The sequence below is a fragment of the Enterococcus sp. 12F9_DIV0723 genome (assembly GCF_002174375.1).
GTDB lineage: Bacteria > Bacillota > Bacilli > Lactobacillales > Enterococcaceae > Enterococcus_A > Enterococcus_A gilvus.
Genome location: NZ_NIBK01000001.1, coordinates 836,839 through 924,134, shown reverse-complemented (window position 1 = coordinate 924,134; position 87,296 = coordinate 836,839). Strand labels below are relative to the sequence as shown.

Here is an 87,296-nt window from a genome sequence, read left to right as displayed (position 1 = left end):
TAATTAGTATCTTCCCATAATTCCATGAGCATGTAAAGAGAATCATTCTAATTTTCACGAATTTTCTGTAAATACAATTGAAACAAATTCGTCCTGTTCTTGAATACTTTGGCTTTTTTATTCACAAAAAAAACAGCCACTTTTGTAGTAAGTGACTGCTTTTCTCTAAATTAAATATATTGTAATTCCTTTGCTTCTTGGTACGCATGATCGATCAATCCGCCGCCTAAGCATTCCATGCCGTCGTAGAAAACGACCGCTTGGCCGGGTGTGATCGCGCGAACAGGATCATCGAAAATGACTTCTGCTCGATCGTCTTCCAGCAAACGCACCATAACGGGTACGTCTTGCTGACGGTAACGAAACTTCGCAGTACATTTGAATTCTGCTGGACGCTCTTCATTTGTCGTAAAGTGAATCTCGCTCGCATCCAAACTCGTTGCGTATAACGCTTCATGATGGAACCCTTGTCCAACATACAGCGTATTGGTAGCTAAGTCTTTGCCGACTACGAACCAAGGATCATTGGTTTTTCCGCCGCCGCCGATTCCCAAGCCTTGACGTTGGCCGATCGTATAATACATCAGACCCGCGTGTGTTCCTTTTTCCTCACCGTCTAGCGTGACCATCTTCCCTTGCTTTGCAGGAAGGTAGTTGCTCAAGAATTGTTTGAAATTCTTTTCACCGATGAAGCAGACCCCAGTAGAGTCTTTTTTCTTAGCAGTAGCCAAGCCAGCACGTTCAGCGATCGCACGAACTTCTGGTTTTTGCATCCCGCCTAAAGGAAACATCGTCTTCGCTAATTGCTCTTGCGATAACTGACTCAAGAAATAGGTTTGGTCCTTGTTATTGTCCACGCCTCGCAACATGTGGACCACCCCGTTTTCATCCTTTTCGACTTGAGCGTAATGTCCAGTCGCGACATAATCCGCACCTAACTCCATCGCGTAATCCAAGAACGCTTTGAACTTGATTTCTTTGTTACACATCACATCAGGATTCGGCGTGCGGCCTGCACGGTACTCCGCTAAGAAATATTCAAAGACACGGTCCCAATATTCCTTTTCAAAATTGACAGAGTAATAAGGAATGCCGATTTGGGCAGCGACTTTCGCCACGTCCTTATAATCTTCTGTCGCGGTACAAACACCATTTTCGTCAGTGTCGTCCCAATTTTTCATAAAAATGCCGACTACATCATAGCCTTGTTCCTTTAACAACAAAGCTGTCACTGATGAATCGACGCCGCCGCTCATTCCTACGACGACTCGTGTGTTGCTGTTAGACACAGTATCACCATCATTTCAATATAGATTCCGAAAACTCTACGATTTGAAGGTCGCAACTTTTCAGTATGACGAATTATACAACATAAATCTTAAATTTTCGATAGATATTCCTTTATATTATTTTTATTTGTCTTTTTGTATTGTTTGTATTAATATAAATAATACAAAGGAGGGCAAGTAAATGATTATAGAAATTGATTCCCGATCCGAAGAGCCCATCTATTTGCAATTGCGGAAACAGATCATTATCGGTATCGCCCGTGGTGAGTTGAAGCCAAACGAGCAACTGCCGACCGTCCGCCAGTTTGCCGATGAACTAGGAGTAAACACGATGACTGTCTCTAAGGGCTATCAGCAATTGCGGGAGGAAGGCTATCTGATCACGGATCGGCGGAAAGGAACTTTAGTCGCTTCTTTGCCTGTCACCTCTAAGAAAACAGACGAGGAACAATTAACATTAGTGTTGGCAGAACTTTATTTGTCTGAACCTGACGAAAAAGCGATCCAAGAAAAGGTCAAAAAAATAGTCACGAGTTTTGGAAAGGAGTAAGGCGGATGTTCGAATTTATTCTGTTGCTTATATTGATTTTTTGCAACTTTATCATGGCCTTCGTTAGCTCTTTAGCCGCGAAGCCGCATAACTATGTGATCGTGGAAAATACTTTTCCAGCAGATAAAATGGAGGAGCCGCAAGTACTAGCCTTTCGTAAAGACTATCGAAAGCGCCAATTTCAGTTGGCCTTTGGTTTGAGTATTGCTGCTTTTCTTCTCCTCATACCAATGAAAGAATCCCTCTTCATGCTGCTGTTTTTCTTTCTTCTGTATCTCAGCATTGGTTCTGCGTATTTACTGCAACTTCGCTACATTCGTAGAGGTCGGCAATTGATCGTTGCGAATCAGTGGCAGTTGACCGAGCAGCCGATTCGTGTGGATACAAAATTGGTTCTTGAGAAAAATCGAAAATTGGTATCCCCTTGGTGGTTTGTTTTATCCATCGGTTCACTGATTTTATTGACTGCTCTGACCGCTCGACAAGGTGCAGGAAGCTTAACTTGGATCTTATTTGGTGTCTGCAGCGTCGCGCTGGTTCTCTTTATTCTAGGCTGGGTATCGATCAAGCGCCTGCCGACTCGAGCACTTACTGACGATTCGTCCATTAATCAGCAATACAATGACCTGACAAAATTTTATTGGTCAACATTCATTGTGGCAACGAGCGTTTTCATTAATCTCATTGCCTATATTCCAATACTGACCGTGAACAGCAGCAGTCGTCTATTTAGTGTCTTGATGATCAGCGAATTCTTGCTTATTTTTCTTTTTTGCGGGCTGACCTTCTGGTGGTTGTTCCGTTTACGTACGAAGCAAGACCAATTATTGACGCAAACTCCGAGCTTCCGGTATGCAGGAGACGATTACTATTGGCGTTACGGGATATACTGCAATCCAGATGATCGTCGTTTGATGATTCCTGACCGTATTGGCATGAATTTGACGATCAACTTAGGGCGAATCGGCGGAAAGATTTTTCTTGCTTCTGTTCCGCTTCTTCTCATTGTCGCTATGGTTGTCTCCGTTGGGCCTCTGTATATCTTGGACTATCATCCCGATCCATTGACTTATCAGATCCAGCAAAAATCGATCCGTTTGGATGGTCCGCTTACTAAAGAACAAAAAATTTCTTACGATGAGATCAAAACAGTTGCGTTGATCGATGCTCTCCCCGATTCTGGAATGAAGATCAATGGCTTAGGGACGAAAGATTACGCCCTCGGAAGTTTTAAAATCGATGGCAAGCCCGCCTCTCTCTTCGTGGATCATCGTTCCAAACCGATCTTAAAGATTTCGACAAACGAACGCGATTACTATTATACGAATATCAAACCAGCCGTTACTAAAAAGGCATATCAGCAAATCCAGTCTCACCGTTAAAAATCAAAAGGAGAAGAACCTAATGTCACAAACTGTTCGAGTGGTCCGTTTAAGAGAACACCCTGAAAAAATTGATTCCATCCTGTCCTATGTAAAAAAGCAATGGGCTTCTGAAGAAACAACAGCCGTCTATGAGGACTGTCTGACCCACGCATTAACGACAAAAAACGTGCTGCCCCAGTGGTATGCGTTGATGGCTGATGAAGAGATCATTGGGTGTGCCGGCCTTATCACAAATGATTTCATCAGCAGAATGGACCTATGGCCTTGGCTTTGTGCTGTTTATGTCGACACGCAGCATCGCGGACACTTTTTAAGTAAAATACTCATTGAGAGCGTCGAAGAAGACGCACGCAGGTTCGGGTTTGAGAATCTTTTTCTCGCGACGGATCATGAAGATCTCTATGAAAAAATGGCCTTCCACTATATCGGCGATGGCTATCATCCATGGGGAGAACATTCGCGGATTTACAAAAAGAGCCTTCGGGAAACTTTTAAAGAAGCCGCCCTCCGCGAGTGATCCTTTTAAAGACAAATAGACAGACGACTCTTTATAAGCCGTCTGTCTATTTATTTTTTTATTCTACTTTTCCCATTCGTTCGATCGGCCAGAAAACAAATTTCACATTGGTCAGAATATCCTCTTGATCGATCATGCCAATCATACGGCCATCTTTTGAAATTCGACGGTTGTCGCCTAAAACAAACAGCTTTCCTTCTGGAACGTTCTGCTCCCCAAACAACTCCTGCAAATCAAAATCGGTCGTTAACGGCAAGCCATCCGTAACTTTTTCTTTGTATTCGTCCAAATAAGGTTCGCTGTATTTCTTGCCATTGATATAAAGCTGATCCTCTTTGTAAGCGACAGTATCCCCGGGCAATCCGATCACTCGCTTGACATATTCGGCGCCGGGATTGTCCGGAGCTGGAAATGTCACGATATCAAATCGGTCGAGGGCAGTATGCTTCAATCCAAACATTCGCTCTCCATTATTCAGCGTCGGCTTCATCGAATCTCCCACCGCTTCGACGGGGGTGAAGACAAACCTGCGCAGTGCGATCACTAAGCCGACCATCAGAACATAAAATAGAATCGTTTTGATTATTTCCTTTTTGTTCACTTTCGCGCTCCTCTCTTGCTTTTATGTTATCCGTTACTTCAAATTTACCACAAACCCCTTGTCACGAAAACAGTGCTTCCGTTTTTCGTTATTCATTTTTTTGATTCGCTGTAAACTTTACGAAAAGGTAAAAAAACATGAAAAAGGCATCGACTGTTCGATGCCTCGCCTGTACTATTTTAATTTCTTGATTTCTGCTTCTTTGTATTCCGCGATCTCGTCAATCAAATTTTCAGAGATCGGCGTTCCGAATGGCAGGGGGGCTTTTAAAAAAACTCGTTCAGGCGCGTCTACCCCAACATTGATATCCTCCGCGATCGGCATACTGTAATTATGAATATGTCCATGGAGATTCCGAATATTTAACGTCTTGCCTAAGAGCATCGGATAATGGGTCAAATAATATTGATGATGGTTAAATTTTACGATCGCGCCCACATCGTGAAAGACAAATTTGTCTTCCCCATTCTCAAGCTTTGGATCATGGGCCGCCAAATAATTGAAAAAAGTCCGAGAATCATGGTTTCCTTTGATAAAAATAATGCGACCGTTCAATTGCACCAACTGTTCTAAAATTTCTGGAAAGCCTTTTTCATATTTCGGATGCATCGCCACATCCCCTAGGTGATAGACCGTGTCCCTTTCATTCACGACAGCGTTCCACGCACGGATCATTTGCTGATTCATCTCGTCCACAGAATCAAATAAGCGCGGCGCAAAGTCATTATCTCCTAATAAATTCTCATGAAAAAAATGCGTATCTGAGATAAAATATTTCATTCCATTCACCTACAAACGAATTCAGATTGTTTCTTATAGTTTACCATCTCTTCTAAAAAAATGCGCTTGACTGTTCCTTTGTTTTATAAATTTCTATCCATGATTGGAGAAAGCAGCCAAAGAAAAAAGACCACCAACTTATACTTGGTAGCCTTGTTTTTGTAAAAGTGCTTGATATTTTAATTTGATAATAGAAAGAACTGCTTCTAACTGTGTTAGATCTTCCACTTTGCTGGCATCGAATTCCCGCGTGCGTTTGAAGGATTTTCCAGTGTCGATCAAATGAAACACTTGGTTCCACTTCTCAAATTCAGAAAGCGTGTTGAAGTTGGCGATGGGAAAGGCCGCGCCATCGCAAATTTCCCACAAGCGGAAAATCAAAAAGGCCGTGTCGATGACTTCCATCCGTTGCCTCTTCTTCGTACAAGTCACGATCACTTTTTCAGGATTGTATTCCAAGTACCAGTCTAAAAGAATGAAAAAGGCTTCCCAACGGTACGTGTCTTTAAACATTCGCTGTGTATCTGGCATATCTCGAAAAATCAGCGGAATCAAATACTGCTTTTTATATTTCCAACAAGGGATTCCGTCGATAAAATAATCAACATAACGTGTTAAATAGCTATTTCCTTCATAATCACTAATATAATAATCTTCCACCCCATATTTTTGAAACTCTTTCGTCAGCTTGGCGCAGTCTTCGATCGAGACGGTTAGGCCAGATAAGAGACGGAAATCAGAAATAATTTTGTGATGATCGATCGTATGTACCTTTTGAACCAACTTGTCACCTTCATTTCCAGCTATTTTCTTATTATAAGTGTACCATAATCTTCTGAATTTTAAGCTTATCAGCCTTAAAATTTTTCCCAAAAAACGATGAATATAGCAAAATAGACACAGAAATATAATAACAGCGCGTTTTAAAACACGAATCAATAAAAAAATATTAGCTTTTTATAATCGCTAAATAATTTCGCAAAAAAAGGAAGACCTTATCCTCTTCGATAAGATCTTCCGTCTTCTTTAGACTTCCTCTTTGACAAACAATCCACGCTCGATCATTCCATCCATTAGGAAATAGAATTTTTCTTGAACCATTTCTTGTCGATCATCTTTAAAAATATCCACTGTTTTCAGACCATTGGCAGTCGTTACAGACATTTTCATCGTGCTGATATCTTTTGATACCGTAATTTTCAATTTGAATCCTTCTTTACTTTGGGGCGTTGCCTGTAGTGGACGGATCAATTGGAAATTACCTGAAGTTGTCTCAGTAAATCCATTGTCTCGCAAGGTATATTTTTTAGCGGTCGGCGCCAATGCGTAGTGATACTTTGAACCTTTGATCGTTGTTGTCTTCGTAAATGCCATTTGCTCACCTCATAATTTTTTCTTTTCACTCTTAATTATAAAGATAAGTTTCAGGCATTTCAATCTACTTTGTCAGTTCGTGCAAACTCGCGACGAGTTGTTCCGCAAAATAATCGACTTGTTCGATTGTATTTCCGTAACCAAAACTGACGCGCAACGATTCTTTGACTTCGATCGCACCTTCGCCGTACATTGCCTCTAATACATGAGAAGGATCGATCGTCCCTGCGGTACAAGCAGAACCCGTAGAAACAGCAATGCCCTTCAAGTCTAGCTTCATCAACAACAAGTCGTTGACGATCCCAGTAAAACGGAGATTCAAAACGTGAAGCAGCTTATTGTTCAAATCACCATTCACGTGATAATCAACCCCTGCTTGATCAAGTGTGGTCAATACTTTTTGAGTGAATTGTTCATAGAGTTTTTGACGTTTTTCACGTTCATCCTCTGTCAGCAGTTCTACCGCTTTAGCCATTCCGCAAACCCCTGCTAAGTTTTCAGTTCCTGCACGGCGTTTTTCTTCTTGTTCCCCACCGTGAAGCAATGGCTGCAATTTGGCCTCATCACTTTTATACAGAAAACCAACACCCTTTGGTCCATTGATCTTATGCGCAGAAATACTTAAGAAATCAACGCCTAATTCACGAGGACGAATGAATTGATTCCCGTATGCTTGGACAGCATCCGTGTGAAAATAAGCAGGATGGTCCTTTAACCGCTCCCCGATTTCTTGAATCGGCATCAAATTACCGATCTCATTGTTTCCATACATGATAGAAACCAAGATCGTATCGGGGCGTAGGCTTTCCTCAAAATCCTTTAAGGAAATCCTCCCTTTGCGATCAACTGGCAAATACGTCACTTCAAATCCTTGAGTTTCCAGATACTTCATTGAATTGATGACTGCTGGGTGTTCAATTTGTGTCGTGATCAAGTGACGGCCTTCATTTTGACGACCAAAGGCGGTCTCTAGAATCACTGTATTATCCCCTTCGGTCCCGCCACTGTTGAAAATGATCTCATGGTATTTTACACCAAGACTTTTCCCGATCACTTCACGGGCCATCTCTAATTTCCCTGCAGCTTGTCGTCCAAAAGAATGAATACTTGAGGGGTTCCCAAATGTTTCATTCATCACTTCTGTCATCGTTTCGATTACTTCTGGATGCATCGGACTTGTTGCCGCATGATCTAAATAAATAGTTTCCACAAACCTTCAAACCTTTCTATACGTCAGGATTAACAAATCTGCTCAATAGAGAAGCACCAAGCAGATACTATTTTTCGCATCCGTCCACCGATGCTTCCAGCAATAAGACATATTTCGGTCAAAATCGCTTAGAAGCACAATCATTGGGTGCATAGATGAAGCTTAGTATCTCCTTGGTGCTTCGTAAATTTGAACAACATTTGCTTATTGATCAATTATTCGTTTTTCTATGTCGCACACTCTGAAGCTTGGAACAGAGAGTGCTCTGACTGTCAGTCAATTTGTGGGTGGATCACCCGCAGGAGGATAGACAGTGCTTATTCAAAATCCTTTTGTTCCATCGTAAACAACGGACTAACGGATTCATTTTGATGGATTCGTTTCACTGCTTCTCCCATCAGCATCGCACTGCTGATAATGGATAATTTCTCTGGATGACGCTCAGGTGCCGTCAAAACGGAGTCTGTGATACAAATATCTTTTATCTCAGTCGCATCCAAATTGGCTTTTGCTGGTGGTGAAAGCAACCCGTGAGAAGCACAGGCAACGACTTCCTTCGCCCCTGCCTTTTTCAAGGTTCTTGATGCATTGGAGAAGACTTCACCCGTGTTCAAGATGTCATCTACCATAATACAACAGCGGCCTTCTACATCTCCGATCACGTACCCAGAATCTGGATTGCCCTCTTCGGCAACATCTACGATCGCGATCGCTGTATCTAAGTATTCCGCTAGGCTGCGGGCACGCTGCACCCCGCTGTTTTTAGGAGAAACCACCACATAATCATCCCCAACCATCCCGCGGCGACGATAATAATGGGCAAATAAAGGCATCGTGAACAAATTGTCTACAGGAATATCAAAGAAGCCTTGCACTTGCACCGTGTGTAAATCAAGTGTCAACACTCTTGTCGCACCTGCGTCTGAAAGTAAATTCGCAACCAGTTTTGCAGTAATTGGCTCATGTGGTTTTGCCGTACGATCCTGTCTCGCATACCCATAATAAGGCAGAACGACATTGATCGTTTTTGCACTTGCTCGTTTTAATGCATCGATCATGATCAATAATTCCATGTAATAATCATTTACCGGCTCATTGGTCGACTGGATCAAATACACATCAAATCCTCGTACTGTTTCTTCTAGATTGATGGCGATCTCTCCATCACTGAATTGTTTGACAGTACTTCTCCCTAACGGCACGCCACAGACATCGGCGATTTTTTCAGCCAATGGTCTGTTCCCATTAAGACTAAAAATTTTAAATTTTTCCTTACTTTCTTCTGACATGGTGTCCCTCCAAGTATTTTTGTACCACCAGTTTAACATATTTTCAGTTATTTGCTGTAGCATTTACTTTTTTTAAGGAGATTGTGCCATTCCCCCACTCAGCCGGGATCACAGCCTCGCTCTTGCCCCAGTTGTCATGGATTTTATAAAACCGATCGCCCGCCGAGGTCTCCATGAATCCATGAACGACGACCCAATGATTTTTGTAGGTGCTGCCCCTTAGTTGTAAAAGACCGATCATGACCGGCTCGCCTCCTAATAGGCGCTTGGTCACCCGCTGCCAAGAACCCACCATCGTCCCGCGGGCACGGTAAGGAATGCGGTAGCGACGAAAGAAACGATTCAAACCGATCGAAATCTGCAGCGGCACTGTCGGGAAGTCCACCGGCTGAAGCATTGGTTTCAACGCACGAATCAGTTCTTCTTTTTGTTTGCTGTTCTTTTTTCTCAGTCCCGCGGGCAAACAGGCAACATCAATCTGATCCTGCCAATACGCCAACAACACGCTGCTGGCATAGGTCCCGCATAAAAAGCCTCGCGGTGTCTTCCACTCGCGATACGTTTCAAAGCTTTTCAGGTCATACCAGTGATCCTTTAAATAGTCCATCGCTTCCACCACCAAATCATTTTCTTTTGTGTATCTTCTTAAGATATATCATAATAGATAGTAGCTGAAAGAACTAGAAAAAGATCATGGACATTGCCAGAGACTTTTTAGTTTTCAACTTATTAAAGAATTAGGAGGAGTCTATTTTGGATAATACTAAGATCACAGAAGATTTATACGAAGCCGTCAACGGCGAATGGATCGAGCATGCAACGATCCCAGCAGATAAGCCTGCAACAGGCGGCTTTCAAGACCTCGTCGATGAGATCGACGACTTGTTGATGGCTGATACAAAAAAGATGAGCGCGAATCCTTCTGCCATTCCAAACGATTTAATGAAGGAATACATTGCTTATTTCCAATTGGCAAACGACTATCAAAAACGCGATGAAGACGGCGCTGCACCCCTTCTTCCCTTATTGAGAAAAGTGGAAGACATTGAAGCGCTCGCAGATTTAGAAGAGCAATTAACCAGTTGGGTCATCGAAGGACTGCCGTTACCTTTTGGAGTCGATGTGGATGCAGACATGAAAAACACAACGATCAATGCCTTATTCGCAGGTGCGCCTGGACTGATTTTGCCAGATAAGACCTACTATGAAGAAGGCCATCCGCAAGCGCCGCAGCTTTTGGCGATCTTTAAGGAAATGACGATGACGCTCTTTACTCTTGCCGGCTTCGACGCGGAAAAGGCAGAAAAAATCACAGAGGAAGCCTTGCGTTACGACAAATTACTGGCCCCTCATGTAAAAAGTGCGGAGGAAAATGCCGACTACAGCAAGATGTACAATCCTGAAAGCGGCGAAGAATTTATCAAGCACAGCCAACACTTGGATTTAAAGAAATTATTGATCGGGCTGATCGGTGAGATTCCTGAAAAAATCATCGTAACGGAACCGGCCTATTTTGAAAAATTGGATACCTTAGTAAATCCTGATACCTTCCAAGAAATGAAAAGCTGGATGCTGGTCATGACCATCAACGCATTGACCGGTTACCTGAGTGAAGAATTTCGTCAAGTCGGCGGAACATACAGCCGTGCCCTTTCTGGCGCTCCCGAGGCACGTCCGAAGGAAAAAGCAGCGTTCTACCTCGCCTCTGGTCGTTTTGATCAGATCGTTGGGGATTATTATGGAAAAACTTATTTCGGCGAACAAGCCAAAAAAGATGTCGAACAAATGGTACAACGGATGGTAGGGATCTACCAAGAACGTTTGAGCAGTAATACGTGGCTTAGTGAAGCGACCCGTGAAAAAGCGATAGTCAAACTAAACACGCTGGGCATCCACGTCGGCTACCCAGAGACGATCCCGCCAATCTACACACAATACAAGGTAACACCTGTAGAACAAGGGGGTACTCTTTTGAGCAATGCCCTGCACTTCAGTCAATTAAAGCGGAAAGACGATTACGCAAAATGGAACAAACCGGTGGAACGTGACGAATGGGAAATGAGCGCAGATACTGTGAATGCCTATTACCATCCCTTCCGCAATATCATCGTCTTCCCAGCAGCGATCCTCCAAGCACCCTTCTACAGTTTGGAACAATCAAGCAGCGAGAATTTCGGTGGGATCGGCGCGGTGATCGCCCATGAAATCTCCCACGCTTTTGACAACAATGGGTCACTCTTTGATGAGTATGGAAACCTAAACAACTGGTGGACAGAAGACGATCGGACTCGTTTCCAAGAGTTAGCTGATCAAATGATCGCTGAATTTGATGGCCTAGAGATCGCTGGCGGGAAAGTCAACGGCAAACTGACTGTTTCAGAAAACATTGCGGATGCAGGGGGATTAAGCTGTGCGTTAGAGGCAGCGAAGAAAGATCACGATGTTGATTTGAAGGGCTTCTTTATCAACTGGGCAACGATCTGGCGCATGAAGGCACGGCAAGAATACACGCAATTGCTGCTTTCTATCGATGTTCATGCACCGAACAAATTACGGGCAAATGTCCAAGTGAAAAATTTAGCCGATTTCTATGACACATTTAACATTCAGCCAACAGATGCCATGTACTTGGCACCTGAAAAACGCGTACGTATTTGGTAATAGAACAAAGGGGTCTGACAATTTTACTGTCAGACCCCTTTGTTTATGCCTATGCTTTTGGTTTCTTTGAGTCGATCGCGTATTGGCGACGTCCACCTGGTTTTGGTACAAGATCGCCGATCATGTTGCCGAAGCCGCCTTCTACACGTAATTCATGACCATTTGTGTAGTCTGAACGTTTGCTGGCAAGGTATAATACCGCATTTGCAATATCTTGTACTTCGCCGATACGACGGTTGGCAGTCATTCTTCTTCTGCCTTCTTCCACTTCTGCATCTTCATAGAATTTAGTTGATAATGGTGTTTTAACGAAACATGGCAAGACACAGTTGCTGCGTACGCCATATTGTCCCCATTCACCAGCGATCATCTTAGATAGCATATTCACGCCGGCTTTACTTGGGCTGTATGCTCCTGAGTATGTTTCGGGAGCGATCGAAGCGATCGTCGAGATATGGACCATGCGACCTGATTGTTGTTCGATCATCACGCGGCCGATACGTTGTGAGACTAAGAAGTACCCTGTCAAGTTTACATCGATCGTCCGTTTCCATTCCTCTAATGCTAAATCTTCCAATGGGCTGAACGTTAAAATCGCTGCAGTTTGAACCAATACGTCGATTCTGCCAAAGTCTTCTTTGACTGTTTTCGCCAAGGCATCTACTTGCTCTTCGACTGTTGAATTGCACGAATAGCCTTTCGCTTTGACGCCGTATTTGTTCGCTAATTCTTTCGCGTAGCTTTCTGTTGCTTCTTCATTCAAATCGACTAAGGCCAAGTTGGCTTTTTGTTCCGCAAAATCATTAGCGATTTTCCGTCCCATGCCCCCTAAAGCTCCTGTGATAACTACGACGTCTCCTGCTAAATCTAACCATGTGTTTTCCATTCTTTCCGCTCCGTTCTTTTATGTAATCTTTCTTTAAATATACTGAATCCGTTCCCAGGATACTAATTCTTTTTTTCAATCAATCTATAGTCTTGTTCAATCAATCACCAATAACCGTTTGATCAGCGTCTCGCTGTACTCGGGTGCGACCGGATCGAGCAGCACGATATTTAATAGAACCGGTGAAAAATCCAGCTCTAACACTGACTGAGCAAAGCTCATCGCCGCGATTTCACTTAACGCATGCACCCGTGCGTGCCGCTTAAAGGGCCCTGTTTGGTAGCTTAAATTTTTTTGAATCGTGAACAACTGCTGCTGATTCTCAATAAAGTGATACAGCTCATGAGCCAACAAGATATCTTCTACTTGCTGATCCTTTAAGAAGTCATATTTCTTCAAGGAAGGCGCCGCTGCCTTCAAAAGACTTTGATTGATTCGAATGCGATCAGGCAGTTGAAATTCCGCAAAAACATAGCGAAAGCTCTCTGCTTTTATTTCTTCCTCAAAATAATCGATCGTGATCTTTTCTTGCTCACAATACGCACGCAGATCCTTAGCGGGCACTTGAGCCGCCGCGGCTTTTCCACAGTCGATCGCTTGATACAAAAGAGTGGAGCGCTGTTCTTCAGGGATTTTCCTGTAAAGATGATCCTGCGACAATAACCCCTGCGCATAAGTCGCATCGCTTAACTCAAGCAACGCAGCAATATCCATCTGCAGCGCCCCTCCTTCTTTGTTAGCTTTTCTCGTTGTCGCTAAATATAGCGATTCGCGGCAATAATAATGATCTCATCCGTCCCCAGAATCTCACTCATTTCAATCTCCATCAGCATGGTTAATTGAGAAAAATCTGTACTAGAAAAATCCAATAGCCGCGGACCAACGCAGAAATAATAATCCGGTCGAATAATCAAATCACTTTGATAGTTCGCCATGCTTTCCCATAATTGATTGACTACTTCAAAATAGCTTTGGATCGTCGTTTTGACTACTTTGGCGTGCTCGCGCTGTACGCGAATAAAGCCTTTTTTGTCAATAACTCGGATCGCATCCCCTTTTTTCGTTTTTGCCCCATAAATAGCAAAATGATCTGTCGTATCCAATAATCTGACTTGATCAGAGGGCAATCGGAAGTCCTGGATCGCGATCTCTCGTGCCTCCGCTTCAGTTGCTGCACTTTGAAGTTCCGTTGCCTGTGCCGCGGTCGATCCTGAGGCGCGGGCAGTGATTTTTTGTGTTTGAGGATCGATCTCGATATGGACCTCGACACTGTCCTCCGTTGCACCACTCTCGATCGCCATATCGGTCACTTCTTGTTTGATTGCTTGGATATCCTGCTTCGTCGGACTAGGCACGATTCGCTCAACGACATCCTGAACAGCCGCTAATGCCACTCCAATCGAGGAAATAACCTCCGCGTTTTCTGGTATCTTATAGTTGAGGGCCATCCGTTCAGCCGCATACTTGATCAAGGCAGCGACACCGCCGCCGACACCGACTAACGTCATTTGGTTCTTCTCAAGCTGATATTTCTTTGCTAATGACTGGATCACAGGCTCGATCTTCTCGACTGCTTTGGTCAATATCTGATGCGCGACATCTTCAATAGACACATTGAGATAGTCAGCCAAAGGTGCCATCGCTTTTCTTGCAGAGGCGACGTTTCCGTAACAAAAATCGTCATCCGTCACATAGCCCAATACGTTGGCAGCACAAGAATTGGTTATCGTGATGCGTTTCCCATTTGCTAAGCGAATGGCAACATAGTCTTCCGGGTCCCCCTCCTTCGGCGAATAAAGCTCCAGTTGAGGGTCGACGATTTCTTCTTCCGGTGTATAAACAGCATATTCCAAGCCAGCGATATGCGCACTGCGGGGGCCGACATCCTTTACACCGCTCTTATTCACACGGATCATACTGCCGCCAGCGACACCCAATACTCGAACATCCAACGAATTCACATACGTCTTATGCCCAGATATCTCCGAGTAGTCGATCACAGGCCGACCGTTTTTGATCACCCCTAAGTTTGTTGAGGTCCCGCCCACTTCAAAATAGATACCGTTAGACGTGCGCAGATACATCAACGCGCCCATCACACTTGCCGCCGGACCTGACAGCATCGTCAGTACCGGACGTTTTTTCATCTCGACAACATCCATCAGACCGCCATCTCCCCGCATGATCATCAAGGGAACATCCACCCCTGATGAACGAACACTGCGCTCAGTCGAATTCGCTGTTTCCAGCATTTTCGGTAAAATCGAGGCATTGATCGTCGCTGTTCGCGTCCGCCGAGAGAGTCCGTAAAGCTTGGTCATCTCTGAAGCAAGTGTCACTGGAATATTTTTTTTGCGAGCAACTGCTGCAATCTTTTCTTCTAAGTTGAGATTATCTACGCCGAATGCCGCAGAAGCGACTAAAACATCCATTCCTTCTGCCAGCAACTCGTCAACAATCGGAGCGATTTCTTCTTCGGTTAGATTTTTTTGCGAAATGAATCGCGACATTACGTGGATACTTCTTCCTGTGCCTAGATCAATATCCTTCAAATTTGTTTGCGGTCGTGCCAGCCAGCCTTCGAGCCCAGGTTTCGCTGTGCTGATGATCCCGATATTGGCAACGTCCCCTTCTAATAAGGCATTTGTCGCCTGCGTCGTACTATGGGCCACGAAGACGACTTCCTCTGGCGCAATATCAAACTCCTCTAAACATTTCAAAAAGGAACGAACGACACCTTCAGCAACACCTTGCTCGCTGTCATGCGTCGTTTTCACGGAAGATTTCCCGATAATTTCTTGAGTATCATTGTCGATAGCTACTGCTTTCGTATGCGTACCGCCGACATCGATCCCGATCCGAACACGTCGTTTCATGTTGAGACCTGCCTTTCCTAAATTCTCTCTTCTAACTCTAAAGTGGATTGTTGAGGAAGAAGTTTGCGACTTCTAAAATCAATGCCACCATTGTTCCTGGAATCAATGCCACTTTCATGTAGTCCACTGCATTGATACGATTGAAGCCCAATCCCCAAGCATTCCAAGAAATCGTAATATCAAAATGAGCCATGCCGATCAGGACAGAAGCAAACAAAGGATACAAGAAAGTGGTTGGAAAGTTGGTCGTTTGACTGACTACTGCCAGCAAGGCAGCGCCTGAACCAATCAATGAAAGCGGGCCCTTGAACCAAGTCAACGGTGCTAAAATCCCAAACGCGATACACAGGATCAACGGCGATGAAGGAATCCAACTGCCGATGATCTCTTGGAAATAAGGTGCCGCATAGACGGCCGCATCATTGAACATCGCTAAGGTGATCCAAAAAGCGATCAGCGCTGACATATCTTTTACACCCTCGGTAAAGATGCGAGAAATGGTCCGACAGATCTCTCTGAAGTTCCCCGACAGCCCGCCGCAGACACCTAGTCCGTATAAGCTGGCTAAGATAAAGCATAAAATGACCGGCAGCTTAAAGACGATCACGCCCACTACAGGCAAGAACGGAGTGATCAAAGAGATCCCCGGTGCATCCACCACTTCAGATTGTTTGGTCGCTGCCCAAGAATACGTAAGATTTTCCATTTTCAGATAGATCATTGACGCCAACGAAACGACGGTGATCATTACTGCAAAGGCCAAAATGCCAAAGGGAAAATAGTCATTGTACGTGTACTCTTGTCCTCCATTGGAATTCAAAAAGAAGGCTGAGTATTGCCCGAAATTGATGGGATTCAAAAAGATCCCCGCCGCGACCGACCCCGTAAAGGAGAAGAATCCGACCACTTTTGGAATACCGATGGAAAACAAGATCGGCAAGACGATCACCGCGATCGCGATCACGGACCCGCCGCCTGTCATCGAAGTAAAGATAAACCCGCTGATCACATTCACGATCGCGAGAATCACCGCAGGATTGTCTCCACCAAGCTCGACACTTTTTCGAATGATCGTGGCCGCGATACCGGTATCCAAGAGGATTCTCCCAAAGAAGGCCCCTAAGAAAATGTTCATGACCGACGCGCCGTATTTTTCAGGCGCCGTTTGATACACCTGACGCAGCATATCGTGAACCGTCAATCCGTCAAAGGCCGCATTAGGCGACAGTAGATTCCCGATGATCGGCAAAAAAGTCCAAATCGTAGCCATGATGAAAAACCCGATCATCAAGTTATGTCCTTTAATACAATAAATGACCATTCCCGCGAAGGAACAGATGAGTAATAGTCCAATTAAAATATCCATGAGGACCTCCTAAAATAGCTAGCGTCCAACGACGGACACCTGTTGATACTGATGATACACGAAAAAGACGTGCATTTACCAGGTTCTTTTTGGAGCTGCAACAGGAACTGCGCGGATACCCATGCAGTTCGATTTGATTCTTAGATCAGAAACACGTATTACGTCTCTCTGTTTGTTGTAAAAACAGGTGCAAGACGCGGAACGAGGAGGTGACTCTATTCAGTCATACCTCCTCTGCTCTGCAATTAATCACGCATTTTTTCAAAGGCACTATAGCCGAATACTTTTTTGTGTTGCCCTAACAGATAGACCATCATAACAGTGGCTGTAAGTGCCGCCACTAAAAGCAAGCCCATCATGATGTAGATCGCTTGTTTTTCACCCACTGATTTCGTCATCGCAGAAACGATGAACGGCAAGAAGGTACTAGCAAATCCCATGAACGTATAGTAGATCCCAGTATTTCTTCCTTTTGGTCCCGGGCAGAATAGCTGACGCAGCCCTAACCCTGTTTGCAACGCACCACCTGAGGCAAAGAAGCCTAATGCTGCGATACCGATGTAGATCACTGCCGGCTGACGGATCAGTAAGACGATCGCCAAGGCCAACGCTGTGAAGACAGAATCGATCACGAGAACCTTTAATGGGTTCCAACGCAATTTACCCATCATGAATGCCCAGAATACAACGGCGATGATCCCGCCAAAGGTGTAGATCGATGTTAAGCCCGCCGCTTGAAGTTCCGTCAAGCCGGCATTGCTCAAGCCAAAAGCTTTCGTGTATTGCTGTGCACCATACATGATGAACATACATAAGAAGGCATAGAACATTGTAATGAAATTGACTAAAATATTTGGTTTTACTAACATTTTTGCTTTAGCAGCTTCGATTTCTTGTTTGATCGCATCGGAGTGACTGCCGCTTGAATCCTCTTGATCGCCGCCGCCCTTCATCATGTCGTCATAAGCGAATGGTGAGAATGCCGCTAAGACCAGACAGCCGATAGATAGCGCCAATGGAATGATCACGCTTAATTGAGGAGAACCCATGTTAGTGAAGTTCACTACCATCAATGGATAAACGATTCCGGCTAATGAAACGAACAACTTGATCCCTAACAAAGCAGAACCTGAATATTTTGGTGCAGCTTCTTGAACGGCTGGGTACAATGAAGCATCCCAGAATCCAGATGTCGCCACACCTGCCATGAAGGCACAGATCGAAGCGATCAGCATGCTTGGACTTAATAGTAAGCCGGCAAAACAGATGATATACAGAACCGCGCCGCCGATCGCCATTTTCTTCCGGCCGATCTTGTCGGATACTTCTCCGCCGATCCATACAGAAATAAATTTACCAAAACCAGTTGCAGTAATTGCTAGCGAAACGGCAGCAGCTCCAGCCGTCGCATCCGTGTATCCCCATTTTTCATAAAAGTAAGGCATATTTTGACTAAGAATAAGTGCTTGCATCCCATGTGTAAAGTAGCACAAGTAAGTTGTCACTAATGACATGATATATTTTTTCGATCTCATCCCTACACTCCTAATTTGTGTTAGTATAATTTCTTTCCGTACATCCTTTTTTCAGCATGTACGGAAAGATTCGCCTACGGCCGAACTGGTAATTCTTGGTCTGTAAAAATCTTGAACGCTGCTTTTCCTTGTCCCAGCAACATTCCTTCGCCAGTAACTGTCTTACAGCCCTTCGCTGACGCGTCATTGATCAATTGCGTCTTCGGCGGGTTATAGATCGCATCTGCGACGATTAATTTTTCATGAAGCATGCTTGTATCGCTGATCGGTGTTCTCGTTGAGCCTGCGCCCATACCAACTGTTGTTCCATTTACTAAGACATCCGCTTCCGCGATTTTTTGCTTCAATAGATCCGCATCGCCTAGATCATGGATCGCTACCGCCAATTCTGGGTAGAATTTCTTGATGCGTGCAACAGTTTCTTCTCCCTTAACAAAGAAATCATCTTTGATATTGAAAATATCGATCGCCGCTGCTTCTTCGATCGCTAATTGTACTTGGATCGCTGTCGCTGCGCCGCCTGTGCCGATAACGACAAATTTCTTGCCCTTCGGATCAACGTCGTTTGCTTTCAAGTTATCGACAAAGCCGATTCCATCAGTGATATGCCCTGTTAATTTGCCATCCTCATTTTTGAAGGTATTGATGGCGCCTACCATTTGAGCTGCTGGTGATAATTCGTCCATATATTTCGCCGCTTCACCTTTACAAGGCATCGTGACATTTCCGCCAGGCATGTTGAATGTGCGAACGGATTGGAACGCATGTGCCACTTCTTCTATTTGTACATCGAACGCAAGGTATACAGCATCGATCCCTAATTGTTCAAAGCCATAATTGTACATCGCTGGTGACCCTGAATGCCCAACCGGACTTCCGATCAATCCATATAAGTGTGTTTTACCTGATACGCCTTCTAACATTTTTTTATCCACCTTTTTTTAATCTTCTAGTAATTCTGGCCACGCTTGTTTGATCACATCAATACTTGTGTCGTAGTTCATTTGTGCTGCTTTTTCATAGCCTAAGCTCAAGATCGGATCAGAAATAACTTCTGTCCCAATAACGCGAGGCTCGATGCCGTGTTCTTTGATTGCTTTCAAGAAGCCAACCGTATCGCCCCAGCCAGTTCCTGGGCATAGACGGTCATGCATTGATTCGTCACGTAAGATCGTATCTGGGTAGCGACGTTCTAACACATCACAGATTTGAACAGAAACAACTTTTTCTGCTGGAACATCTTTTAAATCTTCTGCTAATGTTTCAGCACGTGCCCAATGCCACGTATCTAGGATCAACATGCCGTTGTCACAGCCTGCTTCCTTCACGATATTCCATGCACTTGCTAAATCTGGTACACCACTGTAAGGCATAAATTCTAAGCCGATCACTAATTCCTTCGCCCGTGCACACAATTCTTTAAAGGCTTGGATATGAACTTCTGCCGGATATTTCTCCATCAAGCCGCAGTTGATATGCCCTACGCCGAACAGACGCGCCATATGATACACCGTTTGTTCTTTGAATTGCTGTAACAATGTCTCAGGCGTTTCTTGAGTCTTATTAGGGTCTGCCCATAAAGTGATGTATTCCACTTCTGTGACTTTCATATCGTTTTCTTCTAAGATTTCCAACATGCGGTCATCTGAATAACCTTGTTTCACTGCCAACATATACGTTTCAGCACGTAAGCCGATGCCATCAAAGCCTGCTGCTTTTGCGATTTTTACCCGTTCTTCAAAATCAATTTCCATACCTAATGTATAAGAGCTGATCGTCAATGGTACCTTTTTCATTTCATTTCCTCCTAAAATTATAGCGAATTTTCTAAAAGTTATTTCTTTCACATGCAGAGCTGCAGTCTCCTAATGTATGAAAGCTTTTTTTGTTGCGAAATCCGTACCTTTCATAATGTATCGGCTTTCACAATCAAATCTTGCCTTCATTTTAACGTGCAGCATTTCAAAATTCTAATTGGTTTTTCTCGTAGAATCTATAGGTAAAAGATATAGGTTTTGCTATACTTATAAAAAAGATCATATACATAGGAGAAGAGCTATGAATCTACAGCATTTAAAATATTTTGATGTGCTGGCCCGTGAGCAGCATTATACACGCTCCAGCAAACTCTTGAACGTCACACAGCCCAGCTTGAGCAACGCGATCGCCTCTCTTGAAGACGAACTTGGGATCACGCTGTTTGAAAAAAAAGGCCGGAATGTCGTATTGACCAAGCCCGGCATGATTTTTCAAGATTATGTCTCCCGTACATTAGGAACACTCGACGATGGGATCGAGACCGTCACCAAGATCAGTAAGGGCAGCGGGTTTATCAGCTTCGCCTTCTTACCTGTTCTAGGCACCACCTTTGTGCCAAAATTAGTCCGTGACTTCCATGACGCGAACCCCGACAAAGAAATTCTCTTTGACTTTCACACTTCTTCGGGCGTCACTAGAGAGATCGTGGATGGCATCAAAAATATGCACTACGATATTGGGATCTCTTCCTATCTGCCGGACGAACCCAGCGTAGAGTTCTTGCCCATTGCCGGTCAGGAGCTGGTCGTCATCGCACCCTTGGATCACCCGTTGGCCCAGTTCGATGCGATCTACTTGGAGCAAACGCAGCCCTATGAACAGATCGGATTTAGTAAAAGCAGCGGCTTGCGAAATGTGATCGACGAAACCTTCAAAAAAAATAATTGCAGCTATAATATCGTCTATGAAGTGACGGTGGATCAAGTCATCGCAGGCCTGGTCAGTCAAGGCTTCGGTATTGCTGTCGTGCCGAATATGTACATTTTGAAGCACCTGCCGCTAAAAACGATCCATTTGAAAAATGTGATGCTCGATCGCTCCTTCTATTTGGTCACCAATAAAGAAGCCTATCTGACACCCGCCGTCATTAATTTCAAGGAATTCGTGCTCGCACATTCTGATCCAAAAGAAATCGTCTATTAATATAGTAGAAACTTTTTTAATAACAAAGAAGCAGGAAGGGATCGCCCTCCTGCTTCTTTGATTATTGCGCTTCTTCCTGTTCTTTTTTGGCCTTCGCCTTTCTCCGCTTCAAAAATGCTTCATCATCGTCTTCATCTGCGTAAAACTCCATGATCGACATGCGCCCGCATTTGCGAAACTCCAATTCATGGAACCGACGAATGCCATTCTTTTGAAAAATACTTAGCCGCATCAGTGTCGTCAGCAAGATAAAATAACGGTCGTTCGACATACCGACATCCGCGTTCCGAAATTTTTGTACGATCTTGCGTCCATTTTCATCTCTGAAAGCAGCATGGTACGCATAGCTATATCGTTCCATCTCATTCTCGGAACGATCCGATTCGCTCAAGTAATTTTCATAGAGCCAGATTTTTCTTTTGTTCGTTGGCGCCGCCGCTGCTCGAACGGCTGCTGTCTCAGGACGAATCTTACGGGTCCACTCAGAAAATTCCCTGCGGTTCTTAAATAATCGATCCCGCACCACTTCCCATTCATCGTAGGTAAAAAAATCATAGAAATACAGACAATAGTCCCGCAAATGATCTGTCGGTTCCGCTGTCATAAAGAGTTCTTTTAATAAGTCCTTGCAGACGAACGAATAATTGTCCATGGTGATGGCATTGAATAAAAGAACGGCCACCCCATATTCCACCACTGATTCCGTATCGTGGGTCTCCGAATAATACTGACTGATCCTCTTTTCAAGGTTCCCACGCTTCATGGAAAATAATTGTCTTTCTCCCAAAGGTTTGATCGCCATGTTCTGCCCTCTTTCCTAATAATCGTTGTAAATCTATCATACCTCTAAATGAGGCGAAAAATTACCCTTCTTTATTCGCAAAAAAAAAATTCCTGAGTACTTTTTTCTTCAGAATGAAAAGATTGTATACTGCCTCTTTCTATGCTAGTATTTTTTTCGGGGGATCTCCCCCGAAAATAAATCAGAGTAGGAAATAAAGCGTCAAGTGCCGGAGGGATGGGATGTTGCCCTTTGGACGAAAGACTTTGTCTGCGGTTTTATTTTCGCATTCGCTGCATGAAGAATGTAGCAGCTCTATAAGGAGATGCTAGAAATGAAGAAACACCTCGATGCTAGAAGCATCACAACGATGGCGCTATTGATCGCCATGATGGTCACTTTGTCCCGAATCCTAGGAATCGAGACGCAATTTGTCAAAGTCAGCTTTACCTTTATCCCAGAGATCATTATGGGCATGCTCTTCGGTCCATTCTGGACAGGGATCGGTTCGGTCATTGCTGATTTTATCGGAATGTCGCTTTTCGCAAAGGCCCCATTTTTCATCGGCTTCACCATCAATGCCTTTCTTGAAGGAGCCATCTACGGATACTTCTTTTATAAGAAAGAAATTACATGGAAAAATTCGATTCAGTCTGTATTAGTAACGACGGTCGTGATCAATTTGATCTTGACGCCGCTATGGCTGGCATTGATGTACCATGTGCCATTGACTAGCTGGATGATCTGGGCACCACGTTTGATCAAGACCGTGATCTGGATACCTATCCAAGCCATCATCACCTATTTCTTAGGCGGTGTCTTGCCTTACAAACAGTGGATCTCACGCTTTAATCGCGCCCATTAATTTTTAGAATTTTATTATATTTAAATGAATGTAGTTATTTACTTCACACGAATTTTCCTTTTGGAGACTGTCTCATCCCATAGACAGTCTCCATTTTTGTGTTATTTTTCTCAAGCATAATTATCGCTATTCATTTTGGAAAGCGCTATGCTATGAAAAATCCAATATGAAAGCTGGGAGAAAAATGAAAAATTCAGATGTTTTGATCGTCCCTAAAGACCGTTCACTATACTTTTTCCCTGCCATATCAGAAATGAGTGTTTGTTCAGGGAAAGAACTGCTCACCGCCAGCAATGACTATTTACGTCATTACTTGAAAGAGTTTCAATTGATCATCTTTTTAGACTACGGCTTTGAACCCGCGATGGCAGAGCGTATTCGCCCCTTCACAAAAGCAAAAATCGTTTTATTTTTCTGGAATCATTTCAAGTTGGAACACTATCGAAAATTAAATGCCGCTCAAAAAGAGCCTGCCATTGATGAGATCTATCACTTCGATCCCTTAGAAGCACGAGACCTCGGATTGAAGCACAATAGTTCCTTTTACACACAATCTGTCGGAGAACCCTTCCATGATACAGACTACGACATCTTTTTTGGTGCGAACGACAATGGACGCAGAGAACAAGCCATGGCTTTAAAGGACCGCTTCGAGTCGCTTGGCCTGTCCACCTTTTATCATATACTGCCGAAACGCGGCAATGAACAAGACGGCTACTTGCCCTACTCAGACTACCTGAAGCTCGTCAAAAGCAGCAAAGGGATCTTGGAGATTCTCCGATCCGGTCAATACGGCGTGACCCTTCGAACCTTTGAATCCCTTTACCTGCAGAAAAAATTGGTTACCGCCAATGAGATGCTGCCATTTTACCGGATGTACGATCCAAGAAACGTCTTTATGATCGGCCCAGACCTGAGCCAACTGACCGCATTCTTGAATATCCCTTACCAGCCCGCAGACCAAGCCATTCTCGACTTCTTTGAAGCAAAGAATTGGGTCAATCGCTTCATTGATTACGATCCACAGCTATTCGAAGAGTTCGAATATTACCCAGAGCTGATGAAACATGAGAGCGCGTTGTAGCCAATACAAAAAGCCAAACTTTCGAAGATGGAAGTTTGGCTTTTTGTAATTACTTTTATTGATGCTTTCCTTTTTTGAAATGGTTCCTCTACATTCTTTTGATATTGTTTTACAAAAAACTAAAAACAATTAGAATCAAAAAAATTATTCAACTTATTTATCTAGCGTTTTTGAATTAATCTGTAAACCTATTATAATCCAATTATTAGTAACAACCATTTTCGTTATTTAAAACAATTATTTTAAATAACGAAAAATAACACGCTTAATCATTATTTGTTTCTGGGGGGTTTTTGAGATTTATTTGAGATATTCGGATAAAATAAACCGTCTATTTAGCCGTCAAATTTAGGAGGAATTAAATAGTGAGAAAAGGCGAGAACATTTACTTACGAAAAGATGGCCGATGGGAAGGCCGATTTCCGAAGGGTCGGAAAATCAATGGAAGGATAAAATACGGGTATGTTTACGGGAAAAGCTACACTGAAGTCAAACAGAAGCTGTATCCATTAAAAATCAAATACCAAACATTGCAGGAAGTCCAAGGAAGCTCGGCGGAAACGTTTGAGGAATGGACGATCAATTGGCTGGAAGAAATAAAAGGAGAGGTCAAACCTTCGACTTTTTCTAGTTATTATTATAAATTGACCAAATATGTTTTTCCGATGATCCAAGATGTTTCATTGAACGAGATCACATTGGATACGGGAAAAGAGTTGTTGGGAAGACTACAAAAGAAGCTTGCTAGATCAACGATTCAAGTAGTTTTTAGAATACTGAACAAATGCTTGAACCATGCGAAGCGATTAAGAAAGATCACATCTAATCCATTCTCTGAGATCAAGATTCCAAAAGTGAAGAAAACGAAAGTTCGTGCATTGACACTGAACGAGCAGAAAAAAATCATGGACGTAGCTGCCAATGAAAAACGAGGCTACGGCATCCCCGTTTTATTAGCCTTACATTCTGGAATGCGGATCGGGGAAATTGCGGCGCTCAAATGGTCGGACATTGATTTTGACACGAATCTTATTCATGTACAACACACATATCAACGTATCCAAGCAATCAATGAGGTGGAAAAACGGACACAATTGGTCTTTACAGACTCAAAGACAGAGGCATCTGTGCGAGTGATTCCTATTGGACCAACATTAAAGAAGTTACTGCTCAAGCATAAAAAGAGTTCAAGAGGCGGCTTTGTTTTCTCTACGAACGGACAACCATGCGAGCCTCGACTCCTCACTTATCATTTTCACAAAGTCAGAAAAAAAGCAGGGCTATCTACGATTCATTTTCATCAGTTGCGCCATACATTTGCGACGCGCTGTTTAGAAGCAAATCGCGATATTCCTTCTGTTAGTGCGCTTTTAGGACACGCCTCCACGCAAATGACAAAATTAATCGGATAAAGAATCAATAAAGGACGTTTTTTTAAAAAATAAGGCGGAAATTTTGAGGAAATCTTTTTTCATTTTCTGAGAAAACGCTTATTTTATGGACGTTTTTCTTATAAGACTAATTTTTTTCTAATATTAACTATTTTTTTAAAAGAGGTTTTGTTATTTTAAATAACTTTATAAATGAGCCGTCACTGATTGTCAACCAACTCTGAGATCCTTTTCACACCAAGGATTTTAGGGTTTTTCTAGTTTTTTGTAAGACTAAGTAATAATACTTGAAAATACTTCTGCCAATAGTAATCCTAGCCAACAAATTATTTTAGCATTTTTCTTAAATATTATAAATATATTTCTTGATTACTAATAAATTGTTCGTTTATTCTTTACGAGATCGGTTAACGGAAAATTGGAGGTGAACGCGTGTATAAATATCAGCGCGCGTTCATTTTTGTGTTTTCTTTAATTTTCAATTAAAAAATAAAAAAACAAATTTTTGGTTTTGTGGAGTATAGTTTTAGGTGAGCACAGAGAAGGTGCTTAAAGGAGGATGTATATGAATACGAGTAAAAGGTTGGATGTTTTAGAGGATAAGGTATGGTCGAGTTTGTGGGAGCATTATTATGAAAGCGCTACATCGTTTGATCCGTTGAAGGTTCAGGTCATCAACTGTATCATTCCGAGTCCGAGAGAGGCGGGGGCGTTGATCTTTTCCGACGAAGGGATCTCCTTTAGTCAGATGAATCCGCAGAAGACGTTGCGTCATTTTGCGTCGGCCCATTGTTTCCCTGAATACAAGATTCTTTCTCGCTGTCTGAAAAATAATGGGAATTTTGGGAAATATAAGTTCCCGTGGGTCTGTGCCTTCTTTGCCTTGTTTCCTTTGGAGGGGTCGGAAACCACGATTTGGCTGAATCCTGCGAAGATCGTAGACTTGAAAAAGATGCAGGAGTCCTATTATGTGGCGATCGAAAATGGACCGAAGCTCACCGTACCGATCCATCGGCGGCGGATCATCAGTAATGCTGAGGTGGCTTGTCTGGTATTGGCAACGATGCGCCGCGGGCATTTTCACTTTATCACGAAGGGCACGACACCGCTTGATTTTTTAGAATTGCCAGACACGCCTTTTGCGAAAGTCCTACGGGGACGGCTGAGCTTGCAGTATTTCCGCACCCCCATCGGCGAGCTGAATCGGCTCTATAATAAAGCTTACTCTCTTTACCATTGCAATGATCTGATCGAAAATCGTGAAGCGGTCGATAGGATCGGCTGGTACTAATGACTAGAAGAAACACAGAAAGTGAAGGAACTTCTTCGCTTTCTGTGTTTTTTGTGTTCCTGTCCATTTTTAGCCAAAACCTTTTATTTTATAGAAAATCAACGGCAAACGCAAATGGCAAATTGACTCCCCCTCCCCCCAATTTGACCTGTTTTTGCCAAAAAAGGGCCTTTTTACCCCCAAAACGAGTCATTTTAGGGGGGGAGGCGGTCATTTTGCGATTTGTTTCTTTTGGGAAAATCCTCTATCTTGTAGTCACCGGCCGGTACAAAAAATCGAAACGGAGGAAACAACGATGCTTCAAAAATTAGGCAGCAAATTACAGGTCCATATCGACCAGGGATTAGAAAAGATGAAGAAGGTCAATTTTCAACATGTGATCGATGATCCGTCAGAGGAAGCCATCCTAGAATTGGGTGAGATCTTAACGGAATTGTCCGCGGAAGACAGCTACTTGGACAGCGCGATCTTAACGACGCAAACACGCTACGTGAAATAACCTATAAAGGAGGAAGAAGAAATGAAAAAACTTGTCGCGAAATTCAAAACCAGCTCTGGAAAAGTACAGACCTGGAGCTTGGAAAACCCAACAACGACGAAAACACCGACTGAGATCAAAGGCTTGCTAGGACGTTTAGGCGACCTGAAGCTCTTCAAAAAGGACGATGCTTTCCTATTCAATACAGTTGACAGCGCCGCTTATGTCGAAACGACGGAACAAGAAATTTTTAAAGGCTAATCACCAGGAGGTCGAGCGGATGCTCCCCGCTCCCCTCTATTAAGAAAAGGAAGGATGAGATTCGATGAGAATGAAGGACTTGGCACTCGATCATCGCCAGCTATTCACTTTGAAATTAGAAACATTGGAGAACCGGATCACGTGGTTCTATCAATTGACTCAAAACAGCACCAAAACGCTTCATTATATCTTGGCATTACGCGTGCGACATCAACTGGGAGCGAAAGAGTTTGCCCATGTTCTGAAGGATCTCGTTCGCTACATTTTCTTAAATACAAAAGCCACCCGCACGATGAAACGCTTCTTCTACTATTTCCAGGATTACTTCATGGCGCCTGAATGGCGGGCGCTGCGGATGAAGATGTTTCCTGCTAGAGACTATGTAGAAAAAGCCAAGACAGTTGTTCGTTCCTTGATTTCCCTTGTTCGTCCCGAAGAAACCAACGAACCGTGAGATCATTCTATCTACCTGTGCACACAAATAAACTAAGAGAAAGGAACTTTGACATGAGTATTGAGACGACAAATTTAGTAACGACCTTCGCAGATGGTGAAGGACACACACATAACTGGACCTATAGAGACGTCGATACCAGCTTGACGCCGCAAGAAATGAAAGCAGCCTGCGAACTCTTGACGACCTTAGACATTTTTGAAAAGGATGGCGTAAAACTCTTTGATTCTGTGGTATCCGGCAAATTGGTAACGAAAAAAATCTCTCCTATTTTCGACAGCGCAACAGACATTTCGGAGGAAGAGGATTCTTTTGAACCTGACGTGCCTTGCTTTCCTGTGGCAGCGGCTCAAGAGCTTGCTCCGCTTCCTGAAGCATTGGTTCCACAGCTTCCTATGCCCGTGGAGCGCCCGAAAGTGCCAGCGGTCGTACTCGCGGACACTACGACGATTAACCAACCGTCATTAATAAAAAACGTTATGCCCATAGGTAATGAATGCACAACTTCCTGTAGTGAGTCTTCTGTACAGACAGCTTCGTTCTACCAAGCGACGCCGACTGAGAAGAAGCCGCGGAAAAAACTGCTGGATCGTCTGTTTCGACGGAAGAAAAACAAGGAAGAGCCCGACTCTTCACCAGATAGACGCGAGTAAGGTCTCTAACGTAATCTTTGTTCGTCTCACTAGTGCTGCGTGCAGGTAGCCTCTCTCGTCGTCACCCTCCCCACTCGTGAAAGGAGGTGATCCTTTTGAGTGAGCTTATTCGTTATGTCCTCGCTCCCCTCTTTGTGGGGCTGATCGTTGCCCTCGTCAATCATTTGCTGCGGGGGCACGATCCCTGACGACTGAAAAAAAGATCTGTATTGTCTCTATTAATGCAGAGTTAAAAAAAAATAATTTAATAACGATTGTTATTTTGTAAAAAAAGGAATTTCACACCGCAATCTTTTTTTGCTATAGTTATTTTAGAAAGTATCTTTATTAAGAATTGAGGCTATTTTTTGTTGCCCTTCCTATATGAAAACGGATATAGGCTGTTCTCATTCGAGAGGAATTACTCCTTAATATTAGGTTGTTACGACCCTTAGCAACCTGCTCTCAACTTCTTGTTCATCCCTCTTGGATGGGACCCTTCTTTTTTAGAGATGCTTTCTTTTTATTATATTAGTGTAACTATTAGAAAAGAGGAAAAGACAATGCTTCAATTCACTACGAGTATTCCCACACGATTTGAATCCTTTGAAGATCAGCAATCCATTGATCAATTAATCTTTTTGAATAACAATTTTCCTACAAAAAGTCTGTATCCTGTGAGACTTTTACGCATTCAACAAAAGCGGTACATAGAAAGCTCCTATAGAGTACACGGGAGAAAATGGCATATCTGTCCCGGGTGTCTGCACCCCTTTTCTGAAGATCTTAACGACCACTGCTACACCTTCCGCCCGGATCATCTGAATCTCACCAGCAGTTTTTTCCAATTTGAATATGACGAATTCAGAAAAGTCATCCACTGCTGCTCAAAAGGGTGCTTGACGGCAAGCGCGACGATCTTTGCTCGTGACAGCCTTACTGCGAAAGGGCGAAAATACATCGCACCAAATAAAATCAATCGAGACATCCAAGACATCGTGCGTACGTTTCATTGATCGAAAAAGCTGATAGAAAATACCGTGAGGTTTTCTACCAGCGGTGATCGTATTAGTTATTATTGACACTATCCCAGACAGCTTGAACCGCGCGGAGGTCTTCATTAAATTCTTTGGCATGTTCCTTTAGAATTTTCTTCGCTTCACTTGGTGGTGTACCCCCACTTACTTTTTCATAAGAAGGATTTCTTTCGTTTCTTTTGAAGCGCAGAGTAAAATCTGTCGACTTTGGAACATCTAATTTCATGCGATCGGCGTTTCCATAAAGACCTACATAGACGTAATCTCCATCGATACCTACATCGAAGGCGCTCCCTCGATAGGTAGAAACAGGGATATTGCCATTGTGCAGCGGCTCTAGATAGCGAAGGTCATGAGCCTGAAACGTATGCTTTCCTTTATGAAGATAATTATTTGCTTCCGTCTTATCCCAATCCTTCAACTTTTGATTTCTGGGATAGACTGCTGTGAACCAATAGAGATTGTAGAGTACAAATAATGCCACCAAAGCAAGACCTATACTCTTAAGAATCTTGTAGCGTCCTAATTTTTTTCTTTCTGTCACAATGGTTTCCATGATCACCGGCTCCTCCTTGATTAATTGGTCTAAGGAGAGATCATACAGATCGCTTAAATAAACGAGCTTTTCAATATCAGGAAATGTGCGTCCCGTTTCCCAACTTGAAACTGTCGTTCGGGAAACATTCAGCTTCATCGCCACCTCTTCCTGCGTTAAATTTCTCGTTGTTCGATGTTCTTTTAATTTTGATCCTATATCCATGATCGTCCTCCTGACCTATTAAAAGTATAGAGTATGAATGTCCCTTTATTACGCTATGAATCGTGTCATAGCAGCTATGTCACAATTTGTAGCGTTGTTTTCCAGGGGAATTCGCAGCGTTTCTAGTAAAGGTGTCATTTTCTATTTTGACATAAAAAAGCCATGACCGCGTGCGTCGACTCCTCTTGGAAGTCCTCCCAGCGATCATGGTCTTTTCTTGATTATTTATTTGCGCGTTTTTGGTACGTACCTTCTTGAGTGTTGATTTCCAGCATTTCGCCTTCTTCGATAAAGTCAGGAACGTTCACGACTAAGCCTGTTTCCATGGTCGCAGGTTTGCCTGAACCAGTAACTGTCGCACCTTTGATGGATGGTTGAGTTTCAACCACTCGCAAAACAACGGACGTCGGCAATGTCAAACCGATCACTTCTTCACCGTAAAATTGGATTTTTACTTCCATATTTTCAAGTAAATACTTCATTTCTTCTTCAACTGTCGCAATTGGAATTTCGTATTGTTCATAGGTTTCTAGATCCATGAAAATCGCGATGTCATCTTGGCTGTACAAATATTGAACAGGCTTCGTTTCCATCATCGCTTTTTCAAATTTTTCATCTGGACGGAACGTCGTATCGTAAGTTGAACCTGTACGAACGTCACGCAATTTCATGCGCATAACGGTGTTTCCCTTACCAGGTTTGTGGTGGCTGGCATCTAACACTTTGATCAATTTGTCTCCTTGAACAAAAGTCATCCCTGCACGTAAATCGCTTGCTGCAATCATTAATAAGCACTCCTATTCCTATTTTTATCTGTTCGAATCGTTTCATTCGATGGATCGTTCTTCGTATGCGCTTTTTTTTCTGCCGGAGCAAGAAATCATTCGCACCTCTCTACTATAAAATGAACCTTATTCATTGTAGCAAATAACCCATTCGGTTACTAGGAAAAAATCGCTTCCTTGCTTTATTTTGCTTGCTGTACGCGGAAAAACTTCAGTTTTGGCAAGTGATTCAAGGTCATTTCCAACGAAGGGCCCATCAATAATAATACGATCAGCGTCCCAAAGCCAATATGTCCGCCTAACAGGAAGCCCGCCAAAAAGATGATGGCATCTAAGACGATCCGTGCCACCTTCACCGAGCTCTTCAGCAATCGCTTCATCAAGACCATCAAACATTCATACGCCGCTGATCCAGCATCCGCCAGTAGATAGATCCCCGTCCCGATGCCGAACACGATCGATCCCGCGATGATCGACGGATAGCCCAGCCCATCAGGAATCGTATGCAAGATCCCCATCCCATCCAAGAGATTCAGGCAAAAACCGAGTCCAAAGCTATTGATGATACTTCCGATACCGATCATTTTTCGATCATAAAAAAAGATGAACACTAAGACGATCCCACTGAACATCATACTCACCGTGCCGAACTGTAGGGAGACATGCTGAAGGATTCCTAACACCAATGTGCTGATCGCGTCTGCTCCCAATCCGCTGACGACGATCAATCGGACCCCCACCGCGGCGATAAATGTTCCGACGATGGCAAAAACTAACTGCTTTGCTATATTTGGTTTGATCACTTTGTTCCTCTCTTTCTTACAATCTAAATTAAGTCACGGCCAATACCAATGAACGATAAAACGAGTTGATAAACTGTTTTACCTAAAAGAGCCCTTACATTTTTTCCGTCTTACAAAGGGCATGGAAAAAAAAGATTTTCCCACCTTCGTCCACATACTCCATTCTACTAAACCCTTCGCTCAAATACGAAGAATACGTTCAAGAATACCCGTTCCGAGGGAAATTACTGCGAAAATTTATCTGATCGCTGACTTATATAATAGGTATTCATTTTTCTGAGAACCTGAAAAATGAGGGTTCTTCGTACGCATACCATTTTTCTAAAAACCTGAAAAATGAGGGTTCTTCGTACGCATACCATTTTCCTAACCTGCTGAAGCAGGAAGGAAAACTGGCAAAACAAAGGCACCAAACAATTTTTTGTTTGGTGCCTGGAATTGTTCTGTTAGTTCCACTCTTTCTTCAAGCGTGCTTTGTAGGAATTGAAGCGGTCTACTATCGGCACAGCGGCTTCTTTGATGGCGCAGTATTTATCGACCATCGTTACGATGTAGCTTTCTTTGTATTTAGGGGGAGTGATCGTTGCGCCCCACATGTGCTTAATAATAATATCACGTTCTAAGTCTGACAACTCCGTGATTTTTTCTGCGTTTTTAACAGCGATTCGTGGATGCATGTAGGCATGCGATCCTTCGTCGAATTTCGTTGTGCGCCAGTCGTAGTAGAACAGATCGTGTAGTAGACCTGCACGAGCAGTGGCTCTAGCATCGCCGTTGAATTGTTTTGCTAATTTGTAGCTATTATAAGAAACACTGATTGAGTGTTCCAACCGTGTTGAATGCATGTGTTGGATGTAATTTGCTAATTTTTGTACCTCTTCGGTAGCTAATAAATCTTCTATATAAGAAACGTATTCTTCATCATCACGCCAGTTTTCTGTCATGGATATAAAGCCCCTTTTCTTTGTCTCTGTCAAATAGTATAGCACGTGGCAGATTCATTGAATAGGCTTCCATGAGTTTGTGAATAAAGTTTAACAGTTCCTTAATATCGATTACCAAAATGTGAATTTTTACTTAAGTAAGTGGAACATTAACACGCCAGCCGCGATTCCAACGTTTAAAGATTCAGCTTTTCCTTTAATTGTAATGTACACATTTTGGTCTGTCATGGCTAATAGTTCGGGCGACATCCCCTGACCTTCATTTCCCATGACCAAGGCAAAATCACTCATCTTCTCAACGGATAAGTAGTCTTTGGCTTGTTTGTCCAAGGCTGTGCCTACCACTGGATAGCCCTTCTCCTGAAACTGAGGAATGATGGCGGAAAGGTCACCGCTTCGAACAGACAGATGGTAGAGGCTTCCTTGTGTGCTGCGCAAGGTCTTTGGATTGTATAGATCGGCGCTCCCCTGCCCTAGAAGGACGCCTGAAAACCCTGCCGCATCGGCTGTGCGGATCATGGTCCCAACATTGCCGGGGTCTTGCACATTGTCCAATAGCAACCAAGCACCTGAAAACTCATCGTCTTCTTCTTGCGGCATCTCCGCGACAGCGATCATGCCTTGGGGTGTAGGCTGACTAGACAAGGCCTTCAGTACATCGTCAGAAACAAGGGAATAATCTGTCAGATGGGCTTCGATCCATTCAGACCATTCATTCAGTCCGCGTTGGCTGATGAAAACTTCTTTTAAGACCACCTCTGCGGCCTGCGCTTCTTGGATCAGATGGAAGCCTTCCAATAAATAGGTTTGGCTTTGTTGACGGTATTTTTTTTGCAATAATTTTTTGGTTTCTTTGATAAGGGTATTTTTAGTTGATTGGATCTCTTTCAAACTGTTTCCTCCACTTTTTTAGCTAGTTGTTTTCTAACATATGGCTCCGTCTGCCATTATAGCACGCGAATTCTTGTATCAACCAGCAAAAGTCGTTATCATAGTGAATAAGAGAAAAAAAGAATCAGGAGGGTTTCATATGAAGAAGCATATAAATGTTACCGGACGTGTGCAAGGCGTGGGCTTCCGCTATACCACCTATCAGCTTGCCCTTGAGATCGGCTTGACCGGTACGGTGAAAAATGAAGAGGACGGCAGTGTGACGATCGAAGCTGTTGGAACAGAGGATCAGATGGCTCAGTTTTTAGAGAAGCTGGAGCACCCGCAAAATCCTTTTGCGAAAGTGTCACATATCAGCCAATCGGAAGACCCTGGGATCAAGGACTACGATCAATTTCGGGTGGTCTATTAAAAAAATGACAAGGTTCCCTGATTTCCTCGAATTTCATTGAAAAGGCTTGAGTTATCTAGTATAGTATTTCCTGTATAAATTTTTATTAGCAGAGGAAGAAATAAATGACAAAATTTAAAAATTGGCTCTTAGGCTCCGGCCTCTTGGGCGTTCTTTTACTATTATCAGGCTGTGTTAAATCAAATAGTGATGGTACCCCAGATACATCAGGTCTTGTCTATCGAATGCTCGTTGTGCCATTGGAGAACTTTCTTAATTGGATGGTTCAAAACTTCAACTGGTCATACGGATTAGCGATCATTGTATTAACGATCATCGTCCGCTTGATCATCTTGCCTTTGGGAATCAATCAATCTAAGAAATCACTGGTCCAATCGGAAAAAATGCAATCGATCAAACCACAGGTCGACGCAGCTCAAGCAAAAGTAAAACAAGCAACGACGCAAGAAGAACAAATGGAAGCACAGCGTGAAATGCAAGCTGTCTACAAGGAAAACAATGTCAGCATGATGGGCGGCATGGGCTGTCTGCCGTTGCTGATCCAAATGCCGATCTTCTCCGCGTTGTATTACACGGCACGTTTTTCTCAAGGTATCCAACATTCGACCTTCTTAGGGATCGACTTGGCAAAACCAAGTATCGCTCTCGTGGTCGTCGTAGGGATCGCCTACTTGCTCCAAGGCTACATCTCACTGATCGGTGTGCCGGAAGAACAAAAGAAAACGATGCGCAGCATGATGATCGCTTCACCATTGATGATCGTCTTCATGTCCTTCACCTCACCTGCTGGGGTGGCATTGTACTGGGTAGTCGGCGGTATCTTCAGTTGTATCCAAACCTTCATCACCAATGTCTTGATGCGTCCTCGTATCAAAGCGAAGATCCAAGAAGATCTGAAGAAGAACCCACCCAAACAAGTAGTAACGAAGCCAATCAAAAAGGCTGAGCCCGTACAACAAAAACAAGTGTCACAGCCTAAGAACAAAAATAAAAACAAAAATGCCAACGGACGTAACTCCGGGAAGCAACAACGTAAATAACCAATAAAAAGAGTGTCCTCATCATCACAGCCTAGACTGGATGATGAGGACACTCTTTTTTTATTCCTTATAGCTGATTGAAATGGCTCTCGATTTCTAGCGAAAGACCGATAGCTTTTTCGACCTATTTATCTAAGGATATCGATCAAATCTTTCTTCGCTGCTTCAGAGGCGGGCATCACTGAGAATACCAACCCGATTCCGCTTGAAACGCCGACTGCTAAACAAACTGTAAACAAATCCACGGATACCGAGATATCCATGACATTTCCGATCGCATAGGCCACGATCATCCCGAGAAGATAGCCGATGATCCCGCCGACAAGTGTCAAGGTCATGCCCTCCAGCAAGAATTGCAGGCGGATCGCGCCACGCGTTGCCCCTAATGCCCGACGTATCCCGATTTCTTTTGTTCGCTCAGAAACGGAGATATACATCATATTCATGACACCGACCCCTGCGATGAAGAGAGAGATCCCTGCTACCGCGCTGATGAAGAGTGTAATACTGCTTAAAACCTCACTGATCCCATCTGTCATCATCGCCATATTGGATACTTGGTATTCCCCTTGCTGACGCATCGCTCCGGCGTCTTGCAGTTTTTTGATGGCTTTGTCAGCGACTTTGTTCAACTGACTGCCGTCTGCTAATGTCAGGACGACCGAGCTTGTGTAGCGTTCATTCCCAAAGAAATGGACGTAGGTTTGTCGAGGGATCTGGATTTTCGTAGAGCCCATGGAGAACATCGTCTCTTCCATCCCAGATGGAAATACCCCCACGATAGTGAAAACTTGATTGTCTAACGTAAAGCCGCGTCCGACCGCGCTTTTTGCTGTACCGAACAGGTCTTTTGCCAACGACGAATCGATGGTCACGACTTTGCTTTGTGTCTGGTTGTCATACATGGAGATGCTGCGTCCATGGCTGACTGCTTTGCCTTTTTTCGAGACCACGCCGACACGGTAATTTTTCTTCTTATCCTTTACTTGAACGTCTTTATAAATATAGGACAAATCGTTCTTTGGATAGTTGACCGACTCCACGCCATCGATCGTTCTTAATATACTGAAGTCAGAATCTTGGATCATATCGATGTTGGAAGAATACAAGGCATCGTTGCTGGGGGCAAAATCAATCGTGACCTCCAGCTTGTCTGAGTCACTCGCAGTCAGACTCTCGATCGTGTCACGCTCAAACCCGCGGCCAATCGATAGAATCGCGATCACCGCAGCGATCCCGATCACGATACCGAACATCGTCAGTGCGCTTCGTTTTTTGTTCTTAAAGATCGAGCCTAAGGAAGAACGCCAATTGACATAGAATTTCATTCGTCATTCACCGCCCTGTCCTCTGTGATCGCGCCGTCCCTGATCTTGACTAATCGTGTGCAATAGGGAACGACCTCTGGATCATGGGTCACTAGAAAAATCGTGACTTTGTCTTGGCGATTCAGTTCTTGGAATAGCTCCATGATCTCGTTGGAGGTATGGGTATCAAGTGCTCCTGTTGGTTCATCCGCGATAATGAATTTTGGCTGATTGATCAGCGCTCGTGCGATGGCCACACGTTGCTGCTGCCCACCGGATAGCTGTCTTGGACGTTTTTCTGCCTTGTCCGCGAGACCGACTTTTTTTAATACTGTCATGACTTTTTTCTTTGTTTGATGGAAGCCGTAGCCGTTATAAAGAAGCGGCAATTCAACATTTTCATAGACCGTATAATTCTCGATCAGGCTGAAATTTTGAAAAACGAAGCCGACGATTTGATTCCGCGTTTTAGACAAACGGTCATCGGTGGTCGTGATCAGGTTTTCATCTTCAAATAAATATTGCCCCTCAAACTTCGTATCGATAAAGCCTAATAGGTTGATCAATGTGGATTTTCCTGAACCGGAAGGACCCATGATCGCGATCATCTCCCCAGCATCGGCCTTCAGATTGATGTCTTTCAGCACATGTAAAGATTCCTCGTCGTTGCGGTAGTACTTGTTGATGTCTTTGAGTTCGATCATCTAATCCACCGCCAATTCCTGACCATCTCGCAAGGATTTATCAGGATTTGAAATGATGCGGTCGCCTTCTTTTAGTCCGTCCTTCAAGAGATAATAATCGCCTTTGTCCTCGACTTGAACCGTCACTTCCCGAACTTTTCCTTTGCGGTAGGCAAACACATAATGGGTGTCCCCTGTTTTTCTGACCGCCTTTTTCGGCACACGGATCTCGTTTAGCGGCATCACGACTTGAACATTGTAGCCATATTGCAGTGTTTCTGTCGGTTTGACAATAAAGCTGTAATTCGAAACCGAGCTTGTCGTTCCTGCGCCGGCTGCTTGTCCTGCGGCTTCACTGGCCCGATCCGGCAGCTTGTTGATGTGTGTGATCGTCCCTGCAATTTCTTGGTTTGTCGTGATTGGCTTGATCGTTACAGGAGCATCTTGTTTCACTTGCGGATAATCGTATTCTGACGCCTTCGCTTCGACCGTCACTTCATTGCTGACGACTTTTACGACTGGGACGGATGCTTCATTTTTCCCTTTTTCGTCGATATAAGCGGTGCCGCTCGTGGCGCTGGCGATCGTGGAGCTGACCTTTCCTCGGATCGTATTGACACTTTGCGACGCTGCGTTTAACTCCGCGTTGGCGCTGTTTAGCGCTTGGCGGGCTTGGACGACACCGTCACTTGCCGCATCCAGGGTGCTTTCGTATTGGGCCTTTTCCTGTTTGTATTGCTCTTTATTGGCTGCGCCTTCTTCGCTGTTGCCATTGGTGTTGTTGTAGTTAGCGGTGGCTTCGTTCACTTTCTGCTGCTCTTTGGCTTGCTTGTCTTGCGCGATCGTCAGCATTTCCTGTGCATTCGCCACGGCTAGGTACAATTTATCTAAATTGGTGCTCTGTTCATCTGCCTGCTCTTGGTATTGGGTATTTGTATAGCTGAGCAGTGTCGTTCCCTCTGTGACTTCTTGCCCATCTTGAACATTGATCTCAGAGATTTTCCCTAACGTTTGATCCAAATAATAATCCTGCGTATGGGTCGCTTCCACGATCCCATTGAAGGTCAGCGGATCAGATTTTTTTAAGGTGATCGTTTTGAATTGATTCTCTTCTACTTTCGTGCCGCGTGTTTGTGAATAGACGAAGATCCCGATAAAAAGGACCAACGCCAACACACCAGCTAAAATACTCCAACGGACTCTTTGCTTTTTCGTCATTTTTTTCTTTCTCATGCGCTACTCCTCGGGTTCTGCTTTAAATAAATGGACGATCACCAGTAATGCAGGCAATAAGAAGATCACCTGAAATACCGTCATAACGATCGTCATGATCGTATTGATATTCGTTCCTTCGATCTGCATCGTTGGCTGCGTGATCAACGATAGGGCCAGGCTCAAAAGGCTCCAGCCGATCGAAACATAATAGGGCACTTTTGAAGGAGCGATCTCGTCGCTTAATTTTTTGTTGGCTTTAAAATAGAAGACGAGTAAAATGATCGACACGACCAATGACAGTACCGAGACGGCTTTTGTCAGCGGGCTGTTCATGTAATCCAACATCTGTCTCCCATAGTCTCCTAACATTTCATAATCCTTTGCATTCGGATTCAAGACTTTCGGCAACCCCATCACCCCAGTTGCTACCGAAAGGATTCCTAAAATAATTACTACTGTGTTCCACGTTTTTGCTTTTTTCAAATGCTTTTCCATTTAACCACTCCCATTCCACTTTTATTCATTCATTCATGAAATTGTCCATCCCCTAAGCAAAACATTTCACAAATTAATACCCATTATACTATTAAGTAACAGTCATTTTAAAGATTGATCTTGAAAAAGGCATTTTTTGTCCCAAACGTATAAGAATTGTTCCTAATAATTACATAAATATCAGTGTCGTTAAAAAGAAAATACAAAGGAGACTCAATAGAATCACGATGGGAAGAAGGTGCTGCTTCTTACTGGTTAACCCGTAGCGCGTGCTTCGAAGCCTGTAGCTGAGCCCAATGATCGCACAATCAAATAAGAAGCTATCAACATGGACTGGGTCGTTGCTGATCAATCCGCCTGTAAGATACCTTCCTGGTGAAAGGATACTCACTATTTCTACAGGTACAGTGAATGACAACACAAGCTGGACAAGATGCACTACAAGAATGACCCCCATACTAATAGCGAACGCGTCCACCACTGTCCGTCGTTCCAGCTCGTCATAGCGATAAAACCGCAGAATGATTCGTATCAATGAAAATAATCCGATGAATGAATACAAGGTGATTCCCCAAAAAATCAGTGTAAAAATACCATAAATAATCATGTTGCCCCTCCTTCAGTTAGATACCGTTTTTTCGTAGCTTCACGTATTTTTGGCGCGGGTACGCCTCCGCACATGCAAGTAAAGATATCTTTACTAAATTGTACCTGTCCTTCTCGCCAAAGTAAAGATATCTTTACGCAAAAAAACGGTCTCTCGTTGGAAGAGAGACCGTAGGAGGATTCAATTTATTTTTTTCAAACAAAAAAGTCCTTCTACCGGTAGCGATCAGCAGAAAGACTTTTATCCTAATAACCCGTACGGGATTTGAACCCGTGCCTCCGCGCTGAGAACGCGGCGTCTTGACCCCTTGACTAACGGGTTAATTTATCAACAGAAAAAAGTATACTGCTAAATGCTTTTTTTAGAAAGTATTTACACTTGCTTTTCGCAAAGAATTCAATATGTGCTTATTTATCCATTTATGTTGTTTATATGCTTATTACGTGTATAATAGACTGTGTATTCACGTCGTATTTTTTTAGGTTATCGAGAAAAGAACAGACGCATGAAAAGACAATCAAAGACTTTTTTTATAGAAAATGAAGGCACCACTAGGAGGACTTATGAACTTATCACAAAGGCAAGAGAAAATCATTGAGATCGTGAAACGCGATCAACCCTTGAGTGGCGAGAAAATCGCTGAACACTTAGGAATCTCACATGCTACTTTACGGACTGACCTTTCCTTCTTAACAATGGCAGGCATTTTAGAGGCGAGCCCAAAGGTCGGCTATACCTACACAGGTGTGGGGATCGAGCAGTTTTTGTTCGATAAAATCTTTTCCGTCAAGGTCGAAGAGATTATGTTGTCCCCGCTGTTAACACCGCAGGACACGTCGATCCATGACGCGATCACCAATATGTTCATGTATGATGTTGGTTCGATCTATGTGACTGATAAAGAACAGCATCTCGTCGGTCTTTTGTCCCGCAAAGATTTATTGCGTGCGTCTTTAAACAGCAATCTGCAAAACACCCCCGTTGCGGTGGTCATGACGCGTGCGCCGCATCTGCAAACGTGTACGAAGGATTATACGATCTTGGAAGCTGGCGCTGTTTTGCTGGATTACCAAGTCGACTCTCTTCCTGTAGTTAGTGAAGACGATCCGAAAAAAGTGATTGGCAAAATTACGAAGTCTCGGATTTTTAATTATATTATGCAACAAGCCAAACAAACGGAAACCAATCGATAGGAGCGAAAAAAATGAAAAGAAGTGTACCATTATACATGATCTCTGATTCAGTCGGTGAGACCTCTCTGAAGTTAGTAAACGCCGCAGCAGCCCAATTTCCTTCAGTAGAATTTGATTTGTCGTATCGTTTTCCTTTTACGAAGGATGAAGACGAGTTAAAAAGCATTTTAGGGGATGCTCTAAAGGACGGCGCAGTCGTGATCACGACTCTGGTCAGCGACAATCTGACGAAGATCGTCACGGACTTTAGCGAACGAACAGGGCTTCAATGTATTAATTTAATGAATCCTTTCATGGAGATCGTTTATCAAAAAACGGGTGTGGCTCCTTTGCAGCAGGCAGGTGTTGTCCATAAATTGAATCAAGAATATTTTGACCGTGTCGCTGCGATCGAATTTGCGGTGAAGTATGATGACGGCAAAGATGCGAAAGGCTTTTTAGAGGCGGATCTTGTATTGCTCGGGATCTCTCGCACGTCGAAAACACCGTTAAGTATGTATCTTGCGAACAATCGCTTGAAGGTAGCAAACTTGCCGCTGATCCCTGAAGTTCCCTTGCCCGAACAAATCAAAGCAGTTCCAAAGGAGAAGATCGTTGGTCTGCTGATCGAACCAGAAGTTCAGAAAAAAATCCGTATGAGTCGGTTGAATTCCCTCGGCTTGGCTGAGAATTCTCGCTATTCAGATATCAATCGTATCAAAGAGGAAGTCGATTATGCCATGCGCGTTTACGATGAGTTGGGTGCCTTCACGTTAGATGTCACCAACAAATCGATCGAAGAATCTGCGACATTGATCTGTGAGCATTTAGACAATAATTTATAAGAACTATCACTTCCCCGCATCGCAGACGTGTCTAAAGAAGTCCCTCGGTGACTTCTCTGCCTGCGTGGATTTTTTGAAGTTTATGCTGAAAAACGTTCTTACTATGGATAAGGAGCACATTTATGCTATCGACCCGCGAAAAGTATTATCAAATGTTGGAAAAAGAATTTCGCACCAGAGAGGCGGTCATGACCGAGTTGATCAACTTAGAAGCTATCATGCACTTGCCTAAAGGAACCGAACTTTACATTAGTGATATTCATGGGGAGTTCACCGCCTTCGACCATATTTTGCGGACAGGCGCAGGGAACATCAAAGAAAAGATCAGCCTGCTTTTTGGTGATCGGCTGACGGAGCACGAGAAGGACAAGCTGACGATCTTAGTCGCCTATCCAAAGGAAGCGCTGGCAGATCAGGCGTTTTATGCCTACCGTGACCGCTCATGGTATCGCAAAAAGATTCGCCAATTATTGGAGCTGCTGGCCTTTTGCTCAACAAAGTATACGCGCTCGAAAGTTCGGAAAGCGCTGCCCAAGCAATACGCATACATTATTGAAGAATTGATGTATACTGATACGAATTATTCAGACAAGGCTGCCTACTTCGATCAAATTCTGGCGCACCTCCTCGACTTGGATCAAGGCAGACCGTTTATTGTCGCGTTGTGTCAAAGTATCCAACGCCTAGTGGTGGACCACCTGCATGTCGTCGGCGATATCTATGACCGCGGACCGGAAGCAGACAAGGTGATGGACAGGCTTTGCCAGCACCCTTCCGTCGATATCCAGTGGGGCAACCATGACATTCTCTGGATCGGCGCTTACGCCGGGTCTCGTGCCTGTCTCATGACCTTATTAAGAATCGCTGCCCGCTACAATTATCTCTATGAGATCGAACAAGCTTATGCACTGAACCTGCGTCCGCTGTTCATGCACGCAGAAGAACATTACGACAAAAATCCGATCTTCACACCAAAAGAGAAAAACAGCAGTGAAAGCTATTCGATCGAAAGCTTAGACAGTTTGGAAAGGGTTCATCAAGCGTTGTCGATCCTTCAATTTAAGCTGGAGGGGCAATTGATCAAGCGTCACCCTGATTTTAAAATGGAAGACCGGTTATTGCTGGAGAAGATCGATTACGACAACGAAACGATCTCGCTTAATGGCAAAAGCTATCCGCTGCAGGGAAGCTGCTTCCAAACGTTGCAAAAGGATGTCCACGCACTGACGGAACAGGAAGAATACGTCGTTGATACCTTACTGACCTCCTTCCAGCAATCGTCGAAGATGCAGGAACACATCCAACTGCTCCTGAACAAAGGCTCCATGTACCGCGTCTACAACCAGCACCTGCTCTTTCATGGCTGTCTGCCCTTGAAAAAAGACGGCAGCTTTTTGCCGCTGACTGTAGAAGGGACTGATTACGGCGGGAAGGACCTGCTGAATTTCTTTGAAGATCACATCCGCTCAGGCTGTCAAAGTCAGGAAAAGGACAATTCTTCCGCGGATTGGATCTGGTATTGCTGGACTGGAAAGATCTCTCCGCAATTTGGAAAGAGCGCCATGACGACCTTTGAACGCTATTTTATTGCAGACAAGGCGACGCATAAGGAAATCAAAAACCCTTATTATCACTATCGAGATACGAAGGAAACGTGTCAGATGATCTTGGAGGAGTTTGCGCTGTATTCCCCTAATTCACGGATCATCAACGGGCATACCCCTGTCAAGGTCCAGGATGGCGAATCTCCGATCAAGGGCGAGGGCATGCTGTTCGTCATCGACGGCGGGCTCTCAAAGGCGTATCAAAAAACGACCGGCATCGCAGGCTACTCCCTGCTGAATAATTCCTACGGCTTTCAGCTTGTGACCCATGATCCCTTTGAATCTGTCGAAAATCTCTTAGAAAAACAAGCCGACGAAACCTCGTTGAAGCGTGTGATCGATAAAGATCTGAAGCGCCTTCTGATCAAGGATACGACCGTCGGAGACAGCCTCGAAGAACAGATCGAAAATCTAACTGGCTTGCTTCATTATCAAGACAAAAACAACAGCTAACTCGTTATGAAAGAGGCGTCTTTCTAACTAGCTGAAGCAGAAAGAAAAACACGGGTGTCATCGGTGATTGATGGCGCTCGTGTTTTTCTGTATAGTAGATGCGAGGTGAAAAAATGGTTTCTGCATATATCAATATCTTTTTTATTTTTGTCTTGATGTTCATCGGCTACGTGCTGACATATAAGCAATGGTTCTCCAATCAAATTGGCGATGCCTTCTCAAAGCTTGTCTTACAGATCGCACTGCCCTGTAATATGTTCCTGACGATCACGAAGAATTTTTCTCGTTCTGAATTTCTTCACTTGGTCAGCGGAATGGTGATCCCGCTGCTGTCGATGCTGCTGACCTTTGGGCTCAGCTTTGCCTATCGACGGCTCTTCAAGATCTCCTCTGCCCGCAAAGGAATCTTCTCTACGATGTTTACCTGCTCCAACACGATCTTCATTGGACTGCCCATCAATTTGGCGATTTTTGGTGAAAAGGCGGTGCCTTATGTACTGCTGTACTATATTGTAAATACTACGATTTTTTGGACGCTGGGCATTTATTTTATCGCTCGCGACAATCCGCAGATCGAACAGGCGACAGTTAATTTTCACCTAGTGCCCATTCTGAAAAAAATCTTTTCTCCTGCCCTGCTTGGGTTTCTGATTGGGCTCGCGGCGGTCTTGATCAATACTACCGTACCGGCTTCTCTTGCCACGTTTTTAGGGTATCTTGCGAATCTGACGACACCTTTATCCATGTTCGTGATCGGGATCATTGTCTATAACGTCGGGATCAAGAACCTTACCTTGAACAAAGACATCCTTGGTGTGCTCATCGGACGCTATGTGATCTCCCCCTTGGTCGTTTGGCTTTTAGGTCAGTGGATCATCGTGCCGCCGTTGATGCTCTCGGTCTTCATCATACAATCTGCGATGCCTGTACAAAATTCTGTACCGATCTTGGCACGCTCCTACGATGCCGATCAACCGTTTGCGGCATCTTCTCTCGGCTATTCCGTCTTGCTTTATCTGGCGTATATCCCGCTTTTGCTAAAATTGATCCTATAAAAGAACCCCTTCGAGTCAGCACTCGAAGGGGTTCTCTCGTTAAAGCTTATTTTGTAATGATCTTGTCGATGCTTGCTAGGGCATTTGCCATGCGAGCGATGATCGCTAATTGATTCAAGCGATTGTCGCGAACTTTTTCGTCCTCTACCATGATCATCGTGTCGTTGAAGTAACGTTCGATCACTGGACGCAGGTTCGTCAAGGTTTGATAGTTTTCCGCCATGCTTTGGTTTGCGAATTCATCTTCGGCTTCCTTCACCGCGTCATACAATTCTTTTTCACTCGCATTCTCGAATAACGTTTGATCCACTTTGAACGTGATAACGGACATATCCGCTTTTTTCGCCAAATTGATGACACGCGTCAAAGCTTCCATCGCTTCTTTGAAATGGGCATCCGTCACATGCTGATCAAAGATTTGCGCTGTTTTGAAGATCTGTACGAGATCATCCTGGCGTGAATCCACGACAGCATCGATCACGTCATGACGAATGTTTTGGATTTGCAGACGTTGACGCAGGCGTCCCTTAAAGAAGTCGATAAATTCTTTTTGGTCACGATTGAAGTGAATCCCGTAATCCAAAACATCCTCGTTGATCGCGTCGACGATCGCTCCTTGCATATCTGTGAATGGGAAGGTCCAGCCTTGAGCTTCCACGATCCGCACGATGCCGTATGTTTGACGACGTAATGCGTAAGGGTCATTTGAGCCGCTTGGGATCATTCCTACAGCAAAGAATCCTAAGACGCTGTCGATCTTATCTGCAATCGCTAAAACAGCACCGATCGCTGTTTGCGGCAGCGCGCCTTCTGATGAAATAGGCAAATAATGCTCGCGAATCGCTGTGGCAACAGCCGGCTTTTCACCCTTCAGCAACGCATATTTCTTACCCATGATCCCCTGCAATTCTGGGAACTCACCGACCATATTGGTCACGAGGTCGAATTTGTAGATTTCTGAAGCACGTTTCAAGTCCGTCAATTCTTCCTCACTCAAGCCGATTCGTTTTCCGATGACTTGGCTGATCTGACCCACACGCTGCATTTTTTCGTACATGCTGCCGATTTTTTCATGGAAAGTAACATTCTTCAATTTTTCAACACAGGCTTCGATAGACAATTTTTTGTCCTCTTCAAAGAAGAACTCGCCATCCTCTAAACGAGCGGCTAATACTTTTTGGTTCCCTTTGATGACATTATCTAATTTCACGCTGTTTCCGTTACGAACAGAAATGAAATGCGGCAGCAGCATCCCAGCTTGATTGCGCACTTCAAAGTATCGTTGGTGTTCTTTCATAGAAGTGACAAGAACTTCCTCCGGTATAGACAAGAAGCGTTCTTCGAAATCACCGACAAATGCCGTTGGGTATTCGACGAGGTTGGTCACTTCTTCTAACAAATCGGGATCAAGGGGGATCACCCATTTGTTTTTCTCAGCGATCGCTTCGATTTGTTCCACGATAAGCTGTTGACGCTTGTGGGCATCCGCGAGCACAAATTGCTCCTCTAATTTACCTTCGTATTCACTTGGATCAGACAATTCGACTTGGTCTCCCAAGAAACGATGGCCTTCAGTGGTGCGTCCTGTTTTCACGTCTAGCAATTCAAAAGGAATCACTTCGGTGTCTAGCAGTGCCACGATCCAGTGAATCGGACGGATGTATTCAAACATCGTGTCGCCCCAATGCATCATCGTTGGGAAATTCATGCTCTTCACGACATCTAAAAGTCCAGTTAACACTTCTTTGCTTTCTTTTCCGTGGATATATTTTGTGACATAGACATATTCCACGCCGTTCAATTCACGGAATGTGATGGCATCTGTCGTCAGTCCCTGGCCGCGGACAAAGCCTTGGGCCGCTTTACTCCAATTGCCCTCTGCATCCAATGCGATCTTCTTGGCTGGTCCCTTCACTTCTTCTTGAACATCGTCTTGACGATCAGGGATCTTTGTTACACGGATCGCTAAACGCCGAGGCGTGGAGAAGGTCTCGATCGCTTCAAAGGTCAGGTTGTTCTCTGACAAAAAGTTTGAGACTTTTTCTTCTAATTGTTTGATACTTGGCCAAACCACGTGGGCTGGCATTTCTTCTAAACCGATTTCTAATAGTAGATTTTTCGCCATCTTATTTGCCCTCCTGATTCAATAATGGGAAGCCTAGTTTTTCCCGTTCAGCTACGAAGATTTTCGCCACCGAGCGTGCCATATTACGGATACGGGCTAAGTAGCCGGCACGTTCCGTTACCGATACTGCGCCGCGAGCGTCTAGTAAGTTAAAGGTGTGGCTGCATTTTAAAATATAATCGTACGCGGGATGCACCAAATTCTCATCCAAACAACGTTTCGCTTCTTTTTCAAATTTTTCAAAGTTATCTAAAAGCATCGCTTGGTCGCTTTCTTCGAAGGAATATTTTGAATGTTCATATTCCGGCTGCTTGAAGATTTCCCCGTATTTCACGCCTGTGCTCCATTCCAAGTCATAGACACTGTCCACTTCTTGGATGTAAGACGCCAAGCGTTCCAATCCATAGGTCAATTCAGAAGTCACTGGATTCACTTGCAGGCCGCCAACTTGTTGGAAGTACGTAAATTGAGTGATTTCCATGCCGTCAAGCCAGACTTCCCAACCAACACCGGCACAGCCCATCGAAGGGTTTTCCCAGTTGTCTTCTACGAAACGAATGTCGTGCTCTAAAGGATCGATCCCTAATAAACGCAGGCTGTCTAAATACAGCTCTTGGATATTTTTTGGTGAAGGCTTCATGACAACTTGGAATTGATGGTGTTGATACAGCCGGTTTGGATTTTCTCCGTAACGACCATCCGCTGGACGACGTGAAGGCTCTACATAGGCAGCGCGCCATGGCTCAGGTCCGATCGCTCGTAAAAATGTATACGGGCTCATCGTTCCCGCACCCTTTTCTGTGTCGTAGGCTTGCATCAGCATACAGCCGTTGTCAGACCAAAACTTTTGCAACGTCAAAATCATTTCTTGCACGGTTAATTTACTCATTCTGTTTCCTCCTGTTTTATTATTGAAGTTTATTTATCTTTCGACTTGCAGAGCAGCTAGCTCTTATTAAGGAATTTATTTTTCAAAAAACAGAAAAATAAGTTCCATTTTCACTGCGCATACGATTCCACTAACCATACTGAAAGTACGGAGTGGAACTCGCAGTCGACTCAAAAGCCTAATGAAAATAAATTTTTTGCAAAATTTATATTTATCGTCGTCGACATATCATCCAACTAAACAGCTTTTCAAGATATTCAAAATAAAGACCTTATTTAGCTTCTCCGCTAGAATAAACTGCGAAAAGTTGGACTGACAAAAAAAGTCCCTATGCCGAAATAATCGGCATAGGGACGTATCAACGCGGTTCCACCCTACTTCCAAGCAAAGGCTTGGCAGCTTTCAATCGATGTGCTCACAAACGCCAACAAAATTTGTTTTCCCTTCAGGCTTCCACTGTCCCTGATTCGCTGTGTGTTCCACAAATTTTTAATTTGATCTTCGCACCTATTCAACTTGGTTCTATAATAGCGACACCAGACCCCTTTTGTCAAATCTTTCTGCTGAATAAGCTAGTTAAAAGGAATCGGCTGGAAAATACCGTCTTTCAATTGCATCGTTTCAGTGAATCCGATCGACTGCAATAATTCAACGGTCTCAGGGAAATGACAGGTCAACGTGGTCGTTTCGTGGCTGTCGCTCGTAATGATGATCGGACATTCCCGTTGCTTCAATTGTTTTAGCAGGAATGGATTCGGATAGGGTGTCTTTCGCCAATGTCGAGAGATCGCCCCCGTGTTGATCTCCACCATGCCGTCATAGGTCTGGATAATGTCGATCACATCATTCAACGCCTTCGAGGCGATCGCCTGATATTCTGCGCTGTTCTCATCCAACCATGGATTTTTCTCATTGAATTTCGTGATCAAGTCAAAATGCCCCACGATCTCCGAATGGTTTTGATCGATGTGTCTCACCACCGTATCGTAAAAATCCCGCACCATGTGCATTTTATCCCCATGATACCAGTCATCCAGCGTCTTCATCAAGCTCTCAGGACTCTCATCTACGCTGCGGAATACTCCTTGTCGCGGCGGAAAATAGTGGACAGACCCAATCGTATAATCATACCCATAGATAGGATCAGCACTGTAATAATCCCATTCCAAGCCAATGCTGATGTTCAACTGACCCGCTAATTTTTCCTTTAAGTCCCGTAAAGCGGCTTGATACGCCCCTTCATTTTGGACACCGGGACAGCTTGGATCAAAAAGTGCCGGCGAATGACAGGTGAATCCTAGATCTGTAAACCCTAGAGCGATCGCGGCTTGCGCCATGTCCTCTAAGCTGTCTTTTCCATCACACCACGTGCTGTGGGTGTGGGCATTTGAATAAAACATCGCTAACCTCCAAAAAATTGACGTCTATTGCATCGGTTCTTGCTTCACTTTTTTATCGACAACATGGCGATTTGCTAATTCTTGGCGAACCTCTGTTACATCGATCCCCATTTCTACCATCAATACAAGAACATGATACACTAAATCGGAAATTTCGAAAACGGTTTCGCTGCGATCTTCCTTCATCGCGCCGATCACGACTTCCGTAGACTCTTCTCCAACCTTCTTCAGGATTTTTTCGATGCCTTTTTCAAATAGATAACTCGTATAGCTGCCTTCTTGCGGCACTTCTTTGCGTCCTTTGACTAATTCGTACAACGCATCGATCGTTGCCTGCTCGTCTTCGCCGTATAATACGTCATTGAAGCAGCTCTCAGCGCCTGTGTGGCAGGCTGGACCCTCTTTTTTGACCTTCGCGACTAAAGCATCCTGATCACAATCCAATTTCAGTGAGACCAAATGCTGATAGTTCCCGCTGGTTTCCCCTTTGCGCCACAATTCCTTGCGACTGCGGGAATAGAAGGTCATCAACTGATCCTTTAATGTCAATTCATAGCTTTCTTGATTCATATAGGCTAACGTCAAGACTTCATTGGTCTCGGCATCCTGTACGATCACCGGGATCAAGCCTTGCTCGTCAAATTTCAACTTAGTCATGATGCGCCTCCTCTACACCATACGAACAGGAATCCCTGCCGTATTCAATTGTTTTTTCAGATCAGGGATCTTCACTTCACCATAATGGAAGATCGATGCAGCCAAACCAGCTTCAATCTTCGGCAACTGAAAAAGATCAATGAAATCTTCCATTTTCCCAGCGCCCCCAGAAGCCACGATCGGCAAGCTGGTGATCTCGCTGACTGCTTTCAGCAGCGCCAAATCAAACCCTTGCTTCACACCGTCTGTATCCATGCTGTTGATGACTAATTCTCCTGCACCTAACTGCTCTCCCTGGCGAATCCACTCTAACGCCTCCAGACCGGTATCTTCGCGGCCCCCTTTGGCAAAAACATGCCACTGCTCGCCAACACGACGAATATCCACCGACAGCACAACACACTGGCTGCCGTAACGTTTCGCGCCTTCTTCGATCAATTGAGGCCGTCGGATCGCTCCCGAATTGACACTGACCTTGTCCGCCCCGCAATTCAAGACCCGTTCAAAATCAGAGACCTCATTGATTCCGCCGCCGACCGTCAAAGGAATGAACACCTCCGACGCCACGCCCTTCAAAATATCAGTAAACAACCCGCGTTCTTCTGCTGAAGCCGTGATATCATAAAAGACTAATTCATCTGCCCCCTGCTCATTATAAAACCGAGCCAAAGTAACTGGATCGTTGACGTCTTTCAAGCCCGCGAAATTCACGCCCTTCACCACACGGCCATCTCGAACATCCAAACACGGAACAATACGTTTTGCGATCATTGCTCCTCCTCCTTACTAGCAGCCAAAACCTCTTCCAACTTTAACCCGCCATTGTACAAGGACTTGCCGACGATCGCACTTGAAACGCCCAGCTTTTTCAATCCTTTGATGTCTTCCAAAGAAGCAACACCGCCAGAAGCGACGATTTCGATCTCCAACTGATTGAGCTTTTCGTATAGGGGCAAGTTGATGCCTTCTCCTGTCCCATCTCGGGAAATCTCCGTAAAGATGATCGTCTCTGCGCCCCAGTCTACCAACTGCTGGCAGAAATCAAAGGCATCTGTCTCTGTTTTTTCTAGCCAACCCTCTACAGCGACTTTTCCTTCCTTGGCATCCACACCGACCGCAATCTTATGGCCGTATTTTTTTAACATCGCTTGTGTGAATTCCGGATCTTTTTGCGCGACCGTCCCCAGAATCACCCGATCGACACCGGCAGATAAGCAGTGTTTGATGGTTTCTTCATCACGAATCCCGCCGCCGACTTCAACAAACAGGTTCGTATTCTCCACGATTTTTTTGGCGATTCCGAAGTAATGCAGTTTTCCCGCCTTCGCGCCATCCAAATCAACAAGATGCAGATACTTCGCGCCAGCTTTTTCAAAAGATTGCGCAAAAGCTACTGGATCGTCGCCAAACACTTCTTTTTGGTCGTAATCTCCTTGATACAGTCGTACGACTTTTTCATCTAACAGGTCAATTGCTGGAAAAATTTTCATGCCGGCACCTCCGTAAATGCTTTTAAGATCTTCAACCCAACCTCGCCGCTCTTTTCCGGGTGGAATTGGGTTCCAAAGACATTCTTATTTTGAACGATTCCTGGAATTGAGAGCCCATACTCACTGTCGGCGACCAGATGCTCTTGACAATCCGTCGCGTAATAGCTGTGGACATAGTAAACAAAATCATTTTCACCTAATGAGCGAACCAGTGGACTTTCAGGCTTTTTAACATCCAAACGATTCCAGCCGATCTGGGGAACCTTTAGATCGATCTTCGCTTGATCGAAGGCCTCGCGCATTGAGACGATCCGTCCCGGGATCAAGCCTAAACCAGGATGCTCGCCGAATTCTTCGCTCTTATCAAATAAAAGCTGCATGCCTAAACAAATCCCTAAAAACGGTTTGCCAGAAGCCGCTAATGCTTGGATCGGTTCGACTAATTCCAACTCTTCCAGTTTTTTTCGTGCATCGCCAAAGGCACCGACACCGGGCAAGATGATCCGATCGGCCGCCTTTAATTCTTCGAGTGAACGTGTCACTTGGCATTCCACTCCCAAGTATTCCAATGAGCGCGACAAGCTAAACAAGTTGCCGACACCATAGTCAATAATCGCTAGCATAGGCTTCCCCCTTAATTTATCGTCCCTTTTGTCGATGGGATCTCATCCGGTGCGGCTTGGTTGATCGCCACCGCTTCACCCAGTGCCCGCCCAAAGCCCTTGAAGCAGGCTTCCACGATGTGGTGGCTGTTCTTACCGGCGATTTGATGCAAATGGATGGTTGCGCCGATCTCCCGAGCAAAAGCGATGAAGAATTCTTCGACCAATTCAGTGTCAAACTGCTGACCGATCTTTTCACTAGGAATGTCCAGCTCGACGACCGCCATCCCGCGTCCGCTGATATCGATCGCTGCCATGACTAAGGATTCGTCCATCGGCAACAACATACTGCCGTAGCGTTTGATCCCGCGACGTTCCCCCAAGCTATCGGAAAATGCCCGACCGATCGCGATGGCTACATCCTCTGTCGTATGGTGTGCATCCACTTCAATATCACCGTCACAGACCAGATCAAGATCAAAGCGTCCATGGCGTACAAATAATTCCAGCATATGATCCAAAAAACCGACACCCGTTTTGATGGTTTGCTGCCCAGTGCCGTCTACTGCTAAGGTCAATTGAATCTTCGTTTCCGATGTATTGCGCGTTACTTCTGCTTGTCTCATGCCTTCACCTCTTCTAATATGCTTCTCAAAGCCGCTGCCAATTGTTCCATTTGTTCTTGCGTTCCCACAGTGATCCGCAAATATTCTTTCGTCCGCGGCTGATTGAACCAACGGACTAAAATTTTTCGTTCTCTCAAGGCTTGGAAGAGTACTTCCCCAGCCATTTTTGGATGCCTCGCAAAGAGAAAGTTTCCCTGACTGTCTGTTTGTTCAAAGCCAAGGGCCGTCAATTCCTGCTTGCACCATTCTCTTACTCGGATCGTTTCTTGGATCTTTTCATCTACATAGGCCTGCTCTTGCAAGACAGCGCCACCGGCTGCTTGGGTCAGGCTATTGATATTGTAAGGATTCAAGCTGAAACGCAGGCGGTTCATATCTGCGATCAGCGCCGCATTTCCGACACCAAAGCCTAAGCGCGCGCCAGCCAACTGACGTGATTTGGAGAAGGTGCCCACGACCAATAAATTTTCATAGCGATTGATCAAAGACACCATAGACTCGCCGCTAAAATCGATATAAGCTTCATCCACGATGACCAAACGTTCAGGATGCTTTTCGATAAAAGCGCAGATCTCTGTTTGTGACAGATATATTCCCGTTGGTGCATTCGGATTCGCAAAAATCACGGTTCCTGACAACGCATCATAATCTGTCAACTCAAGTGAAAAATCCTCCTTCAAAGGAACAACAGTCGCATCCACATGATACAAGCCGCTGTACACTTGATAAAATCCGTAGGTCACATCAGGGAAAGCGATGCCTTTTTCAGTAAAGCCTTGGAAAAGATACGAAAGGACCTCATCGCTACCATTTCCTAGAAAAAGCTGATTCTGCTCCACACCTAAATATTCCGCCAATGGCTTGGCTACCGCTTCTACCGCGATATCGGAATACCGATTCAATGTTTGAGAAGCTTCGGCAACTGCTGCTTGAACACTAGGCGCAGGCGGATACGGACTTTCATTCGTATTCAATTTGATGAAGCTTTCCTCATCCACCTGTTCACCTGGCGTATAAGGAACCAGCTCCTGAAATTTTTGGTTCAAAAATGTCATGCCTCTTCACCTCTTCGTACTTTCATCGACCGCGCGTGCCCCATCAACTCTTCCGTCTCCGCAAATAATTCCACCGCGTGAGCCGCTTCTCGCATCGCCTCTTCTGTGTAATACAAATAGCTGCTCTTCTTTACAAAGTCATCGACAGACAATGGCGAGTAAAAACGCGCCGTTCCTTCTGTCGGCAACGTGTGGTTCGGACCAGCAAAATAATCCCCTAAAACCTCTGGCGTATGGTGCCCTAAAAAGACGCTCCCGGCATTTTCTACTTTTCCTAACAGCGCAAAGGGCTCTGCCACCGCTAACTCGAGATGCTCCGGTGCGATTTGATTCGCGATCGACAGTCCTTCAGCCAGATCCTTCACCAAGATGATCTTCCCGTTGGTTTCAATGGCCGCTTCCGCGATCGCTCTTCTCGGCAGCGTCGCCAATTGCTGAGCGATTTCTGCCTGGACATCGTCAATCAAGGCTTCTTCCGTTGTCACCAGAATCGCTTGAGCCAATTTATCGTGCTCCGCCTGAGCTAAAAGATCTGCTGCGACCCAACGCGGATTCGCTGTATGATCCGCAACGATCAATACGTCACTTGGGCCGGCGATCATGTCGATATCGACTTCCCCGTACACCATCTTTTTAGCAGTCGCTACGTAAATATTTCCCGGTCCGACGATTTTATCGACTTTGGAAATCGTTTCTGTTCCATAAGCAAGCGCCGCTACGCCATGCGCGCCGCCAACCTTGTACACATCGTCCACGCCGGCGATAGAAGCCGCCGCCAAAATAGCAGCAGGGACATTGCCCTCATGGTCTGTGGGCGTGATCATGACGATTTTTTTGACTCCGGCTATTTTTGCCGGCAGTACATCCATCAACACCGTACTAGGATAGGCTGCTGTTCCACCAGGCACATACACACCGACACGAGCCAACGGACTGATTCGCTGCCCCATCACCACGCCGTTTGGTTCCGTCGAAACAAACCCCTGACGAACCTGCTTCTTATGGAACGCCAAAATATTCTCTTTCGCCTGCGTCATCACTTCTAGCAATTCTGTCGAAACCGCCAACTTGGCCGCCTCGATCTCAGCCTCCGTGACAGCTAGCGACGACAATGTCACCTGATCGATTTCTTCGATGAGCTGATACAGTGCCTGATCGCCGTCTTTTTGCACACGTTCAATAATTTTCGTCACTACCGCTGAAACATCTGCTGTCTCAGAATAGCTTCGCGACAAAATAGCCGTTAATTGATCCTTTTCCGTCGAATAAACTCTCATAGCTGCTCCCTCACCTTCTCGATCACTCGCTGGATGCGTTCCTGTTTGAAGCGCCACGTCGCATGGTTGATGATCATGCGTGCCGAAGACGGCGCAATATCCTGAATCACTTTTAGGTCATTTTCTTTCAGAGTGGTTCCTGTCTCGACAATGTCCACGATCACATCAGATAGTCCCAGCAACGGCGCCAACTCGATAGAGCCGTGCAAGTGGATCAGTTCCACCGAACGTCCCAGTCCTTCGTAGTATTCCCGAGTAATCTGAGGATACTTCGTTGAAACACGTAACGGTCGAGAAAAATCTTCCTCAAAATCATTATGCGCGGCAACCGCCAACCGGCATTCCCCCATGTGCAGATCGAGAAATTCGATGACTTCGGCTTTGCTTTCCAGTAAAATGTCCTTGCCAACAACCCCGATATCCGCGGCTCCATGCTCTACGTAAATAGCAACGTCACTAGGCTTTACCAAGAAGAAGCGCAGTTTATTCTTCTCGTCGCAAAAAATCAATTTACGATTCTCTTCAAAGACACCCTCTGAAGCCACTCCTGCTTTGGTGAACAGGTCATAAACGGCATCGCCCATCCGCCCTTTCGGTAAGGCAATATTTAAATAATCCGAGTCCTGCGTGTCATCCGGCAGTTTCTGCCCCACATGATTCAGCTTCATCCCAAAGCCGATCGCCCCTTGATCCTTGCCCTGCCGACTCATCAAGCGGTCATAACGGCCGCCGTATAAAATAGTCTCCCGTGCTTCCTTGATAAAGCCTTGAAACAGCAAGCCGCTATAGTAGTCGGCATCGTTCATGATAGAAAAATCAAGCCGCAGACGAATCTTGTTGGAGAGGTTTTCCTCCTGTAAAGCCCTGTACAATTGCTTCAATTCTTCTAATCCCGCTTGTGCTTGCGGATAATCTGCCAATAATACTTTTGCTCGCTGATATTTCGTTTCAAAATCTCCCGACAAACGCACCAGCTTCGCCAAATGCTCCGATTCTTCATCAGACAAGCCAGCTTTTTTCGTTAAGGTATCCATTCCGTGAGAACTCTTGTCCCGTAAACAATCCAGCACTTTCGGACGGTCCTCTTCTGGGAAGCGTTCGCAGATGCCATTCAAGATCCCCATATGAGAAAGATCCAGCGTGCCTTCCCCCACCTGAGCCAAGCTTTCCCAAGCCAGCTTCAGTACTTCCAATTGGTCTTCCCAAGTAATCTCATCAATGATCTCTAAACCGATCTGATAAATTTTTTGGTATTCCCCCGCCTGGCGGTCGTGGCGATAGACATCCTCGACATAATAAACTTTCCGTGCCTCTCCCGCGGGTGTATTTTTCGCGATCGAAAGCGTCACATCGGGTTTCAGAGCCATGGTTCGCCCGTCATTTCCCGTAAACGTTATAATGGAAGAATTTCGTAAAAAGTTATAGCTTTGCTGATAGTTGCTATACTCTTCGAAATTATTTAAGTGATAGGGATGAAAATGATGCTGAGTATACAACTTTCTTAACTCTAATTCGATTTGTTCTTCTGGTCTCAGGACTTCCCATAATTCTTCCACACTATCACTCCTTGATTTGATTGGATTTAGATTAGTTTTTTTTAACCATATTAATCACTTTATCATAAAATTGCAATGGAAACCTGTGAAGCTTTCTACTTTTAGGAAAATCACACAAAAAAAGAATTCTTTTTTCAATAGCCGATTCTCAGAATTTCTATCCGAAAGGCCCAGTATTTCTGCTATACTTTTAGCAATACGTTAGGAGGGATCATTATGTTTGCATCATTGAAAAGAGTACATCATAGATTTGAGTTATTTATTGCAGAAAATCCGAAGTTGTCTATCCTGCTACTGATCGTTACGTTGTCTGCCGTGCAAGGAATCGTAAATTTTTTCAGAGGTGCGCCTCTCCTTTCCAATCTCAGCTATATTTTTAGTTTGATTTGGTTCTACTCTATTGGCCTTCTCGCTTCAAACTTTACGAAAAAGAAAAATGGACAATTCCTTATTTGCTTTCTCCTTTCCTTCATTACATTGATCCTTCAAAGTATTTTTGAGAAAAGTCTCGTTGATCACACGTCGGTCTTCTTACTTGCGATCCTGGCACTTTTTATCGGCAGCTTATCTTGGCTGCTCACAGCTACTCTGTCATCCAAAAGAACTAGACAGGAGAATGTCTAATGCCACAGCGACATGTAAAACAAAGAAAAGACCAAAACCTTTTATTATTTCTAGGGGTATTTGTTGCAGCACTTCTATTTGACTCGTTCCGCGACTTATTTCTACACGGCTGGTCAGCGAAACGTGCCTTTTCGATTGCCGTCGTTCTTTTTTTCTTACCCTTTTCCTATCTCATTGAGAAAAAGACGGATTGGACGAATAGAGCAAGGTTACTCGTTTATTTCTTTTACTTTTTGATCACTGGGACATTCGCCTCGGCTATCCTCTATCAGAATCACTTAACGGGGGAAATGCTTTTTCTCTATTGTTTCTTATCCTTTTTTGGCAGCCTTTCTTGGTTTGCTATTTGCAAACGATTGAAGACAAAAAAATAAGCTGCCGCACCGATTTGGTACAGCAGCTTATTCTTCCTCTTTTGGCTTTAAAACATCTTGCCACTCACTCATTTGATCAATGAATTTTTTACTTTTTAAATGCAATCCGATATATTCTTCATACAATTGATCCAGCGTTTGCCGAATCGCTTTTTTTGTTTCCGGTTTTAGACTGATCGTATTGATCGTTTCGTAGGTGATACTATTGAACATTCGAAGAAAATAAATTGCTCTCGGATCTGCATGGTAGCGATGAGAATCTAGATCCCAATGCTCCTGACACAAGATCCCGTTATACTTCGATGAAAAATCAAAGGCGCCCGTTTTTTTGCCGCAGACTCCGCAAGCCTGCCAGTTCAATGAGACTCCAAAGCGCTGCATGATCTGTATTTCATAGATGTTCATGATCGTCTCGCCGTCTTCACCATCATTCATTCGCTGCAACGCTTCTCTTGTAAAGCCATAAAGCGCTGGATCATAGACATGGTCTTCGATCGCCGCATCCGCTAACCCTAAAATATAGGACCCATAGGCATTTAGAAAGATGTCCTCCTGCAGCTTCCGCAACGGATGGATCTCCTTTGCACTGTTGAGAAAGGACAGTCCATCTGTTTTTAAATTCCCGATAAAGACAGCCTCGGTGAAGGGTTGAACAGCCGTCTGCAACGGATTATTCGCCCGATGAATGCCTTTGGCAAAGAACATCACCTTCCCAGCAGATTCAGTAAAAATCTTGATCAGCTTGTCCTTTTCCTTGTAATCACGACTGAATAGGATGATCCCCTTCGTCTCGCCGATTTGTGCCATAGATGTCCCTCCAATTTCATGAGAAAAGCTCCACGAAAAATTCGTGAAGCTCCGATCCATTAATAATCGTCTTTGCGATACCCGTAATCTTGCAGATACGTTTGTTTATCGCGCCAATCTTTTTGAACTTTGACCCATAACTCTAAATACACTTTATCAGCCAAGAGTGTTTCAATATCTTTGCGGGCTTGCGTCCCGATGTTTTTCAACATTTTGCCGCCTTTTCCGATAATGATCCCTTTTTGACTCGTCCGTTCCACGATGATCGTCGCTTGAATATGAACCTTATCGTTCTCGTCACGTTTCATCGACTCTGTAACGACCGCGACAGAATGCGGTACCTCGTCTCGTGTCAAACTCAAGACCTTTTCACGGATCAGTTCGGATACAATGAAGTATTCTGGATGGTCAGTGATTTGATCATCAGGGAAGTATTGTGGTCCTTCGTCCATTTGATCTACCAAGACCTCTAGCAGATGCTCCACATTGTTTCCTTCCGTTGCGGAGATTGGAATGATCTCTTTGAATTCCATGATCGTACGATAATCATCAATGATCGCTAACAACTCATCTGGATGGATCGTATCGATCTTATTGATCACTAAGTAAACAGGCACTTGTTGTTTGCTCAAGCGCTCCAAAATAAAGTCGTCCCCACGGCCGCGCTTTTGTTCAGCACTGACCATAAACATGATCGCATCCACTTCTCTTAGTGCACTGTAAGCCATCTCCACCATGTAATCTCCTAAACGATGCTTAGGCTTATGGATGCCGGGTGTATCGATGAATACGATTTGTGCTTCAGGTATCGTGTATACCCCTTGGATCTTATTTCTTGTCGTTTGCGCTTTATCACTCATAATGGCGATTTTTTGTCCGACGATGCGATTCAGCAATGTTGATTTGCCCACATTCGGACGGCCAACGATTGCCACAAAGCCTGATTTATGTTCTGACATGTAAATGTTCCTTTCTGAACCTTAAGTACAGTTTACTTAAAGAAAAGCTCAATGATTTTTGGTAAAAAGATGATCACACCAACGATGATCGCAAATAGTGACGTCACCAACACTGCGCCTGCGGCCATGTCCTTGATCTTTTTTCCGATTGGATGGAAGTGGCAATCGGTCACCATATCCACCACATTCTCAAATACCGTGTTGATGATCTCAACGATCCAAACTAAGAAGACCGCCAAAAATATCCAGAGCCACTCCAACACGGAGACCCCTAATAAAAAGGCTACGAGAATCGCCATCAGCCCAAAAACGACATGGGCCCGCATATTACGTTCTTCCTGGAAGACGGTCTTGATCCCCTGAATCGCAAATTCCAAAGAGGTAACAAAATGTTTGTTTTTTTCGGGTTTATCTTTTAAGTCCATAGGCATCTAATATCTCTTTCTGTAGACCAAACATCTCTTTTTCATCCTCAGGAGTCATGTGGTCGTACCCATTGATATGTAAAAAACCGTGTACGGCTAAAAATCCTAATTCACGATCAAAACTGTGCCCGTAATCTTCTGCTTGTTCTCGCGCACGTTCTGTAGAGATCATGATGTCGCCCAGGTTCCGCGGCATCGGATTTTCTTCATCCATGATGATCGGAACCTCGTTTTCCCCTTCTTCTTCCAGTGCAAAACTAATGACATCGGTCGGTGCATCTTTGCCGCGATAGTCGCGATTGATGACTTGGATCGCCGCGTTGTCCATAAACGTCACAGACATTTCTGTATCTTCCGGTAGTTTTAAATAATCTGCCGCAAATTGCAGTACACCATCGATTTCTTGTATTTTTTCTTCAGAGACCTGCTCTGTTTCATCAATAAAAGTAATATCCATTACTCTGCCCCTTTTTTCTCTTGCTCTTCTTTCATCTTTTCAGCTTCTGATTGCATTCTTGGATACTTGATCCGTGAATGGAACGTGGAGCTCAATCCGCTGATCAATGATTTCTCAACGATTCGAATCTCTTTCAACGTCAACCCAGAATCATCCAGTTGCCCGTCGCTGATCCGTTCTTCGATTAAATTATGGACAAAATCCGTAATCTTATCAATCGAAGGATGGTCCATTGCTCTGACTGCTGCTTCACAACTGTCGGCAATGTTTACCACTCCCGCTTCACGCGTTTGAGGCTTCGGTCCTGGATAACGAAATTCCGCTTCGGTTGTTTCAGGATTCCGCTCTTTTGCTTTAAAGTAGAAGAATTTCATCAACGTCGTTCCGTGATGCTGGTAACAAATATCAATGACCATTTGCGGCATTTTGTATTTTTTCAAAATTTTCGCGCCTTCGATCACATGACCGAAGATGATTTGCTTACTGTCTTCCGGTAACAGGAAGTTGTGGGGATTTTCAGCCCCCGTCGGAAGATTTTCAACGAAGAAATTCGCATGACGGATCTTACCGATATCGTGATAATAACAAGCCACTCGTGTCAGCAGTGAACGTCCGCCGATCTCTGCTACCGCATTGGCACTAAGATTGGCGACCATCATTGAGTGATGGTACGTCCCCGGCGCTTCCTCCAACAATTGCTTCAGCAACGGATGGTTCGGGTTGCTTAACTCATTCAGCGTGATCACACCACTGTCTGTCACTAGAATTTCTATATACGGTTGAAGTCCCATGCCCATGATAAAGGACAGCATGCTAGCAGCGAATGCCCCCAGCAACAGGCCCCATGTCTGACTGTCCATAAAGGACATCCCTTGATAAATACTCAATATGATCGACCAAACAATCGGGAAGGCCACGATCCACAGCATCGCTTGTTTTACTTGGTCAGACAGCCGTTTTTGTTTCACCATTACAGCCAATGTTCCAGAAAAGAGATACGTCATCAAAATGACAGGAAGCATATTGGTGCCGATGGCTTTGTAATAAATAAACAACGCAAAAACCGTTTGAAAAACTGCGGCCAAAGCGCCCGCCCGTCGATTGACAAAGACGGTCAAGATCAACGGCATGAAGGCTGCTGGGAAAAACAGCGCCAGATTATTCGACGTGCTCCCTTGGAAGGATTGCAAGATCTTCATAATAATGACACCAATGGTCATTGTCGCACTATAGAATAAAATGAAGCGCACACGTTGAAACTCCACTTCAAACTGACGACTGTAAAACCATAGAAGCACTCCTTGTAAAACAGCAGCTAAAATCATTGCGATCAACGGGAAAACCGAGGTGCTTGAACTCGTCAAGCCTAGCAGCTTCAACTTGTTAATAGCATTTGCGTCGATTTGACTGCCTTCACGAACGATTACCTCACCTTGGAAGATCATGACTGGCTGAACGGATTCACTGGCTTGTTCCTTAAGCTCGTCTGTTCGCTTCTGGTTCAAAGAGTCATTGATGACGATGCCTTCTTCCAATAAATAGCGCATCGCTTGGTTTGCTTCATCCGTCAGATTTAACGCTTGGATCTTATCGATCGCTTGCTGTTTGTATTCAGCAAGGTCGCTCTGGCGAATCCGCTTCATCATTTGTTCATCTAACAGCTTCAAGCTTTCCGTTCCGACCTTGTTCAAATCACTCGTACCCAATTGTACGACCGCTTGGTAAAAGTCTTCGGGAAGCTCTTGGTAAAAGGATACAGTATCAGGGTCTAACCCTTCAAAATTTTTCTTCACTGCCGCTACACGTTCATCAACAGTAGGCTGAGGGACCTTTTCGCCGTCCTTTGCCTGAGAAACTTTGGTTTGATAATTTTTATCTAACTCGTTATTTGCCTTTTGAATAATCCCGATCAATTGGCTGATACGGTCATGCTGCGTCTGAGCAAGATCCGATTGATACGTGTACTCAGGCGTCACCGCCTCGGCAGCAAGCTGACGTTTCTGATCCGTCTCCGCTTTGTTTTCAATCGTTTTGTTGGCCCGAATACTCTCCGTAGCAACTTGACCTTCTTTGTAGTCCACGCTCTTTTGAAGCACGCTAGTAAGCATCGTCAAGACCAATATCGTTGAAAAGATCACTAAAATGATCGGTATAAATTTTGAACCTAACTTTTTCAGCAAGTTATTGATTGGTTGATTTAACATTCAATTCCCTCCTGACTACTTTTCTTGGTGTCGTAGGTTCTCTTGTTCATAGGCTTCGATGATCTCTGCAACAACCGGGTGTCTTACAACATCCCCCGTTTCAAAGTTTACGAAGCGAATTTTTTTGATTCCCTTTAACGTTCTTTCCGCATGGATCAGACCACTGACTTGGCCTCTCGGAAGGTCCACCTGAGAAGTATCCCCATTGACGATCATCTTAGAATTAAACCCAAGACGCGTCAAAAACATCTTCATTTGTGAGATCGTCGTATTTTGCGCCTCATCTAGAATAACGAACGCATCATCTAATGTACGTCCACGCATATAAGCCAAAGGCGCAATCTCGATGACGCCCCGCTCTAATAGACGGTTGGTATGCTCTACACCAAAAATTTGATGCAGCGCATCGTACATCGGACGCAAATACGGGTCTACCTTTTCCTTTAAATCGCCTGGCAAGAAGCCCAGACTTTCTCCTGCTTCTACTGCTGGACGCGTCAAAATAATGCGTTGGACTTCTCCCTTTTTCAACGCAGCAATAGCCATCACGATCGCCAGATACGTTTTCCCAGTTCCGGCTGGGCCAACACCAAATACTACATCTGATTTTCGTACGGCTGCAATATAGCGGCTCTGCCCAATATTTTTAGGGCGAATAGGCTTCCCATTACGATCCTTCAGCAATTCTTCTTCATACATCATAATAAATTCATCCAAGTGATCTTCGCGTGCGAGACGCAATGCGGTCATGACGTCAGGCGTAGCCACCTTGATGCCGCGATCAATCAGCAATTGCAATGTACGGATCACATCACCCACCAGCTTGGTTTCATCCTTTGGTCCAATAATCTGGATCATTTCACCGCGAGTATTGATCGTCGTTTCTGTATTGTCTTCTAAAAATTTTATGTGCTTATCATGGGTACCTAAAAGCATACTGATATCATCTTTCCCATCAAGCTTTATTTCTAACGACTCAAAATCGTTGCTATTCAACAAGCGTTCATCCCTTCGTAAATCATTCCTTCTTATAATACCACACTCTAAATAAAAGAAAAATTGTCTAAACTTTAGTTAAAAACAACCTAATAAACAAGTGAGCTTACTAAAAAAATGAGTCATTTTCCAGCTAAATCCCGTCACTTATGAATAATGAGAGGGATTGACCGAATTTCTTTCTTGATTAGAGTTCCCCTATTATAATAGATGACTTCCATTTTTCAAGAGCCTAGCCAAGATTTCTCCCTTTACATGCCTTTTTCTACACCTACCAATATCCATTCATGTTGCCCAATTTCTGTAAACTTTAGAAGCATTACGGGCAGCTAGCTCATTCTGTATGAATTCATTTTTCTAACCCGCTAAAGCGGGAAGAAAAACTGGCAAAAAAAAGCCGAGAGATTCTTCTCTCGGCTTTCATTATTGCTTACTTATTTAGAAGCTCTTTAACGATTGCATTGACTTGATTGCCATCGGCTTTACCTTTGACTTTCGGCATCACTGCGCCCATCACTTTACCAAATTCCTTTGGTGAAGTCGCTCCTGTTTTTGCAACTGCTTCTGTAACGATTGCACGGATCTCCTCTTCAGAAAGCTGAGCCGGCAAATAGTTTTCAACAATTACGATTTCCTTTTTGACTTTATCGGCCAAATCGGTGCGATCAGCTTTTTCAAACTCGGCTAAAGAGTCTCGACGCTGTTTCATCTCACGAGATAAAACTGTCAGTTCTTCTTCATCGTTCAAATCCTGACCTTTTTTGATCTGCTCATTTTGAATCGAAGCTTTAAGCATCCGGATCACTTGCAAAGTCTCTTTGTCTTTTGCTCGCATCGCTTGCTTCATGTCTTCATTCAAGGTAGTAAGTAGTGACAATAGAATCACTCCGTTCACAGACTAGAATTTCTTACGTTTTCTAGCTGCTTCTGATTTTTTCTTACGTTTCACGCTTGGTTTTTCATAAAATTCACGTTTGCGAGATTCTTGTAGAGTCCCTGCTTTTGAAACGGAACGTTTGAAGCGACGAAGAGCATCGTCAAGAGATTCATTTTTACGAACCACTGTTTTTGACATATAAATTCCCTCCCTCCGGGCTTGAAATGTAACCGTTTTTGTTATTGAAATGTACTTCCAAACAACAAGACCGTCCATAAGTTATTATATCCAATGGGCTATTTTGAGTCAAGGCACTGAAGAATTTTAATTCTTAATTTATTCATTAACTTTTTGGCATTTTTCACATCGGCCGTATAGCTCAAAGCGATGTCCTTCAATTTCACAGCCATCCAGTTGTTCTTTAAAAAAGTTCATTGGGCACATGTGGATCTCTTTCGTCATTCCGCAAACGGTACATATAAAATGATGATGGTGCTCAAAATTTTCACTGCAACTGAATCGGAACTTCATTTCACCCTGTAATTCAGTATCCTCGATCAGGCCGATTTCACAAAATTCTCTCAAATTACGATAGACGGTATCATAGCTCAATCCTGGAAATTGATCGTTTAAATAATCATAGACTTCACGAGCAGCAACATAGCGATTGGATTTGATTAAATAATCGAGTAATGTTTCACGTTTTTTTGTGTATTTAAAGCCATTTTCTTTTACCTTCGACAAGGCCTTTTCTAATAAAGTCGTCTGTGTCATGGTATCCCTCGTTTCAAAGTGTAATGATTCCGAATAAACAATATGGTATAATAAATTATTCTTGATTGCAAGGGAGATTATTTTTATGAATAGCGAAAAACAAAATGAGTTAGTCACTATTTTCATCATCTCCGATTCTGCTGGGGAGACTGCATCTAAGCTTGCCCAAGCCTCGATGGCACAATACCCTACCGTAGAATTTTGTCTCTTCCGTCGTACCTTTGTTCACACGGAAGAATTATTGATGAAAGCTTTAAATGATGCAAAAGCCGAAAACGGTATGATCATTTATACATTGATCGATCCAAAATTAGCAAAAATCGCAAAGGAATTTTGTGAAGACAAAGACCTGTTTACAATGGACCTGTTGAATCCTGTCGTCAGTGAGATCGGTCGACGAGCACATCTTGAACCGACGGGCGAACGAGGTGCCTTGCACCATTTAAATGAAAATTACTTCAAACGGATCAAAGCGATGGAATTTGCAGTCAAATATGACGACGGAAAAGACCCCCGCGGATTTTTAGAAGCAGATGTTGTGCTGCTTGGCGTATCCAGAACTTCAAAAACGCCATTAAGTTTATATTTAGCAAATAAAAACTTAAAGGTCGCCAACTTGCCGTTGATACCGCAAGCGCATATTCCAAAACAACTCTTTGAAATTGATCCGAAAAAAATCGTCGGATTGACAAATGATCCAGAAGTGCTGATCGGTATCCGTAAAGAACGCATGCGTGCCTATGGATTGAATCCTGAAACAGCCTACTCCGATCGTGAAAAAATTCAAGCGGAACTCAAATTTGCCAATGAGCTTTATCACAAATTGGGCTGTGAAATCATCAATGTTGCGACACTCTCTATCGAAGAGACCGCTGCTATGATCATGAGTGCCTTAGATTTAGAAGACCATAGTTATTACTTTATGGAAGAAGAAAGCTGAGATCTTTACGATCTCAGCTTTCTTTCTTCTTGTAATTCACGAATACGCTCTAAGCGATACGGAGTTATTTGATAGACGTCATTTAGCCAGTTGTGATAAAACAACTGTGCGTGAGCCCGCCAATAATTGTAAATTTTCCCGTTCTCATAATAATTTGCAGGCTTGGCCGTGTCCAATCCACGTTCATGATCCCGTAAGTATTCCTTTTCCAAGGTATCCGTTGCGTACTCGAAATGCCCCATTAGGAAAATGTCATGCTCATCTTCAGAGATCAAAATCGCTGATCGTTCGTTCTCATCTTTGGCGATTACCTTGATTTTTTTCTGACGAACTTGCTCTTCATTGATTCCCGTATAACGAGATTGCGGCATCCAAAAACGGTCATCAAATCCTCTAAATAAACGAAAGTGGTGTTCAATGTCCTGTTTAAAGATTCCAAACAACTTCTCCTCAAAGGGAACCTTTTCCACTCCGAAATGATAATACAAACCGGCTTGTGCTCCCCAGCAAATATGCACGACCGACGTTACAGAAGTCTGGCTCCATGCCATAATTTCTACCAGCTCCGACCAGTAATCCACTTCTTCAAACCTCATTTGTTCAATCGGAGCGCCCGTGATGATCAACCCATCATAGCAAGACTCTCTCACCTGTGAAAACTCCAGATAAAACTTATCTAAATGATTTTTACTTGTATTTTTATGCTCATGGCTTGCTACCTTTAAAAAGTCCACATCGATCTGTAAAGGGCTCTGACTGATCAATCGCAGCAGATGGATTTCGGTATCGATTTTATTCGGCATCAAATTCAAGATCACTAATTTCAGTGGACGAATGTCTTGATGCTCCGCTCGAGAGTTATCGATCGCAAAAATATCTTCAGATTCTAAAACAGACGTTGCTGGAAAATCTGGCTTCAAACGAATCGGCATACATTACCCCTCCAATTTGTCAAAAGCTTGGCGCAAGTCAGCAAGAATATCCTTTACATTCTCAATTCCACAGGATACACGAACCAATCCTGGAGAAATTCCCGCTTGATGCAGTTCTTCATCCGTCAGTTGACGATGTGTCGATGTTGCAGGATGCAATGCGCAGGTTCGTATGTCTGCTACGTGAACTTCTAATGACACTAATTCTAGCGCATCTAACCATTTCGCTGCTGTTTCTTTCCCATCTGCAAACTCAACTGAGATCACCCCGCATAATCCGTTTGGAACATATTTTTGAGCCAATTCATAATTTTCATCGCTTTCCAATCCGGGATAATAAACCTTTTTAATCGCCGGCTGCTGGTTTAAAAAGTTCGCAATCGTCAATGCATTCTCATAATGACGATCCATCCGAACCGGCAAAGTTTCCATGCCAAGATTAAGTAGGAATGAATTTTGCGGAGACGGTGTCGCCCCTAGATCCCTCATCAGTTGAACACGCGCTTTCGTAATATAAGCAGCTTCTCCAAATTTTTCTGTATATACGATTCCGTGGTACGTTTCATCTGGTTCCGAAAGTTGCGGGAATTTTCCGTTGTTCCAATCAAAATTTCCACCATCCACAATCACGCCACCTGTTTGCACTGCATGACCATCCAAATATTTTGTTGTACTATGGATAACGATATTTGCACCAAATTCGATAGGACGACAGAAGTATGGCGTCGCAAACGTGTTATCAATAATAAAGGGAACAGCTAATTCTTTGGCGATCGTCGCAAATTTTTCTTGGTCCAAAACTTTCACCGCAGGATTCGCGATCGTTTCACCAAAAATAGCTTTAGTGTTTGGTCTCGCCGCCTTCAGTATTTCTTCTTTTGAAGCATCTTGATCGATAAAAGTTACTTCGATACCCATCTTTCTGAATGTATGGGCAAATAGGTTGTAGGTCCCGCCATAGATGTAGCTGGAAGAAATCAAATGATCGCCTGCCTCTAAGATATTTAATACCGCATAGAAGGTAGCTGCTTGACCAGAAGATGTACATAAAGCGCCCACCCCACCCTCAAGCGCTGCGATTTTTGCTTCCACTGCACCTGTCGTTGGGTTCGCCAACCTAGTATAAAAATAGCCGGCTGCTTCCAAATCAAACAATTTTCCGATCTCTTCCGTAGACTCATAAGCGTAGGTCGTGCTCTGAACAATTGGGAGCACCCGAGGTTCCCCATTCTCCGGTTCATAGCCTGCATGTAAACATTTTGTTTCAAATTCCATAATTATTCCCTCCTGTTTTCGATTGATTTTTTCATTTATTTATTATAATAAAATGCATGATTCTCATACGCATATGATTTCACTAGCCTGCTGAAGCAGGAAGTGAAACTCACAAAAAACTCCCGTCTTTTCATATTGAAAGGACGGGAGTGCCGTGGTACCACCTTAGTTTACCAGTCTCTTTCAAGACTGATCTTGTGTCGTATTGCTACGAATTGCTGTAACGGGCATTCCCGTGTCTGGTAAAGACAATTGCTCCAAGGCCATCTTCCAATGAATCGCTGCTGCTTCTTCTCAATTCCCGAAGCTCTCTGTCAAGTCCGATTCCTTGTACTCTTCTCTTCAACGCAATTAAAATATTTGGACGCCTTCTTTTTCAACAGAAAGCACATCGATCATTGCTTCATGGTCAAAGGCTTTCAAGGCTGTGACCAGTTTTTCTGTATTCTCAGGCGGTGTCAAAACTAAGACTGTTGGACCTGCTCCGCTTAAAAAGCTGCCGTACCCGCCATAAACTTTACAAAACTCTCGAATTTTCTTCAAATGAGGAACTAAATGCTGGCGGTGACTTTCATGCAAAATGTCTCGCTCCATCATTTTTCCAGCTAAGGGCAAATTGCCGTTCAAAACTGCTGCGATCATAACATTCCCGATTGAACTGGCTTTTACCGCATCTCGATAAGACATTTCTTTGGGTAAAACAGCGCGACTTTCCGAGGTCAATAACTCATGATTTGGAATGAAGGCAATCACATCGCAATCAGGAAAGGCATGCTTCACAAAATTCACTTCATTATTGTTATAACTCGCCACTACAAAATCACCGCATATTGCTGGGGCGACATTGTCTGGATGCCCCTCGATTTTTGTCGCGTAAGTCACTTTTCTTTGCGGCGTCATCCCTAGATTTCCTAGTCGATTTGCTAGTTCGATTCCCGCTACAACGACGGATGAACTGCTTCCCAGACCTCGAGCGATCGGAATGTCTGAAGTCATCGTGATCTGATGTGGTGTCAAGTTGGGCGCAAGATCTAACGCCGTTTGGATCAACAAATTCTGTTCATCAGAAGGAATCTCACTGCCTAACTGATGCTTGATCTGCCATTTTTTTGTTTCTGGACCGATATCGATCGTCAAATATTGGGAGAGCGCGATACCACATGAATCAAATCCTGGGCCTAAGTTTGCACTAGTGGCTGGGACGCGGATTTTCATAGAGAAGCCACTCCTTCACGTAAGTGTCGGCGCATGTCCTCCAAGTCACTCATCTTATTAATCGTGATCGTTGTTTCGTTGATTGCTGTATCTGGGTCTTTCAAGCCGTTTCCAGTGAAGACTGTCACTACCGTTTCACCAGGCTTGATCCGTCCATTTTTCACGTGCTGGATCACACCTGCCAGTGAAGCCGCTGAGCCCGGTTCAACAAAAACACCTTCTTGTGCTGCAACTTTGCGATAAGCATTCAAAATTTCCTCATCTGTCACTGAATCAATATGCCCCTTCGATTCGTCGCGGGCTGCTTCGGCCAACTTCCAGCTAGCTGGATTACCGATTCGGATTGCTGTAGCAACCGTCTCCGGCGCTTCAATGACTTCACCTCTCACGATCGCAGCGGCCCCCTCGGCTTCAAAGCCGTGCATACGCGGCAAGGCTGTTCCTTTTTTCTCATGCCACTCTTTGAACCCTTTCCAGTAAGCAGAAATATTTCCAGCATTTCCCACAGGGATCGCCAATACATCTGGCGCTTTTTCTAGTTGTTCACAGATTTCAAAAGCGGCTGTTTTCTGTCCTTCTAAGCGGTATGGATTTACTGAATTGACTAACGCTACCGCTTCGGTCTCAGCAATATCACGAACTGCCTTTAGTGCTTCATCGAAATTTCCAGGGATCGAAATGATGTCCGCTCCGTAAGCAATCGCTTGGGCTAATTTACCCATCGCGATCTTGCCGTCAGGAATTACGACATACGCTTTGATACCCGCACGTGTGGCATAGGCAGCCGCGGCTGCACTCGTGTTGCCTGTCGATGCACAGATGATCGCCTTCGCACCATCCTCTACCGCTTTGGCAACTGCCATCACCATTCCGCGATCTTTAAATGATCCTGTAGGATTCAGCCCTTCATATTTTCCATATAAGGTAATCCCCAGTTCTTCTGATAAATTCTTTAAAGGAATGAGCGGGGTATTTCCCTCCGCTAGAGCAATCTGAGGCGTTTTATCTGTGATTGGCAAATATTCTTTGTATTGCTTTAATAGACCTTCGTACATGTTTATTCCCCCATAACTTTCATCAACGATACTACTTTATATGTTGTTTTTTCTTTGATTTCTTCTTGGATTTGGTTCATCTTTGTCTCTGATGTCTCATGTGTGACCACGACAACACGTGCATTTTCCCCATCCGCTTTTTCCTGAACAACTTGTTCAAAGCCTACTTGCGTCTGCGTCATAATCTCAGCAAGTTTCAAGAATTGTCCCGGTTCGTCCGGCATTTCCAGCGATAAAAAGTATTTACTAATATTTTCACTCGGCGACGTTAATTTAGTTGGCTGCGTATACCCTGTAAAACGATGGCCCACTGTATTTTTCTTCATCTTGTTAGCGATCGTCATCAGATCTGCCACGATACTTGTTGCTGTCGGACGTGAGCCCGCACCAGGTCCATAATACATGGACTCACCGATTCCTGAGCTCTTAACAAAAACAGCATTCATTTCATTGTGGATAGAAGCGAGTGGATGCGTATGAGGAACCAAAACGGGTCCGACTTCCACTGAGATCGTGTCCTCTTTTTTGATGGTTGAACCGATCAATTTAACAGTGTAACCAAGCTGGTCCGCCACCAGAACATCTTTTGCAGCGAGTCCTCGGATTCCTTTGATTTTGACTTGATCCATCGTAATAGACATACCAAATGCAAATTTACTTAAAATAACCATTTTATATGCCGCATCAATCCCGTCGACATCGTTTGTTGGATCGCTTTCCGCAAAGCCGAGTACCTGTGCTTCCTTCAATGTTTCCTCATACGTACGATGCTCCTGCACCATCTTCGTCAGCATATAGTTTGTTGTGCCGTTGACGATCCCTAGGACTTCAGTAATATCATCCGCCGCTAAACTGTTGGCGATCGTCCGCAAGATCGGGATACCGCCAGCAACGCTTGCTTCGTAGTACAAATTACGTTGCTGCTCACGTGCTAGATCCACTAGCTCACTGCCATGCTGAGCCAACAAGTCTTTGTTCGCTGTCACCACATGCTTGCCAGCTACCAAAGCTTCCTTGATGAATGTCTTAGCGGGTTCGATACGCCCCATAACCTCTACGACGATATCGATCTCTGGATCATTCAGAATCGCGTCCAATTCGGTAACCAGTTCCAAATGATATTTCTCCGCTAACGCACTTTTGTCCTCATTCGGTCGAATCAAGGCTTTCGTTACAAGCAAGGGGCCGCCAATACTTTTTTCAATTTTCTCTTGATGATCTGCCAAAATCTCTAAGACACCGGTACCTACCACACCTAAACCTAATAAACCCACCTTGACTGCTTTTTCCATATTCCGCCTCCGTTAAATTACATTCGTATTAAAAGTAATTTCATCGTATTCTAATAGTTAGCTATCAGTATAACAAAATTTTTGTAAAAAAAAAGAGCTTTTCCAAAAATTTTGGAAAAGCCTCTCTTTATTGATGCAAGACGTGTCGAAAGGTCTGCTCTAGAACATCTAAGACATGCTGATCGTCTAGACTATAAAGCATCGCCTTTCCATCACGACGCGCTTTGACTAATCGGTTATCACGCAATAATTTTAATTGATGAGAGACCGCGGACTGCTCCATCGCTAATGTTTCACTGATCGATGACACATTCCGCTCTCCCTCTTTTAGGAACATTAAAATTTTTAACCGTGTCGGATCACTCAAAACTTTAAAAAATTGACTTACTGCTTGAAATTCTTCGTGTTCCTTCATTTATAGCCCTCATTTATTCAGCGATTTTACGGATTGCTTCCTCATAGGTCGCAATTTTTTCTGCAGCAGCCTCATGAGAATCGCCCTTCACGCCGATATAGAATTTGATTTTTGGTTCTGTACCAGAAGGTCGGATGGCTAACCACGTTTCATCTGCCAAGGTATATTTCAACACATCGGAGGATGGCATATCGATGGATTTCTCTGATCCGTCAGCACTCACAGCTTTTGATGTTTTGAAATCTTCCGTTAATACAACTTCTGTATTTGCAAATGATTTTGGTGATTCGCTCCGCAGGTTCCCCATGATCGCTTTGATTTCTTCGGCACCCTTTTCTCCGCTAAGTGTAACCGAAATAGTTTTTTCTGCATAGTAGCCGTATTCTTCAAAAATATCCTGCAACCCATCGTACAATGTCTTGCCTTGTTTTTTGTAATACGCAGCTACTTCAGCCAATAATACCAATGCTTGGATCGCATCCTTGTCACGAACAAATGATTTAATCAAATAGCCGTAGCTTTCCTCAAAGCCAAACATGAACGTTTGAGAACGGTCTTCTTCGTATTGTTGGATCTTTTCAGCAATAAACTTGAATCCAGTCAAAACATCGATCATTTTTACTTTATAAGAATCTGCGATAGTCGTTGCTAATTCACTCGAAACGATTGATTTCAAAACGACAGCATTTTCAGGTAATGTCCCTGCTTGTTTGTGCGCTTCTAAAATGTAACGAATCATGATCGCACCGATCTGATTGCCCGTTAAGACTTCATAACGTCCATCTGGAAGACGAACAGCAGCGCCAAGACGATCGGCATCAGGATCTGTTGCGATCAACAGGTCTGCGCCTTCTTGTTCCCCCAATTTTATCGCATATTCAAACGCGGAATGCTCTTCAGGATTTGGTGATTTTACTGTTGAAAAATCTGGATCTGCAACAGCTTGTTCCGGTACCAGCACAAATTTTTCAAAGCCAGCTTGCGCTAAAGCTTTTTCCCCCAGCATTTTCCCAGTGCCGTGTAATGGCGTGTAAACCAGCTTCAGTTCTTTACCCATTTCGTTGATCAGCTCTTGATTGATCGTTACAGATTTGATTTCTTTCAAATATTCCGTATCGACCTCTTCGCCGATGATCGTGATCAATTCGCTGTCTTTGATTTCGTCATCAGATAATACTTCAATTTCTAACGGATTCTCCACATCTCGTACAAAACGAGTCAATGCATCTGCATCTTCTGGCGGCATTTGGCCCCCATCTTCCCCATAAACTTTGTAGCCATTGTACTCTGCCGGGTTATGAGATGCCGTGATCATGATCCCCGTGAAGGCATTTTCAAAACGAACGGCAAAAGATAATTCCGGTGTTGGCCGCAAGCTTTCAAATACAAATGATGGGATATCATGCTTAGCTAATGTTTTTGCTGCTTCCATAGCAAATTCTGGTGACATGTGGCGTGAATCATAGGCAATCGCTACACCACGACGTTTTGTCTCGGGATCTTGTGTATCCATAAAACGAGCCAATCCTTCTGTTGCTTGACGAATGGTAAAAACATTCATCCGATTGACACCAGGTCCTAAAACGCCTCGCATACCTGCTGTTCCAAATTCTAGCTGTTTATAAAATGCATCTTTTTTACGTTCTGGATCTTCCTCTAAATCTTGTAATTCTTTGCGCATTTTTTCATCTAATTTATCTGAATCAATCCATTGTTCATAAACTTGTTCCCAAGACATGAAACACACCTCTTTCAAAATTTTCTTACCATTTAAGTATACCATTAGTGTTATATTCAGCAAAGAAAACTTACATCATATTCGACTCGCTAGTAAAAAGAAATGCTATTTTTTGTAAAGATTCCCAGAAATACTCGTTTCAGTTATCCCCCTTATTATAAGAAAGATTCTTAAATTATCACCGCCAAATTTTCCGTTCGATAATGGCTAAGGTATCAGAAGCTTGCAGCGTATTCAATCGTGCACGGATCAACTGCTTCCGTCCAGAAATATTTTTTGTATAAAAGATCTCCGCGGATAGCCCCTGTTTTTTTACGGCTGACAAAAAGGTGTATGCTGCCTTTTTATTTTTACTGTAGCGGCTTGGTATTCCGAAGTATTCTTTTTTTATTTTTAGAAGATAGCGCGGCGTGTCGATCTCCCCCAGCAGTTCATCAGCCAATACATTGAATAATTTCTCTTGATGATAACTTGCGACGATTTCGCAGGAAAATGATGCTTCATTCCAATCAACGATCAGAGGTGTTTTCTCAGAAAGTATCCCTTCATCGAAGAGCAATCGATAAAGCGCTCGAATCACCTTCTCCCGCATCTGACAAGAGTTTTCCCAGCTTCTCCTTCTTTTTCTTTCTTTAAAATAGGATGGCAGATTCCCTCTAAAAAAGGCTTGGAACAGAGTTAAAGTTTCGGTTCTCTTGACGTTCAACGAGAGTGTTTCACTCTGTCTATCCACTTCTTTCGGCTGACTTCGAACAAACAATGGCATTGCCAATCGAGACCCTTGCTTCAAGGCGGTCTTCCAAAGCAAGAACTGCTTCTCCCGTTCTTTTGCTCGGTAAAGATTGTTTTGTGTGTAACCAGTGATCGCCTGGCTATCTGGTACATCGGGCAATTCGAACCGTTCAATCCCTGTGGTGATCATAGATAAATCTTCCATCGAACTTAAGCCTTCAATATAGGTCAAACGCTTCAAAACAGATGAAAAATGTGGCTGTTCTGTAAAGGGACTATTGGGATAAATAGCTCCGATATGCCAAATATTAGTGAATTTCTCCTCTCCAAATCGCCGCAATCCTCGGCCGCGAATCTGTTGCGTTTGCACATACGAACCGGCCGCATTTCCCATGATGATCGTATTGACAGCCGGACAATTCCACCCTTCACCTAGTAAGCTTACGGTCCCAATCAAAAGATGGATCTCCCCTGTGTTCAGCAGTTGCGTAGCCAGCGCCAATAAGTCACTGCGATTTTTATCCGTCATCGCTAGATACCTATAGTCACCAAGCGTCTTTTCTCTTTGATATTCGCTATACGCTGAAAAATAGGCTTGGTAAAGTTTCTCATTGATAATGAGAAACTCACCGCAGACCGCTGCCAAAGAGGTTTCCGGGCGAATCAGTCCTTTTAGCGATAAGAAGGCCGGGGCAACCCCATATTCTAAATAAGCCTCTTTCCCAGCTAAAACTTCTTGCTTTATGTAATCAAAGAGGAGGACACACCGAAGTTCGGTTCCCAAATAGCTTTCTTCCTTCACCACGATATGTTCGATCGCTTCCTTCATTAACACGATAGTTGAATGATTCTTTTTTTCAAAATCAGGGAAAAGCTGGAGTTTTTCATCATACAACCAACCTCTTTTCGCGAGGTATTGAAACACCTTTAATTCTGGTGCTGCCTGATATAGATACTGGTACAAATCAACGAGACTTTTTCTTGTCTGCTGAGGGATCGTAAACTTGTTTCGCTTAGTTCCTAATACCCGCCAATGATCCTCACTGAATTGATAATTTTGCTCATTTAAATAGAATAAACAGCTCAAGTAACTCTCAAAATTTTCATAGATAAATTCTGTTTGGGTGAGGGGGTGTTGGATAAACTCCTGAATCAATAAAAAATCCGTCACTTCTTGCTGGCTGCAAAGAACCTCCACGATTTGATTTTGTTTCTCTAAGAATTCATCATATTGCGCCTGCAATCCCTTTGTAACAGGAGCTAAATAAACATAATCCTGATAAGGAGCAAGAACTTCTTCATTGATCAATTCAGAAACAGATATCTCTTCATCAATGGCTCCGGTCAGTCGAATGTACGTACGCCATTCCTTTTGATTTGCATCGAACGGCGGTGTCGCTGTCAGGGCCAGTGTCTGCAACCCCTCAGCTTCTTCTTTCAAATTCACAAGCAGATCAGACCAGCTTTTCTTTAAATGATGCGATTCATCCATCACTAGAAAGCCGATTTCCTGTTTGGAAAAATAATCTTGAAGTTCCTTTCTTTTACTATATACATCTTGATAAGTGGTAACGGTGATTCTTTTTGAAGAAAATAGGTCTTCTGAGAACTCCCATTGTGGAAAATCCTTCTGAATCACTTCGATCCATTGTTTTTTTAATAGTAATGAAGGGACGAGAATCAACGTTTTTCTTTGAATCTTCTCTACAAGCGCCATTCCTAAAATTGTTTTTCCTGATCCCGGTGGCGCAACGATGTGGATACTGTCATTATCCAAATAATGAGTCAATTGATCCATTACTCGTTGCTGGTATGCACGTAATTTTATCGTTGACACAGGCTTTCCTCCCGCCGTTCTAACAATTATTTTTTAATTTCTCGCTGAAAGCGCGTAATAGTTTTGGACAATTGTAGCATGATTTCCCTTTTGATGGTTATTTAGCCAAAAAAAAGCATCTAATCAATGATTAGATACTCTTTCCTTTTTCTGATCACAGCCGACTGTTTAGTCGACTATACTCATATGTTAATCTTGTGCTTCAATGTATTTATAGACTTGTTGGCCTGCGATCCCGCCTTCACCAACAGCCGTCGTGATTTGACGCAGATCCTTTTCACGTGCATCGCCGATAGCGAAAACACCAGGGATTTTCGTCTTCATTTCTGGATCTGTTTCGATCCATCCAGCAGCATTGGTGATCCCGCTAGTTTTAAACGGTTCTGTCAATGGTTCCAATCCTACATAAATGAAGGCACCATCCGCTGGTTCCAGATGAACTTCCTCCGTTTTAACGTTACGGATTTGCGCACCTGTCACCACCATCTCGTTTCCGACGATTTCTTCTACAACGCTGTCCCAAATAAATGAGATTTTTTCATTTGCAAACGCACGGTCTTGAATAATTTTTTGTGCTCGCAATTCATCCCGACGGTGAACAATAACGACCTCAGAGGCAAAGCGAGTTAAGTAGATCGCCTCTTCAACTGCTGAATCGCCACCGCCAACAACGATCAAACGTTTGTTGCGGAAAAAGGCACCATCACAAACCGCACAATAAGATACACCGCGGCCAGCAAAAGATTCTTCTCCAGGCACACCCAATTTCCGATGGACACAGCCTGTCGCAATAATGATCGTTTTTGCTTCGTAGCTTTGTTCTTCCGTAATGACTTCTTTGTAATCCCCGTGATCTTTGATATCTTGGACAATTCCATAGGCATTTTCAGTCCCGAATTTCGAGACACCGTCATACATCTTCATCGCAAGTTCTGGACCCATGATCGATTCAAATCCCGGGTAATTTTCTACTTCAGCGGTATTGTTCATTTGTCCGCCTGGCGCACCACGTTCAATTAAAAGAACTTTTAAGTTCGATCGTGAAGCATATAAGGCTGCGGTCATCCCTGCTGGACCCGCGCCGATAATAATTACATCATACATTCAGACATTCCTCCCGTTCGCCTTTACTTTACAACCCAGAATATGTTCTGTCGACAAATCTGCTTACTTTTAGTAATTACATGCTTTTCTTCATCAGCCATGCCTATAAAAGATTGACGCGACTTTGCTCCAGCAGATTTGTTTTGGCGATTCTTTTCAGTGGTAATCAAAAAAGAAGGGCAATCATCAAACGACGATTGTCCTTTCAAAATTACTGTTGGTTTTTCATTTGCTGCATCATTTGACGAATCTTTTTCTCTGAAGGCTTTTGACCCATCGACATCATCATTTGGCGCAACATATCCTCATTGATTGGAGGATTCTTTTTGAAATAGTCTTGCATATATTTACGAGCTAAGAAGAAACCGCCGACAGCACCTAATAGTGCAGCGATTACTGCGATCAATACTACGATTCCAGTTGATACCATTTTCACCGCTCCTTTCCTGACACATTCTCATACATTTTACTAGAAGAGCTCACAAAAGAAAAGCCGTTTTAATGAACTTCAAATGCCTAAATGGAATTTTATTTCAATCTTAGCGCTTGTTTTATAAAGAATCCAATTTTTTTAAATGATAAAAAAATAAAGCGTGTTAGATTTCTTAAGTCCCAGATAAATAAAAAAAACCGAGAATTCGTAAACAATTGATGAAATATTAATTAGAATATGATAAAATCCAAAACAATATCTTCCTCGCTGGTGGCTAAGTGAAGAGGTGGAAACATGAGAGACTTTTTAAGATCCGTGAATCGGATCGTGGTGAAGATCGGGACGAGTTCCTTGATCCATCCAAACGGCAAGATCAATTTTTCTGGTATTGATCAATTAGCATTTGTACTCACTGACCTTTGTAATCAAGGGAAAGAAATAATATTAGTTTCATCCGGCGCCATCGGTGTTGGGATGGACAAACTCAGTATTCCAGAACGTCCGCAAGACATTCCAATACAACAAGCGGTTGCGGCGGTCGGGCAATCTGAGCTGATGCACATCTACAATCAGCGCTTCTTAGTTTATAGTCAGCAGACTGCGCAAGTTTTACTGACACGTGACGTCGTAGACTTTCCTGAGAGTCGCAAAAATGTAATCAACACATTGGAGCAATTGCTTTCAATGGGAATCGTTCCTATTATCAACGAAAACGATACCGTCGCGGTCGACGAAATGGACCACACAAGAAAATTTGGGGACAATGATGAATTGTCAGCGATCGTCGCGCAATTGATGGACGCGGATGTCTTGATCATGTTAAGCGACATTGACGGCTTTTATTCTGATAATCCTTCAAAAAACAAGCAAGCCGTCCTATACTCGACCATTTCAACGATCAATCAAACGTTGATGGAACAAGCGGGCGGTGAAGGCAGTCGCTTTGGCACAGGTGGCATGGCTAGTAAATTGAGAGCCGCTCAAAGAGTCCTAGACTCTAACAGCGCGATGGTTTTGGCCAATGGCAAACCTCCACGAATAATTTTTGATATCTTAGCAGGTGTAGACGTCGGAACATTATTTAAGGAGGCTTAGATTGCATGGATAATTTAATGAATACGTTAGGAAAGCAGGCCAAGCGAGCGGCTCAGCAATTGAGTCAATTAGAAAGCCTGCAAAAAAATGATGTTTTGATACAGATGGCGCAAGATTTAGAAGAGCAGAGCGCTGCTCTTCTATCCGCAAACCAACAGGATTTGGATCGGGCGAAAGACCATGGGATTCCTGATCCTATGATCGATCGTCTGCGCTTGACGCCAGAACGAATCAACGAAATGGCTGAAGGCATTCGTCAAGTCGCTCAATTACCTGATCCCATTGGTGTGGTAGAAAAAATGTGGCGCACAGAGGACCAATTAATGATCGGGCAGCAACGTGTCCCTTTAGGAGTCATTGGGATCATCTTTGAGTCACGACCTAACGTCACGACTGATGCAGCCAGCTTGTGTTTCAAATCCGGTAATGCAGTCATTTTGCGTGGCGGCAAAGAAGCTTTCTTTTCAAATCAAGCACTCGTTGCCCTTATGCAACAGACACTGCGCGATCATCAATTGGACTCGGCAATGATCCAATTTGTCAACGATACTTCTCACGAGGTTGCCGCTGAGATGATGCATCTGAATGACTATCTAGATGTCTTGATTCCGCGAGGCGGCTCAGGTCTGATACAACGCGTTAAAACTAGTGCGACAGTTCCCGTCATTGAGACCGGGACTGGCAATAACCATGTGTACGTTGATTCGGCTGCGCAACTAGAAATGGCTCTTGAAATTGTCAAAAATGCAAAGGCGCAACGCCCTTCTGTCTGCAATGCGATTGAAACACTGGTGGTCCATGAAAAGGTAGCAGCCGACTTTTTACCGTTGATCGAAAAAGAGCTGACGCCACTTGTTGCCTTACGAGGAGACGCGCATTCGCTGAAATATTTAAAACAGGCAGACTTGGCGTCGGAATCCGATTGGTCTACAGAATTTTTGGATTATATTTTGGCGATAAAAATCGTCGCTTCTATTGATGAAGCCATCGAACATATCAATCACTACAACTCAAAGCATTCAGAGGCTATCGTGACAGATAGTTATTCTAATGGACAAAAATTTCTAAAAGAAGTCGATGCGGCCGCTGTCTATATCAATGCGTCTACACGATTTACAGATGGGTTTAAGTTCGGCTTTGGTGCTGAGATCGGTATATCGACTCAAAAGCTTCATGCTCGCGGACCGATGGGCCTAGAGCAGTTGACTTCAAGTAAATACATCATCTATGGTGATGGACAAATCAGAGAATAGCAAAAAGGGATGTGCTCGATTAATGAGCATACCCTTTTTCTTATTGTGCTTGAATTTTATCCAACAAATCTGGATCAAATTTCTGTGATTTCAACATCGCGATTTCAAAGCCATAAGGTGGTTTTTGGTTCTTTTTATCTTCCCCAACATAAGGCGTTTCTAGAATTTTAGCCAAATCTGTCAATTTTTCATGGTGGACGATACTATTCAACGCATCAAACCCAATCGTTCCAAAACCGATGTTTGCATGACGATCTTTATGGGAACCCATCGGATTTTTTGAATCATTCACGTGGATCACTTTCAAGCGATCCAAACCGATCACACGATCAAATTCTTCTAATACACCATCAAAATCTTCCTTGACATTATAGCCGGCATCGTTCGTGTGACAGGTATCAAAGGTAACAGAAAGTTTCTCGTTCAATGTAACCCCATCAATAATATATGCCAGCTCTTCAAACGTCTTCCCTAATTCTGTTCCCTTGCCAGCCATTGTTTCCAGTGCGATTTGCGCGCGTTGATCTTTGGTCAGCACTTCATTCAATCCTTTGATGATTTGATCTAACCCAGCTTTTTCCCCAGCTCCTACATGAGCTCCTGGATGCAGCGTGATCTGCATCGCCCCTAAGGCTTCTGCACGCATGATCTCCTCTCTTAGAAATTGAACGGCAAATGGAAACATTTCTGGTTTTTTGGTATTTCCTAAATTGATGATGTAGGGTGCATGCATAACGATATTCGATAATCCATGTTCCTTCATGAATGCTTCCCCCGCTGGGATATTCATCTCTTCTACTGGTTTGCGGCGTGTATTTTGCGGTGCACCACTATAAATCATAAACGTCGAGGCATCATAGCTTGCCGCTTCTTGCGCCGCCCCTAGTAACATTTCTTTTCCCTTCATACTTACATGAGAACCTAATAACATAAAAACCTCCAGATTTTTTATTTTTATAGAACCAACAATAAACTTGTCATCAACGGTAAACTGATCAAAAAGCTGAGTGAGGAGGTGAACCCTACCACTTCTGCACGCATTCCCGCGGTCACACTGTTGATCACGCCAAATGTCGTGATCGGTCCCACAGAAACAAGACACAACACAGCTTTAATGATTGTCGGCAGCGGCAGGAACATGAACAAAGCCGCTAATAAGATCCCACCTGCATACTTTATTATTAAGACGCGCCAAACTAAGGATAACTCTTTCTTCGGTAAGCGCAGCTCTAGAAACAAGCCGATCATAAACATTGATAAAAATGTATTCGCGTTCGCAATCGGTTCGACGACTTGGAAAACGGCTGCAGGTAGATCAATTTCAAAAATACGTAAGCACAACATGATCAAGTAGCAAAGAAACGGTACTGATCGCCCTAAACGGCCCATCACATTTTTCACACTTGGCCGCTTTTCATTGCTGCCGCTGATTCCTTCGATCACGACTGTTGATCCTCCTGCCAGCATGACACTGTTCCCAATATCAAAAAAGGATAAAATTGGGATCGCCTGCGGCATAAAGCTTTGAACAAATGGAATGGCAAAATTCCCAATATTGTACCCAGAAACACTGTACATCAAGAATTCTCGTTCGACCTGCTCCTGTTTTTTTGAAAAGAAATGTCCGATCACGATCATTACAATATTCAATAAGATTCCTGCTAAGATCAGCAATAGCAATTGATTTTCTACGTCAAGAGCGCGTAAATTAACAATGATCGCTGCCGGCAATGTCACATTCACAACGATTTTTGAGATCATCGAGCCGTCAGCCTTCACAAACAAGCTCAATCGTTTCGTTAAATACCCTATTAAAATAATACCAAATAAACCCCATGAGTTTAATAAAACTGCTCTCAAATACTCACTCCTAATCCGTATTAGCCGCTCTAAAACGCTTCCCTATCACTACATAGAAAGAGGATTGCTCCAAAAATTGGTACAATCCCTTCCACGAGTATAATTAAAATTGTAAAACAAAATATTTTTTCTTGCCACGACGAACGACAACAAACGCATCTGCCAATTTATCTTCATCGCTTAATGTGTAAGACACATCCTGGACACGATCACCATTGATGTAGATCGCCCCATTAGTTATATCTTCTCGTGCTTGACGTTTCGATTTCTCGATCCCAGCAGTGAGCAGTATTTCAACTAGATTCAACTCATCTTCTGACTGAACTTCATAGCTCGGAACATTTTTGAATCCTTGTTTAATTTCTTCCGCATTCAAGTTCTTCACATCACCGCTGAACAGTGCTTCCGAAATATGCACGGCTTGGTCATAGGCCTCTTCACCATGAACTAAGACCGTTACCTCTTTCGCTAACGCTTTTTGAGCTGCGCGTTGTTCAGGAGCCGCTGTGAATTCCTTTTCGATGGCTTCAATGGCTTCTAAACTCAAGAAAGTGAAGTACTTCAAGAATTTAACAGCATCGCGATCATCGGTATTGATCCAGAATTGGTAAAACTCATAAGGAGAAGTCTTTTCTGGGTCCAACCAAACGGCATTGCCTTCAGTTTTTCCGAATTTTGTTCCATCCGCCTTTGTAATCAATGGCATCGTTAATCCAAAGGCTTGTTTGCCCTCTTCACGACGAATCAATTCGATCCCTGATGTGATATTTCCCCATTGGTCGCTGCCGCCCAATTGTAACAAACAGCCATAGCGTTTGTTTAACTCATAAAAGTCATAGGCTTGCAGTAATTGGTACGCAAACTCCGTGTATGAAATCCCAGACTCGATACGGCGCTTCACGCTTTCCTTACTCATCATGTAATTAATCGTGAAGTTTTTACCAACATCACGTAGGAAGTCGATCAATTTTAATTCGCCCAACCACTCATAGTTGTTCGCTACGATCGCTGGGTTTTCTTTATTTTCGAAATCAATGATTCCTGAAAGTTGGTTTTTAATGCTTTGCGACCAGTTTTGAACAGTATCCAGCGTGTTCAATTGACGCTCTGCATCTTTAAATGAAGGGTCCCCGATCATTCCTGTACCACCACCAACCAACGCGATCGGCACATGGCCGTTTTGTTGGAAACGACGCAACGTCAAGATCGGTAGTAAATGACCAATATGCAGGCTGTCCGCAGTAGGGTCAAAGCCGATATATAGTTTAACAGACTCTTCGTTTAATTGTTTTTCTAGGGCTGCTTCATCGGTTACTTGAAAAATTAAGCCACGGGCTTTTAGTTCTTGAAAAAAGTCTGAATGCATGTTTTGTCCTCCTAATTATTATTGCTGTTTTCACTAAAAAAAGTGAAACAGATGCACATTACGCATATCATTCCTATAATGATTTATACTTTCCCATATTAACTGAAAAGACGTGGAAATAAAAGCTATTCACCAGATTTCTTCGAAGTTTTGTCTCTCGAAAAGGTGGAGCGAATGGCAAAAGCCGAACAATATAATAATGTTTGTTTTGTTTTACTTAACAATTAGTTGAAGTTTTGATTACAAACATTGCATCCGCTTGTTAATGGAAGTAAAACTTTGCTATAATTCAACAGATAATTAAAATGAATAGAATCTAATGAGGTGGACTTTTTGGCTCACAAGAAAAAAATAAAGAAGCAACCGAAAAAGAGCAACAGCAGAGCAAACGCTACTTTGGGCGGACCTTTTGCCTTGAATGTTTCGCTTCGAGTAATCAAGTCTCTCCTGCTCGGATTGATCGTTGTGCTTTTCTTAGGCGGTATGCTTGTAGTTGGTATTGGAGCTGGGTATTTTGCACACCTTGTTGAAGGTACGCCAACACCGACAAAATCAGAAATGAAGCAAAAGGTTGGCGATATCGCAGAATCATCTAAACTACTTTATTCTGACGATCGGGAACTGGCGACGATTCAAGCGGACCCCATTCGTGAAAAGATTAATTCAGATGAAATCTCTGAATGGGTAAAAAAAGCATTGGTCGCTACGGAGGATGAAAACTTCTATAAACACCACGGGGTCGTTCCAAAGGCTGTCGTACGTGCGCTGCTTGGTGAAGTGGTCGGCTTTGGAGCTGGTTCCGGCGGGTCGACGCTTACTCAACAATTGATCAAACAGCAAGTTTTGACCAACGAGACGTCCTTCAAACGGAAAGCCAACGAGATCGTCTTAGCATTGGACTTAGAGAAATATCTGAGCAAAGACGAGATACTAACAGCCTACCTGAACGTCTCTCCTTTCGGTAGAAACAACAAAGGACAAAACATCGCTGGTGTAGAAGAAGCAGCCATCGGGATCTTCGGAAAGCATGCAAAGGATCTAAACCTGCCGCAATCTGCCTTTATTGCTGGATTGCCGCAAAGTCCGATTGTATACAGTCCCTACACCAACACGGGGGATTTGAAACAAGATTTTTCTTTAGGGATGGCTCGGAAAAATGACGTACTTTTCAATATGTACCGCGAACAAATGATTTCTAAAAAAGAATATGACGATGCAAAAAACTATGATCTGTCCAAAGATTTCCAAGCTCGACAAGACATGGAAGTTCAGCAGCACGGCTTCTTATACTACACCGTTTATAATGAAGCAATCACGATTGTTGCTAAGCAGCAGGCCAAAGAAGACGGGATCAGTGATGCGGATTACGGCAAAGAAGAAGTTCGTAATCGTTACGTTGAACAAGCCAAAGTCAAAATGCAAAATCAAGGATTAATCGTAAAATCAACGATCGACAAGAACATCTATGACGCGATGCAATTAGGCGTTGCTGAATATGGACAATATCTTGACGATGGTTCTGGTGCAACGATTGAACCGGGAACAGTTATGATGAACAACAAAACCGGTCGAATCTACGGGTTCGTCGGCAGTCGTGATTACAATACAAACCAAAACAATCATGCCTTCGATACCGTTCGGCAAGCAGGCTCGTCCATCAAACCGATGTTGGTCTATGGACCTGCTATTGATCAAGGTCTATTAGGCAGTCAATCGCGGATCGCTGACTATCCAATGAAGTATCAGCATGGTGAGAATGCCGGAAAAGAATTGAAAAATGCTGAGAACAAAGGATCTAAAACCTTCCAAACGACACGGGAAGCATTGGTCCAATCTACAAATATCACAGCCTATCATGTTTATCAAGACATGCTGACTAATAAAGGCTCCGATCAATTTGCTTATGACAACTATCTGAAGAAGATGAACTACCCTACTTCAAACAACTGGGGCGTGGAGTCTGCGCCATTAGGAACGACAGAAGTTTCGACCCTGACTGAAGTGAATGGGTTCCAAACATTAGCAAATGACGGGGTGTATCAACAAGGATACCTGATCGACTCGATCACAGACAGTACCGGGAAAGAAATTTACAAACACAAAGAAAATCCTGTTCAAGTCTACTCCAAAGCAACGGCCTCAATCATGAATGATTTAATGCGCAGTGTGATCAATGAACAGCACACGACGCCATTTAAATCGATCTTAAGCGGTGTAAATTATCCCCTAAGTACGGCCGATTGGGTAGGGAAAACAGGAACAACGGATAATTATGCCGACAACTGGCTGGTCGTTTCCACTCCTACGATCACCTTAGGTACTTGGACTGGGCGAGACGACAACAAGCCGATGGTGGACGGTGCGGGAAATCGCACGGCGACCTATATGGCCTATCTCGCAGGACGAATCTATCAGGTAAATCCAAGCGTCTTCGGGGAAAACGAGAAATTCGAACTCTCTGGCGATGTGAAACAGACCAAAGTCTCTGAGTTTACTGGCTTGAAACCTGGCAAGGTCAGTCATAACGGAACAACGTATCAAGTACCAGGTGGTGAGACCACCTCACTATGGGCTAAAGATGGTCCAGCCGACAATACTTATGAGTTTGGTATCGGTGGAAATGACGATGATTACAAAACTTATTGGAATTCTCGAAACAAAACCAGTACTAAAAACAAAGACGACGACGCAAAAACAGACGACTAGATTTTATCTCCTCTTTACTTTTTTAAGTAGAGAGGTTTTTTGTGTTCTGCGCGTATAAATAGAACCCACCCTGCTTTATCTACTTGTAGCGCTTCTGGCTTTTTGGTATTCTACCAACAGCAACTTTATTTTGAACGGAGGAAGAATAAAATGACTTTTGAAGCAATTTTACCTGAATTAAAAAAAGGCGCTAAAATCATTCGTGATGGCTGGGGCGGCTTTGAACTCTATGTAACATTGGTAGAAGGCGAGCAATTTGATGGCTCCCCCGTCACTCCTTATTTTTTGATCAAAACAGCCGACGAAGGATTCTCCAGCTTTGCACCAACGGTTTGCGATATTTTGGCAGATGATTGGAAAATCGTCGAATGATGACTTTTGATTTTTCTGATAAAACCGTCTTTGTCACAGGCGCTGCTTCTGGTATCGGGGCGGCTCAAGCCCACGCATTTTTAACTGCGGGTGCCCATGTTTTTGCCTTTGACCTGCAAGAAAAACCCCTTCTTGAATTACAAAAAAAATTCCCTGAACAGTTTTCTTTTTGTCTTGGGGATGTTCGTACTAAAGCCGATTTGCAGCGAGCCATTCAAACCTGCCATGAGGTTTTCGGAACAATCGCTATTTTACTGAATACTGCAGGTGTTTTGGACGCCTACTTGCCTTTAGCAGAGACGGAGGAAGATTTGTGGGATCGAATTTTAAATACCAATATAAAAGGAACCTATACCCTCACTAAATTGGTGTTGCCTGAGCTCCTTGAAAACCAGGGGACGGTGATCAATATGGCTTCCATCGCTGGCCTTGTCGCTGGTGGAGGCGGCATCGCTTATACGACCAGCAAGCATGCCATCGTTGGCTTCACGAAACAATTGGCATTGGATTATGCTGCGGAGGGTCTTCATGTCAATGCTCTGGCACCGGGAGCGATCCAGACTCCGATGAATCAAGCGGACTTTGTTGGCGACGGCCACATGGCTAAGTGGGTCGCTGAAGAAACGCCCGTTAAACGCTGGGCGACTCCTGATGAAGTTGCGTATGCGACATTGTTTTTAGCAAGTGATCACGCCCGCTATATGCAGGGGACCATTTTGCCGATCGATGGCGGGTGGCTGTTAAAATAGCTTGCATTTTTTTTGGAATCCTTTATCATGAAGTTTAGCGAGAAAACCGCACTGCGGCACTTCAATCCTTTGGTCGCAGTTATCAACGAGGCCTAGTCTCGTAAAGGAGAATGATACGATGCATCTTG

At 43.8% G+C, this 87,296-nt stretch carries 88 protein-coding genes, 1 tRNA gene and 1 riboswitch (1 of these 90 running past the window's edge); of the genes, 29 read left to right on the top strand and 60 right to left on the bottom strand.

Translation table 11 applies throughout. The features are described 5' to 3' along the window. Window positions 1–170: 170 nt before the first annotated feature. A complete protein-coding gene (gene mnmA, locus A5868_RS04550; RefSeq protein WP_139843629.1) occupies window positions 171–1,289 on the bottom strand; it encodes a tRNA 2-thiouridine(34) synthase MnmA in 1,119 nt (372 codons plus the stop codon). A gap of 181 nt (window positions 1,290–1,470) precedes the next feature. On the opposite strand from mnmA, the gene A5868_RS04545 reads away from it, so the two are divergent. From A5868_RS04545 to A5868_RS04535, 3 genes are read left to right on the top strand one after another with little or no spacing between them, the layout of a single operon-like run. Continuing rightward, window positions 1,471–1,839 carry a GntR family transcriptional regulator gene (locus A5868_RS04545; protein WP_010781448.1) on the top strand — a complete coding sequence of 123 codons (369 nt, stop codon included), beginning with the start codon at window positions 1,471–1,473 and terminating at the stop codon, window positions 1,837–1,839. 5 nt (window positions 1,840–1,844) lie between these two features. Further along, complete coding sequence (locus A5868_RS04540) at window positions 1,845–3,221, top strand: PH domain-containing protein (protein ID WP_086305579.1); 1,377 nt, start codon at window positions 1,845–1,847, stop codon at window positions 3,219–3,221. Window positions 3,222–3,243: 22 nt separating this feature from the next. After that, a complete protein-coding gene (locus A5868_RS04535) occupies window positions 3,244–3,741 on the top strand; it encodes a GNAT family N-acetyltransferase (RefSeq protein ID WP_086305578.1) in 498 nt (165 codons plus the stop codon). A gap of 58 nt (window positions 3,742–3,799) precedes the next feature. Here A5868_RS04535 and lepB read toward each other — a convergent pair whose 3' ends face one another. The 7 genes from lepB to A5868_RS04500 all read right to left on the bottom strand — a co-directional run bounded on the left by lepB (window position 3,800) and on the right by A5868_RS04500 (window position 9,602). Beyond that, window positions 3,800–4,342: a signal peptidase I gene (gene lepB, locus A5868_RS04530; RefSeq protein ID WP_086305577.1), complete on the bottom strand. Its 543-nt coding sequence runs from the start codon at window positions 4,340–4,342 to the stop codon at window positions 3,800–3,802. 174 nt (window positions 4,343–4,516) lie between these two features. Next, on the bottom strand, window positions 4,517–5,122 hold the full coding sequence (locus tag A5868_RS04525; protein ID WP_086305576.1) for a metallophosphoesterase family protein: 606 nt from the start codon (window positions 5,120–5,122) through the stop codon (window positions 4,517–4,519). Window positions 5,123–5,260: 138 nt separating this feature from the next. Then, window positions 5,261–5,905 (bottom strand): hypothetical protein, encoded by a 645-nt coding sequence (locus A5868_RS04520; protein ID WP_010781453.1) that lies wholly within the window; start codon window positions 5,903–5,905, stop codon window positions 5,261–5,263. Window positions 5,906–6,148: 243 nt separating this feature from the next. After that, window positions 6,149–6,496: a DUF1831 domain-containing protein gene (locus A5868_RS04515; RefSeq protein ID WP_086305575.1), complete on the bottom strand. Its 348-nt coding sequence runs from the start codon at window positions 6,494–6,496 to the stop codon at window positions 6,149–6,151. A 64-nt stretch (window positions 6,497–6,560) separates the two neighbouring features. After that, window positions 6,561–7,706 (bottom strand): cysteine desulfurase family protein, encoded by a 1,146-nt coding sequence (locus A5868_RS04510; RefSeq protein WP_086305574.1) that lies wholly within the window; start codon window positions 7,704–7,706, stop codon window positions 6,561–6,563. A gap of 317 nt (window positions 7,707–8,023) precedes the next feature. After that, window positions 8,024–8,995 (bottom strand): ribose-phosphate diphosphokinase, encoded by a 972-nt coding sequence (locus tag A5868_RS04505; RefSeq protein WP_010781456.1) that lies wholly within the window; start codon window positions 8,993–8,995, stop codon window positions 8,024–8,026. Window positions 8,996–9,038: 43 nt separating this feature from the next. Next, window positions 9,039–9,602 (bottom strand): hypothetical protein, encoded by a 564-nt coding sequence (locus A5868_RS04500; protein ID WP_010781457.1) that lies wholly within the window; start codon window positions 9,600–9,602, stop codon window positions 9,039–9,041. 146 nt (window positions 9,603–9,748) lie between these two features. Between A5868_RS04500 and A5868_RS04495 the strand changes: the two genes are divergently transcribed. After that, entirely contained in the window at window positions 9,749–11,656 is a 1,908-nt protein-coding gene (locus A5868_RS04495; protein ID WP_086305573.1) for a M13 family metallopeptidase, read from the top strand. A 49-nt stretch (window positions 11,657–11,705) separates the two neighbouring features. Here A5868_RS04495 and A5868_RS04490 read toward each other — a convergent pair whose 3' ends face one another. The 7 genes from A5868_RS04490 to A5868_RS04460 all read right to left on the bottom strand — a co-directional run bounded on the left by A5868_RS04490 (window position 11,706) and on the right by A5868_RS04460 (window position 20,115). Next, entirely contained in the window at window positions 11,706–12,542 is an 837-nt protein-coding gene (locus tag A5868_RS04490) for an SDR family NAD(P)-dependent oxidoreductase (protein WP_010781459.1), read from the bottom strand. 96 nt (window positions 12,543–12,638) lie between these two features. Further along, window positions 12,639–13,256, bottom strand: a complete 618-nt coding sequence (locus A5868_RS04485) for a hypothetical protein (RefSeq protein WP_086305572.1) — start codon at window positions 13,254–13,256, stop codon at window positions 12,639–12,641. 41 nt (window positions 13,257–13,297) lie between these two features. Next, window positions 13,298–15,418, bottom strand: a complete 2,121-nt coding sequence (locus tag A5868_RS04480; RefSeq protein WP_086305571.1) for a hydantoinase/oxoprolinase family protein — start codon at window positions 15,416–15,418, stop codon at window positions 13,298–13,300. Between the two features lie 37 nt (window positions 15,419–15,455). Further along, window positions 15,456–16,784 (bottom strand): citrate transporter, encoded by a 1,329-nt coding sequence (locus tag A5868_RS04475; RefSeq protein ID WP_086305570.1) that lies wholly within the window; start codon window positions 16,782–16,784, stop codon window positions 15,456–15,458. Window positions 16,785–17,029: 245 nt separating this feature from the next. Continuing rightward, entirely contained in the window at window positions 17,030–18,319 is a 1,290-nt protein-coding gene (locus tag A5868_RS04470; RefSeq protein ID WP_086305569.1) for an MFS transporter, read from the bottom strand. A gap of 74 nt (window positions 18,320–18,393) precedes the next feature. Then, complete coding sequence (locus A5868_RS04465) at window positions 18,394–19,242, bottom strand: shikimate 5-dehydrogenase (protein WP_010781464.1); 849 nt, start codon at window positions 19,240–19,242, stop codon at window positions 18,394–18,396. A gap of 18 nt (window positions 19,243–19,260) precedes the next feature. Continuing rightward, on the bottom strand, window positions 19,261–20,115 hold the full coding sequence (locus A5868_RS04460; RefSeq protein ID WP_010781465.1) for a sugar phosphate isomerase/epimerase family protein: 855 nt from the start codon (window positions 20,113–20,115) through the stop codon (window positions 19,261–19,263). 262 nt (window positions 20,116–20,377) lie between these two features. On the opposite strand from A5868_RS04460, the gene A5868_RS04455 reads away from it, so the two are divergent. Further along, window positions 20,378–21,280: a LysR family transcriptional regulator gene (locus A5868_RS04455; protein WP_010781466.1), complete on the top strand. Its 903-nt coding sequence runs from the start codon at window positions 20,378–20,380 to the stop codon at window positions 21,278–21,280. Window positions 21,281–21,341: 61 nt separating this feature from the next. Here the strand turns inward: A5868_RS04455 and A5868_RS04450 are convergent, their stop codons facing one another. Then, on the bottom strand, window positions 21,342–22,082 hold the full coding sequence (locus A5868_RS04450; RefSeq protein ID WP_086305568.1) for a hypothetical protein: 741 nt from the start codon (window positions 22,080–22,082) through the stop codon (window positions 21,342–21,344). A 180-nt stretch (window positions 22,083–22,262) separates the two neighbouring features. Further along, window positions 22,263–22,359, top strand: a riboswitch (THF riboswitch). Window positions 22,360–22,395: 36 nt separating this feature from the next. Between A5868_RS04450 and A5868_RS04445 the strand changes: the two genes are divergently transcribed. From A5868_RS04445 to A5868_RS04405, 9 genes are all read left to right on the top strand, one after another. Then, a complete protein-coding gene (locus A5868_RS04445; protein ID WP_086305567.1) occupies window positions 22,396–22,926 on the top strand; it encodes a folate family ECF transporter S component in 531 nt (176 codons plus the stop codon). Between the two features lie 184 nt (window positions 22,927–23,110). Then, complete coding sequence (locus tag A5868_RS04440) at window positions 23,111–24,010, top strand: oligosaccharide biosynthesis protein Alg14 (protein ID WP_086305766.1); 900 nt, start codon at window positions 23,111–23,113, stop codon at window positions 24,008–24,010. Window positions 24,011–24,375: 365 nt separating this feature from the next. After that, window positions 24,376–25,422 (top strand): tyrosine-type recombinase/integrase, encoded by a 1,047-nt coding sequence (locus A5868_RS04435; protein WP_086305566.1) that lies wholly within the window; start codon window positions 24,376–24,378, stop codon window positions 25,420–25,422. A gap of 544 nt (window positions 25,423–25,966) precedes the next feature. Next, complete coding sequence (locus A5868_RS04430; protein WP_086305565.1) at window positions 25,967–26,692, top strand: hypothetical protein; 726 nt, start codon at window positions 25,967–25,969, stop codon at window positions 26,690–26,692. 295 nt (window positions 26,693–26,987) lie between these two features. Further along, entirely contained in the window at window positions 26,988–27,191 is a 204-nt protein-coding gene (locus A5868_RS04425) for a hypothetical protein (RefSeq protein ID WP_044926420.1), read from the top strand. Between the two features lie 21 nt (window positions 27,192–27,212). Next, complete coding sequence (locus A5868_RS04420) at window positions 27,213–27,431, top strand: DUF2922 family protein (protein ID WP_010781474.1); 219 nt, start codon at window positions 27,213–27,215, stop codon at window positions 27,429–27,431. Window positions 27,432–27,495: 64 nt separating this feature from the next. After that, window positions 27,496–27,885 (top strand): hypothetical protein, encoded by a 390-nt coding sequence (locus A5868_RS04415; protein WP_086305564.1) that lies wholly within the window; start codon window positions 27,496–27,498, stop codon window positions 27,883–27,885. Between the two features lie 53 nt (window positions 27,886–27,938). Next, window positions 27,939–28,538 carry a DUF2922 family protein gene (locus A5868_RS04410; RefSeq protein WP_086305563.1) on the top strand — a complete coding sequence of 200 codons (600 nt, stop codon included), beginning with the start codon at window positions 27,939–27,941 and terminating at the stop codon, window positions 28,536–28,538. Window positions 28,539–29,080: 542 nt separating this feature from the next. Then, window positions 29,081–29,533, top strand: a complete 453-nt coding sequence (locus A5868_RS04405) for a hypothetical protein (RefSeq protein WP_010781477.1) — start codon at window positions 29,081–29,083, stop codon at window positions 29,531–29,533. A 52-nt stretch (window positions 29,534–29,585) separates the two neighbouring features. Here the strand turns inward: A5868_RS04405 and A5868_RS04400 are convergent, their stop codons facing one another. The 5 genes from A5868_RS04400 to A5868_RS04380 all read right to left on the bottom strand — a co-directional run bounded on the left by A5868_RS04400 (window position 29,586) and on the right by A5868_RS04380 (window position 33,737). After that, window positions 29,586–30,314, bottom strand: coding sequence for a helix-turn-helix domain-containing protein (locus A5868_RS04400; RefSeq protein WP_086305562.1), 729 nt, complete (start codon window positions 30,312–30,314; stop codon window positions 29,586–29,588). Between the two features lie 221 nt (window positions 30,315–30,535). Beyond that, the gene (gene efp, locus A5868_RS04395) at window positions 30,536–31,099 is read right to left on the bottom strand and encodes an elongation factor P (protein ID WP_010781479.1); all 564 of its coding nucleotides are present in this window, start codon (window positions 31,097–31,099) and stop codon (window positions 30,536–30,538) included. Between the two features lie 182 nt (window positions 31,100–31,281). Next, window positions 31,282–31,902 (bottom strand): YczE/YyaS/YitT family protein, encoded by a 621-nt coding sequence (locus tag A5868_RS04390; RefSeq protein ID WP_010781480.1) that lies wholly within the window; start codon window positions 31,900–31,902, stop codon window positions 31,282–31,284. Between the two features lie 446 nt (window positions 31,903–32,348). Further along, window positions 32,349–32,846: an HD domain-containing protein gene (locus tag A5868_RS04385; protein WP_010781481.1), complete on the bottom strand. Its 498-nt coding sequence runs from the start codon at window positions 32,844–32,846 to the stop codon at window positions 32,349–32,351. A gap of 129 nt (window positions 32,847–32,975) precedes the next feature. After that, the gene (locus tag A5868_RS04380; protein WP_086305561.1) at window positions 32,976–33,737 is read right to left on the bottom strand and encodes a TrmH family RNA methyltransferase; all 762 of its coding nucleotides are present in this window, start codon (window positions 33,735–33,737) and stop codon (window positions 32,976–32,978) included. Window positions 33,738–33,876: 139 nt separating this feature from the next. Here A5868_RS04380 and A5868_RS04375 point away from each other — a divergent pair, with 139 nt between their 5' ends. Together A5868_RS04375 and yidC are read left to right on the top strand one after the other, a co-directional pair. After that, window positions 33,877–34,149, top strand: a complete 273-nt coding sequence (locus tag A5868_RS04375) for an acylphosphatase (RefSeq protein WP_086305560.1) — start codon at window positions 33,877–33,879, stop codon at window positions 34,147–34,149. 104 nt (window positions 34,150–34,253) lie between these two features. Beyond that, entirely contained in the window at window positions 34,254–35,189 is a 936-nt protein-coding gene (gene yidC, locus A5868_RS04370) for a membrane protein insertase YidC (RefSeq protein WP_010781484.1), read from the top strand. A gap of 128 nt (window positions 35,190–35,317) precedes the next feature. Here the strand turns inward: yidC and A5868_RS04365 are convergent, their stop codons facing one another. The 6 genes from A5868_RS04365 to A5868_RS04340 all read right to left on the bottom strand — a co-directional run bounded on the left by A5868_RS04365 (window position 35,318) and on the right by A5868_RS04340 (window position 39,817). Further along, window positions 35,318–36,517: an ABC transporter permease gene (locus A5868_RS04365; RefSeq protein ID WP_086305559.1), complete on the bottom strand. Its 1,200-nt coding sequence runs from the start codon at window positions 36,515–36,517 to the stop codon at window positions 35,318–35,320. Continuing rightward, window positions 36,514–37,200 (bottom strand): ABC transporter ATP-binding protein, encoded by a 687-nt coding sequence (locus A5868_RS04360; protein ID WP_086305558.1) that lies wholly within the window; start codon window positions 37,198–37,200, stop codon window positions 36,514–36,516. Before A5868_RS04360 ends, A5868_RS04365 begins: the two co-directional genes overlap by 4 nt. Further along, window positions 37,201–38,412 (bottom strand): efflux RND transporter periplasmic adaptor subunit, encoded by a 1,212-nt coding sequence (locus A5868_RS04355; RefSeq protein ID WP_086305557.1) that lies wholly within the window; start codon window positions 38,410–38,412, stop codon window positions 37,201–37,203. It abuts the gene before it with no gap. Between the two features lie 3 nt (window positions 38,413–38,415). Further along, window positions 38,416–38,889, bottom strand: coding sequence for a hypothetical protein (locus A5868_RS04350; RefSeq protein WP_010781488.1), 474 nt, complete (start codon window positions 38,887–38,889; stop codon window positions 38,416–38,418). 169 nt (window positions 38,890–39,058) lie between these two features. Further along, window positions 39,059–39,496 (bottom strand): hypothetical protein, encoded by a 438-nt coding sequence (locus tag A5868_RS04345; RefSeq protein ID WP_086305556.1) that lies wholly within the window; start codon window positions 39,494–39,496, stop codon window positions 39,059–39,061. Between the two features lie 249 nt (window positions 39,497–39,745). Further along, a tRNA-Glu gene (locus tag A5868_RS04340) sits at window positions 39,746–39,817 on the bottom strand. A 242-nt stretch (window positions 39,818–40,059) separates the two neighbouring features. Between A5868_RS04340 and A5868_RS04335 the strand changes: the two genes are divergently transcribed. The 4 genes from A5868_RS04335 (at window position 40,060) to A5868_RS04320 (ending at window position 44,625) form a co-directional block, all read left to right on the top strand. Further along, window positions 40,060–40,689, top strand: a complete 630-nt coding sequence (locus A5868_RS04335) for a CBS domain-containing protein (RefSeq protein ID WP_010781490.1) — start codon at window positions 40,060–40,062, stop codon at window positions 40,687–40,689. An 11-nt stretch (window positions 40,690–40,700) separates the two neighbouring features. Beyond that, complete coding sequence (locus A5868_RS04330; RefSeq protein WP_010781491.1) at window positions 40,701–41,513, top strand: pyruvate, water dikinase regulatory protein; 813 nt, start codon at window positions 40,701–40,703, stop codon at window positions 41,511–41,513. Between the two features lie 122 nt (window positions 41,514–41,635). Continuing rightward, window positions 41,636–43,570 (top strand): fructose-1,6-bisphosphatase, encoded by a 1,935-nt coding sequence (locus A5868_RS04325; RefSeq protein WP_086305555.1) that lies wholly within the window; start codon window positions 41,636–41,638, stop codon window positions 43,568–43,570. 113 nt (window positions 43,571–43,683) lie between these two features. Continuing rightward, entirely contained in the window at window positions 43,684–44,625 is a 942-nt protein-coding gene (locus tag A5868_RS04320; RefSeq protein WP_086305554.1) for an AEC family transporter, read from the top strand. 46 nt (window positions 44,626–44,671) lie between these two features. Here the strand turns inward: A5868_RS04320 and glyS are convergent, their stop codons facing one another. The 11 genes from glyS to hisG form a co-directional block, all read right to left on the bottom strand. After that, a complete protein-coding gene (gene glyS, locus A5868_RS04315) occupies window positions 44,672–46,750 on the bottom strand; it encodes a glycine--tRNA ligase subunit beta (protein WP_086305553.1) in 2,079 nt (692 codons plus the stop codon). A 1-nt stretch (window position 46,751) separates the two neighbouring features. Then, window positions 46,752–47,639 carry a glycine--tRNA ligase subunit alpha gene (gene glyQ / locus A5868_RS04310; protein WP_086305552.1) on the bottom strand — a complete coding sequence of 296 codons (888 nt, stop codon included), beginning with the start codon at window positions 47,637–47,639 and terminating at the stop codon, window positions 46,752–46,754. Window positions 47,640–48,211: 572 nt separating this feature from the next. Then, window positions 48,212–49,039 carry a histidinol-phosphatase HisJ family protein gene (locus A5868_RS04305; RefSeq protein WP_086305551.1) on the bottom strand — a complete coding sequence of 276 codons (828 nt, stop codon included), beginning with the start codon at window positions 49,037–49,039 and terminating at the stop codon, window positions 48,212–48,214. 24 nt (window positions 49,040–49,063) lie between these two features. Next, the gene (gene hisIE, locus A5868_RS04300; protein WP_086305550.1) at window positions 49,064–49,696 is read right to left on the bottom strand and encodes a bifunctional phosphoribosyl-AMP cyclohydrolase/phosphoribosyl-ATP diphosphatase HisIE; all 633 of its coding nucleotides are present in this window, start codon (window positions 49,694–49,696) and stop codon (window positions 49,064–49,066) included. Window positions 49,697–49,708: 12 nt separating this feature from the next. Next, window positions 49,709–50,467 (bottom strand): imidazole glycerol phosphate synthase subunit HisF, encoded by a 759-nt coding sequence (hisF, locus tag A5868_RS04295; protein WP_086305549.1) that lies wholly within the window; start codon window positions 50,465–50,467, stop codon window positions 49,709–49,711. After that, window positions 50,464–51,186, bottom strand: coding sequence for a 1-(5-phosphoribosyl)-5-[(5-phosphoribosylamino)methylideneamino]imidazole-4-carboxamide isomerase (gene hisA / locus A5868_RS04290; protein ID WP_086305548.1), 723 nt, complete (start codon window positions 51,184–51,186; stop codon window positions 50,464–50,466). Before hisA ends, hisF begins: the two co-directional genes overlap by 4 nt. After that, window positions 51,183–51,809, bottom strand: coding sequence for an imidazole glycerol phosphate synthase subunit HisH (gene hisH / locus A5868_RS04285; RefSeq protein ID WP_086305547.1), 627 nt, complete (start codon window positions 51,807–51,809; stop codon window positions 51,183–51,185). The genes hisA and hisH overlap by 4 nt, the downstream gene beginning before the upstream one ends. Before the next feature lie 11 nt (window positions 51,810–51,820). Beyond that, window positions 51,821–52,414, bottom strand: coding sequence for an imidazoleglycerol-phosphate dehydratase HisB (hisB, locus tag A5868_RS04280; protein ID WP_086305546.1), 594 nt, complete (start codon window positions 52,412–52,414; stop codon window positions 51,821–51,823). Further along, window positions 52,411–53,469, bottom strand: coding sequence for a histidinol-phosphate transaminase (gene hisC / locus A5868_RS04275; RefSeq protein WP_086305545.1), 1,059 nt, complete (start codon window positions 53,467–53,469; stop codon window positions 52,411–52,413). Before hisC ends, hisB begins: the two co-directional genes overlap by 4 nt. Continuing rightward, the gene (hisD, locus tag A5868_RS04270) at window positions 53,466–54,746 is read right to left on the bottom strand and encodes a histidinol dehydrogenase (protein WP_086305544.1); all 1,281 of its coding nucleotides are present in this window, start codon (window positions 54,744–54,746) and stop codon (window positions 53,466–53,468) included. Before hisD ends, hisC begins: the two co-directional genes overlap by 4 nt. Further along, window positions 54,743–56,302: an ATP phosphoribosyltransferase gene (hisG, locus tag A5868_RS04265; RefSeq protein ID WP_086305543.1), complete on the bottom strand. Its 1,560-nt coding sequence runs from the start codon at window positions 56,300–56,302 to the stop codon at window positions 54,743–54,745. The genes hisD and hisG overlap by 4 nt, the downstream gene beginning before the upstream one ends. A 216-nt stretch (window positions 56,303–56,518) precedes the next feature. On the opposite strand from hisG, the gene A5868_RS04260 reads away from it, so the two are divergent. Both A5868_RS04260 and A5868_RS04255 read left to right on the top strand, forming a co-directional pair. Beyond that, window positions 56,519–56,926: a hypothetical protein gene (locus tag A5868_RS04260; protein WP_086305542.1), complete on the top strand. Its 408-nt coding sequence runs from the start codon at window positions 56,519–56,521 to the stop codon at window positions 56,924–56,926. Further along, on the top strand, window positions 56,926–57,300 hold the full coding sequence (locus A5868_RS04255; RefSeq protein ID WP_086305541.1) for a hypothetical protein: 375 nt from the start codon (window positions 56,926–56,928) through the stop codon (window positions 57,298–57,300). Before A5868_RS04260 ends, A5868_RS04255 begins: the two co-directional genes overlap by 1 nt. Before the next feature lie 27 nt (window positions 57,301–57,327). Here A5868_RS04255 and recO read toward each other — a convergent pair whose 3' ends face one another. The 9 genes from recO to A5868_RS04210 all read right to left on the bottom strand — a co-directional run bounded on the left by recO (window position 57,328) and on the right by A5868_RS04210 (window position 64,799). Beyond that, a complete protein-coding gene (gene recO / locus A5868_RS04250; RefSeq protein WP_086305540.1) occupies window positions 57,328–58,107 on the bottom strand; it encodes a DNA repair protein RecO in 780 nt (259 codons plus the stop codon). Between the two features lie 59 nt (window positions 58,108–58,166). Further along, entirely contained in the window at window positions 58,167–59,066 is a 900-nt protein-coding gene (gene era / locus A5868_RS04245; protein WP_086305539.1) for a GTPase Era, read from the bottom strand. 32 nt (window positions 59,067–59,098) lie between these two features. Then, window positions 59,099–59,497 carry a diacylglycerol kinase family protein gene (locus tag A5868_RS04240; protein ID WP_010781509.1) on the bottom strand — a complete coding sequence of 133 codons (399 nt, stop codon included), beginning with the start codon at window positions 59,495–59,497 and terminating at the stop codon, window positions 59,099–59,101. Further along, window positions 59,475–59,948, bottom strand: coding sequence for an rRNA maturation RNase YbeY (gene ybeY / locus A5868_RS04235; RefSeq protein ID WP_010781510.1), 474 nt, complete (start codon window positions 59,946–59,948; stop codon window positions 59,475–59,477). The genes A5868_RS04240 and ybeY overlap by 23 nt, the downstream gene beginning before the upstream one ends. Continuing rightward, window positions 59,948–62,152 carry an HD family phosphohydrolase gene (locus tag A5868_RS04230; protein WP_010781511.1) on the bottom strand — a complete coding sequence of 735 codons (2,205 nt, stop codon included), beginning with the start codon at window positions 62,150–62,152 and terminating at the stop codon, window positions 59,948–59,950. Before A5868_RS04230 ends, ybeY begins: the two co-directional genes overlap by 1 nt. Before the next feature lie 15 nt (window positions 62,153–62,167). Continuing rightward, window positions 62,168–63,088, bottom strand: coding sequence for a PhoH family protein (locus tag A5868_RS04225; RefSeq protein ID WP_044926416.1), 921 nt, complete (start codon window positions 63,086–63,088; stop codon window positions 62,168–62,170). 490 nt (window positions 63,089–63,578) lie between these two features. Then, entirely contained in the window at window positions 63,579–64,025 is a 447-nt protein-coding gene (locus A5868_RS04220; RefSeq protein ID WP_010781513.1) for a GatB/YqeY domain-containing protein, read from the bottom strand. A 21-nt stretch (window positions 64,026–64,046) separates the two neighbouring features. After that, window positions 64,047–64,223, bottom strand: coding sequence for a 30S ribosomal protein S21 (gene rpsU / locus A5868_RS04215; RefSeq protein ID WP_002356740.1), 177 nt, complete (start codon window positions 64,221–64,223; stop codon window positions 64,047–64,049). 138 nt (window positions 64,224–64,361) lie between these two features. Beyond that, on the bottom strand, window positions 64,362–64,799 hold the full coding sequence (locus A5868_RS04210) for a Fur family transcriptional regulator (RefSeq protein WP_010781514.1): 438 nt from the start codon (window positions 64,797–64,799) through the stop codon (window positions 64,362–64,364). 85 nt (window positions 64,800–64,884) lie between these two features. Between A5868_RS04210 and A5868_RS04205 the strand changes: the two genes are divergently transcribed. Continuing rightward, window positions 64,885–65,739, top strand: a complete 855-nt coding sequence (locus A5868_RS04205) for a pyruvate, water dikinase regulatory protein (protein ID WP_010781515.1) — start codon at window positions 64,885–64,887, stop codon at window positions 65,737–65,739. A gap of 5 nt (window positions 65,740–65,744) precedes the next feature. Here the strand turns inward: A5868_RS04205 and A5868_RS04200 are convergent, their stop codons facing one another. From A5868_RS04200 to A5868_RS04155, 10 genes are all read right to left on the bottom strand, one after another. Continuing rightward, window positions 65,745–66,671, bottom strand: coding sequence for a homoserine O-succinyltransferase (locus A5868_RS04200; protein WP_010781516.1), 927 nt, complete (start codon window positions 66,669–66,671; stop codon window positions 65,745–65,747). Between the two features lie 3 nt (window positions 66,672–66,674). Then, window positions 66,675–67,946, bottom strand: coding sequence for an O-acetylhomoserine aminocarboxypropyltransferase/cysteine synthase family protein (locus A5868_RS04195; protein ID WP_086305538.1), 1,272 nt, complete (start codon window positions 67,944–67,946; stop codon window positions 66,675–66,677). 351 nt (window positions 67,947–68,297) lie between these two features. Further along, window positions 68,298–69,161 carry a homoserine kinase gene (thrB, locus tag A5868_RS04190; protein ID WP_086305537.1) on the bottom strand — a complete coding sequence of 288 codons (864 nt, stop codon included), beginning with the start codon at window positions 69,159–69,161 and terminating at the stop codon, window positions 68,298–68,300. Next, complete coding sequence (thrC, locus tag A5868_RS04185) at window positions 69,158–70,216, bottom strand: threonine synthase (RefSeq protein WP_010781519.1); 1,059 nt, start codon at window positions 70,214–70,216, stop codon at window positions 69,158–69,160. Before thrC ends, thrB begins: the two co-directional genes overlap by 4 nt. Window positions 70,217–70,218: 2 nt before the next feature. Beyond that, window positions 70,219–71,508, bottom strand: a complete 1,290-nt coding sequence (locus A5868_RS04180) for a homoserine dehydrogenase (RefSeq protein WP_086305536.1) — start codon at window positions 71,506–71,508, stop codon at window positions 70,219–70,221. 127 nt (window positions 71,509–71,635) lie between these two features. After that, window positions 71,636–71,923: an ArsR/SmtB family transcription factor gene (locus A5868_RS04175; protein ID WP_010781521.1), complete on the bottom strand. Its 288-nt coding sequence runs from the start codon at window positions 71,921–71,923 to the stop codon at window positions 71,636–71,638. 13 nt (window positions 71,924–71,936) lie between these two features. After that, complete coding sequence (locus A5868_RS04170) at window positions 71,937–73,661, bottom strand: phospho-sugar mutase (RefSeq protein ID WP_086305535.1); 1,725 nt, start codon at window positions 73,659–73,661, stop codon at window positions 71,937–71,939. A gap of 178 nt (window positions 73,662–73,839) precedes the next feature. After that, complete coding sequence (locus tag A5868_RS04165; RefSeq protein ID WP_086305534.1) at window positions 73,840–76,230, bottom strand: DEAD/DEAH box helicase family protein; 2,391 nt, start codon at window positions 76,228–76,230, stop codon at window positions 73,840–73,842. A gap of 189 nt (window positions 76,231–76,419) precedes the next feature. Further along, window positions 76,420–77,334, bottom strand: a complete 915-nt coding sequence (trxB, locus tag A5868_RS04160; RefSeq protein ID WP_086305533.1) for a thioredoxin-disulfide reductase — start codon at window positions 77,332–77,334, stop codon at window positions 76,420–76,422. A gap of 211 nt (window positions 77,335–77,545) precedes the next feature. Next, window positions 77,546–77,764 carry a YneF family protein gene (locus tag A5868_RS04155; RefSeq protein WP_010781525.1) on the bottom strand — a complete coding sequence of 73 codons (219 nt, stop codon included), beginning with the start codon at window positions 77,762–77,764 and terminating at the stop codon, window positions 77,546–77,548. 297 nt (window positions 77,765–78,061) lie between these two features. Here A5868_RS04155 and proB point away from each other — a divergent pair, with 297 nt between their 5' ends. Together proB and A5868_RS04145 are read left to right on the top strand one after the other, a co-directional pair. Continuing rightward, entirely contained in the window at window positions 78,062–78,862 is an 801-nt protein-coding gene (proB, locus tag A5868_RS04150; RefSeq protein WP_086305532.1) for a glutamate 5-kinase, read from the top strand. A 5-nt stretch (window positions 78,863–78,867) separates the two neighbouring features. Next, window positions 78,868–80,115: a glutamate-5-semialdehyde dehydrogenase gene (locus A5868_RS04145; RefSeq protein ID WP_086305531.1), complete on the top strand. Its 1,248-nt coding sequence runs from the start codon at window positions 78,868–78,870 to the stop codon at window positions 80,113–80,115. A 40-nt stretch (window positions 80,116–80,155) separates the two neighbouring features. Here A5868_RS04145 and A5868_RS04140 read toward each other — a convergent pair whose 3' ends face one another. The 3 genes from A5868_RS04140 to tyrS form a co-directional block, all read right to left on the bottom strand. Then, complete coding sequence (locus A5868_RS04140) at window positions 80,156–81,046, bottom strand: deoxyribonuclease IV (protein ID WP_086305530.1); 891 nt, start codon at window positions 81,044–81,046, stop codon at window positions 80,156–80,158. A gap of 23 nt (window positions 81,047–81,069) precedes the next feature. After that, the gene (locus A5868_RS04135; protein ID WP_086305529.1) at window positions 81,070–81,975 is read right to left on the bottom strand and encodes an AEC family transporter; all 906 of its coding nucleotides are present in this window, start codon (window positions 81,973–81,975) and stop codon (window positions 81,070–81,072) included. A 103-nt stretch (window positions 81,976–82,078) separates the two neighbouring features. Beyond that, a complete protein-coding gene (tyrS, locus tag A5868_RS04130; RefSeq protein ID WP_010781530.1) occupies window positions 82,079–83,341 on the bottom strand; it encodes a tyrosine--tRNA ligase in 1,263 nt (420 codons plus the stop codon). A 333-nt stretch (window positions 83,342–83,674) separates the two neighbouring features. Here tyrS and A5868_RS04125 point away from each other — a divergent pair, with 333 nt between their 5' ends. The 4 genes from A5868_RS04125 to A5868_RS04110 all read left to right on the top strand — a co-directional run. Continuing rightward, a complete protein-coding gene (locus tag A5868_RS04125) occupies window positions 83,675–86,047 on the top strand; it encodes a transglycosylase domain-containing protein (protein ID WP_086305528.1) in 2,373 nt (790 codons plus the stop codon). Between the two features lie 150 nt (window positions 86,048–86,197). Further along, on the top strand, window positions 86,198–86,419 hold the full coding sequence (locus tag A5868_RS04120) for a DUF2829 domain-containing protein (protein WP_010781532.1): 222 nt from the start codon (window positions 86,198–86,200) through the stop codon (window positions 86,417–86,419). Further along, window positions 86,416–87,168 (top strand): 3-oxoacyl-ACP reductase, encoded by a 753-nt coding sequence (locus A5868_RS04115; protein ID WP_086305527.1) that lies wholly within the window; start codon window positions 86,416–86,418, stop codon window positions 87,166–87,168. The genes A5868_RS04120 and A5868_RS04115 overlap by 4 nt, the downstream gene beginning before the upstream one ends. A gap of 118 nt (window positions 87,169–87,286) precedes the next feature. Beyond that, a protein-coding gene (locus A5868_RS04110) for a QueT transporter family protein (protein WP_010781534.1) crosses the window boundary here: on the top strand, window positions 87,287–87,296 show its 5' end (the start). 497 nt of this gene lie beyond the right edge of the window; 10 of the gene's 507 nt are visible here — the first part of the coding sequence; the start codon lies at window positions 87,287–87,289; its stop codon lies off the right edge, out of view.

What these genes read in the sequence shown, in the direction of transcription:
- A5868_RS04545 (WP_010781448.1), top strand. Translation starts at nt 1,471, where the DNA reads ATGATTATAGAAATTGATTCCCGATCCGAAGAGCCCATCTATTTGCAA.
- A5868_RS04540 (WP_086305579.1), top strand. Translation starts at nt 1,845, where the DNA reads ATGTTCGAATTTATTCTGTTGCTTATATTGATTTTTTGCAACTTTATC.
- A5868_RS04535 (WP_086305578.1), top strand. Translation starts at nt 3,244, where the DNA reads ATGTCACAAACTGTTCGAGTGGTCCGTTTAAGAGAACACCCTGAAAAA.
- A5868_RS04525 (WP_086305576.1), bottom strand. Translation starts at nt 5,122, where the DNA reads ATGAAATATTTTATCTCAGATACGCATTTTTTTCATGAGAATTTATTA.
- A5868_RS04515 (WP_086305575.1), bottom strand. Translation starts at nt 6,496, where the DNA reads ATGGCATTTACGAAGACAACAACGATCAAAGGTTCAAAGTATCACTAC.
- A5868_RS04505 (WP_010781456.1), bottom strand. Translation starts at nt 8,995, where the DNA reads ATGTCAGAAGAAAGTAAGGAAAAATTTAAAATTTTTAGTCTTAATGGG.
- A5868_RS04500 (WP_010781457.1), bottom strand. Translation starts at nt 9,602, where the DNA reads ATGGACTATTTAAAGGATCACTGGTATGACCTGAAAAGCTTTGAAACG.
- A5868_RS04490 (WP_010781459.1), bottom strand. Translation starts at nt 12,542, where the DNA reads ATGGAAAACACATGGTTAGATTTAGCAGGAGACGTCGTAGTTATCACA.
- A5868_RS04485 (WP_086305572.1), bottom strand. Translation starts at nt 13,256, where the DNA reads ATGGATATTGCTGCGTTGCTTGAGTTAAGCGATGCGACTTATGCGCAG.
- A5868_RS04480 (WP_086305571.1), bottom strand. Translation starts at nt 15,418, where the DNA reads ATGAAACGACGTGTTCGGATCGGGATCGATGTCGGCGGTACGCATACG.
- A5868_RS04475 (WP_086305570.1), bottom strand. Translation starts at nt 16,784, where the DNA reads ATGGATATTTTAATTGGACTATTACTCATCTGTTCCTTCGCGGGAATG.
- A5868_RS04470 (WP_086305569.1), bottom strand. Translation starts at nt 18,319, where the DNA reads ATGAGATCGAAAAAATATATCATGTCATTAGTGACAACTTACTTGTGC.
- A5868_RS04465 (WP_010781464.1), bottom strand. Translation starts at nt 19,242, where the DNA reads ATGTTAGAAGGCGTATCAGGTAAAACACACTTATATGGATTGATCGGA.
- A5868_RS04460 (WP_010781465.1), bottom strand. Translation starts at nt 20,115, where the DNA reads ATGAAAAAGGTACCATTGACGATCAGCTCTTATACATTAGGTATGGAA.
- A5868_RS04455 (WP_010781466.1), top strand. Translation starts at nt 20,378, where the DNA reads ATGAATCTACAGCATTTAAAATATTTTGATGTGCTGGCCCGTGAGCAG.
- A5868_RS04450 (WP_086305568.1), bottom strand. Translation starts at nt 22,082, where the DNA reads ATGGCGATCAAACCTTTGGGAGAAAGACAATTATTTTCCATGAAGCGT.
- A5868_RS04445 (WP_086305567.1), top strand. Translation starts at nt 22,396, where the DNA reads ATGAAGAAACACCTCGATGCTAGAAGCATCACAACGATGGCGCTATTG.
- A5868_RS04440 (WP_086305766.1), top strand. Translation starts at nt 23,111, where the DNA reads ATGAAAAATTCAGATGTTTTGATCGTCCCTAAAGACCGTTCACTATAC.
- A5868_RS04430 (WP_086305565.1), top strand. Translation starts at nt 25,967, where the DNA reads ATGAATACGAGTAAAAGGTTGGATGTTTTAGAGGATAAGGTATGGTCG.
- A5868_RS04425 (WP_044926420.1), top strand. Translation starts at nt 26,988, where the DNA reads ATGCTTCAAAAATTAGGCAGCAAATTACAGGTCCATATCGACCAGGGA.
- A5868_RS04420 (WP_010781474.1), top strand. Translation starts at nt 27,213, where the DNA reads ATGAAAAAACTTGTCGCGAAATTCAAAACCAGCTCTGGAAAAGTACAG.
- A5868_RS04415 (WP_086305564.1), top strand. Translation starts at nt 27,496, where the DNA reads ATGAGAATGAAGGACTTGGCACTCGATCATCGCCAGCTATTCACTTTG.
- A5868_RS04410 (WP_086305563.1), top strand. Translation starts at nt 27,939, where the DNA reads ATGAGTATTGAGACGACAAATTTAGTAACGACCTTCGCAGATGGTGAA.
- A5868_RS04405 (WP_010781477.1), top strand. Translation starts at nt 29,081, where the DNA reads ATGCTTCAATTCACTACGAGTATTCCCACACGATTTGAATCCTTTGAA.
- A5868_RS04400 (WP_086305562.1), bottom strand. Translation starts at nt 30,314, where the DNA reads ATGGATATAGGATCAAAATTAAAAGAACATCGAACAACGAGAAATTTA.
- efp (WP_010781479.1), bottom strand. Translation starts at nt 31,099, where the DNA reads ATGATTGCAGCAAGCGATTTACGTGCAGGGATGACTTTTGTTCAAGGA.
- A5868_RS04385 (WP_010781481.1), bottom strand. Translation starts at nt 32,846, where the DNA reads ATGACAGAAAACTGGCGTGATGATGAAGAATACGTTTCTTATATAGAA.
- A5868_RS04375 (WP_086305560.1), top strand. Translation starts at nt 33,877, where the DNA reads ATGAAGAAGCATATAAATGTTACCGGACGTGTGCAAGGCGTGGGCTTC.
- yidC (WP_010781484.1), top strand. Translation starts at nt 34,254, where the DNA reads ATGACAAAATTTAAAAATTGGCTCTTAGGCTCCGGCCTCTTGGGCGTT.
- A5868_RS04365 (WP_086305559.1), bottom strand. Translation starts at nt 36,517, where the DNA reads ATGAAATTCTATGTCAATTGGCGTTCTTCCTTAGGCTCGATCTTTAAG.
- A5868_RS04360 (WP_086305558.1), bottom strand. Translation starts at nt 37,200, where the DNA reads ATGATCGAACTCAAAGACATCAACAAGTACTACCGCAACGACGAGGAA.
- A5868_RS04355 (WP_086305557.1), bottom strand. Translation starts at nt 38,412, where the DNA reads ATGAGAAAGAAAAAAATGACGAAAAAGCAAAGAGTCCGTTGGAGTATT.
- A5868_RS04350 (WP_010781488.1), bottom strand. Translation starts at nt 38,889, where the DNA reads ATGGAAAAGCATTTGAAAAAAGCAAAAACGTGGAACACAGTAGTAATT.
- A5868_RS04345 (WP_086305556.1), bottom strand. Translation starts at nt 39,496, where the DNA reads ATGATTATTTATGGTATTTTTACACTGATTTTTTGGGGAATCACCTTG.
- A5868_RS04335 (WP_010781490.1), top strand. Translation starts at nt 40,060, where the DNA reads ATGAACTTATCACAAAGGCAAGAGAAAATCATTGAGATCGTGAAACGC.
- A5868_RS04330 (WP_010781491.1), top strand. Translation starts at nt 40,701, where the DNA reads ATGAAAAGAAGTGTACCATTATACATGATCTCTGATTCAGTCGGTGAG.
- A5868_RS04325 (WP_086305555.1), top strand. Translation starts at nt 41,636, where the DNA reads ATGCTATCGACCCGCGAAAAGTATTATCAAATGTTGGAAAAAGAATTT.
- A5868_RS04320 (WP_086305554.1), top strand. Translation starts at nt 43,684, where the DNA reads ATGGTTTCTGCATATATCAATATCTTTTTTATTTTTGTCTTGATGTTC.
- glyS (WP_086305553.1), bottom strand. Translation starts at nt 46,750, where the DNA reads ATGGCGAAAAATCTACTATTAGAAATCGGTTTAGAAGAAATGCCAGCC.
- glyQ (WP_086305552.1), bottom strand. Translation starts at nt 47,639, where the DNA reads ATGAGTAAATTAACCGTGCAAGAAATGATTTTGACGTTGCAAAAGTTT.
- A5868_RS04305 (WP_086305551.1), bottom strand. Translation starts at nt 49,039, where the DNA reads ATGTTTTATTCAAATGCCCACACCCACAGCACGTGGTGTGATGGAAAA.
- hisIE (WP_086305550.1), bottom strand. Translation starts at nt 49,696, where the DNA reads ATGACTAAGTTGAAATTTGACGAGCAAGGCTTGATCCCGGTGATCGTA.
- hisF (WP_086305549.1), bottom strand. Translation starts at nt 50,467, where the DNA reads ATGATCGCAAAACGTATTGTTCCGTGTTTGGATGTTCGAGATGGCCGT.
- hisA (WP_086305548.1), bottom strand. Translation starts at nt 51,186, where the DNA reads ATGAAAATTTTTCCAGCAATTGACCTGTTAGATGAAAAAGTCGTACGA.
- hisH (WP_086305547.1), bottom strand. Translation starts at nt 51,809, where the DNA reads ATGCTAGCGATTATTGACTATGGTGTCGGCAACTTGTTTAGCTTGTCG.
- hisB (WP_086305546.1), bottom strand. Translation starts at nt 52,414, where the DNA reads ATGAGACAAGCAGAAGTAACGCGCAATACATCGGAAACGAAGATTCAA.
- hisC (WP_086305545.1), bottom strand. Translation starts at nt 53,469, where the DNA reads ATGACATTTTTGAACCAAAAATTTCAGGAGCTGGTTCCTTATACGCCA.
- hisD (WP_086305544.1), bottom strand. Translation starts at nt 54,746, where the DNA reads ATGAGAGTTTATTCGACGGAAAAGGATCAATTAACGGCTATTTTGTCG.
- A5868_RS04260 (WP_086305542.1), top strand. Translation starts at nt 56,519, where the DNA reads ATGTTTGCATCATTGAAAAGAGTACATCATAGATTTGAGTTATTTATT.
- A5868_RS04255 (WP_086305541.1), top strand. Translation starts at nt 56,926, where the DNA reads ATGCCACAGCGACATGTAAAACAAAGAAAAGACCAAAACCTTTTATTA.
- recO (WP_086305540.1), bottom strand. Translation starts at nt 58,107, where the DNA reads ATGGCACAAATCGGCGAGACGAAGGGGATCATCCTATTCAGTCGTGAT.
- era (WP_086305539.1), bottom strand. Translation starts at nt 59,066, where the DNA reads ATGTCAGAACATAAATCAGGCTTTGTGGCAATCGTTGGCCGTCCGAAT.
- A5868_RS04240 (WP_010781509.1), bottom strand. Translation starts at nt 59,497, where the DNA reads ATGCCTATGGACTTAAAAGATAAACCCGAAAAAAACAAACATTTTGTT.
- ybeY (WP_010781510.1), bottom strand. Translation starts at nt 59,948, where the DNA reads ATGGATATTACTTTTATTGATGAAACAGAGCAGGTCTCTGAAGAAAAA.
- A5868_RS04230 (WP_010781511.1), bottom strand. Translation starts at nt 62,152, where the DNA reads ATGTTAAATCAACCAATCAATAACTTGCTGAAAAAGTTAGGTTCAAAA.
- A5868_RS04225 (WP_044926416.1), bottom strand. Translation starts at nt 63,088, where the DNA reads ATGCTTTTAGGTACCCATGATAAGCACATAAAATTTTTAGAAGACAAT.
- rpsU (WP_002356740.1), bottom strand. Translation starts at nt 64,223, where the DNA reads ATGTCAAAAACAGTGGTTCGTAAAAATGAATCTCTTGACGATGCTCTT.
- A5868_RS04210 (WP_010781514.1), bottom strand. Translation starts at nt 64,799, where the DNA reads ATGACACAGACGACTTTATTAGAAAAGGCCTTGTCGAAGGTAAAAGAA.
- A5868_RS04205 (WP_010781515.1), top strand. Translation starts at nt 64,885, where the DNA reads ATGAATAGCGAAAAACAAAATGAGTTAGTCACTATTTTCATCATCTCC.
- A5868_RS04200 (WP_010781516.1), bottom strand. Translation starts at nt 66,671, where the DNA reads ATGCCGATTCGTTTGAAGCCAGATTTTCCAGCAACGTCTGTTTTAGAA.
- A5868_RS04195 (WP_086305538.1), bottom strand. Translation starts at nt 67,946, where the DNA reads ATGGAATTTGAAACAAAATGTTTACATGCAGGCTATGAACCGGAGAAT.
- thrB (WP_086305537.1), bottom strand. Translation starts at nt 69,161, where the DNA reads ATGAAAATCCGCGTCCCAGCCACTAGTGCAAACTTAGGCCCAGGATTT.
- thrC (WP_010781519.1), bottom strand. Translation starts at nt 70,216, where the DNA reads ATGTACGAAGGTCTATTAAAGCAATACAAAGAATATTTGCCAATCACA.
- A5868_RS04180 (WP_086305536.1), bottom strand. Translation starts at nt 71,508, where the DNA reads ATGGAAAAAGCAGTCAAGGTGGGTTTATTAGGTTTAGGTGTGGTAGGT.
- A5868_RS04175 (WP_010781521.1), bottom strand. Translation starts at nt 71,923, where the DNA reads ATGAAGGAACACGAAGAATTTCAAGCAGTAAGTCAATTTTTTAAAGTT.
- A5868_RS04170 (WP_086305535.1), bottom strand. Translation starts at nt 73,661, where the DNA reads ATGTCTTGGGAACAAGTTTATGAACAATGGATTGATTCAGATAAATTA.
- trxB (WP_086305533.1), bottom strand. Translation starts at nt 77,334, where the DNA reads ATGTATGATGTAATTATTATCGGCGCGGGTCCAGCAGGGATGACCGCA.
- A5868_RS04155 (WP_010781525.1), bottom strand. Translation starts at nt 77,764, where the DNA reads ATGGTATCAACTGGAATCGTAGTATTGATCGCAGTAATCGCTGCACTA.
- proB (WP_086305532.1), top strand. Translation starts at nt 78,062, where the DNA reads ATGAGAGACTTTTTAAGATCCGTGAATCGGATCGTGGTGAAGATCGGG.
- A5868_RS04145 (WP_086305531.1), top strand. Translation starts at nt 78,868, where the DNA reads ATGGATAATTTAATGAATACGTTAGGAAAGCAGGCCAAGCGAGCGGCT.
- A5868_RS04140 (WP_086305530.1), bottom strand. Translation starts at nt 81,046, where the DNA reads ATGTTATTAGGTTCTCATGTAAGTATGAAGGGAAAAGAAATGTTACTA.
- tyrS (WP_010781530.1), bottom strand. Translation starts at nt 83,341, where the DNA reads ATGCATTCAGACTTTTTTCAAGAACTAAAAGCCCGTGGCTTAATTTTT.
- A5868_RS04120 (WP_010781532.1), top strand. Translation starts at nt 86,198, where the DNA reads ATGACTTTTGAAGCAATTTTACCTGAATTAAAAAAAGGCGCTAAAATC.
- A5868_RS04115 (WP_086305527.1), top strand. Translation starts at nt 86,416, where the DNA reads ATGATGACTTTTGATTTTTCTGATAAAACCGTCTTTGTCACAGGCGCT.